At 69.8% G+C, this 82,477-nt stretch carries 68 protein-coding genes, 1 tRNA gene and 5 pseudogenes; 46 read left to right on the forward strand and 28 right to left on the reverse strand.

Annotated elements, in window-relative coordinates; all coding sequences use genetic code 11:
• From FE633_RS32420 to FE633_RS32455, 8 genes and pseudogenes are all read left to right on the forward strand, one after another.
• A pseudogene (locus tag FE633_RS32420) lies at positions 1-1,313 on the forward strand (septum formation family protein); the annotation flags it as partial.
• Between the two features lie 283 nt (positions 1,314-1,596).
• The gene (locus FE633_RS32425) at positions 1,597-1,794 is read left to right on the forward strand and encodes a hypothetical protein (RefSeq protein ID WP_138048754.1); all 198 of its coding nucleotides are present in this window, start codon (positions 1,597-1,599) and stop codon (positions 1,792-1,794) included.
• A 455-nt stretch (positions 1,795-2,249) separates the two neighbouring features.
• Positions 2,250-5,093, forward strand: a complete 2,844-nt coding sequence (gene topA / locus FE633_RS32430) for a type I DNA topoisomerase (RefSeq protein ID WP_138048755.1) — start codon at positions 2,250-2,252, stop codon at positions 5,091-5,093.
• 296 nt (positions 5,094-5,389) lie between these two features.
• The gene (gene tmk / locus FE633_RS32435; RefSeq protein ID WP_138048756.1) at positions 5,390-8,578 is read left to right on the forward strand and encodes a dTMP kinase; all 3,189 of its coding nucleotides are present in this window, start codon (positions 5,390-5,392) and stop codon (positions 8,576-8,578) included.
• A 159-nt stretch (positions 8,579-8,737) separates the two neighbouring features.
• On the forward strand, positions 8,738-9,943 hold the full coding sequence (locus tag FE633_RS32440) for a DNA polymerase III subunit delta' (protein ID WP_138048757.1): 1,206 nt from the start codon (positions 8,738-8,740) through the stop codon (positions 9,941-9,943).
• 173 nt (positions 9,944-10,116) lie between these two features.
• On the forward strand, positions 10,117-11,751 hold the full coding sequence (locus FE633_RS32445; protein WP_138048758.1) for an alpha/beta hydrolase: 1,635 nt from the start codon (positions 10,117-10,119) through the stop codon (positions 11,749-11,751).
• A 102-nt stretch (positions 11,752-11,853) separates the two neighbouring features.
• Positions 11,854-11,930, forward strand: a tRNA-Thr gene (locus FE633_RS32450).
• Between the two features lie 573 nt (positions 11,931-12,503).
• Positions 12,504-13,322 (forward strand): SDR family NAD(P)-dependent oxidoreductase, encoded by an 819-nt coding sequence (locus FE633_RS32455; RefSeq protein ID WP_138048759.1) that lies wholly within the window; start codon positions 12,504-12,506, stop codon positions 13,320-13,322.
• 260 nt (positions 13,323-13,582) lie between these two features.
• On the opposite strand, the pseudogene FE633_RS49880 reads toward FE633_RS32455, so the two are convergent.
• Positions 13,583-13,786: pseudogene (locus FE633_RS49880) on the reverse strand (hypothetical protein); the annotation flags it as partial.
• Between the two features lie 152 nt (positions 13,787-13,938).
• Here FE633_RS49880 and FE633_RS49885 point away from each other — a divergent pair.
• A pseudogene (locus tag FE633_RS49885) lies at positions 13,939-14,151 on the forward strand (glyoxalase/bleomycin resistance/dioxygenase family protein); the annotation flags it as partial.
• A gap of 303 nt (positions 14,152-14,454) precedes the next feature.
• Here FE633_RS49885 and FE633_RS32475 read toward each other — a convergent pair.
• Complete coding sequence (locus FE633_RS32475) at positions 14,455-17,283, reverse strand: glycosyl hydrolase family 95 catalytic domain-containing protein (protein WP_138048760.1); 2,829 nt, start codon at positions 17,281-17,283, stop codon at positions 14,455-14,457.
• A 238-nt stretch (positions 17,284-17,521) separates the two neighbouring features.
• Positions 17,522-18,853, reverse strand: coding sequence for an alpha/beta hydrolase (locus tag FE633_RS32480; RefSeq protein ID WP_246113938.1), 1,332 nt, complete (start codon positions 18,851-18,853; stop codon positions 17,522-17,524).
• Positions 18,854-20,008: 1,155 nt separating this feature from the next.
• Between FE633_RS32480 and FE633_RS48790 the strand changes: the two are divergent.
• A pseudogene (locus FE633_RS48790) lies at positions 20,009-20,267 on the forward strand (beta-L-arabinofuranosidase domain-containing protein); the annotation flags it as partial.
• A gap of 511 nt (positions 20,268-20,778) precedes the next feature.
• Here the strand turns inward: FE633_RS48790 and FE633_RS32490 are convergent.
• From FE633_RS32490 to FE633_RS32500, 3 genes are all read right to left on the reverse strand, one after another.
• Positions 20,779-22,887: a glycoside hydrolase gene (locus tag FE633_RS32490; RefSeq protein WP_138048761.1), complete on the reverse strand. Its 2,109-nt coding sequence runs from the start codon at positions 22,885-22,887 to the stop codon at positions 20,779-20,781.
• Between the two features lie 603 nt (positions 22,888-23,490).
• A complete protein-coding gene (locus FE633_RS32495) occupies positions 23,491-25,047 on the reverse strand; it encodes a sigma-70 family RNA polymerase sigma factor (RefSeq protein WP_138048762.1) in 1,557 nt (518 codons plus the stop codon).
• Between the two features lie 184 nt (positions 25,048-25,231).
• Positions 25,232-25,513 carry a hypothetical protein gene (locus FE633_RS32500; RefSeq protein ID WP_425473255.1) on the reverse strand — a complete coding sequence of 94 codons (282 nt, stop codon included), beginning with the start codon at positions 25,511-25,513 and terminating at the stop codon, positions 25,232-25,234.
• A 1,021-nt stretch (positions 25,514-26,534) separates the two neighbouring features.
• Between FE633_RS32500 and FE633_RS47900 the strand changes: the two genes are divergently transcribed.
• From FE633_RS47900 to FE633_RS32535, 7 genes are all read left to right on the forward strand, one after another.
• A complete protein-coding gene (locus tag FE633_RS47900; RefSeq protein WP_212747309.1) occupies positions 26,535-26,795 on the forward strand; it encodes a thiomuracin/GE37468 family thiazolyl RiPP peptide in 261 nt (86 codons plus the stop codon).
• Between the two features lie 226 nt (positions 26,796-27,021).
• Entirely contained in the window at positions 27,022-29,523 is a 2,502-nt protein-coding gene (locus FE633_RS32510; protein ID WP_171060203.1) for a lantibiotic dehydratase, read from the forward strand.
• Positions 29,520-30,425 carry a thiopeptide-type bacteriocin biosynthesis protein gene (locus FE633_RS32515; protein ID WP_171060204.1) on the forward strand — a complete coding sequence of 302 codons (906 nt, stop codon included), beginning with the start codon at positions 29,520-29,522 and terminating at the stop codon, positions 30,423-30,425. Before FE633_RS32510 ends, FE633_RS32515 begins: the two co-directional genes overlap by 4 nt.
• Entirely contained in the window at positions 30,422-31,543 is a 1,122-nt protein-coding gene (locus FE633_RS32520; RefSeq protein ID WP_138048765.1) for a thiopeptide maturation pyridine synthase, read from the forward strand. Before FE633_RS32515 ends, FE633_RS32520 begins: the two co-directional genes overlap by 4 nt.
• Positions 31,540-32,913, forward strand: coding sequence for a SagB/ThcOx family dehydrogenase (locus FE633_RS32525; RefSeq protein WP_138048766.1), 1,374 nt, complete (start codon positions 31,540-31,542; stop codon positions 32,911-32,913). The genes FE633_RS32520 and FE633_RS32525 overlap by 4 nt, the downstream gene beginning before the upstream one ends.
• Positions 32,910-34,757 carry a hypothetical protein gene (locus FE633_RS32530; protein WP_138048767.1) on the forward strand — a complete coding sequence of 616 codons (1,848 nt, stop codon included), beginning with the start codon at positions 32,910-32,912 and terminating at the stop codon, positions 34,755-34,757. Before FE633_RS32525 ends, FE633_RS32530 begins: the two co-directional genes overlap by 4 nt.
• Positions 34,750-36,708 carry a TOMM precursor leader peptide-binding protein gene (locus tag FE633_RS32535; protein WP_138048768.1) on the forward strand — a complete coding sequence of 653 codons (1,959 nt, stop codon included), beginning with the start codon at positions 34,750-34,752 and terminating at the stop codon, positions 36,706-36,708. The genes FE633_RS32530 and FE633_RS32535 overlap by 8 nt, the downstream gene beginning before the upstream one ends.
• A 315-nt stretch (positions 36,709-37,023) precedes the next feature.
• Here FE633_RS32535 and FE633_RS32540 read toward each other — a convergent pair whose 3' ends face one another.
• The 3 genes from FE633_RS32540 to FE633_RS49890 all read right to left on the reverse strand — a co-directional run bounded on the left by FE633_RS32540 (position 37,024) and on the right by FE633_RS49890 (position 38,430).
• Entirely contained in the window at positions 37,024-37,593 is a 570-nt protein-coding gene (locus FE633_RS32540) for a hypothetical protein (RefSeq protein WP_138048769.1), read from the reverse strand.
• 358 nt (positions 37,594-37,951) lie between these two features.
• A complete protein-coding gene (locus FE633_RS47470) occupies positions 37,952-38,101 on the reverse strand; it encodes a hypothetical protein (protein WP_171060205.1) in 150 nt (49 codons plus the stop codon).
• 29 nt (positions 38,102-38,130) lie between these two features.
• The gene (locus FE633_RS49890) at positions 38,131-38,430 is read right to left on the reverse strand and encodes an SRPBCC family protein (protein ID WP_281291302.1); all 300 of its coding nucleotides are present in this window, start codon (positions 38,428-38,430) and stop codon (positions 38,131-38,133) included.
• Between FE633_RS49890 and FE633_RS47905 the strand changes: the two genes are divergently transcribed.
• A complete protein-coding gene (locus tag FE633_RS47905; protein WP_212747311.1) occupies positions 38,387-38,527 on the forward strand; it encodes a hypothetical protein in 141 nt (46 codons plus the stop codon). The genes FE633_RS49890 and FE633_RS47905 overlap by 44 nt on opposite strands.
• Positions 38,528-38,745: 218 nt before the next feature.
• Here FE633_RS47905 and FE633_RS32550 read toward each other — a convergent pair whose 3' ends face one another.
• Complete coding sequence (locus tag FE633_RS32550; RefSeq protein ID WP_138048770.1) at positions 38,746-39,579, reverse strand: NAD(P)H-binding protein; 834 nt, start codon at positions 39,577-39,579, stop codon at positions 38,746-38,748.
• 145 nt (positions 39,580-39,724) lie between these two features.
• Here FE633_RS32550 and FE633_RS32555 point away from each other — a divergent pair, with 145 nt between their 5' ends.
• Positions 39,725-40,540 carry a TetR family transcriptional regulator gene (locus FE633_RS32555; RefSeq protein WP_138048771.1) on the forward strand — a complete coding sequence of 272 codons (816 nt, stop codon included), beginning with the start codon at positions 39,725-39,727 and terminating at the stop codon, positions 40,538-40,540.
• Positions 40,541-40,637: 97 nt separating this feature from the next.
• Here the strand turns inward: FE633_RS32555 and FE633_RS32560 are convergent, their stop codons facing one another.
• Entirely contained in the window at positions 40,638-41,333 is a 696-nt protein-coding gene (locus tag FE633_RS32560; protein ID WP_246113940.1) for a hypothetical protein, read from the reverse strand.
• 115 nt (positions 41,334-41,448) lie between these two features.
• Entirely contained in the window at positions 41,449-43,035 is a 1,587-nt protein-coding gene (locus tag FE633_RS32565; protein WP_138048772.1) for a TIGR03086 family metal-binding protein, read from the reverse strand.
• Between the two features lie 216 nt (positions 43,036-43,251).
• On the opposite strand from FE633_RS32565, the gene FE633_RS32570 reads away from it, so the two are divergent.
• From FE633_RS32570 to FE633_RS32580, 3 genes are all read left to right on the forward strand, one after another.
• Entirely contained in the window at positions 43,252-44,667 is a 1,416-nt protein-coding gene (locus tag FE633_RS32570; RefSeq protein WP_138048773.1) for a Tat pathway signal sequence domain protein, read from the forward strand.
• A gap of 217 nt (positions 44,668-44,884) precedes the next feature.
• Positions 44,885-45,433 carry a DUF6886 family protein gene (locus FE633_RS32575; RefSeq protein WP_138048774.1) on the forward strand — a complete coding sequence of 183 codons (549 nt, stop codon included), beginning with the start codon at positions 44,885-44,887 and terminating at the stop codon, positions 45,431-45,433.
• A 123-nt stretch (positions 45,434-45,556) separates the two neighbouring features.
• Complete coding sequence (locus FE633_RS32580; RefSeq protein ID WP_246113943.1) at positions 45,557-46,405, forward strand: glycosyltransferase family 2 protein; 849 nt, start codon at positions 45,557-45,559, stop codon at positions 46,403-46,405.
• A 21-nt stretch (positions 46,406-46,426) separates the two neighbouring features.
• On the opposite strand, the gene FE633_RS32585 is transcribed toward FE633_RS32580, so the two are convergent.
• The 3 genes from FE633_RS32585 to FE633_RS32595 form a co-directional block, all read right to left on the reverse strand.
• Positions 46,427-48,145: a bifunctional 3'-5' exonuclease/DNA polymerase gene (locus tag FE633_RS32585; protein ID WP_138048776.1), complete on the reverse strand. Its 1,719-nt coding sequence runs from the start codon at positions 48,143-48,145 to the stop codon at positions 46,427-46,429.
• Positions 48,146-48,214: 69 nt separating this feature from the next.
• Positions 48,215-48,940 carry a Clp protease N-terminal domain-containing protein gene (locus FE633_RS32590; protein ID WP_138048777.1) on the reverse strand — a complete coding sequence of 242 codons (726 nt, stop codon included), beginning with the start codon at positions 48,938-48,940 and terminating at the stop codon, positions 48,215-48,217.
• A 76-nt stretch (positions 48,941-49,016) separates the two neighbouring features.
• On the reverse strand, positions 49,017-49,646 hold the full coding sequence (locus FE633_RS32595) for a LysE family translocator (RefSeq protein ID WP_138048778.1): 630 nt from the start codon (positions 49,644-49,646) through the stop codon (positions 49,017-49,019).
• A 234-nt stretch (positions 49,647-49,880) separates the two neighbouring features.
• Between FE633_RS32595 and FE633_RS32600 the strand changes: the two genes are divergently transcribed.
• Positions 49,881-51,005 (forward strand): DUF2786 domain-containing protein, encoded by a 1,125-nt coding sequence (locus tag FE633_RS32600; RefSeq protein ID WP_138048779.1) that lies wholly within the window; start codon positions 49,881-49,883, stop codon positions 51,003-51,005.
• Between the two features lie 91 nt (positions 51,006-51,096).
• Here FE633_RS32600 and FE633_RS32605 read toward each other — a convergent pair whose 3' ends face one another.
• The 3 genes from FE633_RS32605 to rpmB all read right to left on the reverse strand — a co-directional run bounded on the left by FE633_RS32605 (position 51,097) and on the right by rpmB (position 52,209).
• Positions 51,097-51,603 (reverse strand): hypothetical protein, encoded by a 507-nt coding sequence (locus FE633_RS32605; RefSeq protein WP_246113941.1) that lies wholly within the window; start codon positions 51,601-51,603, stop codon positions 51,097-51,099.
• Between the two features lie 64 nt (positions 51,604-51,667).
• Positions 51,668-51,973: a 30S ribosomal protein S14 gene (rpsN, locus tag FE633_RS32610; protein WP_138048780.1), complete on the reverse strand. Its 306-nt coding sequence runs from the start codon at positions 51,971-51,973 to the stop codon at positions 51,668-51,670.
• Positions 51,973-52,209: a 50S ribosomal protein L28 gene (gene rpmB, locus FE633_RS32615; RefSeq protein WP_138048781.1), complete on the reverse strand. Its 237-nt coding sequence runs from the start codon at positions 52,207-52,209 to the stop codon at positions 51,973-51,975. The genes rpsN and rpmB overlap by 1 nt, the downstream gene beginning before the upstream one ends.
• Before the next feature lie 61 nt (positions 52,210-52,270).
• Between rpmB and rpmG the strand changes: the two genes are divergently transcribed.
• From rpmG to FE633_RS32660, 8 genes are all read left to right on the forward strand, one after another.
• Complete coding sequence (gene rpmG / locus FE633_RS32620) at positions 52,271-52,435, forward strand: 50S ribosomal protein L33 (protein WP_019753828.1); 165 nt, start codon at positions 52,271-52,273, stop codon at positions 52,433-52,435.
• Positions 52,436-52,440: 5 nt separating this feature from the next.
• Positions 52,441-52,695 (forward strand): type B 50S ribosomal protein L31, encoded by a 255-nt coding sequence (locus FE633_RS32625; RefSeq protein ID WP_119101458.1) that lies wholly within the window; start codon positions 52,441-52,443, stop codon positions 52,693-52,695.
• Positions 52,695-53,819, forward strand: a complete 1,125-nt coding sequence (locus FE633_RS32630; RefSeq protein ID WP_138048782.1) for a CobW family GTP-binding protein — start codon at positions 52,695-52,697, stop codon at positions 53,817-53,819. Before FE633_RS32625 ends, FE633_RS32630 begins: the two co-directional genes overlap by 1 nt.
• Positions 53,820-53,824: 5 nt before the next feature.
• On the forward strand, positions 53,825-54,058 hold the full coding sequence (rpsR, locus tag FE633_RS32635) for a 30S ribosomal protein S18 (RefSeq protein WP_138048783.1): 234 nt from the start codon (positions 53,825-53,827) through the stop codon (positions 54,056-54,058).
• 79 nt (positions 54,059-54,137) lie between these two features.
• A complete protein-coding gene (locus FE633_RS32640; RefSeq protein WP_138048784.1) occupies positions 54,138-54,512 on the forward strand; it encodes a VOC family protein in 375 nt (124 codons plus the stop codon).
• Positions 54,513-54,519: 7 nt separating this feature from the next.
• Entirely contained in the window at positions 54,520-54,864 is a 345-nt protein-coding gene (locus tag FE633_RS32645) for an ArsR/SmtB family transcription factor (RefSeq protein ID WP_119101454.1), read from the forward strand.
• Positions 54,865-54,914: 50 nt separating this feature from the next.
• Positions 54,915-55,373, forward strand: a complete 459-nt coding sequence (locus FE633_RS32650) for an SRPBCC family protein (protein ID WP_138048813.1) — start codon at positions 54,915-54,917, stop codon at positions 55,371-55,373.
• Between the two features lie 180 nt (positions 55,374-55,553).
• Entirely contained in the window at positions 55,554-55,775 is a 222-nt protein-coding gene (locus FE633_RS32660; RefSeq protein WP_119101580.1) for a DUF397 domain-containing protein, read from the forward strand.
• 66 nt (positions 55,776-55,841) lie between these two features.
• Here the strand turns inward: FE633_RS32660 and FE633_RS32665 are convergent, their stop codons facing one another.
• Positions 55,842-56,318: an ATP-binding protein gene (locus FE633_RS32665; protein ID WP_138048786.1), complete on the reverse strand. Its 477-nt coding sequence runs from the start codon at positions 56,316-56,318 to the stop codon at positions 55,842-55,844.
• Between the two features lie 367 nt (positions 56,319-56,685).
• Between FE633_RS32665 and FE633_RS32675 the strand changes: the two genes are divergently transcribed.
• The 5 genes and pseudogenes from FE633_RS32675 to FE633_RS32695 all read left to right on the forward strand — a co-directional run.
• Positions 56,686-57,522 carry a helix-turn-helix domain-containing protein gene (locus tag FE633_RS32675; RefSeq protein ID WP_138048814.1) on the forward strand — a complete coding sequence of 279 codons (837 nt, stop codon included), beginning with the start codon at positions 56,686-56,688 and terminating at the stop codon, positions 57,520-57,522.
• Between the two features lie 136 nt (positions 57,523-57,658).
• Positions 57,659-59,119, forward strand: a complete 1,461-nt coding sequence (locus tag FE633_RS32680) for an aldehyde dehydrogenase family protein (protein ID WP_138048788.1) — start codon at positions 57,659-57,661, stop codon at positions 59,117-59,119.
• Positions 59,120-59,220: 101 nt separating this feature from the next.
• Entirely contained in the window at positions 59,221-59,769 is a 549-nt protein-coding gene (locus tag FE633_RS32685; RefSeq protein ID WP_138048789.1) for a DinB family protein, read from the forward strand.
• 79 nt (positions 59,770-59,848) lie between these two features.
• Positions 59,849-60,490, forward strand: coding sequence for a PadR family transcriptional regulator (locus FE633_RS32690; protein ID WP_138048790.1), 642 nt, complete (start codon positions 59,849-59,851; stop codon positions 60,488-60,490).
• Positions 60,491-60,579: 89 nt separating this feature from the next.
• Positions 60,580-60,750, forward strand: a pseudogene (locus FE633_RS32695) (ABC transporter permease); the annotation flags it as partial.
• Between the two features lie 28 nt (positions 60,751-60,778).
• Here FE633_RS32695 and gad read toward each other — a convergent pair.
• The gene (gene gad, locus FE633_RS32700; RefSeq protein ID WP_138048791.1) at positions 60,779-62,185 is read right to left on the reverse strand and encodes a glutamate decarboxylase; all 1,407 of its coding nucleotides are present in this window, start codon (positions 62,183-62,185) and stop codon (positions 60,779-60,781) included.
• A 157-nt stretch (positions 62,186-62,342) separates the two neighbouring features.
• On the opposite strand from gad, the gene FE633_RS32705 reads away from it, so the two are divergent.
• Positions 62,343-63,101, forward strand: coding sequence for a MerR family transcriptional regulator (locus FE633_RS32705; RefSeq protein ID WP_138048792.1), 759 nt, complete (start codon positions 62,343-62,345; stop codon positions 63,099-63,101).
• 197 nt (positions 63,102-63,298) lie between these two features.
• Positions 63,299-64,309 carry a DedA family protein gene (locus FE633_RS32710; protein WP_138048793.1) on the forward strand — a complete coding sequence of 337 codons (1,011 nt, stop codon included), beginning with the start codon at positions 63,299-63,301 and terminating at the stop codon, positions 64,307-64,309.
• Positions 64,310-64,337: 28 nt separating this feature from the next.
• On the opposite strand, the gene FE633_RS32715 is transcribed toward FE633_RS32710, so the two are convergent.
• Together FE633_RS32715 and FE633_RS32720 are read right to left on the reverse strand one after the other, a co-directional pair.
• On the reverse strand, positions 64,338-65,975 hold the full coding sequence (locus FE633_RS32715; RefSeq protein ID WP_138048794.1) for a threonine/serine exporter family protein: 1,638 nt from the start codon (positions 65,973-65,975) through the stop codon (positions 64,338-64,340).
• A 170-nt stretch (positions 65,976-66,145) separates the two neighbouring features.
• Positions 66,146-66,640: an inorganic diphosphatase gene (locus tag FE633_RS32720; RefSeq protein WP_119101441.1), complete on the reverse strand. Its 495-nt coding sequence runs from the start codon at positions 66,638-66,640 to the stop codon at positions 66,146-66,148.
• Positions 66,641-66,719: 79 nt separating this feature from the next.
• Between FE633_RS32720 and dacB the strand changes: the two genes are divergently transcribed.
• The 6 genes from dacB (at position 66,720) to folE (ending at position 74,357) form a co-directional block, all read left to right on the forward strand.
• Complete coding sequence (gene dacB / locus FE633_RS32725; RefSeq protein ID WP_138048795.1) at positions 66,720-68,273, forward strand: D-alanyl-D-alanine carboxypeptidase/D-alanyl-D-alanine endopeptidase; 1,554 nt, start codon at positions 66,720-66,722, stop codon at positions 68,271-68,273.
• Between the two features lie 62 nt (positions 68,274-68,335).
• Positions 68,336-69,463 (forward strand): zinc-dependent metalloprotease, encoded by a 1,128-nt coding sequence (locus FE633_RS32730; RefSeq protein ID WP_138048796.1) that lies wholly within the window; start codon positions 68,336-68,338, stop codon positions 69,461-69,463.
• A gap of 172 nt (positions 69,464-69,635) precedes the next feature.
• On the forward strand, positions 69,636-70,721 hold the full coding sequence (tilS, locus tag FE633_RS32735; RefSeq protein ID WP_138048797.1) for a tRNA lysidine(34) synthetase TilS: 1,086 nt from the start codon (positions 69,636-69,638) through the stop codon (positions 70,719-70,721).
• 86 nt (positions 70,722-70,807) lie between these two features.
• The gene (gene hpt, locus FE633_RS32740; protein WP_119101437.1) at positions 70,808-71,368 is read left to right on the forward strand and encodes a hypoxanthine phosphoribosyltransferase; all 561 of its coding nucleotides are present in this window, start codon (positions 70,808-70,810) and stop codon (positions 71,366-71,368) included.
• A gap of 207 nt (positions 71,369-71,575) precedes the next feature.
• Positions 71,576-73,609 carry an ATP-dependent zinc metalloprotease FtsH gene (gene ftsH, locus FE633_RS32745; RefSeq protein WP_138048815.1) on the forward strand — a complete coding sequence of 678 codons (2,034 nt, stop codon included), beginning with the start codon at positions 71,576-71,578 and terminating at the stop codon, positions 73,607-73,609.
• Between the two features lie 142 nt (positions 73,610-73,751).
• Positions 73,752-74,357, forward strand: a complete 606-nt coding sequence (gene folE, locus FE633_RS32750; RefSeq protein WP_138048798.1) for a GTP cyclohydrolase I FolE — start codon at positions 73,752-73,754, stop codon at positions 74,355-74,357.
• Positions 74,358-74,420: 63 nt separating this feature from the next.
• Here the strand turns inward: folE and FE633_RS32755 are convergent, their stop codons facing one another.
• From FE633_RS32755 to FE633_RS32780, 6 genes are all read right to left on the reverse strand, one after another.
• Positions 74,421-74,906 carry a DUF3180 domain-containing protein gene (locus FE633_RS32755; protein WP_138048800.1) on the reverse strand — a complete coding sequence of 162 codons (486 nt, stop codon included), beginning with the start codon at positions 74,904-74,906 and terminating at the stop codon, positions 74,421-74,423.
• Between the two features lie 99 nt (positions 74,907-75,005).
• Positions 75,006-75,617: a 2-amino-4-hydroxy-6-hydroxymethyldihydropteridine diphosphokinase gene (gene folK, locus FE633_RS32760; RefSeq protein WP_138048801.1), complete on the reverse strand. Its 612-nt coding sequence runs from the start codon at positions 75,615-75,617 to the stop codon at positions 75,006-75,008.
• On the reverse strand, positions 75,614-75,973 hold the full coding sequence (folB, locus tag FE633_RS32765; protein ID WP_138048802.1) for a dihydroneopterin aldolase: 360 nt from the start codon (positions 75,971-75,973) through the stop codon (positions 75,614-75,616). The genes folK and folB overlap by 4 nt, the downstream gene beginning before the upstream one ends.
• A 235-nt stretch (positions 75,974-76,208) precedes the next feature.
• Positions 76,209-76,769, reverse strand: coding sequence for a nuclear transport factor 2 family protein (locus tag FE633_RS32770; RefSeq protein ID WP_138048803.1), 561 nt, complete (start codon positions 76,767-76,769; stop codon positions 76,209-76,211).
• Positions 76,766-77,644, reverse strand: a complete 879-nt coding sequence (gene folP / locus FE633_RS32775) for a dihydropteroate synthase (protein ID WP_138048805.1) — start codon at positions 77,642-77,644, stop codon at positions 76,766-76,768. The genes FE633_RS32770 and folP overlap by 4 nt, the downstream gene beginning before the upstream one ends.
• 153 nt (positions 77,645-77,797) lie before the next feature.
• Complete coding sequence (locus FE633_RS32780; RefSeq protein WP_138048806.1) at positions 77,798-79,621, reverse strand: phosphatidylglycerol lysyltransferase domain-containing protein; 1,824 nt, start codon at positions 79,619-79,621, stop codon at positions 77,798-77,800.
• Positions 79,622-79,861: 240 nt separating this feature from the next.
• Here FE633_RS32780 and FE633_RS32785 point away from each other — a divergent pair, with 240 nt between their 5' ends.
• Entirely contained in the window at positions 79,862-80,989 is a 1,128-nt protein-coding gene (locus tag FE633_RS32785; RefSeq protein WP_138048807.1) for an alpha/beta hydrolase, read from the forward strand.
• 92 nt (positions 80,990-81,081) lie between these two features.
• Positions 81,082-82,477: coiled-coil domain-containing protein (locus FE633_RS48795; protein WP_246113942.1), on the forward strand; the 1,396-nt coding region annotated here is incomplete at its 3' end.

Below are 82,477 nucleotides of genomic sequence, written 5' to 3' on the forward strand. Positions count from 1 at the left end.
CACCTGGGGCCACGCCCGGAGCGCCCGGCCCCTGGGCGGGGCCCGAGACGCCTGGGGCGCCCGCCGGAGCGGGGCAGGGCGGCGCCCCCGCGCTGGGTGGTTCACCACCGCAGCGGGCCTCGTACACGCCCACGACCGCGGCCCCGGCGCCGCACACGCCCCAGACTCCCCACACCGCGCAGACGCCGCACACTCCGGGCGCCCCATCGGGGGCGGACTCCTGGCAGGGGTCCGGCTCCCGGAGTCGGTATGAGCCAGCGAATCCGTACGCGAGTGATCCGTTCCCGCCCTATGCGGGTGCTGGTTCCGCTGCCTCCTACGCGGGTGGCCCGCCGGGGCAGTCCGGTTCCGACGGCGGGTCTCCCGGGGGCGGGGGCGGGGCCGGCGGCGACGGTCCTCTCGGCGGGCGGCGCCGTAAGTTCCCCGCTTGGGCGGTCGTCGCGATCGTCGTCGCCGTCGTGCTGGCGGTCGGCGGCGGCGCGTGGGCGGTCGTCGGGCTCGGCGGTGACGACGACAAGAAGGCGAAGTCCGGTGGGGAGAAGTCGGCTTCGCCGAGCAAGCCGGAGCCCTCTCCGACAGCGACGGGACCGGTGTATCCGTACGGCGAACGGGTCGGCCTCACCGATCCGTTGAAGGCCGGGGACTGTGTGAAGGCGGTCTGGTCGGGGGCGCCGTTCACGTCGGAGCCGAACCTGGGCGTCGTGGACTGCGGGGAGGACTGGCCGGACGGTCAGGTCGTGGCCGTCGACACGGCGACCGACTACGCCGACGCTCGCGCCGAGGGCGCGAGGCGCTGCGAGCGGCAGGCCCAGGCGACCGCCGACGCCCTGCCCGACGCGGGTGTCTACGCCGTGACGCCGACGAAGCAGGGGTTCGGTACGGCCGAGGGCGGTACGGCATGTCTGGTACTCGGACGGCATGCCGCGATCGGAGGTGAAGTGGGGCGCTTCCGGGACGGGGGGACGGAGTTGTGGGTCGGCCAGATGAGCATCGGCGACTGCTGGATCTACAACGAGCAGAAGGACGGCTACAAGGCCCCGCTGACCGACTGCGCCAAGCCGCACACCGATCAGGTGATAGGCGTCGTCCGGGCCCCGGCGAACATGGACCACAAGAAGGGCGTCGACAACGCGAACAAGCTCTGCGGCAACAAATTCGAGTCGACTTGGGCGCCCGGCCCGGATCGCACGGTCTACGGCTGGGTGGCGGACAAGGACGACTGGAACGACGGATTCAGCAAGGCGGTGTGCACCGTGAGCCGCACCGACGGTGAGAAGACGAGCGGGAAGATATCGACGCCCGGCACGGTGTGACCGGCTGTGTCCGATGGTGTGGTCACTTGTGGTCACAGCGCCGGCCGCGGGGGCCCTGGGGCCCCAGGGGGCGCTGATGTTCGTTGGAGCCGTTGGAGCCGTTGGAGGCGTTGGGTATCGCTGGGACCCAGGGGGCTTTGGAGGCCAGAGGGGCCCTGGAGGCACGCCCCGGGGGCACCCTGGCGGGGCGGGTACGCCCCGAATTCACCGTGGGTTCGCGTTCTGGCCTCCTGGAGGTGTCAGCCTCCCGTCCTTGGGCACCCCAAAGCGGAGGGAACGAACCATGGAGAGCGGACCGGCGATCTTTACGGGAGCGGTGTTCGCCCTGTTCGGAGCCGGACTGCTGGTGTGGACCGTGGCCCGGCTGCGGCACGGCGGACCCGTTGCCGACGGGGTGAGTCCGGTCGCCTCGGCGATGGTCGCGAGCTTCGCCGGGACGTCCGCGCTCCTCCTCGCGGTGTGGTGCTTCACCCGCGTCTGAGAAGACAGGGTTGCCGGCGCGACCGAAGACCGGGTTCCCGTGTGACCGAAGACCGGATCCCGATGTGACTCCGGTCTCCGGAGGATCGGCCTCCGGTCACTGGAGCGGACGCCTCCGGTCTCCGGAGCGCCGGACTCGACTGCTCCGGAGTGTCGGCTTCCGGCAGGCGGGAGTTGTCGTCTCGGGCCGGTCGGCCGGCCGGATCGTCCGCCGTCGCCATCTTGCCGTTCGGTAATTGATAGGTAACCCTCCGGATGGGGTCGAAGTGGCTGGTCGACACTCCGGGCGGCAGGAATGGCGGGAGTCGGGTTACCGTTCGAGTGGCCGTTGCGAGCTTTTCCCGTTTGACACGGGGGCGGGCTGTACCGTCACACTCCGCAGCGTCAGCATGACCCGACCCCTGGGACCAAGGCCCGGGGCGAGACCCCCTGCGTCGACCGGAGAGAAGAGCGAAGTTGTCCCCGACCAGCGAGACCGCACACGGCGGCCGCCGACTCGTCATCGTCGAGTCGCCTGCCAAGGCGAAGACGATCAAGGGCTACCTCGGCCCCGGCTACGTCGTCGAAGCGAGCGTCGGGCACATCCGCGACCTCCCGAACGGCGCCGCGGAGGTCCCCGAGAAGTACACGGGCGAGGTCCGTCGCCTCGGCGTGGACGTCGAGCACGACTTCCAGCCCATCTATGTCGTGAACGCCGACAAACGCGCGCAGGTCAAGAAGCTCAAGGACCTCCTGCGCGACTCCGACGAGCTCTTCCTCGCCACCGATGAGGACCGCGAGGGCGAGGCCATCGCGTGGCACCTCCAGGAGGTGCTCAAGCCCAAGGTCCCGGTCAAGCGGATGGTCTTCCACGAGATCACCAAGGCCGCGATCCAGGCCGCCGTCGCCAACCCGCGCGAGCTCAACCAGAAGCTCGTCGACGCCCAGGAGACCCGCCGCATCCTCGACCGCCTCTACGGCTACGAGGTGTCGCCGGTCCTGTGGAAGAAGGTCATGCCGCGTCTGTCGGCCGGCCGTGTCCAGTCCGTGGCGACCCGGCTGGTCGTCGAGCGGGAGCGCGAGCGCATCGCCTTCCGCTCGGCCGAGTACTGGGATCTGACGGGCACCTTCGGCACGGGCCGTGCCGGCGACCCGAGCGACCCGTCCTCCCTGGTCGCACGCCTGACGACGGTCGACGGCAGGCGCGTCGCCCAGGGGCGCGACTTCAACTCGCTCGGGCAGCTGAAGAGCGCGAACACACTGCACCTCGACGAGGCGAACGCCCGCGCGCTCGCCGCCGCCCTGGAGCACACGAACTTCTCCGTACGGTCCGTCGAGTCGAAGCCGTATCGCCGCTCGCCGTACGCGCCGTTCCGTACGACGACCCTGCAGCAGGAGGCCTCGCGCAAGCTCGGCTTCGGTGCGAAGGCCACGATGCAGGTGGCGCAGAAGCTGTACGAGAACGGCTTCATCACCTACATGCGTACGGACTCCACGACCCTCTCGGACACGGCGGTCGCCGCCGCCCGAGCGCAGGTCACGCAGCTGTACGGCGCCGACTACCTGCCGGACCGGCCGCGGACGTACGCCGGGAAGGTCAAGAACGCGCAGGAGGCGCACGAGGCGATCCGCCCCTCCGGCGACCGCTTCCGCACACCCGCCGAGACCGGACTGACCGGCGACCAGTTCAAGCTCTACGAGCTGATCTGGAAGCGGACAGTCGCCTCCCAGATGAAGGACGCGACCGGGAACTCCGTCACGGTGAAGATCGGTGGCACGGCCTCCGACGGCCGCGACGCCGAGTTCAGCGCGTCCGGCAAGACCATCACCTTCCACGGCTTCCTGAAGGCGTACGTCGAGGGCGCGGACGACCCGAACGCCGAGCTCGACGACCGTGAGCGCCGGCTGCCGCAGGTCAGCCAGGGCGACGCGCTGTCCGCCGACGAGATCTCGGTCGACGGCCACGCCACCAAGCCCCCGGCCCGCTACACCGAGGCCAGCCTCGTCAAGGAGCTCGAAGAGCGCGAGATCGGCCGCCCGTCGACGTACGCGTCGATCATCGGGACCATCCTCGACCGCGGTTACGTGTTCAAGAAGGGCACGGCCCTGGTGCCGTCCTTCCTGTCCTTCGCCGTGGTCAACCTTCTGGAGAAGCACTTCGGCCGGCTCGTCGACTACAGCTTCACCGCCAAGATGGAGGACGACCTCGACCGCATCGCGCGGGGCGAGGCGCAGTCCGTGCCGTGGCTGAAGCGGTTCTACTTCGGCGAGACCGCACCCGACAGCGGCTCCGCCACGGCCAACGGCGTCGGCACCGCGGCCGAGGCGGGCAACGGCGATGGGGACCATCTCGGCGGCCTCAAGGAGCTCGTCACCGACCTGGGCGCGATCGACGCGCGCGAGGTGTCGTCGTTCCCCGTGGGCAGCGGCATCGTGCTGCGCGTCGGGCGCTACGGCCCCTACGTCGAGCGCGGTGAGAAGGACTCCGAGATCCACCAGCGCGCGGACGTCCCGGACGATCTGGCTCCGGACGAGCTGTCGGTGGAGTACGCGGAGGAGCTGCTCGCCAAGCCGAGCGGCGACTTCGAGCTGGGCGCCGACCCGGTCACCGGCCACCAGATCGTCGCCAAGGACGGGCGCTACGGGCCGTATGTCACCGAGGTGCTCCCCGAGGGCACCCCGAAGACCGGCAAGAACGCGGTCAAGCCGCGTACGGCCTCGCTCTTCAAGTCGATGTCCCTGGACACGGTGACCCTGGAGGACGCGCTCAAGCTGATGTCGCTGCCGCGCGTCGTCGGCAAGGATGCCGAAGGCGTGGAGATCACCGCGCAGAACGGGCGCTACGGGCCGTACCTGAAGAAGGGCACCGACTCGCGCTCGCTCCAGTCCGAGGAGCAGCTCTTCACGATCACGCTGGAAGAGGCGCTGGAGATCTACTCCCAGCCCAAGCAGCGTGGCCGCGCCGCCGCCAAGCCGCCGCTGAAGGAGCTCGGCGAGGACCCGGTCAGCGGGAAGCCGGTCGTCGTCAAGGACGGGCGCTTCGGGCCGTACGTCACCGACGGCGAGACCAACGCGACCCTCCGGTCCGGCGACAGCGTCGAGACGATCACTCCGGAGCGGGGCTTCGAGCTGCTCGCGGAGAAGCGGGCGAAGGGGCCCGCCAAGAAGACGACGAAGAAGGCTGTGGCCAAGAAGACGGCCACCAAGAAGGCCCCTGCCAAGAAGACAGCCGCCAAGAAGACGGCGGCTTCGAAGACGGCCGCGAAGAAGGCTCCCGCCAAGAAGGCAGCCGCCAAGAAGACCGGGGCTTCGGAGGGCTGAGCTCGCGCCTTCGGGCCGCGGTGGGCCTTCGCGCCCGCGGTGGTCGCGCCTTTGCGCCGCGGAGATCGTGCATCGACGCCGCAGCGATCGTGCATCGATCGCCGCGGCGTTCGTGCGTTCGTGCGTTCGCGCCGCGGCGCTCGGGCCTTCGCGCCGACGGACAGTCGTCCGGCACGGAGGCGCGGCGACACCTCCGGAGGCTTTGCGTCCGTATGTACGGCGCCCCTCGGAGGCCTCGCGTCCGCATGTGTCGGGCTCCTTTTCGGGGTGTCAGCGCCTGCCGATAGGCTGATTGCATGACGCGAGCCGAGCAGCCTACGGCCCAGACAGCGGCCCCCGACGAAGCCCTGGTCGCAGACTCCCGGGAGCGCGCCGTTCGCGCCCTGCTGCGTCGGCCGCAGCTGAAGCGGTTGTGGAGCGCGCAGTTGGTGGGCGATGTCGGCGACGCCCTCGCGTTGCTCGTCCTGGTCGTCCTGGCCTTCCAGGCCGCGATCGCCGAAGCTTCCTTCGGCGGTGGCTACCGAGGAGTGGCGCTCGCCGTCGCGGCGGTCTTCGGGACGCGCATTCTGGCGACCCTGCTCTTCGGGGCCGTGCTCCTGGGACCGCTCACCTCTCTCACCTCCCCGGACGGGCCGCTCGACCGCCGCTGGACCATGGTGGTCGCGGACGGCCTGCGGGTCGCGCTGCTGATCATCGCGCCCCTGTGGATCGACTGGACGCCCGAGGACGCGCTGGCCGTGATCCTGGTGACCGCGTTCGTGACCGGGGTCGCCGAGCGCTTCTGGACGGTGTGCCGCGAGAGCGCGGCGCCCGCGCTGCTCCCCCCGCCGCCCCCGGAGGGCGCGTCGGTCCGCCCGCTGCCGGACCACATGGACGCGCTGCGTCGCCTGTCGCTGCGTACGGGATTCGTGGCGGTGCCCCTCGCGGCTGCCGCGCTCGTCCTGGCCGGACTCGTCAACAACTTGCTGGGTGCCGGACTGACCTGGTTCGACCAGCACCAGGCGGCGCTCGCGTCGTACGTCTGCGCGGGCCTGTTCGCCGCGTCCCTGTCGGTACTCACGTTCCTCGAACTGCCCGACGCGCGCACCCCCCGCGCGCGGTCGCCGCTCGAAGGCCTGCGCCGCCCCAAGACCGGCACCGGCGTCGACAAGGGGCGCACCGGCGCGATTCCGCTGCTGGTCTTCGCCTGCGCGGCCGTCGGCGGGGCGGTCGCGGCCGCCGTCGCCGTCGCCGTGCTGCACGCCAAGGACCTGGGCGGCGGGCCGGTGACGTACGGGCTGCTCGTGCTCGCGCTGACCGGCGGCACCGTCGCCGGGATCCGTACGGCACCCTCCCTGCTGCCGTCCCTGTCGCGGCGCCGGCTGCTCGCCCTGGCGATCGCCTTCACCGGGGTCGCACTGCTCGCCGCCGGGCTCGTCCCGGACGTCGCCACGGTGATCCTGATCGTGGCGCTCGCCGGCGTCGGCGCGGGCATCGCCGCGAACACCGGGCACACGCTGCTCGACCAGGAGACCGAGGACGACCGGCGGGCGCGGACGACGGAGCATCTGCACGCGGTCGTACGGGTCTACGTCGCCCTGGGCGCCGTGGTGGGCCCCGTGGTGGCGTCGGCCATCGGGCGGCACCGGCTGGAGAGCGGCAAGTTCGTGTTCGCGCACGGCGGCGCCGCCTTCACCCTGATGCTCGTCGGCGCTCTGCTGCTGCCGGTCGCCGCGCTGGTGCTGGCCAAGATCGACGACCGTTCCGGGGTGCCGCTGCGCCATGACCTGAGGGACGCGCTGCGAGGCGGGGACGACCCCGTGCAGGCGCCCGCCACCGCCGGCTTCTTCATCGCTCTGGAGGGTGGCGACGGGGCCGGGAAGTCGACGCAGGCCGAGGCACTCGCGGAGTGGATCCGGGCCAAGGGGCACGAGGTCGTGCTCACGCGCGAGCCGGGCGCCACCCCCGTCGGAAAGCGGCTGCGGTCGATCCTGCTGGACGTGTCCTCGGCCGGCCTGTCGCACCGGGCCGAGGCGCTGCTGTACGCCGCCGACCGCGCCGAGCACGTGGACACCGTGGTGCGGCCCGCGCTGGAGCGGGGCGCGGTCGTGATCTCGGACCGGTACATCGACTCCTCGGTGGCGTACCAGGGAGCGGGTCGTGACCTCTCCCCGACCGAGATCGCTCGCATCAACCGCTGGGCGACGAACGGGCTCGTACCGCATCTGACGGTGCTGCTCGACGTGTCGCCGGAAGCCGCCCGCGAGCGGTTCACGGAGGCACCGGACCGGCTGGAGTCGGAGCCCGCCGAGTTCCACGCGCGCGTGCGGTCCGGTTTTCTGACGCTCGCGGCCGCCGACCCCACGCGCTACCTGGTGGTCGACGCCGGGCAGGAGCCCGAGTCGGTCACCACCGTCATCCGGCATCGGCTCGACATGCTGCTGCCGCTCTCCGAGGCCGAGGTGAAGGCCCAGGAGGAGGCCCGTAAGGCGGCCGAGGAGGAGGCGCGGCGGCGCGCCGAGGAAGAGGCCGCCCGCAAGGCCGAGGAGGAGCGCCTGGAGCGCGAGCGCCAGGAGCAGCTCGCCCGGCTGCGGGCGGAGGAAGAGGAGCGCAAGAAGCGCGAGCTGGAGGAGGCACAGCGGCGCGAGGCCGAGCGGCAGGCCGAGGAAGCCCGGCAGCGGGCGGAAGAGGCACGGCGGCGCGCCGAGGAGGAGCGAGCGCGGCGGCTCGCCGAGGAGCAGGCGCGCGCGGCCGAGCAGGAGCGTCTGCGCAAGCAGGCCGCCGAGGAGGCGCGGCTCCGCGCGGAGGCGGAGGAGCGCCGCCTGGAGAAGCAGCGGAAGGCCGAGGAGGCGCTGGTGCGGGCCGAGGAGGCCCGCAGGGCGGCGGCCGCGGCTTCGGCGGCTGCGACGGCGGCGGCCGCGGGGTCCCCCTCTGTCGGTACGGAGGGTTCCGGATCCCCAGCCGCTGCGCGCGACGACGAGTCTGCGGCCACGCCGGACAACGAGACCACGGTGCCGACGCCCGTCGTGACCCCGAAGAACGCGCCGGCGAACTCGCCCGCGGACTCGCCCGCGGGAGCGAACGACGAGACCACCGTGCTGCCTCCCGTGAAGCCCCAGGGCGCCGGCCCGGACGCCGAGGAAACGGCCGTGCTGCCGCAGCCTCCGGAGCCGCAGGGGGCCGCCGATGAGACGGCCGTCCTTCCTCCCGTACGAGAGGACCAAGCCGCACGGGAGGACCGTGGGGGCGAGCGGAGGAGCGGCTCGGCGGACGACCGGGTGCCCCCGGGGTACTTCCGGGACGAGCCGCCGAGGCCCGACGGCTCCGACGCCCGCACCCGTGAGCTGCCCCAGTTCGACGCCGAGGACGGCTCCCACCGACGTTCACGTTCGGACTGGGCGGAGGAGACCCCGCTCGACGATCTTCCGTCGCTGGCGGACGAGCTGCTGGGCCCGCGCGAGGACGAGGGCTGGGACGAGGGGCGCGGGCGCCGCCGGGGACGCTGACGTACGGCGTCGGCGCGCACGCTGCTGGGATCTGATCGATCCGCCTGGCGCCGCCGTACCCACGACGCCGGCTGCCGTGCCTCCCGTGCCTGCGTTGTCAGTCCCCTCCCGCACAATGGGACGCGGCAGGGCACGTGCGCGACGGAAGGCGGCAACCGGATGCCCGTATGGGACGACCTGGTGGGGCAGGAGAAGGTGAGCGCGCAGCTCGAAGCCGCCGCCCGGGACGCCGACGCCCTGGTCACGGCGGTGGCCGCCGGCACCCCGCTCCCCGAGGCGTCGAAGATGACGCACGCCTGGCTGTTCACGGGCCCGCCGGGCTCGGGCCGCTCCACCGCGGCAAGGGCCTTCGCGGCGGCCCTGCACTGCGTGAGCCCCGACCGCGCCCTCGGCGGAGTCCCCGGCTGCGGGTTCTGCGACGGCTGCCACACGAGTCTGATCGGCACCCACGCCGACGTGGAGATCGTCCGCACCGATCTGCTCTCCATCGGCGTCAAGGAGACCCGCGACCTGGTCCGCCGCGCCCAGATGTCCCCGGCCGGCGGCCGCTGGCAGGTCATCGTCTTGGAAGACGCCGACCGCCTCACGGAGGGCGCGGGCAACGTACTGCTGAAGGCCGTCGAGGAACCCGCCCCCCGCACGGTCTGGCTCCTGTGCGCGCCCTCCATCGAGGATGTACTGCCCACCATCCGCTCCCGCTGCCGCCACCTCACGCTCCGGACGCCACCCGTGGCCGCAGTCGCCGACGTCCTCGTACGCCGCGACGGCATCGAGCCGGACGTGGCGGCCGTCGCCGCCCGCGCCACCCAGGGCCACATCGGCCGTGCTCGCCGCCTGGCCACGGACGCGCGCGCCCGCGAGCGCCGCGCGGCGGTCCTCAAGCTCCCGCTCCGCATCGACGACGTCGGCGGCTGCCTCAAGGCGGCCCAGGAGCTGATCGACGCGGCCGCCGAGGACGCCAAGCAGATGGCCGAGGAGATCGACGCCAAGGAGACCGAGGAGCTGAAGGCGGCGCTCGGCGCGGCCCAGGGTGGCCGCATGCCGCGCGGCACCGCGGGTGTGGTGAAGGAGCTGGAGGACAAGCAGAAGCGCCGCAGAACGCGTACGCAGCGCGACACCCTGGACCTCGCCCTGATCGACCTCACCGCCTTCTACCGCGATGTCCTCGCCCTCCAGCTCGGCACCAGCGTCGCCCTCGCCAACACCGAGATGCAGGACACGCTGGAGCGCCTCGCGCGAGCGGCGTCCCCCGAAGCCACGCTGCGCCGCATAGACGCGATCGCCGCCTGCCGCGAGGCCCTCGACCGCAATGTGGCGCCGCTGCTGGCGGTGGAGGCGATGACGATGGCGTTGCGGGCGGGGTGAGCGGGGGCGGTACTGGCGGGACGCCGTGCGGCAGGTTGCCGTGGGGCGAGGTCCCTGGCGCCAGGGCGCCGTGCCCTGGCGCACCCCGTCCAGCAGATTTGACGAGGTCACTCATATGAGTCGCGCCAGCAACTCTCAGTGATATCGCGATCGCGCAGAGTTACTCTCGCAGGATGCACACCAGGCGCCAGCTCAGGCCAACTCCGGGCCGGTCAATCCGGGCCCGGTCCATCCGTTCCCACCGGTCCTCCCTCCGTGCGTGCGGCGCGCTGCTCGCGACCGCCGGACTGCTCATCTCGGCCTGCTCCGCGGGGGGTTGGGCCAGCTCCGCCGGCCCGGCAGGGGCCTCGGCACTTGCCGCGCTGCCCAAGGCCATCCCGTCGGCACTCGCTCCGTACTACGGACAGAAGCTGAACTGGCGCGGCTGCGGCGTCCCCGACTTCCAGTGCGCCACGCTGAAGGCGCCGCTCGACTACGCCAAGCCGGCCTCCGGCGACATCAGTCTGGCCGTCGCCCGCAAGAAGGCGACGGGCCCGGGCAAGAGGCTGGGTTCGCTGCTGGTCAACCCGGGCGGCCCGGGCGGTTCGGCCGTCGGCTACCTCCAGTCGCACGCGGCCATTGGCTACCCGGCGGAAGTCCGCGCCCGCTACGACATGGTCGCCCTCGACCCGCGCGGCGTCGCCGGCAGCGAGCCGGTCGAATGCCTCACCGGCCGCGAGATGGACACGTACACCCAGACCGACATCACCCCCGACAACGCGCGGGAGAAGGGCGAACTGGTCGACGCGTACAAGGAGTTCGCGGAGGGCTGCGGGCAGCGCTCGGCCAAGCTGCTGCGCCATGTGTCCACGGTCGAGGCGGCCCGCGACATGGACGTCCTGCGGGCCGTGCTGGGGGACAGGAAGCTGACGTACGTCGGCGCCTCGTACGGCACGTTCCTGGGCGCCACATACGCAGGGCTGTTCCCGGACCGGGCGGGACGCCTGGTCCTGGACGGTGCGATGGACCCGTCGCTGACCGCCCGCAGGACGAACGAGGACCAGACGGCCGGATTCGAGACAGCCTTCCAGGCTTTCGCCAAGGACTGCGTACGCCAGTCCGACTGCCCTCTGGGCGGCCCGGGTACGACTCCGAAGCGGGTCGGCAAGAACCTGAAGGCCTTCTTCCGGCGACTCGACGCCTCGCCCATCGACGCGGGCGACGCCGACGGCCGCAAGCTCGGGGAGGCACTGGCGACGACCGGCGTCATCGCCGCGATGTACGACGAGGAGGCCTGGCCGCAGCTGCGCGAGGCTCTCACCATGGCCATGAAGTACGAGGACGGGGCGGGCCTGCTCGTCCTCTCCGACAGCTACTACGAGCGCGGCGCCGACGGACAGTACGAGAACCTGATGTTCGCGAACGCGGCGGTGAACTGCCTGGACCTGCCGGCGGCCTTTGCCTCTCCCGAGGCGGTCGAGGAAGCCCTGCCCTCCTTCGAGAAGGCCTCCCCGGTCTTCGGCAAGGGCCTCGCCTGGGTTTCCCTGAACTGCGCGTACTGGCCCGTGATGCCGGCCGGTGAACCCCACCGCATCGAGGCGAAGGGCGCCGCCCCCATCGTCGTGGTCGGCACCACCCGTGACCCCGCCACCCCCTACCCCTGGGCCCGGTCCCTCGCCGCCCAGCTCTCCTCCGCCACCCTCCTCACCTACAACGGCGACGGCCACACCGCCTACGGCCGCGGCAGCACCTGCATCGACTCCACGATCAACCGCTACCTCCTGCAGGGCACCCCGCCGGCCAAGGGAAAACGCTGCTCAGCAGCCTGATCGCCAGGACGACCGGGGGTGCCCCCAGGCCACGTACGGAGCACCCCCGGAAACTGTGTAGACTTACCGACGTTGCCGATCGCACCATAGTGCGGACAGCACGCCGCCTTAGCTCAGATGGCCAGAGCAACGCACTCGTAATGCGTAGGTCTCGGGTTCGAATCCCGAAGGCGGCTCCATCCGAGACCAGGTCAGATGCCCTCTGACCTGGTCTTTTGTGTTTAGCTCCTGGTGGTTGGTCAGATTGCGGGGTGGCCGTCGGGGAAGAGGCGCGCAAGGGGTGCGCATCGGGGTCTGCAGACCTGGGCCTGTGACCTGGGCTTTTGCGGGAGACGGTGATTTCGCTGCTCTGGTCTCGTGGAAGTCGGTGTGTCGGTGGCTGGGCTTTGTGGTCAAAACGGGGCGAACGGACAGCCGCGCACCGGATTCGGGCTGTGAGAAGTCATGAGTGCAGAGTTATCTCCCCGGCTGTGGACACCTGACCCGTCTCCCCGTGAAGATTCGGAGGTCAGGAGCTTCTGTCGGGTTTCCACAAGTGCTCGAGCTGAACTCGGGGCCGGGCTGTCTCATCGTCTGGCAGCCGCACTGCGCAGGGCGTCGCACAAATGAGCCGGCGCCGTTGGCCGGGCCGTAGGCGCAGCGTTCAACTTCGGCTTGATGCAGTCGCGTTAGCCACGCTGACTCTGGTCCCTGATCCGCAACCACGTAAGATCACGTCGCCCGATCCGATAGTGACAGGAGGCCGAACACCCATGTCGGATCAGCGTGTTGTGATCGTGACCGGGGGAGGAACGGGAATCGGTGCGGCAACCGCGCGGCTGCTTCGGGCGGCCGGGCACGATGTTGTCGTCTCCGGGCGACGACCGGAGCCTTTGCAACGCGTCGCAACGGAAACCGGAGCCTTGGCCTGCCCGGCTGATACCGCAGACCCGGACGCTGTTCTTCACCTCGTCGAAACTGCGGTCGCGCGATTCGGTCGACTCGATGGGTTGGTCGTCAATGCGGGAGTGGGACGCAGCGGGAGTGTCGGGGAACTGTCCGATGAGGACTGGGAGGCGGTGCTTCGTACCAATCTCACCGGCCCCTTCCTTCTGATGCGGGCGGCATTGCCGCACTTGCTCCGGGCCCGGGGATCTGTCGTCGCGGTCGCTTCGGTTGCTGCCCTGCGCAACGGGATGGGCAATGCCGCCTACGCCACCTCCAAGGCGGCACTGCTGCAGTTGTGCCGGTCGCTGTCTGTGGACTACGGGCCTCAGGGCTTGCGGGCCAACACCGTCTGCCCCAGTTGGGTGCGCACGGAGATGGCCGACCGCCGCATGGCCCGGTTCGCCGAGGACGCTGGCCTGGCCTCCGCTGGGGTCGACGGAGCATATGAGGAGGCCACCCGGCTGCTGCCGGCACGCCGCCCCGGGGAGCCTCGTGAGGTGGCCGAGGCCATCGCCTGGCTGCTGTCGCCGGCTGCGTCCTTCGTCAACGGCGCTGTACTGACCGTGGACGGGGGCGTGACTGCGCTGGATCCCGGCCATGTTCCATTTGATTTCCGCATCACCCGGCGCGACAACGAGGGTTGATCCCTTCTGCTGGGTCGCCAGTCGGTCTCGCGCCGACCACCGCGGTCCACGGGGCGGGCTTGAGGTCCACGGCGGTGGAGGAACAGCGGGCCGCTCAAGGCCGGTAGGTGCTCAGAACTCCGTGCCAGAGGCGGCCTTTCTCCGTCGGCCGCCTGCTCGATCGGCGGGACGTCCGGCAGCGCCGACTTCTCCTCGCCGCGGAAGGTGAAGGTCTTGGCGTCGCCCTCGCCGTCGGTGTCCACGACCGCGATGTGACCGGGGCGCAGCTCGCCGAAGAGGATCTTCTCCGACAGGCTGTCCTCGATCTCGCGCTGGATCGTGCGGCGCAACGGCCGGGCGCCCATGACGGGGTCGTAGCCCCCTCCGCGAGCAGTTCCTTGGCGGATCGGGCGAGCTCGATGCCCCATGTCCGGGTCCTTCAGGCGCTCGTCCACCCTGCTGATCACCAGGTCGACGATCCGCAGGGGTGAGCGCGATTGGCCTGTGCCCTGAGTGGCTGTTCCGCGAGTTCACGCCCGACGAGGTCGCGGGCGCAGCGGCCCGGGGGATCACAGGCCTTGAGGGCAGGAGCATCCATGGTCATCACCGAGTTTGACGCCGCAGATGAGGCGACTCGGACCACCTCGGCGTCGAGGTCGAGAGCACTGAGGCTGTTTGTGCCGCCACTGCCCACCTGGGCGAGGTTGGCCTGGCCACGGCGGAGGAGAACGACGCCACTCGCAAGACCGACGCCAACACCGTGGCCAAGCGGAGGGCCGCACCTGCTGCACCCGCGAGGTCGAGGCTCCTCGGAGTCGGAGGCGAGGACGGTGACTGGTCCCGGGGCTGAGGAGGAGTTCGAGGCGGCGTGCGGGCTGTTGGTCGCCCGCCTGGTCCGGTGGTCCGGGGAGCAGGGTCTGCCGGTGGACGGGTTCATGGCCGAGGCAGCGCTGGATTACCGGCACCGGGCGACTTGTCGACGGTCGGCTGGGGCTGTGGGAGCCACGGCATGTGGAGGAGCTGCTGCTGTCCTGGTTGCCGGAGCAGGTCATCGAACTTCCAGGGGAGGAACGTGCGCAGCCTCTGCTCGTTGGTCAGGGATCACTGGAGGGTGACTGAGAGCCGGCCGTGAGCGCGGTACGCCTGGTGGCGGTCATCCGGTGATCAGGTCGAACGATTCCCAGGGGCCGATCGCCGTGCGGTTGGCTGTCAGAGGGTCGGCTCCGCCGTTCTCCGCGCAGACATACTGATTGTTGGCCTGGGCTCGCAGACTGACGGTGCCATCGGCGTTGTTCACGCGCTGGAAGGTCTCCCAGGGGCCGATCGCGGTGCGGTTGGCCATCAGGGGGTCGGCTCCGGTGTTCTCCGCGCAGACGTACTGGCCGTTCGCGTGGGACCGCAGTGCGAGTGCGCCGTTCCCGAGGTCGATCAGGTCGAAGCGCTCCCCGACACCGATCGTCGTGCGGTTGGCGGTCAGCGCGGACGAACCGTTGGTTCCGGCGCTCACGTACTGGTTGTTGGCCCGGGCACGGAGACTGACAACCGGGGCGGGGCGAGGAGACAGCTGATACACGCTTCCGGCGGCGGCGTCGAAGGAGATCAGAGTGGGCTCCACTCGCTGCACGGACACCGCTTGGCCACCCGCCGACACATTTACCGGGACACTGGTGCGGATCCGGACGGTGCCGGTGTGCCGGGGGCGCAGGGTGGCCTGGGTGATCACCCCGTTGGCCCAGGTGATGCCGACGGTTTGGCCCCCTCTGGCCACCAGACCGGTGACCTGGCCGTTGGGGAGTTCAGGGGGCAGTGCGGGCAGCAGGTGGACTTCACCGGCATGGGATTGCAGCAGCCATTCGGCGATGCCCGCGGTGGCGCCGAAGTTGCCGTCGATCTGGAAGGGGGGGTGCAGACAGAACAGGTTGGGAGCAGTGCGGTCCGGTGTCAGCTGGTCGCGCAGCAGCTTGTAGGAGCGGCGGCCGTCCTCCAGCCGGGCCCAGAAGTTGATCTTCCACGCGAGGGACCAGCCGGTGCCGGCATCGCCGCGCCGTTCCAGGGTGGCGCGGGCCGCCTGAGCCAGAGACGGGGTGCCGCGGACCGTGATCTGGTTGCTGGGGTGCAGGCCGTACAGGTGCGAGACGTGCCGGTGGTTCTGTTCGGGGGCGCCGGAGTCCCAGTCCGCCTGCCACTCCTGGATCTGCCCTTGGGCACCGACCTTGATGGGTGCCAGGCGGCCGCGCAGTGCAAGCACCCGGCTGCGGAAGTCCGCGTCGGTGCCCAGCAGCGTCGAGGCGTCGGCGACCGCCTGGAAGAGATCGCGGAGGATCTGCATGTCCATGGTGGGGCCGGCGCAGACCGAGACACCCGCGTGATGGGAATTCTCCGGGGAGTTGGACGGGCAGGTGACCATATAGCCGGTGCCCGGGTCCTGGACGAGGGTGTCGAGGTAGAACTGTGCGGCTCCCTTGAGGACCGGGTAGCGCCGACGTAGTGCGTCCAGGTCGCCGGTGAAGCGGTAGTGCTCCCAGATGTGCAGCGCCATCCAGGCGCTACCGGTCTGCCACATGCCCCACAGTGCGCCGTCGACCGGTGCGGTGCCGCGCCATCCGTCGGTGTTGTGGTGGGTGACCCAGCCACCGGCGCCGTACTGAAGTCGGGCGGTTCGCGCCCCGGCGACGGACAGGTCGTCCAGCATCCGCAGGACCGGTTCCATCGTCTCGACGAGGTTGGCCGGGCCGGCGGGCCAGTAGTTCATCTCGGTGTTGATGTTGACGGTGTACTTCGAGCTCCACTGCGGGCGGAGCGCGTCATTCCAGATGCCTTGGAGGTTGGCCGGCTGGCTGCCGGGCCGGGAGGAGGAGATCAGCAGGTACCGGCCGAACTGGAAGAACAGCGTGATCAGTTGCGGGTCATTGCCCGCCGCGAAGCCGGAGACCCGCTGGTCGGTGGGCAGGTCGGCCGCCGAGGTGGTGCCCAGATCCAGACTGGTCCGGCCGAAGTACTGCTGGTAGTCGTCCACATGGCGGGACCGCAGCTGGTCGTAGGGCCGGGCGGCCGCGGCGGTCAGTGGGGTGAGTGCACGGCTGTTCTGGTCGGCGTTCAGGTCCGTGTACGTGTTGTAGTTGGTGCCGATCGAGATCAGCAGCGTCACCGCGTCGGCGTTGCTGACGTTCAGGGTGCCGTTCGAGCTGCTCGCCGAGCCGCCGGTGGTGCGCACGGTCGCCAGCGCGCGAAACCGTATCCGGCCGGTGAGCCCGCTCACGCTCTCGCCGGACCCGTCCAGCGCGATGGTCTGCGGGTCGGGCGAGTTACGGGAACTGGACTGAGGGCTGTCGAAGGTCGCCGAGAACGAGATGCGCCCAGTGGTGCTGGCGGTCAGCCGGACCACGATCACCTGGTCGGCCCCGCTGGCGAAGACCTCCCTGGTGTAGGTGACGCCGTCGCGGGTGTAGCGGGTGAGGGCGACGGCGGTGGTCAGGTCGAGCTCGCGGTGGTAGCCGGTGGCCGTCCCGCCGGAGGGGAAGTTCAGCCGCAGGTTGCCCACCGTCTGGTACGGCATCTGACCCAGCGGCGTGCCCATGAAGGTGCTGTCGATCAGCGACTGGGCGCCGGACCAGTCGTTGGCGAACACCCGGCGTCTGATCTCCGGCAGGTTGGCCAGGCCCTTGGAGTTCGCCGGGTCGTAGGGGCCACCGCCCCAGACGGTGTCCTCGTTGAGCTGAAGCTGTTCACTCTGCACACCGCCGAAGACCATGGCGCCGAGCCTGCCGTTGCCGATCGGCAGCGCCCGGAGCCATTCGCTCGCCGCGCTCGGGTACCACAGGCGCAGCGGGCCCACAGCCCGGGGCCGGTCGGCCCCGCCCGAGGCGCCGGCAGGAGAGGCCGCGTGCGCGGTCGTGGCGGAGCCGGCGCCGGTGAGGGCACCGGCGCCCACGCCCGCGGCGGACAGGGCCAGGAAATGTCTGCGATTCGTGTGAGGAGACATGGTGTGCTCCTGGGTCGGGACGCCGCTGAATGGCGCCGGGAAGTGGGGGGGGGGACCGGGTTGCCTGCGGTTCCGGTCGGCTGCCATGGGCCGGGCGTCGGGGAAGAGACGTGCCCGTCTGTTGCCTGAGAAGCTGTTGTCCAGCGCCGCTCCAGGCCCGAATCGGAGTGGGACAACAGCTTCTGAGCACTCATATGACGGATGGCCCACGGGGGTTCGCGCCCTTCGGGGCGGCCGGTCAGCCGCTGATGAGGTCGAACGACTCGGAGGGGCCGATTGTCGTGCGGCCGGCGATGAGCGGGTCGGTTCCGGCGTTCCCGGCCGTGACGTACAGGTTGTTGGCCTGTGCGCGCAGGCTGATGGTGCCGTCGGAGTTGTTCACGCGCTGGAAGGTCTCCCAGGGTCCGACGGCGGTGCGGTTGGCGATGAGCGCGTCGGCACCGGCGTTCTCGGCGCAGACGTACTGGCCGTTGACGCGGGCCTTCAGCGCGACGTTTTTGTCGCCGAGGTCGATCAGGTCGAATCGTTCCCAGTCGCCGATGGCGGTGCGGTTGGCGATGAGTGGGTTGGCTCCGGCGTTCTGCGCACAGACGTACTGGTTGTTGGCCCGGGAGCGGAGGCTGACCGTCGGCCCGGTGGGGAGGGGGGTGAGGACGGCTTCCCAGGTGGTGGTGGAGGTGTTGGAGGTGGCGTCGGTGCGGAGGCGGTCGCGGGCGGCGGTGTCGGCGTAGAGACTCCAGCGCATCCAGTCCACGTAGGTGGCGACGGTCTGGGTGTGGTTGTAGCCGCTCCATATGTACTGGTCGTGGCCCGTGCCACGGTGGGTGAGGAACGCCTTGGGCGCGGGCAGTTCCCCGTAGGCCTGGCGCGCGGAGGAGTACTGGCAGACGGGGTCCTGATCGCCGTGGACGAACAGGACGTTGGCCTTGACCGTGGTGCTGGGGTTGCCCATGTCGACACAGGCGAAGGGGACGGCGGCGGCTATCCGGCTGTCCGGCCAGGCGGTCAGTAGCCCGTGGGTGGTCATGCCGCCCAGCGAGTGTCCCGCGACGCCGACGCCGGTGGTGGTGTCGAGGCGCCCGGCGAACGGGCTGCCGGCCGTGGTGTTGAGGGCGAGGGTGTTGGTGATGACCTGGGAGACATCCATGGACTGGTTTCCGTTGTAGACGTCCTGGATGTTGCCTGAGGTGCCGCTGGAGGTGGTGGGGAAGACGGGTGCGGGGACGACGAATCCGGCCTCGGCCAAGGGGCGGACCAGCGGTGCGTAGCTCTCCGGGTTGCCGCCGAGGCCGTGGCTGAACTCGCAGATGGGAAATACGCCGTTGGCGATGGGGGCGTTGACGACGGGATTGCCGCCCGGGGTGCCGGTGGCGGGGTAGAAGATCCGGGTGGTCAGCCGGCGGCTGCCACGGCTCCAGGCGTACTCCCTCACCCCGATGGCGAATCGCTGGGTCGGCGCGGCTGCCGGGGCTAACGAGGATGCCGTTGCCGCGGTGGCGCCGTACGCATGGACGGCGGCCACGGCTCCGGCTGCGCCCAGTCCCAGGAAGGTGCGTCTGTTCACGGCCATGTTGTGCTCCTTGTCGGAGGTGCGGGTGGATGGGGGAGTTCCGGGTCGGCGGGTCTGCCAGGCGGCGAGCGGGCCCGCGGGCCCGCGGGGTTGAAGCCCTCGTCGGTGGGAATTCGCCGGCTTCCACCGACGGAGAGCGGAACCGCCCGGCCGATCGCGTCTGCTCTCACGGCCGGGCAGCCGTATCGGGTAACCGTTTCCAGCAGGGAGAGCAGTTGGTGGCGAGGCCGGGACGGCAGGGGAGTTGGAGTAGTCGCCGCCGTCCGGGGTTCAGGCCCTGGTAAAGGAGCTGGAGGTTGCAGGGGGCGATGGTCGTGGTCCGGTCGGTGAAGCTGGTGTACGCCGGACTCCAGGCGCCGGCGGCGCCGGCGCGGCGGAGAGCGCCATAACGCGCCGCGTTGGCCGCGTGCCCGGTCCGGGCGGCGATGACATCGTGTGACGGCGTGTGAGGCTACCCATGGGATTCCTCTTCTGTGTTCGCGCGGGGCGCTGAAGTGCGGAAGGCGGCGATCAGCGGAGGCGTACGGGCGAGCGGCGCGTGCTGGTGGACCACGGTCCGGAGTTCAGCGGCGTCGGGGGCGGCTCTTGACTGACGCCGGAACCGAAGTGAGTAATCGTCTCTTGGGACGTCCCATCGGCCCGCCTGACGATTGTTCGATATATCGTTCACCGTTCGCCGACCTGAACGGAGAGTAGGTTGGGGCTGACGGGGTGTCAATCGTCGTATGTGGCGCCTTACGGTCACACTTCGCGCGGTTCTGAGGCGACATTCGAATGGGTCACCCTCAAGCGGAGCGGAAGTGGCTACGAAATACCAACGAAATCCGAAGCGGGAGCCGGTGATGCGGGAGATATTTACCGGTTTACCGGCGCTCCCGCAGGGTGTCACTTCCGAAACTCAACGAAACCAACCTTCCCGCTCGTTGTCCGAAACTCTTCCGCACCAAGAAGGAAGGGCTCCGGCCCGCCCTGCGGTCGGCTGCGGCGATCAGCAGAAGCTCGCGCGATCCAAATCGAGGGATTGCGCTGATGGTGAAGCAGCGCAAAGATGAGCCGCAGGTTGCGCACATAAGTAATCGTCAACAAGGGCGCATGCGCTTTCCTTGATCACGGAAAGCGTACAGAAGGTCCTCCTCCGTCAGTCGGCGACGGCTACTGCGGGTCGCCGGGGCCGCAGGCCTCGCCTCCGACCGCTGAATCCACCATCGGGAACTCACCCGCCCGAGCCGCAATCCGCCCGGACCGGACCGAGATCGGGGTGTCCGCGTACCCCTTCGAACTCGGTCAGGTCCGGTTGACCGCGAGCCGATGGCTGGACAACCAGAACCGCACACAGAACTATCTGCGGTTCGTCGATGTCGACCGGTTGCTGTGCAACTTCCGGGCCAACCACCGATTGTCCATCAACGGTGCCGGGACAAGGCCGCCCGTACGGTGGCGGAATGCCCAGATGAATGGGGAGAGCCGTGCTGAGCGGCGGCGAGTCGGAGGTCGCGGCCGACCCGGCATCGCCCTGTGCCAGACCTTGATGACGTGGACGCCGGGACCGTACAGCATGAGGAGGTCCTCGGGGCCTGGGGCCTGGGGCCCGGGGCCCGAGGCCCGAGGCCCGGGGTCAGGACGGTGACGGGGGCGGGGGGGGGGTGGCCATGAAGCCATTTGGCCCTCCGTGAAGATCACGGAGGGCCTTTGCCATGGTCGCGGTGCAGCGCGGGCTCGGGTGCGGGGGCACGCCACCCGGCTGCCGGTCGGAAGGCCAGGGCGGACGCCGTCGTCATGAACATCGACCGCCGACGGGCAGGGTCCGCGCTACGGCCCGCGGCCACCACGCGATCTTCGGGAGTCCACACAACCCCCGTCGATCACGCGGTGGCCGTTCCGTTCCTGCCCGGGCCGACGCAAGACCGCGAAGTCGGAGCGGAGTATCAGCAGGTGGAGTTGGATTGAGTCAACAGCCCGAGTCGCCAGGGCAGGCTGTTGTAGTCGGTGCTGGAGTTGGGGTCTCTGCCTTGGTACAGGAACTGCATCTTGCAGGGGCTGATGGTCAGGGTCTGGTCGTACCCGGCCCGGATCATCTCCCCGTGGCTGATGTCCTTGGTCCAGGCGCCCGCGGGGAAGGTGACGTTGCCGGCCCGTGCGAACGGGTTGCTCTCACTGGCCGCCAGCGCGGTCCACGAGCCGTCGATGCTGCCCGATGTCCAGGATCGGAAGTAGCGTCGGCCGTCCGACCCGATCGCCTCCACGAGCAGCAGGTACTGGTTCTTGCCCTGGACCTTGTAGACGTTGCTGGCCTCGAAGAGGTTGTTGCGGTCGGCGTCCTGCGCGGCGATGACGGTGTTGGTCATCCCGTTGGGGAACTGCGACAGCGTGGTCTGCGACCGGTACAGGTGTCCGTTGTCGTCGGAGGAGAACAGGTAGCAGTTCGCCGAGTCGCAGATCACCCACATGTCCACCCAGTACCCGTTGCCGATGTTCTGCGAAATGATCGTCGGCATTGAGGAGTAGAAGCCCTTCGGGGCGCTCCACCCGTTCGGGTTGCTGATATCCGCATTGGTCGAGTACGACGCGTTATCACCGGTCTGGTACACCAGATACCAGAGGTTCTGTGGAGCGAAGTAGAACACCTGCGGCGCGGCCCGATACCCCTTGCCGATCGGCGATTGGTCCAGGTAGTGATGGGTGGCTGAACCCGCCTGCGACCAGTCGGTGAAGCTCAGGTACACCATGCTGTACCCGGACGAGTCGGCCACGCTGGCGAACACGTGGTATTTGCCGTTGTAGTACACCACCGACGGGTCCTTGATCCCGGCGATGTTGTGGCTCGCATCCGACTTCGGCGCGATCAGCTCCCCGCTGGAACTCCATTGGAACGTCGACGGCAGGGAGCCGGTGGCGGACGGGGAGGGGGACGTGGTGGTCCCGCTGGCCGTTGGGCGGACTCGTCGGGTCTTTGTGCGCGGTTGATCAGTCGACGACGAGCTGGCGGACGGGCTGGCGGACGGGCCGGCGGACGAGCTGGTGCCGGCGCCCAGGGTGCTGATCACGGCGTCGTAGGCCGGCTTGGGGTTGCCGCCGCTGTCGAACAGCAGCGGGGTGTCCGCGCTCCGCCACGAGTCGCTGTCGCGGATGCCCCACACGGTGATGCCGGTGCACCGCGACACGTTCAGGCACGCCTTGACGGTGTTGGCGTACGCGGTCGGCGGGGCGGTGGCGATGTCCAGCTCGGTGATCTGCACGTCCACGCCCAGCGCGGCGAAGTTCGACAGCGTGGTGCCGAAGCTGGCCGGCGGCCCGCTGGTGCCGAAGTGGCTCTGGAACCCGACACAGTCGATGGGTACGCCACGGGACTTGAAGTCGCGCACCATCGCGTACACGCCCTGAGTCTTGGCGTCGGTCCAGTTCTCGATGTTGTAGTCGTTGTAGCACAGCTTGGCCGCCGGGTCGGCCGCCCGGGCGGTGCGGAACGCTTCCTCGATGAACCCGCCGCCCAGCACGTTCTGGAACACCGAGCTGCGGTGCTGGGTGGATCCGTCGGCGAACGCCTCGTTGACCACGTCCCAGGAGTGGATCTTGCCCTTGAAATGGGTCATCTGGGTGGTGATGTGGTTGTTCATCACGCTGCGCAGCGTGGCAGCGTCGGTGATGCCGCTGACCCAGTTGGGCAACTGGGAGTGCCACACCAGAGTGTGCCCGCGCATCTGCTGCCCGTGGGAGGTCGCGTGGCTGACGATCTGGTCGGCCGGACCGAAGTTGAACGATCCCCGGGAGGGTTCCGTGGTGTCCCACTTCATCTCGTTCTCCGGGGTGATCATGTTGAATTCCCGGTCCAAGATCGTGGCGTACGTCGAGTCACCGAGCTTTCCGGCGGACACAGCGGTGCCGAAGTACCTGCCCGAGGGGGCCGCCTGCGTACCCAGGGTGGCGGCTCCGGCGGAGCTGGGAAGGAGCGTCACGGCACCGGCCACCGCCGCTGCGGCCGACAGCCCTATCACCACTGCTCGGCGACGCCGGCCGAGCCGGTGCAGGCCCTTCATGATTCTCTTCTGGGTTCGAGGGTCACCCTGGGTGCCGTGATCGTGCGCCCATTGAACGGGACGGCCTGATCCGTCGCGGATTGGGTGCGGTGGCTGCAGTGCAGGACGTGGGGCCGTTCCTGCGTACCGGTCGCCCGGGGTTCGTGGGTGTGTCGCGTCATTGGAGCGGCTTTCTTCGGGGGATACGTAAACGGGGGAAGTCGGGGAACCTGCCACGCCGGCACGCCATGGTGAGCGGCGGGAAGGGCGCCCCACGAAGTGGAGGCCTCCGGACTCGCATTCTCGTAACAGAAAAGGCGCGCTGTCCGGACGATTGCGCAGTGATGTATCTCGCCGGCAAAAAGCGTTATGCCTAGCCCCGCAGGCCGGTCGTCCACGAGGGAAGGGCACGCCGCCCTGCTCGTCGGTGAGGGTTTTGAGGAGTGATACGGCGGTTGCGGTGATCAGCCTTCAGGCCGGTCTCGGCGAGGCAGCCGTCGATGCATGCGGATCGAAGCTGGATTCGGCGCAGCACTCGGCTCGCTGCCGGGTTGGGAACGGCGTGGTGCAGGGTCGCCGGCTGTCACTGCGCGACTCGGTACAACATGCTCAAGGGGGCAGTTCTCAGGTCAAGGCCCTGCGTGTGATGAAGGAAGCCTGGCCGGCGAAGGCCCGAGTGCCGTCGGAGCCATCCAGCCAGATGCCACCGTCGCGGTGGCGGATGACCGATCCCGGATAGTTGTGCGCGTGCAGGGTCACCGACCCGGCGACCGCCCCGGGGCGCGGGCAGAAGGTGGCGTCTTCACGGAACAGTTCGCTGCCGTCGTTGGTGCTCAGCCGTAGCCGCAGGTAGCTGTGGCGCAGATAGCGGCCGTCGGCGGCGCGGAAGGTGACGCACCGTGTGTCGGCCAGCCCCCGGATGACCATGAAGGTGACTTGCCGCCGTGTCTGCGCGCTGCTGGACGCGGAGACCCGGCGGAGCGTCGCGAAGTCGCCGGCATAGGTGAGGTACAGGCCTGGCTCGTCCACAGACTCGAGCGACTGTGCGCCCAGCGGAACAGTGACCGCGGCGGTGGACGGACTCACCGGGGACGGTCCGGCCGACGTGGCGGTGCGCGACGAGGTCGGCGTGGGATGGCCGGCCGTGGGAGCGGCGGTGACGCCGGGCGCCCGATGCGCCGGTTCGGGCCAGGTCGTGTAGGTGGCGGTCCCGGCGATGAGCACCGCGCCGGTGGTGAGGCCCACCAGCGGATGAGCGGTCACCGCGTAGAGTTTGCCGATCAGCGAGCTGTGCAGACCGCCTCCCCCCGACGCCGCCGCCGTGCCGACGGCGACGTGTGCCGTGGCCAGCCCGGCGGCACTCGCGGCCGTACCCGAGAGCAGGCCCTTGGCGGCCAGCGCGGCGAGGAGCCCGGCCGGGACGGCCAGCGGCGCGAGGCTGAGGAGCAGTAGTTCGGCCGGAACCCGTTCTGTCCTCGTCGCCGTGCAGACCGGGCATCCGCGGGTGTGCCGCGCGATCCGCTTGCGCCACACCGATGTACGCAGACCGTCCCAGCCGACGACGGTCTCGTCCAACTGCGGACAGCGCGGGTCGGCCTCCAGCGCGGCGACGATCGTCCGGCTCAGTTCCAGCTGCTCGCGCATGCGCTGCAGGCGCACTCCGACGTGGGGGACCGTGAGCCCCGTCGCGGCGGCGATGTCGTCACGGCTCAGCGAGCCGGCACATTCCTGCCACCACAGCGACAGCAGCACCCGATGGTCCGGGTCGAGCCACCGGCCGGCTTCGACAACCTGACGTCGCTCGTCCGACACATGCAGACGCAGGATCGTCATGTCCTCAGGTACGGCGTCGGCGTCCGGTATCTGGCGTGCGTCGTCGATGACCGTGGTCCGGTCGGCGAAGGCGCGGTGTCGGCGCCAGTGGGTACTGACCTGGCGGAGCGTGATCGACACCAGCCAGGACCGGAAGCTCTCCGGGGCGCGCAGGGCAGGCAGGTCGCGCACCACGCGCAGCAGGGTTTCCTGGACGACGTCGTCGACGTCGGCATGTCCGCTCAGCGCTCGCCCGACGATGTTGTAGAGCAACGGCAGGTACGCGGCGATCAGCTCCTCGCGCGCCCGATCGTCACCGGCCTGCGCCGCGACAACCAGCTCCGCGTGGTCCGCGTCAGTGAGCCTCATTCCCACCCCATCAGGGGAGCGATCCGCCGGGTATGGCGCCAAACCTTAGCGTCGGAAAACGAATTTGAGCCAGAGCCGGCGTTCGGTCACTGGACCGGCCTGTTTTCCGTTGACCGATTGCCGTGCTTGGTCGGGGGCTTGCGGAGCGTCATGTGTGAGCGGGTGTGTCCGCGAACCAGGTGCGTCAGACTTTGATGACCTCGATGGCGGGTCCGCAGAGCAAACTGATGTCCTCGGGGTCGGAGGTGACGATGGTGACTGGTCCTTGCGCGGAGCGCGCGATGACTGCCAGGACGGCGTCCATGGCGTACTTGTGACCTCTGAGGCGGTGGCCGCGCAGCAGTGCTGCGGCCTCGTCGGTGACTCTGCGCTGTGAAGCGAGGGCCTGGCCCGGCGAGGTCGGACAGGGGAGCCCTGACTCGCTCATGGGCGGGAGGAACTGGCCCTCGTGCTGCTGCGGGGCCACGCCTTCCCTCCCGCACCTACCGCGTCACGGACGGGCGTTGTGTACCGAGTTCCACCACCGGCTGCCTGGTGACACCATCTGGAGAGACAGTTCCACGCGCAGCTCACGGCATCGGCGCGCATCGCCGTCACGCGTGAGCGCTGCGTGAGCGGACGGAGCGGCCCAAGACGGACCAGGCGGCATGCGATGCACAGGCCCCACGTCACTGACCAGGAGAAACAGGATCCGGAGGCATCGCCCGGCACCAGCCGTCACAACCCCGCGAGCCCTCGTAATGCGTAGGTCTCGGGTTCGAATCCCGAAGGCGGCTCTCATCCAAGCCCAGCCCAGACAGTGTCTGAGCGCCGCCATCGTCGCAGACCGGCGCGCCGCAGCGAGTGAAGCGCGGAAGGAACGGGCCGCGCGGCCACTGTCACCCTGAAAAGTTATAGGTACGTCGTGAGTCGGAAGCATCAGAGACTGCCCACGTCCATAAATGCGAGCAAAGGCAGTACCCGAGGGACGCCGGGCAGAGCTTCTGTCAGGTCGGCGGTGCCGCGCTCCCTCCTGGGTCAGGCCGGGGAGGACGGTTCCGACCCCGAGGCGCAGATCTTGGTAGTAGAGCCGCGTCGGCATGCCGGTGTCGTTCGCATGCGGATGCCGGCCTTCCCGGGGGTGACAGACGATGACATGACTGACTTGAAGGCCATAGTTGGTCAAGTTGCGCGGTGGCGGGATGTTGCGATGATCGCCCGGTAATTGGCGCGTCATCCCCCCCTCGCCGGAGAGATTTCTCGCCGGCCGGTGGCGGAGCGTGGCGGCAGGCGCGCTCCTTGCGACCTGGCTTGGGTGCCGCAGCAGTAACAGCTCGGAGGAGAGTCAGTGCTGCCCAGAAAATTCCCTTCGAAGGAATTCTGGCGGAGTAAACAATTCCGAATGGAAAATTATGATGGAAGGGCTCCTGTTGCTGGCGGGATGTAATCGGCCAACTTTTTTTCATAGGTAGCGTCAGCCAACTGGCCACTGTAGGGTCGGGAATTGCATGAAGGATCCACTGGAGAATGTGAAAGCGTTTCCTTTCGTGCGTCGTCATTCGTTTGGCGGCAATCCATTTTCCGCAACCATAGGAGGTACGATGGAAAACGAAATGGAACTCGAATTCGACCTCGACGACATTCCTGCGGATGTCTTCGATCTGGCCGACAGTGGGCTCACTGTGGAGTCCCTGACGGCCGGCCACGGTCTCGTGGAGAACGGTGCTTCGTTCCCGAGCTGCGGTAGCTCCTGTTCGTCCCTGCCGTAGCCGACAACCGCGGTGCCAGGGGCCTTTCCCTGGCGCCGCGGCCAAGCGCCATGCCTCACCTGGCACACCAACTCATTTCAGGCAAGGGCTGCGTGTGACTTCCTACTCTCTCGCGACGTCTTTTTTCGCTCGTTTTTGTGGACTTCCCGCGACGATGCTGGATGAATTGACGGGTGGTCGGTGCTGGCAGTCGGCCCAGGATGTGCTGGCGCTCGATGATGAACTGTTGAAGGAATCGGAAGAGCTGAGTGACCTGCTCTACACGGCGATTGGCGGACTCGGTAATCCCTCCTTCAAGCCGCGTCTGGTGGCGTTACGCCGCAGTATTCACGGCATGCGTCTTCCCGCGCGTAGGGAATGGGGCGAGGAGTTGGCTCGGGCGCTTCCCCGGGACACATCGGAGCGCATTGAGCGCTGGCAGGACAATCTGCACCGACAACGTGACGCCCGTCGTGAACTCGCTGCCGCCGTGGAGCAGGACCGCGCGGACGAAACGGCCCGGCTGTTCAAGATCGCTGCCGATCCGGTGTTCAGGCACGCCCTGTCGCAGGCCAGTCCCACCCTGCTGGACGAACTGGAGCGCTGCCGACCGGGCGGCCGGGCCCGACTCAAGCGCCGTACCGTCGTCGGGCTGACGAAGTTCGCCTCCCGTGCCGCTACGAAGACCAGTCCGTACAGCACCTTCACGGCGACGGCCGCTGGCACCTGGTCGGCTGACGGGCCGGTGCTGTCCTCATCGGGTGAGGACAGGATCGCTTGCGTTCTCGAACTGGACCGGATGGTCCTGGGACAGATCCTCGGCGCCCTTCTGGCACGCGAGGACGTCACCCGAGGCCTCCTGGTGCGCCCCAATCCCAGCCTGCGCGAGGTGAACGGCCGGTACACCTTCCTCGGCCGTCGTCCGGCCGAGTCGCTGGTGTCCCTTCCCGCGGCACCGCAGATCGCCGCATCCCTGCGCATCGTGGGGGACCAGTGCTCATTGGTCCACCTGCGCGACACGCTCGCCTCCCGAGCACGCAAGGGCACGGACGCGGCGGCACGGTTCTGCGCGCAGCTGATCACGATCGGAGCTCTGGAGTACGCCGGCCCGGTCTGCGACCAGTCCGAGAATCCGCTGGACGACCTGATCGGACACCTTGTCACCACGGCCCCCGACCTGAACGCCGTGACGGCCGATCTCACCGCTCTGCGCGACGAACTCACCCGAGAACTGCCCCCCACGCAGATCGAGGGCTACCGCACGAGGCAGACCGCCATCGCGCGGCTGCTCACCACGATTGGCCACCGGCTGGAGCTGAACTGGCCGCCGCCGGACGTGCTCGGCAAGGTCGCCTTTCACGAGAACGCGGTCCTGCCCGACAGTTCACTGACCGCCTCGATGACCGAGTGGCGCCCTGTCCTCGACGATCTGGATGTGCTGCGTCGCTGGCTGTCATTGCACGATCGCATGTTGCCGGTCCGGATCGCGCTCGGCGTTTACGTCAGGCACCGCTTCGGTGCGGGAGCCACGCCGGCCTTCCTCGACATGCACGCCGCGATCCAGTCCGATCTCGCTCGCGACGACGTCGACTGCCCCGACTGGCTCCTCCCACTGCGTCCCTTCCTGCAGCTCAGCCAACCTGCTCCGCCGGATGCGCTGGAGCACAACGCCGTTCCCGAACTGGCGCTGCTCCATCGGCTGCGCCGGGAGTCGCTGGAAACCGTGCTGTCCGGTGAACGGGACGGTGCCGTGCTCAGGACCGACCCCGCGGTTTTGGCCGAGCTGGCCGCGGGCTGGCCCGACTGGGTCCGTCCCCCGGGTTCGATCGCCTGTTACCTCCAGACGGAGATCGTCGCCGACCGGCTGACCGCGGTGGTCAACACCATCAGCGGCGGATACGGCAAAGGCGCGGGACGCTGGTCCCGGTTGCTGCGCCAAGGGGGCGGGCAGCAGCTTTCCGCCGGCCGGTCCACACCCACCGCGGAACACGCCCCGGCCCTCGCCGAGTTGTCCGGAACCTTCGGAGTGTCCGTCAACCTGCGTGCTCCCACGGCGCCGTACGAGATCGACTATCCGTACACCACGACCGCCCGGCCCGCGACGGAGCGTATCCCGCTGCGCGATCTCGTCGTCCGGCACGACCCCGGCACCGGCACGCTGGAGCTGGCGGCGCGACCGGGAAACCGACGCATTCAGCCCGCTCACCTGGGGATGATGGCCGATCCGCTGCTGCCCCCCGCGGCGCGGCTGCTGCTCGCGGCCTTCGGACAGTCGTACCTGCTGCACCCGAGCCTGTCCCTGCTCAAACCCGCCCTGTCCGGCGGTACGCGGGGCGTGGAGTTCCTGCCGAGGGTGGAGGTGGGGCGACTCGTCGTGCAACGGGCGGAATGGCGGGCCCCGATCGACCAGGTCCCGGTGGTGCGCGCCGGAGAGACGGACGCGGAGCACCTCCTGCGGCTGGCGGGCTGGCTGCGTGTGCACGGCATCCCGCGGCGGTCCTTCGTACGGCTGCACACGGCCGACGGCGACTGGGTGAACAACGTGTTCGCCAAGTCCCGCAAGCCCATGTTTCTGGACTTGGCCAGTATGTCGATGCTCGCCGTGTTCCAGCACATGACCAAGTCCTTCACCGGGCACGTAGCCTTCGAAGAGGCTCTGCCCGACCCCGCCCACGCCCGCCCGCTTACGGGCTCCGAGCCCCGGGTCGCCGAAATCGTCGTCGAACTGACCGCGGACGGCTCCTCGTGAGCGACGGCGGATGGATCAGCGCGCATCTGTTCCACCATGGAGACCTGGACCAGGTGCTGACCGGATTGGTGGATCCGCTCGCCGAAGAGATGCGGGAGCGTGCCTTGGCGGACCGCTGCTTCTTCCTGCGGTACTGGGACGGTGGCCCGCACATCAGGCTGCGCGTCCTGCCCAAGAACGACGCGGTGCGGGACGACGTGCGCAGGCTGATCGAACACCGGGCCGCAGCTTACTTCGCGCGCTGCCCGGCTCCGGACGTACTGACCCAGGAGGAGTACCTGGCCTCCGCTCAGGAGATCGGAGCCTGGGAGGGCGTGGTCCCTACCGAGCGCATGTACACCAACAACTCGGTGCACTTTCTGCCGTATCAACGTGAACATCATCGCTACGGTCGCGGCCGAACGGTGGAAACCGTGGAGGAGCACTTCGCCGAGTCCAGCACACTGGCACTCGCCCAGCTGCGTTCCGGCGCCGGACGGCAGCGGCGTGAAACAGCCGTGCTCTGCTGCCTTCTGATCGCCTGGCTGCTCGGCAGCGCGGACGTGCCGGACCTCGCCCGGCGCCAACTCGCAAAGGCCGGCCCGCGGGGTAGCGGCCAGGCTGCGCTGTACGAGCGACAGCGGGACCAAGTGCTGGCCCTGGCGGCCACCATGCGCAGGTCCGCGTGGGAACGGCGCCGGCTGTCCAGCGACGGCGGCACCCTGTGGCGATGGACGTCCTCGCTGACGAGGGTGGTGGACGCGCTGAACGCGGACGCCACCGCCCCGTCCGCCGAGTCGGCGGCAGACCTGTGCGCGCACCTCTTCGCCAATAGGGTCGGCGTGCGCGTCGACACCGAGGGAGTGCTGCGCTATCTGGCCGCACGCGCGGTCACCGACCCGGACGGACCCCAGGGGGAATGATGTGGCGGACGTTCTGTGTCACCTACTACGACGAGGACCGCACCGGACTGCTGCTGGAGGCCGTGAAGCCCTTGGTGGAACGGATCTCTCCGCACGTGTCCTCGGTCCACCATCTGCTGCACTGGCTGCGCGGCCCGCATGTGCGCATCAATGTCGACGCCTCGCCGCAGGTCTTCGAAGCCGTCGTCCGTCCCGCGATCGACGAGTTGGTCAAGGGCTACCTGGCCAAGCACCCGTCAACGGCGTCGGTCGACACGGCGGCGATGGTCTGCCGGCACGAGCGGCTCGCCGAACTCGAGCACGAGCAGGGCGCATTGACTCCGCTGTGGCCCGACAACTCCGTGCGGGAGACCCCGTACGATCGGCGATTGCATGTCCACGGCAGCCCCCGTGCCGCTGACCTGCTCGCCGACTTCTACGCGTCGACGACACCGCTCGCCTTCGACACAGTCAGCCGTCTGCGCACCAACGGCGGCCCGCTCGCCGGGCTCGCCTTCGACACCATGATCGCCTCGGCGCACGGACTGTCCGGCACCGGGCTGCGCCAGGGCTTCGTCTCGTTCCGTTCACATGCCGACGCATTCCTGTCCTGGTGGCCGGAGGCCGAAGGGCTCCGCCAGGCATGGGACCGGCACTACGCGACCCATCGCGACAAGCTCGTGCGGCGGGTCGAAGCGCTGCAGACCGCCATCGACTCCGACGCGACGGAACCCGTTCTCGTACGCCGTTGGCTGGACACCGCGGGTGCCGTGGTCCGACGCGGCGCGGAACTGATCGCGGGGGGCGAGATGACCATGGATCCGCCGTGGGCGCATCGATCGGCGCAGGACGACGAGTCGGTGAGGGCCATGCTGCGGAAGAGTCCGTTCCACAGCCATCCGCGCCCTCCCGGTGTCGAAGTCGACAGGATCTGGTTCGACGGGTACCGGCTCGCCCTCAACTACACGTATTTGCACCTCACCCGGCTCGGGCTGGCTCCCGTCGAGCGGTTTCTGCTGTGCCATCTGGCGGCGAACGCCGCCGAGGACCTGTACCAGGTGGCTGCCACCGATGTGCTGCTCCCCGCACCCGGGCAGGCGCCGTCGGCTGGTTCCCCGCAAGTCCGGGAGCCGTCGTGACCGCATTGCGTCGGCTGTACCGGCTCACGGAGGGGGTGCGGTGCCTCACCTCCGGCTCGGGAGCCACGGCACTCCTGCGCTGGCCCCATGCCGAGGAGGTCGGCAGGCTCTCCGCTCAAGAGCACGCCGTGCTGCGCGAGCTTGTCGAGGACCGGTCGCCGGAGGAATTGGCTGCGCTCTGCCCGGCCGACAGCACCGCGTCCCTGCTCAAGACCCTGGTCGGGGGCGGGTGGGTGGCGACCACCGTCCTCTGCGGTGAGCGGATGCTGTACGGCACGCAGGCCCGGTGGCCGCCGCGCCCGTCCCCGGTGCCCGGCCGCCCCCGCCGGCTCTCGCGATTCGTGTCGCTCAGGCAGGACGGGGATGGAGTGCTGGTGTCGTCGCCGATCGCCTCGCGCACCCTGCGGATCGTTGACACCCGGCTCCTGGAAACCGTCGTGACGGCGGGCGCGGCCGAGGATCCGCAAGGCTTTCCGGCCGAGGCGGCACGGTGGTTGCTGACCGATCTGGACGATGCGGGGCTTCTGGCCACCGCCGAGGAGACCGGTGAGCTGCGCGGAGCTCAGTGGAGCCCGCACGAGCTCGCCTTCCACCACGACAGCCGATTGCGGCGCGACCACCGGATGGGCGAGGACTTCGGCGGCACCTACTGGGCGACGGACCGCTTCGACCCGCCGCCGTCCCGGCACCCGGTGTGGGGAACCTCGGACCTTTCGCTTGCGCACCCCGATCTCGAACGACTGCACGCTCAGGATCCGCCCCTGTCCGTGGTGATGGAGGGGCGCAGGTCGGTCCGCTCGTACGACGAGGACGATCCGCTGACCGTCGAGGAACTGGGCGAGTTCCTGTTCCGGACCGCGCGGGTGCGCGCGACCGGTCAGGACACCGGCCTGGAGGTGTCGGACCGGCCGTGGCCGGCGGGCGGCGCAGCCCACGAATTGGAGGTGTACCCGTTGGTGCACAACGTGCGCGGCCTGTCTCCCGGCCTGTATCACTACGATCCCCACGAGCACGGGCTGTGCCCGGTCCCGGCTACAGCGACCGCCCTGCGCTGGCTGATGACGTCATCAGCGGCCGGGATGACTGGTAGCGCCACGCCACAGGTGCTGTTCGTGATCGCGACCAGGTACGGCCGACTGGCCTGGAAGTACCAGGCGATGTCCTACGCCCTGACCTTGAAGCACGTGGGCGTGCTCCAGCAGACCATGTATCTTGCCGCGACGGCGATGGGACTGGCGCCGTGCGCCCTCGGCGTCGGGGACGCAGACGCTTTCACCGCCGCCACCGGACTCGACGCACTGGAGGAGACCAGTGTCGGGGAGTTCGCTCTCGGACGGCCTGCCTCGCCGGAAGACGGGAGGAGGGTGTGAGGCCCCAGCTCCGTTCCGACGCCTTCTTCGCGCCAGTGGCACACGGTGTGATCTGGCTGAGCAGCGCGGGTGAGGTAACCCTCAAGGGAACGTCGATCGCGGCTGTCACGCAGCGGCTGGCCCCACACCTGAACGGCCGCAGGACAGTGGAAGAGCTCACCGCGACGCTGTCGGACCAACACCGCTCCCTGGTCGTCGAACTGATCGACGTACTGCTCGCGAAGGGCCTGGTCCGGGACGCTGCTGCCGAGCAGCCGTCTGCCCTGTACGTCACCGGCGACGCGGTGTACGAGCGCTTCGCGGGCGGCAGGGCGTTGGTCGCCGCCCCAGGACCGATGGTCGCCGCGTGCGTACGGGCTCTGTCCCGTGGCGGAGTGCGGAAAGTGACTGCTCGGATCGACGCACGCGACCAGGACACGGAGGGCACGCCGGACGGCAGGGTACAGAGCGACGTGCTGGACGACGCCGTGGACAACGACGGTCTGGAGAGTGTCGACTTCGTACTGCACCTGTTCGACTGCGAGCGTATCGGTCATGCTCGCCGTCTCGCGGCACTCTGCGCGCGGCGCGACATCCCCCTGGTTCAGGCGCTCGTGTCGGCGGCTGAGGTCCTCATTGGTCCGCACCCCGCCCTGGACTGGGAGACGGTGTGGCGGCGGCTCGCTCCAGAGGACAGACACGCCTTCCGCACTGCCCGCATGCCCCCGATGTCAGGCGCATGTCTGCCCGTTCTGGCCAATCATCTCGCGTTTCTGCTGTACCGCCAGGTCACGGGGACATCAGGCGCCGCCGATTCCCGTCTTCACGTCTTCGACACCGGCACATTGGAGCGGACCTCGCACCGCGTGCTGCCTCTCCCGCCTCCGACCGGGTCGGTGAGGCGGTCACGCGAACGGTTCGAGGCATCCGTACGACGGCTGCGGGCAGGAAGGAGGTTGACCGAGGAGGAGCTCTCGACTCGTGTCATGGCTGCGATCGACGAGCGGTTCGGGCCGATCCGACGCTTGGACGAGGCCGACTTGCCGCAATTGCCACTCCGGCAGACGCGTGCCGTCGTCGCCGACCCGTTCTCCGCCGACCGTGTGGAGGTGACGGCGTACGGACCGAACTTCCGCTCAGCCAGGCACCGGGCCGCCCTGAAGTCCGTCGGGACGTACGGTGTGCTCGCCTCCGGTCCACACTTACCGCAGGCCGGTTCGCGCCGTGCGCGGTGGGGCCTGCGTCTTGGCCCCGACGAACCGCGTCTGGTCGATGTCGATGGCGCTCCCGGCGCCATAGGGGACCAGGAAGTCGGGGTCGGCGTCGGCGTCGGCCTCGACTGGGGGCAGATGGTGACCGCCGCCGTCCTCGCCCGCTATCAGGCCGACCTGTTCACCGGCTCCGACGGTATGTCCTCGCTGATTGACCGGCCCTGTCCGTCGATCGACGAGAAGGCGGTCGCCTCGGATCCCGCCGTCCGGAGGTATCACCGACTGCTCGGCGCACTGGGCCATGATGTCTGCCTGTACGACCTGACAGGTGCCGCAGGAGTGCCGACGGTGGGTTGCGCGCTGGACGGAGCTGTCCTCCACGTGGAGAGCGCGCTGAGCTGGACCGCCGCCGCGCGCGGCGTCATCGAGTACGTACTGGCGGCAGCACAGTCGGGCGTGCTCCCCGGCGCCGTGCTGGCCGAGCCGGCCGCCTGCGGCGGCACGTGGAAACCTCCCAGGGACATCACGCCTGCGGACGTGATCGCCGCGATCCGGGGCACCGGCCGAGAGCCAGTCCTGATACTCCTGGACGACGACCCGGCGATGGCCCAGGTTCTGCCCTACGCCGGAAGGGTGGTGCTGCTCGATGAATGACGTGACACCGGTCGTGGGCCTGCTGGGGGACGGCCTCCTCCGGGATGCGGTGGAAGTCTGGCTGGACAAGAAGGTCCGACTGCGTGACGCGGCCGATCTGCCGCAGGACGAGCACGACGGGCTTGTCGCCCTTGTGCTCCTCTCGGACAGCTGGACGGACGCTCCCCTCAACTCGCATCCCGGCATCCAAGTACCCGTTCTTCCAGTGACCGCCGAACTGGGCCACGTGGTCGTCGGACCGCTGACGTCGCCCGGCACCGCCGGCTGCTGGACCTGCGCCGACATGCGGCGCCGCCGTAACCATCCCGGTCGCTACGCCGTGGTGGACCGGAACCGTGACGCCCTTGCCCGCAGCCCGGCGCCCTGGCTGACCCCTTTCTCCACCGATGCCGTCGCGGCGCTGGTCGCCGATGAGATCACCGCGCTGGCCTCCGGCGCTGCGCCTCGTTCGGCGGCGGCCTTCCTGCGTGTCTCACTGGAGGACCTGGCGGTACGCACTCACCTGGTGCTACCCGAACCGCTCTGCTCGGTCTGCGGAGAGCTGCCCGAGGACACCGCCGCGCGTGGCCTGCTCACCCTGTATCCCCGGCCGAAGCCCCGCCCCGAAGCGTTTCGGATCCGCAACGCCACCGATGAACACCAGGCGCTTCTGCGCCTGTTCGTCGACAGCGAGGCGGGCCTGATCAGAGAGGTCAGCACGGGAGACGAAGGCGGCCTCCCCGTTGCCAGGGCACCGCTGCCGATACGAGGACACACAGCGGAGGAATCCGGGTGGGGCCGCAGTGACAGCTATCGAGCCGGCGCGGCGACCGCCGTGCTGGAGGCGGTCGAGCGGTGGGGAGGATTGCAGGCGGGGGGCAAACGGACGGCCGTCCGCGCGACATACCGCGAGGTGCGCGAGACGGCTGTGGATCCGCGCACGCTGGGGCTCTACACGCCAGAGCGGTACCAGATACCCGACTTCCCTTTCACTCCCTTTCACGAAGATCTGCCGATGCACTGGGTATGGGCCCACTCCTTCGCCCGGAACGAACCGGTTCTGCTACCGGAGAGCTATGCGTACTACGGCGCCCACGTGCTACGGCCGGACGAACCGCGTTTGGCCTACGAGATCTCGAACGGTTGTGCCCTGGGTAGCTGTCTGGAAGAGGCCATCCTCTACGGCCTCCTCGAAGTCGCAGAGCGTGACGCCTTTCTGATTGCCTGGTATGCGCGTCGTCAGGTGGCCAGGATCGACCTGGCCTCGGCCCGTGACCCGCGGGTTCGCATGCTCGCCGCGCATCTGGAGGAAGAGACGTCGAGAACCATCACCGTGCTGGACACCACGGTCGAACAGGGTCTGCCATGCGTGTGGGCCATCGCCGTCGACCGTACGAACGACGGCGACCGAGCCAGGGCCGTGTGCGCGGGCGGATCCCATCTCGTCCCCGAGCGTGCTGTGCTCAACGCGTTGTGCGAACTGGGCCCGATCCTGGCCAGCGTGGACCGATCGTATGCGCAGCATCGCCGGCGGGTCACTGCCATGGCCGCGGACTCCTCACTCGTGCAGACCATGGGCGATCACTCTCTCGTGTATGCCGACCCCTCGGTCTTCTGCCGGCTGGAGTTTCTGTTCTCCTCCCCCGAACGGCGGTCACTGGAGGCGATGGCAGCCAGGAGCATCCCCATCAGTGCCGATGACCTGACCAAGGACGTCCGGCATGCCATCGACCGGTATCTGCGGACGGGACTTGACGTGCTGGTCGTCGACCAAACCACTCTGGAGCAGCGAGCCGGCGGGCTGGCCTGCGTCAAGGTCGTGGTTCCGGGAACCGCACCGATGACCTTCGGGCACGAGATGCGCAGAGTGGACGGGCTGTCCCGGCTGTTCGACGTGCCACGTCTGCTCGGCGACCCAGCTCCGCCCTCGACCGTGGCCGGGCTCAACCCGTTTCCCCACCCGTTTCCGTGAGTTGCCGAGCGGCCTCTCTCCGGACGGCGGGCAGACGCGGATGTCCTCGGCCGCGGCCAGCCATTCGGTGAGCTGGGTGAGCGATGTACGAGGCTGGAGAGCGTGGGAGCCGAAGAGCCTGCCAGGGTGACGCCGGCGGCCGAGACGGGCCACCTTTCCGTGGGCTGTTGTTGTACGGCGAAAACGAGATCTGGTACGACCACACGTCACAGCCCAGCACGATCTCTGTCGGCCTCGTAATGCGTAGGTCTCGGGTTCGAATCCCGAAGGCGGCCTTGAACGCGCCGGTGCGAAGAATCCCTCGTCAGACCCGCGTCACCGCGAACGCCGCAGCAGGCCCCGGTGCCGGGAGCCCTGGTTGGTGGGCGGGACAAGGATCTTTTCCGCCGCGGCGATGAATTGTCTGCGCGCATCGGCGAAGGCGCTGTCCGCCTGGGCGTTCTGCACGAGGCGGTCGTCCAGATCCAGCCGCATGCGCCAGACGCCCGCCTGCCGGGCGGCCGCCGCATGGACGGCGTCGGTCAGTTCGCCCATGGGTGCGGGGCCGGTGATGGCGACGTTCGTCGCCGCTCGGCGCAGCGCGTCCAGCGCGGCGTCGGTCGACTGCCACAGTTCCCAGTAGGCGTCCTCGCTGCGCCATTCGAGATCCAGGTGGGCCTCGATGACGGCGTTGATGCTCTGCCGGAACGCCTCACACTGGTCGAGCACGGTCGCGAAGGCGACGCGTCGCTCGTCGCGCAGGCGGTGCCGGACCTGGAAGGCCTCCTGGTCCCGGGCCTGCCGACGTGAGGCCCTGGCCTGGAGAACCGGTCCGGTCAGCCCGGCGGCCAAGGTCCCTCCGATACCCAGGGCGGTCGCCCAGATGATCGCGTCGGCTTGGTCCATGCCGCACATCATGCCGCTGCCGCACCCGTCGATGGCTGAACTTGACTGATTGCTACGGGACTTGGGCCGCCAGCGCGTCGGCGACGCATACCATGCCGCGGGAACCGGCGAGCCGACCGCCCCGGGAAGCACCTGGTGACCGCCCCTGTGGGCGACAGCACAACGGAGCGCCACGGCACCGGGTGTGGCGCCCGACACAAGCAAGACCGGGTGTGGCTCCCCGTGCCAGGGAGGCGGCCGAGTGTGACCGTCGCGAACATCCCGCTGTCCGGCCCCGCACGGCTCCAGAGCTCGGAATGCCACCGTTTCGTCGCAGCATGACCGGCCCAGCGACTCACGTCTCCGGCCACCGGTCCAGCTATCCGGCTTGGTCTTGGTCCTTCAGGGCGCCGGGCCCAGGATGGTGATGCGGCCCCCGGGCCAGTCGCAGCAGGCCGCGGTCCGCGTACTCGCGCAGGACTTTGGTGCAGGTCTCGTCGAGCACGGCGTTGATCTGCCCGGCACTCACAGGAGTCGGTGACTCCATGGCCGCACAGGTCACATCCAGTTGTCGGGACCCGGGTCGCCGCCCGCCGCCACGGTCGCGAGCCGGTCCACGTAGTGCGCCCAGCCCTCCTCGTGTGCCGCGCACGCCTCCGGGGAGGGCAGGCCGCTGTGGACCAGGCGCAGCGGCGTGCCCTCGGCGACCGGTTCGAGGGTGCTCTCGACTGTCGTCGAGCCGGGCGGCACGGGCAGCCGACCCGGACACCGTCTACGCGGCGATCTCCACGACCGAGGGAATCCGCAGCTGGTCGTGTTCGGCGCGGTCGAGCAGATCGCCGAGCAGGGCCGAGCCACCGGGGGCTACGGCCCGCCCATGCCCGTCTCCGCCGACGCGCCCGCCTTCGGCCGTGCGCTCGGTGCCGGCGGGAGGAATCCAGCATGGGACGCCTGACCTCCGGGCGGAGGGCGTCCCGCGGCAAGGACGTGGCACCGACATGATCATCGACGAGACGGCGGAGCGCCTGATCCCGTTCCTCGTCGACAAGGGGGCGGGCTATGCCCTGCCGTACCCCGGCATGCGCCGGTGTACGGCCGACTGGCGGTTGTCGGGCGAGAGGGGACGCCGGGCTCCGAGTCCGGGCCGCCTCCGCCTCCGGCTCCGGCTCCGGCTCAGCGGAACGCGGCGACGTGCTCCTCGGCCCACTCGGCGAAATCCCGTGCCGGGCGGCCCGTGATGCGCTCCACCTCGGGGGAGACGGGTGTGGCCGCGCCGTTCGTCCCCTCGCGGAACATCTTCAGCACGGTGTCCGCCGCGGCGCGCGGTACGCCGCCCGCGATCATTCCCTCCAGCGCGCTGTCGTGGCTGATCCGCTCCACACGCAGTTCGTTGCCTGCCTCGCGTCCCAGGGCCTCGCTGAGGAGGCGTACCTGTTCGGCGAAACTCACCGCCCGAGGGCCGGTCAACAACGGGGATGTGCCGAGGAGTTCGTCGGTCAGCAGTGCCTGGGCGGCGACGGCGGCGATGTCCGCCTCGTGGATGGGCGTGGTCCGCGACTCCGGGTACGGGAGGGGGACGGTGCCGTGGCGGCGGATGCCCTCGGCCCACTGAAGGCAGTTGGTGGCGAAGGCCTCGGGCCGCAGGTGGGTGAACTCCACGCCGGAGCCCGTCACTTGGGTTTCCATGTCGCGGTGGTGGGCGGCGAGGAAGTTCTCCGGATCGTCGCTGAGTGCGGACGCGGAGGAGAGGGTGACGATGCGGCGCACCCCCTCCTTGGCCGCGCGGTCGAGGAGTTCGTCGATGCCGTTCCAGAAGGCGGCGGGGTTGAGGAAGACGGCTTCCACGCCGTCCAGCGGCAGTTCGTCAGTGCGGGCCGTCTCCACCCCGTCGGGCAGGTCGGCCCTCGCCGGGTCGCGGGTGAGGGCGCGGACCGGGGCGTCCGCGGCGAGCAGGGCGTCGACCAGGGGGCGGCCGACGTTTCCGGTGGCTCCGGTGACCAGGATCATCTGGGGCTCCAACTATGCGGTGCGGAGGGCGACTTGGTGGGGTCGCCCGGCTTGGCGCTCCATAGTTCAACTGCACGGATGAACTTGTCAAACAAATAGATGAGAGCCCCTGCGGCCTGCCCCCGCTCCCGGGTAACCTGCTTCGGTGACCGACCAGCAGCACCCCGAAAAGGCCCCTAAGAGGAACCCACGGCGCGCCCCCGCCCCCGACGAGCGCCGCCTGGATCCCGAGCGCACCCGGCGGCTGCTGGTGGAGGCCGCCATCGACGAGTTCGCCGCCAAGGGGTACGCGGGCGCGCGTGTGCAGGACATCGCGGACCGCGCCGGGGTCAACAAGCAGCTCATCGCCTACCACTTCGGCGGCAAGGAGGGCCTCTACCAGGAGCTGGACCGCCAATGGCTGGCCCGCGAGGCGACGTTCGCCACCCCGGACGTTCCGCTCGACGAGCTTGTCGCCCGGTATCTCCACATGGCCTTGGACGACCCCCGTTTCGTTCGGCTCGCCCTCTGGCAGAGCCTCACCGGCAGCGCCGCGGGCGCGCAGCCCGAGGACCTTTCCGACCTCCAACGACGTCAGAACGAGGGCGAGTTGGGTGCGGAGCTCGACCCGGCGGCGGTGATGCTCATGCTGTACGCCCTCGTCATGGCCCCGCTTGCCCTCCCGCAGACCGCCCGCCAGCTCTTCGGCCTCGAACCCGACTCCCCCGAGTTCCGCAGGCGCTACACCGAGCAGCTGCGCCGTCTCGTCCGCCGCCTCGCGGACCGGACGCGGGGCGCCGAGGCGCCGACTGGTTCGGAGAGCGGGGAACGGGCTGGTGCGGCTGGTTCGGAGAGCGGGGAACGGACTGGTGCGGCTGGTTCGGAGAGCGGGGAACGGACTGGTGCGGAGGGCTCGGAGAACGCGGAACGGACTGGTTCGGGCGGCGCGGAACCGGAGGCACCACGCCCGCCCTCCCGGTGACTGCGGGTATCCGCCCCCGGCGGCCGACCGCAACGTGCGACCGCGTGGTCCTGGTCTCGGGCTTTCGCCCTCTGGGACCGTCTGAATGCCGCGGTGATCAAGCTTCGACCGCTTCTCGCGGGAGGTACGGGCTGAAGTGGTCGGCGACGACTTCTGCCATCGCGGTGGCGTCGCGGGAGCCGTCGACTTCGATCACGCGGATGCCGAGTTGGTGGGCGGTGCGGACGGCGTCCTCGGCGACGAGGCGGTCGCGGGTGAGGCGGTTGGCCTGTGCTCGGGCCGGGTCGCTGACGCGGTGCCCGAGCGAGGCGGCTCGGGGTAGCTCGCGGGCCTGGTGTCGGCGGAACTCTGGTGTGGGCACCATCACGACCATCCGGCGCGGGGAGTCGATGATGCGTGCGACGAGTTCGGGGCGGAGTCCCCAGCCTTCGGCGATGATCGGGTGGCCCGAGACGAGCGAGCGCAGGTCGTCCAGGGCCCATTCGAACCGGACCGGGAACCCGGCCAGGGTCTCGGTGGCCATCTCTTCCGGGGTCGGGTGGACCCACACCTTGTCGGGATCGGGCTCGGTGGCGGGCTCGCCGAGGCCGACGCGACGGGCGATCCGGCGATCGTTGTGACCGCGGGCGTCCTGGTAGTCGTAGTGATAGACGGTGATGCCGTACTGGACGGCCAGGAGCCGGGACACGGTCGACTTGCCCGCCCATTGGCCGCCGCCGATCCACAGCGCGCGGTGCAATGTGCCGAAGGGATCCCAGACTTCGCTGTCCGCGAGGGAGTTCTGACTGGTCACCTAGCGTCCTCCTGAGTTGAGGTGCGCGGCTGACTGCGACGGTGTAGGTCGCCCAGCAGCCTCCGGTCAGATGCTGCCAGGCGACGGCTGACCCTTCGCGGAAAACCGCCCCCTCTCAGCCGATCGTGCGGCCCAGGTACGCGGCAAGGCGGTCGGTGGCGCTCGCTCCGGCGGGTGCCGGCTGTGGCGGGGCGAAGGAACCGCCGGGAGTTCTGGGCAGGGCACCGTAGATCGCCTGGGCCGCGGGCAGGGTGGTCTCGGCGATGTCCGGGAGGAAGTCGGTCGGCCGGCCGGTCGCCTTGGCCAGGTCCCAGCCGTGGACCAGCATTTCGATGACGACCTGCTCGACCAGCCGCCAGCCAGGGGCCGGGCCGTAGTGCTGCTCGGTCATGCCCGGCCGGCGAAACGCCGTGAGTGTCGCCCGCGCCGCGGAGCGGAACGCGGCTGCCGGGTCGCCGCCGAGGTGGTCGGCGGTGAAGTCGGAGCGGGGGGTGCCGTCGGCCAGGCTCGTCCACAACAGGTTCTCCCAGACCAGGTGGTTGAGCAGGGTGCGTACGTCCCAGTCGGCGCACGGTGTGGGATCGCTCAGCTGCTGCGGTTTCACGGCGGCCACCATCCTCTCCACCTCGGCCAGAACCCGGGTGCAGGCGTTCAGCAGGCGAGCCGGATCGGTCGTGTTCCCCTGATCGTCGACCATCGCCGCGATGCCCGCGGTCCGCGCCCCCGGCTCGGAGTGGGTTCGCAGCGCGGTCATGAGCCACTGGCCCGGCACGGCCATGCTCGGCAGTGGTGGCCGGCCGTTGATGATGCACATCAGCTGCCCATAGCGTTCGGTTCTGGTGTCGGCGGCGACTTCGAGTTGTTCCAGCAGCCGACGCCGGGCGTCGGGGCCGTCGCCGTCCGGGGGGCGGCGAGTGCCGGACTGGGTGGGGATCCATGCCTGGACGATGTCGGCCACGATCGGCTCGGAGGCCGGTGAGTCCGCGGCGATCCCGTCCTCGATCGCCGCGGTGACCCGCCGCACCCACATGTCGGTGACGTCCTGCACCGCTCGGAGAGTCTGCTCGTCGTGCTCACCCGGTGCGTGCTCGGCCGAGTACTCGGCCATGCGGCGCATCGCCGTGCGCAACGCGGGGTCGCGGACGAGTTCCGCCAGCTCGATCCAGGCGTCGACCTGCTCGGCGGTGGGCTCCGCGGGCAGGTTCGGGGTGGCGGCGAGCAGTCCCTGCCGGTAGGTGGGTACGTCCAGGTCCTCGATCGTGCTCAACACGAACTCGTGGATGATCGCCGTGCGCTCGGCCGCGGACAACCGCGCCACCTTGGTCATGATGGTGAACTCCTCAGTCGTGGTGCTGCGGTGGACGACCGACCGCAGCACCGCCTGCTGTAGTCGAAGTGTGCGGATCTGCGCTTCCAGCGCGTCGGCGTGGACCGCTGCCGCCTCGGCCAGGCCACGCGTGCGGTCGACAACGCCGCGAATGGCATCCAGGCCCAGTCCGAGATCACGCAACGTCCGCGCCAACTCCAGCCGAGCCACTGCCTGGGCGTCGTACAACCGGTAGCCGGCCGACGTACGGCGCGTCGGCGGCGCCACTCCGACGTCGGACCAGTGGCGGATCAACTTCACCGACAATCCGGTACGTTCCGCCGCCTCACCGATGCTCAACAAGGCCGTGTCCTCGATACACACGCGACTCACCATCGGGTCTCCCACGGTAGGAGAGTCAACCCGGTTGTGCGGACTCGGTCATGTGGGCTCGGTTGTATGGGCTCGGTCTTGTGGTGACTCGGGCATGTCCACTCCCGGGACGGCAAGGCGAGGCAACTGGATTGCCTGTCAAAGCCGTTGACCGGCTCCACATGCACCAGCACAATGAGCGCGCATCGCTGAGAGCGCTCTCAAACACAAGGGAGACCCATGACCGGCAGCCAAGGCCCAGGCCCGGGCCCCGCGTTCAGCCGCCGTACGCTCATCGGGACCGGCCTCGGTATCGGTGCCGCGGCGCTCACCGTGGCCGGCTCCGGCGCGGCCCACGCGGCCGGGGCCCGGGATGCCATCGGGACTTCCGCCGGCCGTCGAGCCCAGCGTCGCGGGCATGCCTTTCTCGCCGCCGCCATGGACTCCTATCCGGACCACGGCAGCATCCGCCTGACCCAGAGCTACACCGACCAGGCGGGTCTGTTCAGCACCGCGTTCACCTACGACAACGCCCTCGCGATCCTGGCCCACCTCGCGGCACGTACCGCGGACGGCCGGGCCAGAGCCGTGGCCCTCGGCGACGCGCTGCTGTACGCCCAGGCCCATGACCCGGCGTACGACGACGGCAGGCTCCGCCAGGCGTACAACGTCGGGCCGTACACCTTCTTCGACGGTTCACGGCAGCCGGACGGCTTCGTACGGGCGGACGGCACCGCCAACGTCGGCACGCAGTTCGGCTTCACCGGAACGGCCGTGGGCGACATGGCCTGGGCGGGCATCGCGCTCAGCGCACTGGCCCGCCGGACCGGGGCCCGCCGCTTCCTCGACGGTGCTGTGCGGATCGGCACATGGATCGAGCGGACCGGCCGCACCGACGAACCCCTCGGCGGCTACAAGTTCGGCGTCAACGGAGCCAACGAGAAACTGCCCTTCACCTCGACCGAGCACAACACGGACCTGATCTGCCTCTTCGGACGGCTCGCCCGGCTCACCGGGGACCGGGTGTGGCGGGAGCGGCGCGCGCGTGCCGAGGCCTTCGTCAAAAAGATGTGGGAGCCGTCCGGCGGCTTCTTCTACACCGGCACCAACGACGGTGTGACGGTCAACAAGTCGCCGATCCCGGAAGACACCCAGACCTGGACCCATCTCGCCCTCGGCTCTTCCTCGTACTCACGGTCGCTGGACTGGGCTGCCGCCGAACTCGCCGTCCTGGATCACGCCGACCGGCGGAACAGCACGGTGCCCCCGGGCCAGTCGTACGTCGGGGTCACCTTCAGCTCCGCCAGTCTCCTCGCGAACGAGGACGCCCCGATCGCCGAGTTCCAGCCCAAGCCCGACCGGAACGGAGTGTGGTTCGAGGGAACGGCCCACCTCGCGCTCGCCCTTCGGGGCCGCGACGGACGCGGCGACGAGGCGCCCGCCCGCCGGCTGATCGCCTCCATCGAGCGGGCCCAGGACCTGCTCGGCGGCGGCCAGACCGTCGGCGACAAGGCACTTCCCGAGCGTTCCGGAGTCGTCTCGGCGAGCAGCCCCCTCGACACCGGTTTCGGCTTCGGCTACTACCCGTACCGGCACACGGGCGCGACCGCCTGGTACCTGCTGGCGGCGGCGCGCTCCAACCCGTTGCGGGCCTGAACAGGGCAGAGCGACGGCTGGGATCCCTCAGCCCCGGATGCGTTCCCTCAGCCCCTGATGCTTCCGGCGGTGAGCCCGCCGAAGGTCGGCCGCGGTGCGCCCCACGACATCAGCGTGCGCGCTGAGCAGGAAACGGACAAGTCGGACTCGCATGAATGTGTCCGCGAATCTGTGGCGCTGTTGGCGCCGGGTGGCGGCCCTGCAGTAGACCGGGCGCATGCGCCCGGAGCCTGGTGAAGTACTGCACTTCTCGGAAGACCCCACGATCACGGTGTTCCATCCGCACGTCGCCGCCACCGCCCAGCAGCCGGAGGCGTACGTCTGGGCCGTCGACGAGGTCCAGGCCCCGGCCTACTGGTTTCCCCGCCAGTGTCCGCGGGCCATGGCCTGGGTCACCCCGGGAACGTCGGCGTCCGACCGTGAACGCGTCCTTGGTCCGGGCGGCGGTGAGCGAGTTCACGCCATCGAGTACGACTGGGTGGAGCGGTTCCTGGGCGTCGAGCTGTTCGCCTACCGGTTCTCCGCCGCTGCCTTCCGGCCCTTCGGCGGGCCGGAGCCGCACGCCTTCGTGGCGACCGAGCCCGTCGAACCGCTCGGTCCCGCACAGCCCGTCGGTGATCTTCTGCGGCTCCACCGGGACGCGGGGATCCAACTCCGCGTGCTCGACAGCCTCTGGGAGTTCTGGGACTCGGTGATCACCAGCACGCTGCAGTTCAGTGGTATCCGGCTGCGGAACGCCACGCCGAGGCCGCAGGCCCATCAGTGACCTGCGGAGAAGAAGTACTTAACGTGTCCTTATTGTGAACGACTAGCATCGCTCCCTGTTGTCGAACTAGGTGGGGTGGGCGTCGTGTCGGTGGGCCCGCGGATCGCGGTGGCCGTGGTGACCATGGGGAATCGGCCCGTTGAAGTCGACGCGCTGCTGGCCTCGGTGGCCAAGCAGGACCTCGCGCCCGAGCGGATCGTGATCGTGGGGAACGGCTGCCCCCTGCCCGAGTTCACCGGACTGCCCGGCGAGGTCACCACCATCGAGGTCGACGAGAACCTCGGATGCCCGGGCGGGCGGAACGTGGCGTTGCGGCGGCTCAGGGAGTTCGGGGACGTGGATGTCGTCGTGGAGCTCGACGACGACGGGTTGCTCGTCGACTGCGATGTCCTGCGGAAGGTACGGGACTTGTACGCCGCCGATCCGCGCCTCGGCATCGTCGGGTTCCGGATCGCCGACGAGAACGGCGAGACCCAGCGGCGCCATGTGCCCCGGCTCGGCGCCAAGGACCCGATGCGCGGCGGGCCGGTGACCGGCTTCCTCGGCGGAGCGCACGCTCTCTCCATGAAGATGCTCGCGGAGACCGGCGACTGGCCCGCCGAGTTCTTCTTCGCGCACGAGGAGACCGATCTGGCCTGGCGGGCCGCCGATGCCGGGTGGACCATCCGATACGAGCCGGAGCTGCTGCTCCAGCACCCCAAGACCTCGCCCGCCCGGCACGCCATCTACTACCGCGTCACCGCCCGCAACCGCGTCTGGCTGACCCGGCGTCGGCTGCCCCTTCCGCTCGTCCCGGTCCACCTCGGCGTCTGGATCGCGCTGACGCTTCTGCGTACGCGGTCGGTCGGCGGGTTGCGCGCCTGGTTCGGCGGGTTCGTGGAGGGGATCAGGGAGTCGGGCGGGGAACGGCGGCCGATGCGATGGCGGACCGTATGGCGGCTTGCGCGGCTGGGGCGGCCGCCGGTCATCTGAGGGGCCGGGCGGCAGGGGCGTTCATTTGGCGTCCGCATAACACTCCACCACGGCCGTCGTGAACGGAAACCGCACCGGCGTCTGACCGAACGTCAGCCGCCCCGCCAGGTCCGCCGCTTCCCGGATCGCCGCCACGACCGCGTCCGCCTCCTCGGCCGGACAGTGCACCATCACCTCGTCGTGCTGGAAGAAGACCAGTTCGGCGGCCATCCCCGCACAGGTGCGCCGGAGTGCGGCGAGCAGCAGCAAGGCCCAGTCGGCCGCGCTGCCCTGGACGACGAAGTTGCGGGCGAAGCGGCCACGGGCGCGGGAGTTGGTGGAGGCGTACCCAGGGGCCCATTCCTGGCCGTCGGCGGCGTCGACGGTCTCGGCGGTCCGGTCGGCCTCACCGGGCTCGTCCTGCGGGATCCCCGCCTCCTCCGAGGACGAGTCGTCGGCACCCGCCGCCGGAGGACACGTCCGCCCGAGCCACGTACGCACGAGCCGTCCCTCCTCGCCCGCCCGCGCCGCGTCGTCGACGTAGGCGACCGCCCTGGGGAAGCGGCGGCGCAGCGCGGCGAGGTTCTTGAGACCGTCCCCGGAGGTCTGCCCGTACACCGCGCCGAGCACCGCGAGTTTCGCCTGGTCGCGGTTGCCGGCGAAGGCGCGGTCGGAGACGGACTGGTAGAGGTCGGTCTCCCGGCCGGCGACCTCCATCAGGCCCGGGTCGCGTGAGATCGCGGCCAGTACGCGGGGCTCCATCTGGTCGGCGTCCGCCACGACGAGCCGCCAGCCCGGGTCGGCGATCACCGCGCGGCGGATCACCTTGGGGATCTGCAGCGCACCGCCGCCATTGGTCACCCAGCGTCCGGTGACCGTCCCGCCCGGCACGTACTCGGGCCGGAACCGCCCGTCCCGCACCCAGTCCTGCAGCCACGACCAGCCGTGGGCGACCCAGATCCGGTACAGCGTCTTGTACTCGAGCAGCGGCTTCACCGCCGGGTGGTCGACGGACTCGATCTCCCAGCGGCGCGTGGACCGGATCCTGATCCCGGCCTGCGCGAAGGCCTTGATGACGTCCGCGGGCAGATCGGGCCGCACCCGGCGCCCGAACGCGGCCGACACCTCGTCCGTCAGCTCGGCCAGCCGCCGGGGCTCGCCCCCGCCCGCGTACCGCTCACCGAGCAGCTCGTGCAGCACCTCGCGGTGCACCGCCGCGCTCCACGGCAGCCCGGACGCGTTCATCTCGCCGGCCACCAGCGTGCCGGCCGACTCGGCTGCGGTCAGCAGCAGCATCCGCTCGGGGTGAGCCGTCGCCTCGTGTCTTCGCAGCTGGTGCGCGTACACCTCGATGAGCTGTTCCAGCGGTACGTGCACGGGGCGCGGCTCGAAGAGGGAGGACTGCGAGCCGGGTTCGGCCGAGCGCTGCGGGGGGTCCGGCGGTACGGGGCCGCCGCGCAGCCTCGCCAGGGCGGCGGCCGCCGACCGGGGCTCGCCGAGCCGTCCCTCGTGGCCGAGGAGGAGGGTCTCGGCGACTTCGATGTCGTAGCACCGCTCCACGCGGACGCCCGCGGCGAGCAGGTGGGGATAGACCTCGTCCGTCGCCCGCCACACCCAGCGGGCGACGTCCGGCCGGGAGCGTACGGACTCGGCGAGGTCCGGCTCCCGCGCCACCGGTCCCGCGGGCAGCCCGTCGGCGCCGAGGCGGGCGACCTCGGCGCCACCGTCCTCGGCCGGCGCGAGAGCCCACCGGTCGGTCATGGTGGCGAGTGTGGCAGGGGGGTCTGACAACGGGACCGGAACAGGGCCACGGGGTCTGCCCCCTGCTGGTCACTCCTGGCCGGTCTTCAGTGCCGTCAGCGCCTGCTCGACGCCGGCCTCCGCGGCCGTCTTGTCCACACCCAGCCCGCTGAGTACGCCCGTCCCGCCCTCGTGCTCCAGCAGCGCGAGCAGGATGTGTTCCGTGCCGATGTAGTTGTGGCCGAGGCGGAGGGCCTCGCGGAAGGTGAGTTCCAGGACCTTCTTGGCGCCCGCGCCGTAGGGGACGAGTTCGGGAACGCTCTCGGCCCTCGGCGGGAGCGCGGCGCTCGCGGCCTCGCGTACCGACTCCAGGGGGATGCCCTGTGCGGTGATCATCGCCGCGCCGATTCCCTCGGGCTCGGTGATGAGGCCGAGGACCAGGTGTTCGGGGTGGGTCAGGTCGTTGCCGGCGGCCTTGGCCGCGCTGTGGGCGGCCATCACCACGTTCCTGGCCCGCGGGGTGTAGCGGCCGAAGCCCTGGCTCGGGTCGAGGTCCGATTCGGCCTTCGGCACGAACCGTTTCTGGGCGGCCTGGCGGGTGACCCCCATGCTCTTGCCGATGTCCGTCCAGGACGCGCCCGAACGCCGGGCCTGGTCCACGAAGTGGCCGATCAGGTGGTCGGCCACGTCGCCCAGGTGATCCGCGGCGATCACCGCGTCCTGGAGTTGGTCCAGCGCGTCCGTGTGGACCTTCTTGATGGCCTCGATGAGGTCGTCGAGCCGGATGGAGGTGGTGGCGCGTGGGTTCGTGGTCATGCGTCAACCGTAGGTTGACACCCGAGGGGTGTCAACCCTGGGTTGACGACGCTGTGGAGGTGTTGCTCCGGGGACGCTACTTCGGGGACGCCACGAGCAGTCGCACCGCGAGCCCGGTGAACACCGTCCCGCTGAAGATGTTCAGGCCCCGGGCGACCCGGCGGCTGCGGCGGAGTACGTCGGAGAGGCGGCCGGAGAGCAGGCCCACCGAGGCGTCGAAGGCGAAGCCCATGACCACCAGGGTGACGCCGAGGATCAGGAACTGGGTCATGACGTGGCCGAGTCCGGGGTTCACGAACTGCGGCAGGAACGCGACGTTGAAGAGGATCACCTTGGGATTGAGGAGGTTGGTGACCGCGCCCTGCCAGAAGGCGCGCCGCCGCCCCGGGCCGAGGGTGCCGCCTTCCTCGACCGGTGCCGAGCGGTCCCGGAACGCTTTGATCGCGAGGTAGAGGAGGTAGGCGGCGCCCACCCAGCGCAGTACGTGATAGAGGGTCGGCAGGGTGGTGAACAGGGCCGAGAGGCCCAGCATCGCGGCGACGGCGTGGACCAGCATCGCGAAGGCCACGCCGGCGGCGGCCATCACGCCCGCGACAGGGCCCCCGCGTCCGCCCATCGCCACGATGAACATCATGTCGGGTCCGGGGCTCACGACGAGCGCGAGGGCGGCGACCAGAAACGCTGCGTAGAGGGAGGTGTCGACCATGGGGCCATGCTTTGCGGCCCGCGTGCGGCGGGGCGACCCAATTTCACGGGCTGAGACGGCGGCGGGCGGCTGCAGGGCGCCCTTCAGGGGCGCGGGGAACTGCGCGACCAGCCACAACGCACCCGCACCGAACCACGACCCCGGGGGGCCTGGGGGCGCAGCCCTCAGTTCCGGGAAGGGGCGGGCTCGGGGAAGGGAAAAACCACCGCCCCCACCCCGTGGCACGATCGACGCGTGAGTACGCCCAGCACCGTGGACCGCGCCTTCGAGACCGCCCTCTACGCCGACACCGACGCGACCCTGGACACGGGCGCCTCACTCCTCGCGGCCGACCCCTCGGCGGACGCCGAACTCGTCCTGCGCGGCGAGGACTTCATCGTCGCGGCCTGGCGGCGCGGCTGGCAGCCCGCCGATGTCGTACGGATCGTGCGACGCGAGCTGGACGAGACGCACGTACAACTGGCCTCGGGCCTGATCCTCGGCAGCGAGGCCCGGCGGAAGCAGACGCGCGGCCGCCGCTGGGAGGCGCAGCTCGACGAGCTGGACCCCGCCCCCGTACGCACCGACCGCTTCTCGTACGCGACAGCCGTGCTGGAGCTGTACCGCCTGCTGCTCCGCCTCCCGCCCCTCGAACCGCTCGACGATCCGCACCACCATCAGCTCCACGGGACACCGGAGGAGCGGCGGCCCGAGTCCCGCATGCTCACCCGTATACGCGCGCTGCTCGCCAAGGCGGAGGCGACCGGCTTCCCGGAGGAGGCGGAGGCGCTCACCGGCAAGGCGCAGGAGCTGATGGCGCGCCACAGCATCGACGAGGCACTGCTCGCGGCGGGGGCGCCCGCGGGTGACGCGCCCGGTGCGTGCCGGATCGGGGTCGACCCGCCGTACGAGACGGCCAAGGCCACGCTCCTCGACGCGGTCGCCACCGCGAACCGATGCCGGGCCGTGTGGAACGAACCCCTCGGCTTCTCCACCGTCGTCGGTTTCGAACCCGATCTGGAGGCGGTCGAACTCCTCCACACCTCACTGCTCGTGCAGGCCACCGCCGCGATGACGAAGGCGGAGGCGGCAGCGCGCGCCGCCGGCCGCCGCCGCACGAAGACCTTCCGCCAGTCGTTCCTGGCGGCGTACGCCCAGCGCATCGGTACGCGTCTGGCCTCCGCCACCGAGACCCAGGTGACCCCCGACCTTCTCCCGGTCCTCGCCACCCGCGAGGTGGCGGTCACCGCCCGCACGGACCGCATGTTCCCGGAGACGACCACGACCCGCGTGCGTGGGGTCAACGACGCGGCGGGCTGGAACCAGGGCGCCGAAGCGGCGGACCGGGCTCAGGTGGAACCGCGTCAGCGGCTCCCCTGACGGTTCCCGGCAAGCCGCCCGTCGAGCCGGAGTCGTACTCGGACTCGTCTCAGAGTCGGACTCGTACTCAGAGCCGGACTCGAAGTCGGGCTCAGGTGCCCAGGTCGGCCGTAGGCAGACCCGTCGGCAGCTTCCCGCCCTCCGACTTCGTGTACGTCTCCTCGCCGAAGCCCTCCCAGTTGACCTTCATGGTCGTGGAGTTGACGGACTCGACCATGCCCTTGGTCCGGTCCTTGCTTCCGTCGGTGCACTTCAGCGCGATCATCTGCATGCCCGACGTCTCCCCGGCGGTTCCGCTGCACACGGAACCGCCGGTCGAGAACAGACCGGCTTCCTTGCCGGTGATCACCAGCGCCACGGCCTTGCCGCCCTTGGTGGTGAGCCAGCTTCCCTGCAGGCCGCCGCCCTTGGACGTGCTCCCGCCGGAGCCGCCGCCGGTGTCCGCCGACTTGGTCGGCGCCGCACTCGTCTCCGGGGACGAGGCGTTGTCACCGTCTCCGTCGTCGCTGCTGCAGCCCGTCAGGACGAGCGCGGCCGCCAGTCCCGCCGTCGCGGCCGCGATCCGCACCTGCCTGCGCGGGAAGGTCGCCGAAGTCACTGAAAGTCCCCCAAGGGTGTGGAACGAAGGTCGTCGCCCGGGTCGCCGGAACGACCGCAGCAAGCTACCAGGACGACTTGCGCACCCCGGGAAGGAAGCCCGCGTGCGCCTGCTCGCGCAGATTCACACGCGAGAGCCCGAAGGTCCGCAGGTATCCGCGCGGACGGCCGTCCACGCTGTCCCGGTTGCGTACGCGGGTGGCGCTGGCGTCACGCGGCTGCCTGCGCAATTCCCGCTGGGCAGCGAGCTTTTCGGCCTCCGAGGAGGAGGGCCTGCGGATGATCTCCTTCAGCTCGGCCCGTCGGGCGGCGTACCGCGCGACGATCTCCTGGCGCTTCTCGTTCTTCGCGATCTTGCTCTTCTTCGCCATCAGACCTTCACTCCACGGGCACGAATCCTGGCCACGGCCGCCTCGACGCCGATCGTGTCGACCGTCTTGATCCCCTTGGCGCTGAGCTTCAGCCGTACGTACCTGCCCTCACTCGGCAGCCAGTAGCGCTTGCTCTGGATGTTGGGGTCGAAGCGCCGGGACGATCGCCGGTGGGAGTGGGAGATGGTGTTGCCGAAGCCGGGTTGGGCCCCGGTCAGCATGCAGTGTGCGGACATGGTGACGAACCTCTCTGTTCCTTCTTATTGGAAATGGGATCCGTTTTCATATACTAGCCCCATGGCACGCAACGAACTCCGTCCGGTCATCAAGCTCCGGTCCACGGCCGGGACCGGCTTCACGTACGTCACCCGCAAGAACCGCCGTAACGACCCCGACCGGATGACCCTGCGCAAGTACGACCCCGTCGTGGGCCGTCACGTCGACTTCCGAGAGGAGCGCTGATCGCGATGCGTGAGGGGATTCACCCGGCGTACGGGCCCGTCGTCTTCCGGGACCGGGCCGCGAACCACGCCTTCCTGACCCGCTCGACCCTGACGAGCGAGAAGACGGTCGAATGGGAGGACGGCAACACCTATCCGGTCGTCGACGTCGAGATCTCGAACGTCAGTCATCCCTTCTATACCGGGACGGCCCGGGTGCTCGACACGGCTGGCCGCGTGGAGCGCTTCGAGCAGCGGTACGGCAAGCGGGAGGCCGGCTGATGCTGTCCGTCGCCATCGTCGGCGGGCTGCACTCCGACGCCCGTAGGGCGGCCGTCGACCGGCTGCTCGCCGACGTTCCGGGGGCCGTCGCGCTGCACCACGACCTCGCGACGGCCGTGCGGGGCACGGTCGCCCGCACGATCCGCGACAGTGGCGGCGTCCTCTCCGCCGGGGAGGCGCCGCTCGTCAACGACTGCGCGTGCTGCGCCCTGCGCGAGGACCTGGTGCCGGAGCTGGAGCGGCTGGAGGGGGACGGGGTCACTCGTCTCGCGGTCGTCGAGCTGTGGGACTCGGTCGAGCCCAAGGCGATGGCCGAGGTGGTCGCGAGCAGTGGGCTGCGGCTCACCGGGGTGATCACCGCGGTCGATCCCGCGCTGGTGCTGCCGTATCTCGGCAACGGTGACGATCTCGCGGAGGCGGGACTGGCCGCGGCCGCCACCGACCAGCGCACGATCGCCGACACGTTCGCGCGTCAGCTGGAGTACGCGCCCGTGCTCGCCGTCGTCGAGTCCGAGGGGGCCGACGACGAGGACCGGGCGCTGCTGGCCCAGCTGCATCCGACCGCCCGCCAAGTTCCGCTCGGCCACGGCGACTTGGCGGGTGCCGCGCTCGGCGGATTCGACGTGGAGGCGGCGGCCGCGGCCCAGCACCCGGCCTGTGCGCTGCTGCCGGCCGAGGCCGACGAGTGCGGTGTCTCCACCCTCGTGTGGCATCGCCGCCGCCCGTTCCATCCGGAGCGGCTGTACGCGGCCCTGGAGGATCTGACCTGCGCCGCGGCTCGCAGCAGGGGCCGCTTCTGGCTCGCCGACCGGCCCGACACGCTGCTGCACTGGGACGCGGCCGGGGGCGCCCTGTGCGTCGAGAACGCGGGGCCCTGGCTGGCCTCGTTGCCGGACGCCGCGTGGGAGATGGTGCCGCCCGTACGACGCGCCGCGGCGGCGCTCGACTGGCACCCGGAGCACGGCGACTGCTGTCAGCACCTGGTCTTCACGTCCCCGGCGCTGGACCGGGACGGACTCGAACTCCTCCTGGAGTCCTGCCTCTTGACCGACGCCGAGTACGCCGCCGGCCGCACCGCCTGGAAACAGCTCCCGCCCGCCTTCGACACGCTCCTGGAGGTCTGACCGCCATGCCCCGCAAGCCCGACCGCAAGCCTCAGAAGTCCCGCCCCAACCCCCTGGACGCCGCCGGCATCACCTACATCGACTACAAGGACACCGACCTCCTGAGGAAGTTCATCTCGGACCGGGGCAAGATCCGCAGCCGCCGGGTGACCCGGGTGTCCGCCCAGCAGCAGCGCCAACTGGCTAGTGCGATCAAGAACGCACGCGAGATGGCTCTGCTGCCGTACTCGGCCCGGTAGCGCGGGTTCGCCCCATCGCTATGCATAGGGAAATTCCTACGCTTGACGCGTAGGGGATTCCCTACCTAACGTGAGAGGCATGAACATCACACATGCCTCTTTCGTCACCCTTCCCGTCGCCGACCAGGACCGGGCCCTGCGCTTCTACACGGACGTGCTCGGCTTCGAGGTCGCCGCGGACCTGGACATGCCGCAGGGCCGGTGGGTGCAGGTGGCGCCCGAAGGGGCGCAGACCGTGTTCACGTTGTCCGGGCCCGGGATGGGCGGTTTCACACCGGGGGAGACCCGGGGGATCATGTTGGTCACGACCGATGTCGACGCCGACTGTTCGCGGCTCGCGGCCGCGGGGGTGGACGTGGAGGGCCCGGACGACCTCCCCTGGGGACGTATGGCCGCGTTCCGGGACCCGGACGGCAACGGTCTGATGCTGCTCACGGAGAAGGAAGGCTTCTGACCGGACCATGACGACCACTGGGGCGCGCGAGGACCGCGTCTTCGCCGCGCTCGCCAACGCCACCCGGCGCGAAGTGCTGCGGCTGCTGCGGGACGAGGGCCCGCAGGCCGTGCAGGCGTTGGCCGAACATTTCGACATGCGCCGGCCGAGCCTCTCGGAACACCTGAAGGTGCTCCGGGAGGCCGGACTCGTCTCCGAGCAGCGCGCCGGACGGCAGCGCATCTATCGGCTGGAGGCGGAGCCCCTCGCCGAGGTGCAGGACTGGCTCCATCCGTACGAGAGGTTCTGGCGCCGGCGTCTCAAGGGGCTCGGTGACCTGCTGGACCGGATGCCCGACGATGAAGTGACATGAGCCACGCGCAGGTGGCCAACTGACATGCCCCCCACCGGATGGCCGCCGACATGAGTGCTGCACCAGATGACCTCACCACCATCCGCGTCGATCAGTTCCTGCCGCATCCGCCGGCCAAGGTCTGGCGCGCGCTGACCGAACCAGAACTGCTGGTGCAGTGGCTGATGCCGGGGGCGGACGGCTTCCGGCTCGAGGTGGGGCACCGGTACACGATGACCTCGGTGCCGCGGCCGAACTCAAACTTCTCCGGCACCGTCGAGGTCGAGGTGCTCGCGTACGAGACGGGGCGGATGCTCAGCCTCCGCTGGACCGACCCCGATCCCGGGAACTGCGCGGACTGGACCATCACCTGGACGATGGAACACGAAGGCCGCGGCACACGTCTCTTCCTACAGCACGAGGGATTCGATCCGGACGACCCTGCGCAGATGATGGCGCGTCAGATCATGGACGGGGGCTGGAGGTCGCATGTGATGCGATCTCTGGGGCATGCGCTGGGGCAGCTGTAGACGTGTGAGACAGGCGTGAAAGCTGTAACCGCAGAACCACCCCGCGTGCACGTGCATCTGCTCATGCATCTGCAGGTGAAGAGGGCTATGATCCGGGTCAGTTGACCGCTGCATCACTGGCACCAGAAACGCCACTGCGCCACCAGGGAGCGACCTGTGGACCACGACGTGTACAACGGCATGGCTGCCACGGAGCTTTTCGGGGTGGCCTGGCAGAAGAGCAGGCACAGCAACTCGCAGGGCTCCTGCGTGGAGTTCGCCAGGCTGCCCGGAGGTGAGGTGGCGGTGCGCAACTCGCGCTTCCCTGACGGGCCGGCGCTCGTCTACACGCGCGCCGAGATCGAAGCCATGCTTCTGGGCATCAAGGACGGCGAGTTCGACCATCTGGTGGGGGGCAACTGAGGGCGATCGGCCCCTCGCGCACCGTAACGCGCGTAGAACCGCGGCGTGAAGAAACGCCGCGGTTCGTCAGCCGGTCGGTGGGAGCCGGAACAGGGCCCACACGACCTTGCCGCTGAGCGTGCCCGCGAGCGGGTGCCACCCCCAGCTGTCGGCGAAGGAGTCGACCAGGAACAGGCCGCGCCCCGACTCCGCCGAGAAGTCGTCCGAGTCGCGCGCGACCGGACTGTCGTGACTCGGATCGCGCACGGCGCACACGAGTCTCTCGGTCCAGCGCATCAAGTGCAGCCGCACGGGCGGATCCTGCTCGGGGCCGCGCGGGGTGTCCGAGGGCAGCGCGTGCCGCAGCGCGTTGGTGACGAGTTCGGAGACGACCAGGCAGACATCGTCGAAGCGGTCGTCGACGTCCCACTGGTCCAGTGTTCCGCGTGTGAAGTGCCGTGCTTCGCGCACCGCTTCGTAGCGGGCGGCCAGGGCGCACGACGCGGCGCTGGACACGGCCGAGGGGTCCAGCGGCGGAAGGCCCTGCCTTAACGGCTCGAGCATGGTCGATCCATTCGTCCCCATGCGAGGCACTCCCGGGAATTCGCGGTCGTTGCGATGCAGCGGTGGCGCGGGGACCATGGTTCCGAATGCGCAGAGCAGATGCAAGGGCAGATGCACGTGCACGTGCCCCAATTGGACCTTCCCGTACCGCTTCTTGCTCATATTTTCCGTCGTCTTCTTGCCGTTTTTCTGCCTCTGGCTGGTCTTCTCCTTGCCTCTTCGGGTGCCGGTACTTTGCGGGTCTTGCCGTTTCCGTAACCGAACGAGTACAGCTTGGAGTGTTTTAGTGGCAGACTGCGGCCCCTGAAGACCGTTGGGGAGGCGGACGAACGTGAGCGCGCAAGAGTCGGGATCGGTGGTTCGACGCATGCTGCTCGGCTCGCAACTCAGGAGACTGCGTGAATCGCGCGGGATCACCCGGGAAGCGGCCGGGTACTCGATCCGTGCCTCCGAATCCAAGATCAGCCGTATGGAGTTGGGGAGGGTGAGCTTCAAAACGCGGGACGTCGAGGATCTGTTGACGCTGTACGGCATCACCGACGAGGCGGAGCGCAACTCGCTCCTCTCTCTCGCCAGGGAGGCCAACGTCGCGGGGTGGTGGCACAGTTACTCGGACGTTCTGCCCAGCTGGTTCCCCACCTATGTCGGCCTGGAGGGCGCCGCGTCCGTGATCCGGTCGTACGAAGTGCAGTTCGTGCACGGCCTGTTGCAGACGGAGGCGTACGCGCACGCGGTCGTCGAGCGGGGCATGAAGGGCGCGGGCAAGAGCGTGAGCGCGGCCGACATCGAGCGGCGCGTGGCGCTGCGCCTGGAGCGCCAGAAGTACCTGGTGTCCGAGAACGCGCCGGACTTCCATTGCGTACTCGACGAGGCGGCGCTCCGCCGGCCCTACGGTGACCGCGAAGTGATGCGGGGTCAGCTCCAGCATCTGATCGAGGTGTCCGAGCGGCCGAACGTACGACTCCAGATCATGCCGTTCAGCTTCGGCGGGCACTCCGGTGAGAGCGGTGCCTTCACGGTGCTCAGCTTCCCCGAGTCGGATCTGTCCGACGTCGTGTACCTGGAGCAGCTCACCAGCGCGCTCTATCTGGACAAGCGCGAGGACGTCACCCAGTACGAGAAGGCGATGAAGCAGCTGCAGGACGACAGCCCGGGTCCGGACGAGAGCCGGGATCTGCTGCGGGGGCTGCTCCAGCTCTCCTGAGAGTCTTCACCGAGTCTCCCAGGTTGTTCTCCAACTCCCTTTGAACAGAAGTACGATGACGCGTGATCAGCCTTGACACGGATCGGGTGGCTGCCCTTGGCAGGATCTGCCCCGGCAGTAAGGGATTGAGGGTCACATGTCGTCCTACTTCACGGACCTGGCTCAGCAGTACATCGACGGAGAGTGGCGTCCGGGGACCGGCTCCTGGGACATCATCGACTTCAACCCGTACGACGGCGAGAAGCTGGCGTCGATCACCATAGCCACGGTCGACGAAGTGGATCAGGCCTACCGGAGCGCTGCCCGTGCGCAGAAGAAGTGGGCCGCGACCAACGCCTACGCACGCCGCGCGGTGTTCGAGAAGGCCCTGAGGATCATCGAGGACCGCGAGCAGGAGCTCGCCGAGGTCATCATCGCCGAACTCGGCGGCACGCATCTGAAGGCGGGCTTCGAACTCCACCTCGCCAAGGAGTTCCTGCGCGAGGCGATCCATGTGGCGCTGCGCCCCGAGGGCCGGATCATCCCCTCGCCGGTCGACGGCAAGGAGAACCGCCTCTACCGCGTCCCCGTCGGTGTCGTCGGCGTGATCAGCCCCTTCAACTTCCCCTTCCTGCTGTCGCTGAAGTCCGTCGCGCCGGCCCTGGCGCTGGGCAACGCCGTGGTCCTCAAGCCGCACCAGAACACCCCGATCTGCGGTGGCACCCTGGTCGCCAAGATCCTTGAGGAAGCGGGGCTGCCGGGCGGCCTGCTGAACGTCGTGATCACCGACATCGCGGAGATCGGCGACGCCTTCATCGAGCACCCCGTCCCCAAGGTCATCTCCTTCACCGGTTCGGACCAGGTGGGCCGCCACGTCGCCACGGTCTGCGCCTCGCAGTTCAAGCGCGCCATCCTCGAACTCGGCGGCAACAGCGCTCTGGTGGTCCTCGACGACGCGGACATCGACTACGCCGTGGACGCCGCCGTCTTCAGCCGGTTCGTGCACCAGGGCCAGGTCTGCATGGCCGCCAACCGTGTGCTGGTGGACCGATCGATCGAGGCGGAGTTCACCGAGAAGTTCGTCGCCAAGGTGAAGACCCTGAAGGTGGGCGACCCGCGCGACCCGCAGACGATCATCGGCCCGGTCATCAACTCCTCGCAGGCGGACGCCATTACGGGCGCCGTGGACCAGGCGATCGCCGACGGTGCCACCGCGCTGGTGCACGGCTCCACCTCCGACAACCTCGTCGAGCCGAGCGTTCTGACGAGCCTGCCCGCCGACGCGTCGATCCTCCAGCAGGAGATCTTCGGCCCGGTCGCCCTCCTCATCCCGTTCGACGGCGAGGAGGAGGCCGTACGCCTCGTCAACGACACCCCGTACGGGCTGAGCGGCGCCGTGCACACCGGCGACGTCGAGCGCGGTGTGTCCTTCGCGAAGCAGATCGACTCGGGCATGTTCCACGTGAACGACGGCACCGTGCACGACGAGCCGCTGGTCGCCTTCGGCGGCGAGAAGGCCTCGGGCATCGGCCGCCTCAACGGCGAGGCGACGGTCGAGGCGTTCACCACGCAGAAGTGGATCTCGGTGCAGCACGAGCGGAGCTTCTTCCCGTTCTGAGTCTTGTCCACGCCCCCGGACCCTTGCGGACAGAAGCTGACCGCAAGGGTCCGTAGCTTCGTCGGTGTCAGGCAAGAGGACCCGATGAGAGGCGGCACCTCATGGTCATGCACGTACACGCGGAGGCTCACGGCGACGAGCGCGGGGCGCTGCTCGCCTTTCTGGACGAGCAGCGCGGCGGCATCCGGCGGACGCTGCTCGGTCTGACCGATGAGCAGGCCGGGACCAAGCCGAGCGCCAGCGAGCTCTCGCTCTCCGGGCTCCTCAAGCATGTCGCGGAGACCGAGCAGGGCTGGCTGTCCCGGGCTCAGCAGGTGGCGCCCGACGTGCAGCGCTCCGAGGAGAACTGGGGAGAAAGCTTTCAACTGGTCGGCGACGAGAGCGTCGAGTCGATGCTCGCCTACTGGGACAAGGTCGCCCGGCGGACCGAGGACTTCATCCGGGCCGTGCCCAGCATGAACGACACCTTCCCGCTGCCCGACCAGCCGTGGTTCCCCGACGACGAGGCGGTGTCGATGCGCTGGCTGATGCTCCGCCTGATCGCGGAGATGGCCCGGCACGCCGGCCACGCCGACATCATCCGGGAGTCTCTGGACAAGAAGACGGCCTTCGAACTGATCGCACAGGAGCAGGGCAGCGCCTGGGGCTGAGCCGACGCCCCGGGCCCGAGGTGGCGCCCGAGCCGAGGTGGCGCTCGGTAGCCGGGCGGCGGAGTTCTACGCTGAGCGCATGTCAGCGATCCGCCTCCTCGTCCTGGGTGCCGTCCGCCAGCACGGCCGGGCCCACGGTTATCAGGTGCGCAACGACCTGGAGTACTGGGGCGCGCACGAGTGGTCCAACGCCAAGCCGGGCTCGATCTACCACGCGCTCAAGCAGATGGCCAAGCAGGGCCTGCTGCACGCGCACGAGATCGCGCCCTCCACGGCCGGTGGGCCGCCGCGCACCGAGTACGAGGTCACGGAGAAGGGCACCGAGGAGTTCCTCGCAGTCCTGCGGGGGTCGCTGGCCTCGTACGACCAGCGGCCGGACATGCTCACGGCCTCGCTGGGCTTCATGGTCGACCTGCCTCGCGAGGAGGTCCTCGAACTTCTCGAGGAGCGGGTGCGCACCATCGAGCAGTGGCGCAAGTCCGTCACCGAGTACTACACGCCCGAGGACGGCCCGGAACAGCTCGGCCACATCGGCGAGATCATGAACTACTGGGTCCACTCGGCCGACACCGGCGCCGAGTGGACCCGCGGGCTGATCGAGCGGATCAGGGGCGGGGCGTACACGTTCGCGGGCGAGGGAGAGCCGTTCGTGGGCGTGCTCAAGGGGGACGAGGAGAACCCGTACGCGACGGGGGAGCCGCATCCGGGAGACGCGCGCTGAGGCGGAGCCGGATGGGCTGTGCCGGCTGGGCCGTGTCGATGGGCGGCGCGACTCGACTCGACTCCTCGTTAATCAAGTTTGACTAATCCTTGTCGGCGACGGCCACCGCGATGCGTGAGCTGTTCGGCAACAAGGGCGGCGCGGTGAGCACGTCCTGGGCGGCCGAGCACGCCGAGCTGCTGGCGGTGGCGTGGCCGCTCGCCCTGGTCGCGGTGTTCTTCCCGCTGGCGGTACGGAGGTTCGCGGCGCTGAGCAAGTAGCCGCGAGGGGCGGTGGGGCGCGACCGGCTCAGTGATGGAAGCCGGTCGCCGCCCCTTTGTCGTGCGTCGATGGCCCCGGCTGACGGCGCAGTTCGGGCAGCAGCCGCTCCAGGTCCTCGACGAACAGCTCGGCGAGGTCCGACGAGAAGCCGTTGCGGCACACCACACGCAGCACGGAGAGGTCCTCGCGGTGCGGCGGGAAGGTGTAGGCCGGCACGAGCCAGCCGCGCTCGCGCATCCTCCGGGACACGTCGAAGACGTCGTACGCGCTCACATCGGTCGCCGTCGTGAAGGCGAAGACCGGCAGCTCGTCGCCCCGGGTGAGGAGCCGGAAGTCCCCGAGCGCCGCCACGCGCTTGGCGAGCCCCATGGCCACGTCCCGTGTCGTCCGCTGGACCGCCTCGAAGCCCGCACGGCCCAGGCGGAGGAAGGTGTAGTACTGCGCGACGACCTGGGCGCCCGGCCGCGAGAAGTTGAGCGCGAACGTCGGCATGTCGCCGCCCAGGTAGTTCACCCGGAAGACCAGCTCCTCGGGCAGCTCGGCGGCCGACCGCCACAGCGCCCACCCGACACCCGGGTACACGAGCCCGTACTTGTGCCCCGAGGTGTTGATGGAGGCCACGCGCGGCAGTCGGAAGTCCCATCGCAGGTGTTCGTCGAGGAAGGGCGCGACCATCGCGCCGGACGCGCCGTCGACATGGACGGGGATGTCGAGCCCCGTTCGTTCCTGCAACTCGTCCAGTGCCGCGCACAGTTCGTCGATCGGCTCGTAAGACCCGTCGAAGGTGGACCCCAGGATGCCGACGACCCCGATGGTGTTCTCGTCGCACAGGTCGGCGGCGGCCTGCGGGTCGAGGTGGAACCGGTCGCCCTCCATGGGCACTTGGCGCATCTCGACCTCCCAGAAGGCGCAGAACTTCTCCCAGCAGACCTGGACGTTGACGCCCATGACGAGGTTCGGACGGGCCCCGGGATACCGGTCGGCGTTCCGCTGGGCCCAGCGGCGCTTGAGCGCCATGCCGGCGAGCATGCACGCCTCGCTCGAACCCGTCGTCGAGCAGCCCACGGCGGCGGCCGGATCCGGCGCGTTCCACAGGTCGGCGAGCATCGCCACGCAGCGCCGCTCCAGCTCGGCGGTCCGTGGATACTCGTCCTTGTCGATCATGTTCTTGTCCCGGCACTCCGCCATCAGCACGCCGGCCTGCGGTTCCATCCAGGTGGTGACGAAGGTGGCGAGGTTCAGACGGGAGTTCCCGTCCAGCATCAGCTCGTCATGGACGAGTTGGTACGCCGTGGCCGGCGGCAGCGGTCCCTCCGGCAGCCGATGCTGGGGCGGGGCCTCGGTCATGCCGCTGACCGGATTGGCCTCCCCGTAGAAGGGGTTGACGGTCGAGGGGCGCCCGGCGGGCTTGGCGGGGCCGGTGTGGAGCGGCATGGTGCCTCCGGTCGGTCGGGTCGGGCCTCCATGGTGGTCCACGAACTCGTCAAAGCCGAGTAAAAGCGGCATAGCGCCCGGTGGATTCGGGCTTGCACCTCACGTGACGTGAGGGCTCAGCCTGAGACGCGTACCGAAAAAGGAGGGAGCGGAGGCGATGAGCCACTCCGTGGGACAGACCGCCGGTTTCGCCGGGATCACGGTGCGCACACTGCACCACTACGACGAGATCGGGCTGCTCGTGCCCAGCGAGCGCAGCTACGCGGGCCACCGGCGTTACAGCGACGCCGACCTCGACCGGCTGCAGCAGATCCTGTTCTACCGAGAGCTCGGCTTCCCGCTCGACGAGGTCGCCGCCCTGCTCGACGACCCGGAAGCGGACCCGCGCGCGCACCTGCGCCGCCAGCACGAGTTGCTGACCGCCCGGATCGAGAGGCTGCAGAAGATGGCGGCGGCCGTGGAGCACGCCATGGAGGCACGCAAGATGGGCATCAATCTCACACCCGAGGAGAAGTTCGAGGTCTTCGGGGACAAGGATCCGGAGCAGTACGCCGAGGAGGCTGAGCAGCGCTGGGGCGGCACGGAGGCGTACGCCGAGTCACAGCGCCGCACCGCCCGCTACACCAAGGACGACTGGAAGCGCATGCAGGCCGAGGTCAACGCCTGGGGCGAGCGCTACGGCGCCCTGATGGACGCCGAAGAGCCGCCGAACGGCGAGGCGGCCATGGACCTGGCCGAGGAGCACCGGCAGCACATCAACCAGTGGTTCTACGAGTGCCCGTACGAGATGCACACCTGCCTCGGCGAGATGTACGTCTCCGACGAGCGTTTCAAGGCGTTCTACGACTCGATGCGGTCGGGGCTCGCGGAGCACCTCAGGGACGCGATCGTGGCGAACGCCGCGCGGCACGCGTAGTAGCGGCCGGCCCGGGGCACGGGGGCACTCCCGGGCCGGCCGGCACCCCGCCGGGACTTCACAGGTTGCTCGCAGTTGGCGCACAGTGGGGCTTGGAAGGGTCGGCGGAACCTGGCGAAGACGCCCTGCGTTGATAGCTTTGGTCGCCCGAAGCAGAACCGCCTGCTCTTCCTTCACCCCCTCAGGAGCCCGGAACCGTGACGACGCTTGCCCTCGGACCAAGCTGGTTGGATCCGGACTACCTGCTCGACACGTTCGGGATCTGGGGACTGCTCCTCATCGTCTTCGCCGAGTCGGGCCTGCTCATCGGCTTCTTCCTGCCGGGTGACTCGCTGCTGTTCACGGCGGGTCTGCTGATCACGTCGGACCAGCTGGACTTCCCGCTGTGGGCGGCCATCGTCCTGATCTGTATCGCCGCGATCCTCGGCGACCAGGCGGGCTACATGTTCGGCAAGAAGGTCGGGCCGGCACTCTTCAAGCGCCCGGACTCCCGCCTGTTCAAACAGGAGAACGTGGTCAAGGCGCACGAGTTCTTCGAGAAGTACGGGCCCAAGTCCCTTGTCCTGGCCCGCTTCGTGCCCATCGTGCGGACGTTCACGCCGATCATCGCCGGCGTCAGCGGCATGCGGTACCGCTCGTTCCTCACGTTCAACATCATCGGCGGCATCCTCTGGGGCGCGGGCGTCACCCTGCTCGGTTCCTGGCTGGGTCAGATCGACTTCGTGAAGAAGAACATCGAGCCGATCCTCATCCTGATCGTCCTCCTGTCCGTCCTGCCGATCGTCATCGAGTTCCTGCGGGCACGCGGCAGGTCGAAGGCGGACCCGCCGGAGGCTCCCGCGGCGCCGGCCATGGACGACGCGACGACCCAGCTGCGGCGTGTACCGCCGATGCAGCAGGGCGGCCAGGACCATGGGTACGGCCATCAGGGCCAGGACCAGGCGTACGGCCATCAGGGTCAGGCCCGCCCCCAGCAGCAGCAACAGCCGCGGCAGCAGCCTTACGGCTCGGATCAGAACCATGGCCACCAGCAGGGCCAGTCTTACGGCGCCCAGTACCCCGAGGGCCAGCAGTACCCGCAGGGGCAGCAGTACCCGCAGGGGCAGCAGTACCCGCAGGACGGGCAGTACCCCCAGGGGCAGCGGCAGCCGCAGCAGTACCCGCAGGGCCAGGGCTATCCCTACGGCCAGGACTACCCGCAGAGCTGAGCTCCCGCTCGCCTCGCCCCTTCGCTCCCTAGAAGCCGCGCGTCCGCTTGGCCGCGCGGCGGCCCGCCGTACTGGCGCCCGGCACCCGCAGGAACAAGCGGGAGATCTCCGAGCCGAGGTTCACGCCGATGGCGATGGCCATCGCGAGGGCGGCGGCCTTGGACAGGGAGACCAGCCCGGCGTTGACGTCGCTCTCGGCGATGGACAGCAGCCCGAAGTACGTGGCCGAACCGGGCAGCAGCGGCCCGATCGCGGCCGTCGTGTACGGCAGGGCGGACGCGAACCGGTAGCGGGACAGGAGCTGGCCGAACAGGCCCACCACGCCCGCCGCGACGGCCGTGGAGGCGACCGGCGAGAGCTCGCCCGAGTAGTGCATGGCGCCGTACACCGACCAGGCCACGCCGCCGTTGAGGGTCACCAGCAGCACGGTGGACCGTTCCTGCTGGAGCAGCACCGCGAACGCCAGCGACAGCAGCATCGACGCGACGATTCCCCACACGGGCTCGGAGCTGCTCAACGCGGCGTCCGGGGTGAGCTCCGCGCCCAGCTTCACGCCGAAGTACAGGGCCAGCAGAACCCCGGTGACGATGCCCACGTAGAAGTACATGACCTCCAGCAGGCGCGCCGCCGCGGTGATGTAGAAGCCGGTCAGGCCGTCCTGGACGCTCGCGACCAGCGCCCGCCCCGGCAGCAGCGCGAAGAGCCCACCGGTGATCACCGCGGATGAGTTCACGTCGACGTGGGCCAGCGTGAGCGTGATGCCGATCGCGGCCGGAGGCATCGCGGCCACCGTGAACTGGTAGAACTCGGGCAGCCCGCGCCCTGCGAACAGCCACGCGAGCCGGTCGCCGAGCATCGCGCCGAGCGCGGCGGCCACGAACACGATGGCGTCACCGCCGACGAGCACCGAGGCCGCGCCCGCGAGCAGCCCCGCGGCGCCGGTCAGCACCCAGCCGGGGTACGGGTGCCGGTTGCGGCGTATCTCCGCGAGCCGCCGGTAGGCCTCCTCCAGGGACACCTCGGTCTCGTCGTCACTGATGTCGTCGACGAGCTGGAACACGGCCGCGAGCCGTGTGTAGTCGGTGCCCCGGCGGCGTACCGTCCGCGACGCCGTGACCGGATCGTCCACCAGGGACGGCTGGTACGAGATGGCCAGCAGCGTGAAGGTGACGTTCGGCTCGCAGCGGTCGAGGCCGTACGCACGGCAGACGGCGAACATCGCCGCCTCCACGTCCTCGGCGCCCTCCCCGCCCGCGAGCAGCAGCTCGCCGATACGCAGCGTCAGGTCGAGCACGCGCGGGACGGCCGGGCCGCCGTCCTCCTCGGTCCGCTGGATGGGCTCGGCCACCGGCCGTTCGGCCACCGGCATGCGCAGCATCGTGCGCATCCGGTCCTGCCAGGGCACCTCCTTGGTCAGTCTGACCACGGGGATGCCGGTCGGCGGGGTGAAGGCGGGGGCGCCCCGGTACGTCCGGGGAGTGCTGAACGCCGACCCCTCCTGCTCCGCGGACGGCGACTCCGGCGGCGCCAGCCCTTGCGGAATGGCGAACTCCGACGTCGTCTGCGACTCGTCCTCCAACGCCGAGGCCACGCCGGGCGGTGCTGCGAAAGCACTCCTCGCCTCGTCGGACTGCGGCTTGCGGTCTTCCGCCTCCGGCTCCGTCACTGCACCCCTCTGCACCCAAACCGGTGCCGCTCTCGCGGACCTGGTTGCTCACCGTCCTCGTTGCTCAACTGATGGTTGCCGTGCCCATCGGCTTCTCAGTATGCGCACTGACATACGAACGGGCTGCCCGCCCCCCGTCGGGGTCGTGCAGCCCGTTCGGGAACCGGCTGTCAGTGGTGACCGCCCTGCTCCTTGAAGCGCTTGTAGGAACGCTCGATCTCGGCCTCGGCGTCCGTGCGGCCCACCCAGTTGGCGCCCTCGACGGACTTGCCCGGCTCGAGGTCCTTGTAGACCTCGAAGAAGTGCTGGATCTCCAGGCGGTCGAACTCGGACACGTGGTGGATGTCCCGCAGGTGCTCCACGCGCGGGTCGTGCGCCGGGACGCACAGCAGCTTGTCGTCGCCGCCGGCCTCGTCGGTCATGCGGAACATGCCGATCGCGCGGCACTGGATGAGGCAGCCGGGGAAGGTCGGCTCGTCCAGGATGACCAGGGCGTCCAGCGGGTCGCCGTCCTCGCCGAGCGTGTTCTCGACGAAGCCGTAGTCGGCCGGGTAGCTGGTCGAGGTGAAGAGTCGACGGTCCAGGCGGATCCGACCGGTCTCGTGGTCCACCTCGTACTTGTTGCGCGAACCCTTCGGAATCTCGATCGTGACGTCGAACTCCACCGGTGGCTCCTCCATGATCAACACATAGGTCTGGTGGTTAAGTGTCCCTCACGCAGGTGTGTGATCGCGAAAGGGGCTGATGGCCGTGCCAGAGCTGAAGGCTTGGCGGACCGTGAGACCGCATGTGGTGCGGGTCACGCGCGCCGTGCGGCCAGGGCTGGTGCGGGCCGTGGAAACCGTGAAGCCGTGGATCGCACGGCCGACAACCGTGCAGTTCACGACGGGTGCCGCCGCCCTCGGTCTCGCCCTGGCGGCCACCGTGGCGACCGCGGTCGGCCCCTGGGACTCCACCGGTCAGCGTACGGCGGAGCGCGACTGGGCGGCCTCGCGCGAGCGCGCGGGTGGCGCAGATCACGGCAACGCGTCCGGTTCGCTCCCGAAGGCGCCGCGTCCCGCGCCCAGCGCCGCGGCGGTGCTCGCGAGCCTCGGCGGCCGGGCCGGCTCCGCGCCCTCGCCCGCCGGGAAGGCCCTCTCCGACGTCCTGGACCCGTTGCTCGACGACGCGTCACTGGGCTCCGCGCGTACGGCCGCGGTCGTCGACGTGGCCACCGGCAAGCGGCTGTACGGCAGGGGCGCGGACCAGGCGCTGACGCCGGCCTCCACCACGAAGATCGCCACGGCCGTCGCGGTGCTCGACGCCGCGGGCCCCGACCATCGCATCTCCACCCGCGCGGTCCTCGAGCCCGACACCAAGGAGGTCGTCCTCGTCGGCGGCGGCGACCCCACGCTGACCGCCCGCGAGGACGCGCACGGCAACGCGAGCCTGCGCACGCTCGCCGACGACACCGCCCGCGCGCTGAAGGACCGCGAACTGGACGAGGTGACGCTCTCGTACGACACCACGCTGTACGCGGGCCCGACGACGCACCCCATCGGCCCCAACTCCAACCTCGCGCCGGTCAGCGCCCTGATGGTCGACGAGGGGCGTCTCGACGACTCCTCCAGCGGGCCCGCGGAGCGCAGCCAGGACCCGTCGGCCGACGCGGCGCGCGCGTTCGCGGACCTCCTCCACGACCGCGGCATCAAGACCGGGGCACCCGGCCCCTCCAAGGCGACCGGACGCGCCAAGGCCCTCGCGACCGTCGAGTCCCCGTCCCTGGCCGGCCTCGTCGAGCGGATGCTCACCAACAGCGACAACGACATCGCCGAGGCCCTGGCCCGCCAGACCGCGCTCGCCACCGGCGAACAGGCGAGCTTCGAAGGCGGCGCCACGGCGATCGGTACGCAGCTGAAGAAGCTCGACCTGCCCGTGCAGGGCGCGGAGTTCGCGGACGGCAGCGGCCTGGACCGTGCCGACAAGCTCAGCGCCGACCTGCTCACCGCGCTGCTGGCCAAGGCGGGCGACCACCGCCACCCCGAACTCCGCCCGGCCCTCACCGGCCTCCCGGTGGCGGGCTTCACCGGCACCCTCCGCAACCGCTACGCCGACGAGCCCGGCACCGGCCTCGTACGCGCCAAGACGGGCACCCTGACGGGCGTACACACCCTGGCGGGCACGGTGGTCGACAGCGACGGCCGCCTGCTGGCCTTCGCCTTCCTGACGTCGTCGGACCAGCCCACGGACCCGACGGCCGTCCAGAAGGCACTGGACAACGCGGCTTCGGCCTTGGCGAGCTGCGGTTGCGCCGCTTGAGAGCGCCCTCCCAGGAACCTCACTCCCTGCCCCCAGCGGCGGCGCTCACGTACGGTTGACCTATGACGAGCATCGGTGGTGCGGAGATGGTCGACTGGAATCTCGCGGTGGCGACCGCGACCCGGCTCGTGCGGCCGGGTCCAGACGTGAGCCGGGACGACGCCCGGGCCGTCGTCGCGGAGCTGCGCCGGCACGCCAAGGCATCGGAGGAGCACGTCCGCGGCTTCACGCGGATGGGCGGTGAGGACCTCCACGACACCCCCGTACTCGTCGTCGACCGGCCCGGCTGGGTCCGGGCGAACGTCGCCGGGTTCCGGGAAATCCTCAAGCCGCTGCTGGACAAGATGCAGGAGCGGCGCGGCAACACCCCCGGCGGAGCCGTCCTCGGCGCCGTCGGCGGCAAGGTCACCGGCGTCGAGCTGGGCATGCTCCTGTCGTTCCTGGCCTCCCGGGTCCTCGGGCAGTACGAGACCTTCGCCCCGGCGACCCGTGAGCTCCCGGCGGGCGAGAACGGCGGCGGCCGGCTGCTCCTGGTCGCCCCGAACATCGTGCACGTCGAGCGTGAACTCGACGTCGAGCCGCACGACTTCAGGCTCTGGGTCTGCCTGCACGAGGAGACGCACCGGACGCAGTTCACGGCGGTGCCCTGGCTGCGCGACCACCTCGAGGGCGAAATCCAGTCTTTCCTGGAGGAGACCGAGGTCGACCCCATGACGGTCCTGGAGCGCATCCGGGAGGCCGCCCAGACGCTCGCCGGCGGACGCCCCGAGGGCGAGGAGGGGGAGGACGGCGGGCGGTCCATCGTCGAGATCGTCCAGACGCCCGCCCAGCGGGAGATCCTCGGCCGGCTGACCGCCGTGATGTCCCTCCTGGAGGGTCACGCGGACTTCGTGATGGACGGCGTGGGCCCGCAGGTGGTCCCGTCTGTCGCCGAGATCCGGGAGAAGTTCCAGCAACGCCGTGCGCGTGGGGCCTCCCGTCTGGACCTGGCACTGCGCAAGCTGCTCGGCCTGGACGCGAAGCTGCGCCAGTACCGGGACGGGGAGCGTTTCGTACGGGCGGTGGTGGAACAGGTGGGCATGGACGGGTTCAACCGCGTGTGGACCTCGCCGAACACGCTCCCGACCAAGGCAGAGATCGCCAAACCGGCGGACTGGGTCGCGCGGGTGCACCGTAAGGCAGAGTCGTGAAATGAATCCGGCCGACGGCAGGTGTACGCCCCCGGTATCACCCGTCCGAGGGACCGTGAGCGATGGGTAGGCGTGCGATGCTCGGGGAACGGCCCGGTTCTGTCACCATCTACACACTCTGAGTGACCGATCTCGGGCTCACCCCCCGACAACTTCATGAAGGGAACCGGACATGGGTCCCCATCCTGCGGTCGCGGCGATACGCCTGGCGGTGCGCCGCGTCCTCCACGACATCCTCAGCGACCTCACGACGCCCGTTGTCGTCGGCACAGCCGCCGCTGTCGACGCGCCGCACGAGCTTCCCCCCAGCTCTCGACCGCGCTCGAGCGGGCACGTACCCCCACCCGCGCCGCTCGTGCTCGTGGCGTGCTCCGGCGGCGCCGACTCCATGGCGCTCGCCTCCGCCCTCGCCTTCGAAGCCCCCAAACTCGGCCTCCGCGCCGGTGGCATCACCGTGGACCACGGTCTGCAGTCCGGCTCCGACCTGCGCGCCGAAGAGGTCGTCGGACGGCTCACCGAACTCGGCCTGGCACCGGTCGAGTCCATCGCCGTGTCCGTCGGCCGCGAAGGCGGACCCGAGGCCGCCGCCCGCGACGCGCGGTACGCCGCCCTCGACTCCGCCGCCGAGCGCCACGATGCCGCCGCGATCCTCCTCGGCCACACCCGCGACGACCAAGCCGAAACCGTCCTGCTGGGCCTCGCCCGCGGCTCCGGCATCCGCTCCCTGTCCGGAATGGCCGCGGTCTCAGGGACCGGCGGCCGTTACCGCCGCCCCTTCCTGCACCTCGACCGGCAGACCGCCCGCAAGGCCTGCATGGTCCAGTCGCTCCCCGTCTGGGACGACCCGCACAACGCCGACCCCGCCTATACGAGGTCGCGGCTGCGCCACGAAGGCCTGCCCGCACTGGAGAAGGCCCTCGGCAAGGGCGTGGTCGAAGCCCTCGCCCGTACGGCGCAGTTGTCCCGCGACGACGCCGACGCCCTCGACGCGTGGGCCGGCCAGGTCGAGGCCTCCGTGCGCGACGCCACGGGCCTCCTGGAGTGCGCCAAGCTGTACGTCCTGCCGCCCGCTGTGCGCCGCCGCATTCTGCGCCGAGCCGCCATCGAGGCCGGGGCGCCCGCCGGTTCGCTGTTCGCCCGGCACATCGAAGAGGTCGACCGGCTGATCACCGGCTGGCGAGGGCAGGGAGCCATCAATCTCCCGGGCAAGGTCGTCGCCCAGCGGCAGGGTGGCAGACTGGTGATTCGGCAAGGCTGAATCCGGGCACTGGAGTCGGCGGCCCTCTGAACGAGGGGCGTGGGCGGGCCTGAGCGGCCGTCATCAAAGCGGGACGACCGAAAGTGATGCGGGTGGACGCGAAAGACATGGGCACCGACCTCAAGTCGGTGCTCATCACCAAGGAAGAGATCGACGCGAAGCTGGCCGAGCTGGCCGCGAAGATCGACGCGGAGTACGCGGGCAAGGACCTGTTGATCGTCGGAGTGCTCAAGGGCGCCGTGATGGTCATGGCGGACCTCGCGCGTGCGCTCGCCACCCCCGTCACCATGGACTGGATGGCCGTGTCCTCGTACGGCGCGGGCACGCAGTCCTCCGGTGTGGTGCGGATCCTCAAGGACCTCGACACCGACATCAAGGGCAAGCACGTCCTGATCGTCGAGGACATCATCGACTCCGGTCTGACGCTGTCCTGGCTGATCTCCAACCTCGGCTCCCGCGAGCCCGCGTCCCTCAAGGTGTGCACGCTGCTGCGCAAGCCGGAGGCCGCCAAGGTCGCGATCGACGTGGAGTGGGTCGGCTTCGACATCCCCAACGAGTTCGTCGTCGGTTACGGTCTCGATTACGCCGAGAAGTACCGGAATCTGCCGTTCGTCGGTACGCTCGCGCCTCACGTCTACGGTGGCTGAGGCACTCTCGTAGGCAGTGGCGAACCCCACTCAACCCCATGAGGACGGTCCGGGAACCCTTGCGGGTTCCACGCCGTTGGAGCATGCGTGGACGGGATTGTCAGCCGGGCCGTGCGGCTTCGGGTGGCAATGCTGGGGTACCGTCCAAAGAACAGTCTTATCAAACTCACTATGGCAGGAGGGACGGGGCGGCACCGCTCCGTATGGATGGACGTGAAGCGATACTTCCGTGGGCCGGTCATGTGGATCGTGCTGGCCGTCCTTGCCGTGGTCGTGTTGATGCAGGTCGTCGGCTCGTCCGGCGGCTACAAGACGGTGGACACCGGCCAGGTCGTCCAGGCGATCAATGACAACAAGGTCGAGTCGGCCAAGCTGACCACCGGCGACGAGCAGATCATCAAGGCCGAGCTCAAGGACGGCGAGAAAGTCGAAGGCAGCTCGAAGATCCAGGCGAGCTACATCGACAACCAGGGCGAGAACCTCGCCGACACTCTCCAGAACAAGTACGAGGACAAGCAGATCCCGGACGGCTACACGGTCTCGCCGTCCAAGCAGAACCCGTTCGTCGGCATCCTGCTCTCCCTGCTTCCCTTCGTCCTGATCGTCGTCGTCTTCCTGTTCCTGATGAACCAGATGCAGGGCGGCGGCTCCCGGGTCATGAACTTCGGGAAGTCCAAGGCGAAGCTCATCACCAAGGACACCCCGAAGACGACGTTCTCGGACGTCGCGGGCTCGGACGAGGCTGTCGAGGAGCTCCACGAGATCAAGGAGTTCCTCCAGGAGCCGGCGAAGTTCCAGGCCGTCGGGGCGAAGATCCCCAAGGGCGTACTGCTGTACGGCCCGCCCGGTACGGGTAAGACGCTGCTCGCGCGTGCTGTCGCGGGCGAGGCCGGCGTCCCCTTCTACTCGATCTCCGGTTCCGACTTCGTCGAGATGTTCGTCGGTGTCGGTGCCTCCCGGGTCCGTGACCTGTTCGAGCAGGCCAAGGCGAACGCTCCGGCGATCGTCTTCGTCGACGAGATCGACGCGGTGGGCCGTCACCGCGGTGCCGGACTCGGCGGCGGTCACGACGAGCGCGAGCAGACGCTGAACCAGCTGCTCGTCGAGATGGACGGCTTCGATGTGAAGGGCGGTGTGATCCTCATCGCCGCCACCAACCGGCCCGACATCCTCGACCCGGCCCTCCTGCGCCCCGGCCGCTTCGACCGCCAGATCGCGGTCGACCGCCCGGACATGCAGGGCCGTCTGGAGATCCTCAAGGTCCACCAGAAGGGCAAGCCGGTCGCTCCGGACGTCGATCTGTCGGCCGTCGCGCGGCGCACGCCGGGCTTCACGGGTGCCGATCTCTCCAACGTCCTGAACGAGGCGGCGCTGCTGACCGCCCGCAGCGACAAGAAGCTGATCGACAACCACATGCTGGACGAGGCGATCGACCGTGTGGTCGCGGGCCCGCAGAAGCGGACCCGGATCATGTCGGACAAGGAGAAGAAGATCACCGCGTACCACGAGGGCGGTCACGCCCTGGTCGCGGCGGCCTCCCCGAACTCCGATCCGGTCCACAAGATCACGATCCTCTCCAGAGGCCGTGCTCTCGGCTACACGATGGTGCTCCCGGACGAGGACAAGTACTCGACCACGCGCAACGAGATGCTCGACCAGCTCGCGTACATGCTGGGCGGCCGCGCGGCCGAGGAGCTCGTCTTCCACGACCCGACCACGGGCGCGGCGAACGACATCGAGAAGGCCACGGCCACCGCACGCGCGATGGTCACGCAGTACGGCATGACCGAGCGTCTCGGCGCGATCAAGTTCGGCGGCGACAACACCGAGCCCTTCCTGGGCCGGGAGATGTCGCACCCGCGCGACTACTCGGAAGAGGTCGCGGCGCTCGTCGACGAAGAGGTCAAGAAGCTCATCGAGAACGCGCACAACGAGGCCTGGGAAATCCTGGTCGAGAACCGCGACGTCCTCGACCAGCTGGTGCTCCAGCTGCTGGAGAAGGAGACGCTGAGCAAGGAGCAGATCGCCGAGGTCTTCGCTCCCATCGTCAAGCGCCCGGCCCGCCCCGCGTGGACCGGCTCCTCCAGGCGCACGCCGTCCACCCGCCCGCCGGTGCTCTCCCCCAAGGAGCTGTCGCTGACGAACGGGGCGAACGGTGCCACGCCGGCGATCTCAGCGAACGCCGCCGCGGAGGCCGTGCCGGTGACCGACAAGGCTCCGGAGGAGCGGCCCGAGAGCTGACTCCGTCGGCCCCTCGGCGCCTCACCAGGCCCGGAATGAATGCCGCGCCCCCCAGGTTCTAGCCTGGGGGGCGCGGCATTGTATTGCCCGGACGTGAGACGCGCGGTGCGTACGCGTGAGAAGCACAGGAACGAGGCACCAGATGACCGACCCCGTGACGCTGGCCGGCGAGGGCACGATCGGTGAGTTCGACGAGAAGCGTGCCGAGAATGCCGTTCGAGAGCTTCTGATCGCGGTCGGCGAGGACCCGGACCGGGAGGGGCTGCGCGACACACCGGGTCGGGTGGCGCGGGCGTACCGGGAGCTTCTGGCCGGGATGCGGCAGGAGCCCGAGGACGTTCTGACGACGACGTTCGACCTGGGACACGATGAGATGGTCCTGGTCAAGGACATCGAGATCGTGTCCCTGTGTGAGCATCACCTGCTGCCGTTCCACGGTGTCGCCCATGTCGGCTACATCCCGGCGGACACGGGCAAGATCACCGGCCTGTCCAAGCTGGCCCGGCTTGTCGAGGTGTTCGCCCGCCGGCCGCAGGTGCAGGAACGACTCACCACACAGATCGCCGACTCCTTGATGCGGATCCTGGAGGCGCGTGGCGCGATCGTTGTCATCGAGGCCGAGCACATGTGCATGTCCGTGCGGGGCATCCGCAAGCCGGGCGCCAAGACCACGACCTCGGCCGTGCGGGGGCAGCTTCGGGACTCCACGACCCGTGCCGAGGCGATGAGCCTGATACTGGCTCGCTGACCCGACGCGAGGGGCGCGGAGAACGCGAGGAACGCGAGGAACGCCGCCGCGGAACGGTGGTCGTCACGACACGGGTGCTGTGCCGCCGTTGTGGTCGTCGTCCTCCGGGAGTTTGCAGACGCGCTCCAGGAAGAAGGCCGCCGCTATGACGGCGACGCCGGCCAGGACCGAGAAGCCGGCGTAGATGGCCTGATCGCGGCGGGCGGGGACGTCCAGGGACTCCAGCAGGAAGACGCCCGTGCCGCCGTACATGCCGGTGACGAGGGCGGCGACCAGGGCGCTGGCCTGACCGAAGACCACCGCTCGGGCCGCGACCAGCGGGTCGACGCCGCTGGCGCCGGGGTGCCGCTCGCGCTGGGCCTTGAGGCGGGCGCGCAGGGAGAGCGCCGTGGCCATGAGGACGACGGCGATCAGGGCCAGGACGATGGGGGCGGCGAGGGGGACCCGGGGCAGGGTGCCCACCGCGTTCCACAAACGGGCGCCCGCCCAGGACAGCACGCCCGCGATGACGAAGACGCCGGCGAGCGTCCTGATGCGCAGCTGTTTCACGATGCCCCTTCGTCGCGGCCGGAGATCACCGGTGGATCACTGAGGAGATCGCCGGCTTCTCCGGTCCGTCCGAAACCATGGTCCGGTAGACCTTAACGACTACTCGGGCAGCCGTAGTTCCAGGTCGGCGCGGGGCGCGACACCTTCTCGGGGGACGGCGGCCAGGAGTTGGGCCACGGGGCCACGGCCCGGGAGCTGGGCATCAGGCTCCACGTCGTGCCAGGGGGCGAGAACGAAGGCCCGCTCATGGGCGTGGGGGTGAGGGAGCGTCAGTTCGGGGTCGTCGGAGACCATATCGGCGTACGCCACGATGTCCACGTCGATCGTGCGGGGTGCCCAGCGCTCACTCCGTACGCGGTGGAAGGCCTCCTCGACCGCGTGCGCCCGCTCCAGGAGGGAGGACGGGGGGAGGGTGGTCTTCAGGACGACGACCGCGTTGAAGTACGTCGGCTGGCTGTCCGGTTCCACGCCCCAGGGCTCCGTCTCGTACACCGGAGAGACACCCTTGATCCGTACGCCGGGGGTGTCCTCCAGGGCGTCGATGGCGCCCTGGAGGGTCTCCAGCCGGTTGCCGAGATTCGAACCGAGGGAGAGCACGGCCGGCTTCGGGTTGTGCAGGGTCGTGTCGGCAGCGTCCACTTGCTCCACGACGGAGGCGGGCACCGGCTGTACGGTCGGGTCGCTCTGACCCTCGGTGAACGATGCAGTCATACTCGGCTCCGGGTGATGGTGACGGTCACGTCGTCGAAGGGGACGCTGATCGGCGCGTCGGGCTTGTGGACGCACACCTCGACCTGCTGGACCCCGTCGTGCTTCAGACACGCCTGGGCGATGCGCTCGGCGAGTGTCTCGATGAGATCGACGGGTTCGCCCTCGACGACGGCCACGACCTCCTCCGCCACGATGCCATAGTGCACGGTCTTCGCCAGGTCGTCGTCTGCCGCGGCCGGCCGGGTGTCCAGGCCCAGGGTGAGATCCACGATGAAGGTCTGTCCCTCTTCGCGTTCCTTGGGGAAGACACCGTGGTGCCCGCGGGCCTTCAGGCCGCGCAGCGCGACACGATCCACGCGAATCACTCCTGCAATCGTCGGTAACGGGGGGTCACTGCCACGTGTGATCGGCACACCAGCCTCATTCGAATCTACCTGCGGACACTGACAATGCTCGCTCTCGGGTGCTCGGCCCAGGCGGGGCCAGGAAGCTTCATCCGGTGTTTTCCTGGGGGAACACGACAGCACACGGGCTGGTAGCCGCCCCTACCCAGGGGCCCGTGATCCCAACCACTACGTGGCCCCTACCCACTCAGGAGGGCGTCTCGTCAGACTCTTCCTCGCCGGATTCGGCCAGCACCGGGGAGGCGTGGTGCGACCACAGTTTCCAGCCGTCGGAGGTACGGCGGAACACATTCGTGGCGACGACGAGCTGGCCCACGAGAGGCCCGAGTTCGTCGCTGTCCTCCGGGGCGGGGCCCCCGCTGAGGATGTTCTCGGTGCAGGTCACCAGGGCGGTGTCGGAGATGACGGACACATGGACGTCGGTCAGGAAGAACTGGATGTACTCGGTGTTCGCCATGATCAGCGCGTACGAGCGGAGGACCTCGCCGCGGCCGGTGAGGACGGGCCAGCCGGGGTGCACGCAGGAGACCTCGGCGCCCTTGTCGGTGTCTTCCTCGGGGTCCGCGGTGTCCGAAGGGACCGCTGTGTCCGCTGTCTCCGCGGGGGCCGCGGTGTGCTCGGCTCCCTCGACGTCCATGGGGGCCAGCCACAGCGACGACAGCTCCTCGAAGTCGCCGCGTTCCATCGCCTCGTAGAAGGCGGTGTTGGCCCGGACGACCTCTTCCACGTCGGTGCGGGGTGTGCTCACTGGGCTCCCTCTGCGGCCCGCGCGCCCTCCACGGCCCGGGCGACCCTGACCGCGTCGGCGGTGGCGCGCACCTCGTGTACGCGGACGGCCCAAGCGCCCTGGTGGGCGGCGAGTGCGGAGACGGCGGCGGTGGCGGCGTCACGTTCCCGGGCGGGCGGCGGAGCGCCTTCGGGGCCCGCCAGTACGCGGCCGAGGAACCGCTTGCGGGACGCGGCGACGAGCACGGGGTGGCCGAGGACCCGGAGGCGGTCGAGGTGAGCGAGGAGGGTCAGATCGTGCTCGGCCTGCTTGGAGAAGCCGAGGCCCGGGTCGACGACGACGCGGTCCGCGGCGATGCCGCCCGCCAGAACGGCCTCCACGCGCGCGTGGAGTTCGTCGACGACTTCGGAGACGACGTCCTCGTACGTCCCCTGGATGTTTCCCCCCTCCAGGAAGCCGCGCCAGTGCATGACCACGAAGGGGGCGCCGGCGGAGGCGACGACCGGGATCATCTCGGGGTCGGCCAGGCCGCCGCTGACGTCGTTGACGAGGACGGCGCCCGCGGCGAGGGACCGTTCGGCCACGGACGCGCGCATCGTGTCGACGGAGATGGCGACGCCCTCGGAGGCGAGGCCGCGGACGACCGGGATGACGCGCCTGAGTTCCTCGGCCTCGTCGACACGGGTGGCGCCGGGGCGGGTCGACTCGCCGCCGACGTCGACCAGGTCCGCGCCCTCCGCGACCAGCTCGAGGCCGTGCTTGACGGCGGCCGTCGTGTCGAACCAGCGGCCGCCGTCCGAGAAGGAGTCGGGAGTCACGTTCACCACCCCCATGACCGCGCACCGGTCCCACACCGGAAGACCTGCCACCTGGCCTCGCCCGCTCTTCTTGCTCATGCGTCCAGCCTAGGCCTCCGGCGGTTCGGCGGTTTCGCCCACGCGGGGTGCGCGTTCAGGTTGTACAGCGGGTGCGGGTTCCCTCCGGCGGGACTGCGGACTGTGTGGCCTGAGCGAGGGCCCGGGGGGTGAGCGGCCCTCGCTCAGGCCGGTCTATGCCGCCCGTACGCCGCTTTCCGTCATCCGGTGTGCGCACGGTGCCGGTGGTGCCGTCCTGCGGCGCAGGAGGCGCGGTATGGCGAGGTTCACAAAGCCTTCCGCCTGCATGGCCGCCAGGCCGATGCGCGGCAGGTCACGGGAGGAGCGGTACACGACGAAGCGGGGCTCCCAGCGGGGGCGGAACTTCGCGTTGAACTTGTAGAGCGACTCGATCTGGAACCAGCGGGAGAGGAAGACCAGAAGGCCGCGCCAGGCGCGCAGCACCGGGCCGGCGCCGATCTTCTCGCAGCGTGCCAGGGCCGAGCGGAACATCGCGAAGTTGAGCGAGATCCGCCGCACCCCCAGACGGGGTGCCGCCTGCAGCGCTGCCACGATCAGCAGCTCGTTCATGCCCGGGTCGGCCGCGCGGTCGCGGCGCATCAGATCCAGGGAGGCGCCGTCCGAGCCCCACGGGACGAAGTGGAGCACGGCCTTCAAGTCGCCGTACGGGCCCGGTTCGGCGTCGGACTTGTGGGCCGTGGCGATCAGGCAGTCCCCGTCGGCCTGGTCGCCGATGCGGCCGAGCGCCATGGAGAAGCCGCGCTCGTTGTCCGTGCCGCGCCAGGCCTCCGTGGCGCGCCGTATCCGGTCAAGCTCGGCGTCGCCGAGGTCACGAACGCGCCGTACCCGGGTTTCGTAGCCGGCCCGCTCGATGCGCTTCACCATCTGGCGTACGTTGCGCATCGCGCGCCCGGACAGGGAGAAATCCGCGACGTCCACCACCGCCTCGTCGCCCAGTTCGAGGGCGCCGAGGCCGGTTTCCCGCGTCCAGACCTCGCCGCCCGTCTCGGAGCAGCCCATGACGGCGGGCGTCCAGGAGTGGGCCTTCGCCTCGTCCATGAAGCGTTCGATCGCGCCGGGCCAGGCCTCGACGTCGCCGATCGGGTCGCCGCTGGCGAGCATCACCCCGGACACGACGCGGTAGGTCACCGCCGCCTTGCCGCTGGGCGAGAAGACCACCGCCTTGTCGCGGCGCAGCGCGAAGTGGCCGAGCGAGTCGCGGCCGCCGTGCTTCTCCAGCAGCGCCCGCAGCCGCAGCTCGTCGTCCTCGGTGAGGCGCGCGGCCGGGTGTTCCGGGCGGAAGGCCAGGTAGATCGTGGTGACGGCGGTCAGCAGGCCGAGCGCGCCGAGCGAGAAGGCCACCGTCCAGGACGTGTTGCCCTGGTAGTCGACCGGGCCCTCGAAGCCGAACAGGCCGTACACGACATGGGTGATGCGGTCCGCGAGGCTCGGGTCGCCCACCAGCCGGTTCGTGTGGACGCTGACGATGACCAGCCCGAGGAGGAGGGAACCGGCCCCCATGAGGACGAAGTTGGTGAGCGCGCGCCAGCGGCTGCGCGGGTCGGGCAACGCCGCGAACTCGCTCCGGTGACGTAGTAGCGGCACGAGGAGCGCCAGCGAGATGAGGACGCCGACGAGCGAGTGCCGGTAGGTGAACTGCGCGACGGCCCCGGCCGGAAGCAGGATCACGGCCGCCCGCCACGCCCGCCGCTTGTGCCGGCGCAGTCCGTGGGCCAGGAGCAGCAGCAGGACGCCCGCGCTGAGTGACAGGGCGGCGGCGAACGGGCCCAGTGCGCCGGGCAGTACCTCGGCGAGCGTGTGCATCCGGCTGTGCCGGAAGCGCGGGAAGACGCCCGCGGCGACGTCCAGGAGTCCCACCAGTGTGCAGGCCCTGGCGACCAGGGCGGGGACGGCCTCGGGGCGTGGGCCCCGAAGTAGGCGCCGCGGTCGGCCCGTTGTCTGTCGGCCCGTAGTCCGTTCCGGAACCTCAGTCGACATTTCGCCATCTATCCTGACAGACATCGCATCCCGTGGTTCTGCGAGAGACCTTGAATCCGGTGCCTTTCCGGCATCCGGCGACATTGCGCCCTCTAGGACGGTGTCTTGAGGCGCCCGGTTCACTCCGCTCCGGAAAGCCGTTTCAAAAAGCAGGGAAAGCGCTGGGCAAGAGCCGTGACGCAGATGACGGGAACGGCGGTGGCCCGGCCCTCGGACGGAAAGCGCAGGCAGAAACAGTCCATGGGTCTCACGAGCGACAAGGTGTTGGCACTCGCACTCCTCTTCGCGGTGCTGCTGTTCGTCGGCACGGTGTGGTTCTGGCCGCGGCTCGCCCGCCGCAACTGGCGTGCCGTGTCAGGGCGGATCGGCCTGCTGCTGGCCACCCAGGTCCTGATCTTCGCGTCGGTCGGCCTAGGCGCCAACCAGGCCTTCGGGTTCTACGCAAGCTGGGCCGACCTCTTCGGCCAGGAGTCGGGCCAGGGCGTGGTGGTCGACCACGACACGGGCGGCGGCTCGGGCGGCCCGCTCCAGGTCGTCGACACGCGGCAGGTGAACGTGACGGGCGGTGCGCGGCCGCGAGTCGGCGGCCAGATACAGAAGGTCGACATCGTGGGCCGGCGGACGCGCATCGCGACTCCGGCGCTGGTCTACCTGCCGCCCGAGTACTTCCAGCCGCGGTACCGCACCCGCACCTTCCCGGCCGTCACCGTCCTGACCGGCTATCCGGGCACGGCCGAGGCGCTCATCAAGGGCCTGCACTATCCACAGACCGCCCACCGGCTGGCCAAGAACGCCGCGGCCCAGCCGATGATCCTGGTCATGATGCGGCCGACGGTGGCGCCGCCGCGCGACACCGAGTGCGTGGACGTCCCGCGTGGTCCGCAGACCGAGACGTTCTTCGCCAAGGATCTGCCCGACGCCGTATCGGCCCACTACAGGGTCGGCAAGGAGCCGGGGAGCTGGGGCATCGTCGGCGACTCCACGGGGGGTTACTGCGCGCTCAAGCTCGCGATCCACCACCCGGAGACGTACGCCGCCGGGGCCGGCCTCTCGCCGTACTACAGGGCGCCGATCGACCCGACGACGGGCGATCTCTTCCAGGGGGACAAGGAGCTGCAGAACAGCGCCGACCTGATGTGGTACCTGAGGCACAGGCCCGCGCCGGACACGTCGCTGCTGGTCAGCACCAGCAAGCAGGGGGAGAGCAACTACAAGGAGACGCTGCGGTTCATCGACCTGGTGAAGGCGAAGAAGCCGACGCGGATCTCGTCGATCATCCTCGACAGCGGCGGTCACAACTTCAACACCTGGCGGCGCGAGATCCCGGCCACGCTTCAGTGGATGAGCGGGCGGCTCAGCGACCGGTGACGACGGCGTGAGACGGGGTGAAGCCTCCGAGGTGGCTGTGTTTTTACCGTGCGGGGCGCCAAGATTCGCCTACGCGCGGTAAGTTTCTGGCCATGCCACGTGGACGTCACCGCCATTCCCCACCTCTGCACCGGCTGCTGCCTCCCTCGGCGATCGCAGGCGTCTCCTTGATCTGTGCCGTCGGGCCCTGGCTGTTCTCGGAACCGATGGTGCTCCGAGGGCTGGCCGCGGGCGCCGCGGCCACGGCCGTCGTGGGCGCGGTCGTCATGCGTCGCTGGGACACGGCGGCGGGCAAGCGCGTCGCGGACCTCACGCGTGCGCGCGCGAGTGACGAGTGGCGCCACGAGGAGCGGGTCGCCGAGCTCGAGACCGACCTCGACGAGTCGCGCGAGCTGCGCACCAAGCTGGAACACAAGCTGCGCGCGAAGCGGTCGGAGCTGCAGGGCCTGCGCAACGAACACGCGGCGCTGCTGCGGCGGTACGCCACGGCGGAGACGGAGCGGGCCAGCGCGCTGGAGGGCCGCCGGCTGCTGGCCATAGAGTCCTCGGCTCCGGCTCGCGCGGCGCTGCCCGCGGGGGCTTCAGGGGATCTGGTGCCCGCGCAGTCCGGCGGGACGGAGCCGGGTCTTCGTCATGTCGCGGCGGAGGCGTCGGACCCGGCCGCGCCCGAGGCGACGGTTCCGACCGCCCGTGCCGCGGCTTCGGTTCTCTACGCGAAGGCCAATGCGGCGCTGGACCGGCTCGCCCAGGCGGGCGCCGCTCGCCTGGCGGAGGGTGCGCCTTGGTCGGACGCTACGGCGAAGGACGCTTCGGAGGGCGAGGCTTCTGAGGGCGACAGCCCTGAGAACGACGCTTCCGGGAGCGACAGCCCTGAGAGCGACGCTTCCGGGGACGACGGCCTTGAGAGCGAAGCTTTCGAAGGCGACGGCCCGGAGAGCGACGGCCTTGACCGCGACGCTTCTGAATCCGAAGGCGCCCGTCCCGGGAGCGACGCTTCGGAGAGCAACGCTTCCGAGAAGTCCGAGAAAGCGGATGACTCGTCCGCGGCGGAGGACGCCGCGGCGGAGGGCTCAGCGCAGAGCGGCCCGGCGGCGGGCGCATCCGTGCGGAGCAACCCCACCAACGGCGATTTCCCGAACGGCGGCCCCTCGAAGGGCGGTCGTCCCAAGGGTGCCCCCGTGAAGGACGGTGCCCGGAAGGGCGCGCCCACAGGAGGCGGTTCGCCGAAGGGCGGCTCCCGTAAGAGCGCCCCCGCGACGGGCGAGGCCGGGCAGGAGGGTGATTCGCGGGGGAAGCCCGAGGCGGTCGGCGGGCATGAGCGCGCGGCCGCCACGACCGCACCCACCCCCACGTACGCCGACGAGACCGCACGGCCGTCCGCGCTGACCACCGCGCCCGAAACGGCGCCCGCGTCGTCCACCGCTGCCGCACCGGCCGCCGCGGCCACGCCCGCCGCCGCGGCCGAGCTGAAGCCCGCCCCCAAGCCGA

The organism is Streptomyces montanus (assembly GCF_005786655.1).
GTDB classification, from domain to species: Bacteria; Actinomycetota; Actinomycetes; order Streptomycetales; family Streptomycetaceae; genus Streptomyces; species Streptomyces sporangiiformans.

Excerpts from the sequence above, each read along its gene's own strand:
- FE633_RS32425 (WP_138048754.1), top strand. The coding sequence starts at position 1,597 with ATGGAGAGCGGACCGGCGATCTTTACGGGAGCGGTGTTCGCCCTGTTC.
- tmk (WP_138048756.1), top strand. The coding sequence starts at position 5,390 with ATGACGCGAGCCGAGCAGCCTACGGCCCAGACAGCGGCCCCCGACGAA.
- FE633_RS32440 (WP_138048757.1), top strand. The coding sequence starts at position 8,738 with ATGCCCGTATGGGACGACCTGGTGGGGCAGGAGAAGGTGAGCGCGCAG.
- FE633_RS32445 (WP_138048758.1), top strand. The coding sequence starts at position 10,117 with ATGCACACCAGGCGCCAGCTCAGGCCAACTCCGGGCCGGTCAATCCGG.
- FE633_RS32455 (WP_138048759.1), top strand. The coding sequence starts at position 12,504 with ATGTCGGATCAGCGTGTTGTGATCGTGACCGGGGGAGGAACGGGAATC.
- FE633_RS32475 (WP_138048760.1), bottom strand. The coding sequence starts at position 17,283 with ATGTCTCCTCACACGAATCGCAGACATTTCCTGGCCCTGTCCGCCGCG.
- FE633_RS32480 (WP_246113938.1), bottom strand. The coding sequence starts at position 18,853 with ATGGCCGTGAACAGACGCACCTTCCTGGGACTGGGCGCAGCCGGAGCC.
- FE633_RS32490 (WP_138048761.1), bottom strand. The coding sequence starts at position 22,887 with ATGAAGGGCCTGCACCGGCTCGGCCGGCGTCGCCGAGCAGTGGTGATA.
- FE633_RS32495 (WP_138048762.1), bottom strand. The coding sequence starts at position 25,047 with ATGAGGCTCACTGACGCGGACCACGCGGAGCTGGTTGTCGCGGCGCAG.
- FE633_RS47900 (WP_212747309.1), top strand. The coding sequence starts at position 26,535 with ATGAAGGATCCACTGGAGAATGTGAAAGCGTTTCCTTTCGTGCGTCGT.
- FE633_RS32520 (WP_138048765.1), top strand. The coding sequence starts at position 30,422 with ATGATGTGGCGGACGTTCTGTGTCACCTACTACGACGAGGACCGCACC.
- FE633_RS32535 (WP_138048768.1), top strand. The coding sequence starts at position 34,750 with ATGAATGACGTGACACCGGTCGTGGGCCTGCTGGGGGACGGCCTCCTC.
- FE633_RS32540 (WP_138048769.1), bottom strand. The coding sequence starts at position 37,593 with ATGGACCAAGCCGACGCGATCATCTGGGCGACCGCCCTGGGTATCGGA.
- FE633_RS32550 (WP_138048770.1), bottom strand. The coding sequence starts at position 39,579 with ATGATCCTGGTCACCGGAGCCACCGGAAACGTCGGCCGCCCCCTGGTC.
- FE633_RS32565 (WP_138048772.1), bottom strand. The coding sequence starts at position 43,035 with ATGGTGAGTCGCGTGTGTATCGAGGACACGGCCTTGTTGAGCATCGGT.
- FE633_RS32570 (WP_138048773.1), top strand. The coding sequence starts at position 43,252 with ATGACCGGCAGCCAAGGCCCAGGCCCGGGCCCCGCGTTCAGCCGCCGT.
- FE633_RS32575 (WP_138048774.1), top strand. The coding sequence starts at position 44,885 with ATGCGCCCGGAGCCTGGTGAAGTACTGCACTTCTCGGAAGACCCCACG.
- FE633_RS32580 (WP_246113943.1), top strand. The coding sequence starts at position 45,557 with ATGGGGAATCGGCCCGTTGAAGTCGACGCGCTGCTGGCCTCGGTGGCC.
- FE633_RS32585 (WP_138048776.1), bottom strand. The coding sequence starts at position 48,145 with ATGACCGACCGGTGGGCTCTCGCGCCGGCCGAGGACGGTGGCGCCGAG.
- FE633_RS32590 (WP_138048777.1), bottom strand. The coding sequence starts at position 48,940 with ATGACCACGAACCCACGCGCCACCACCTCCATCCGGCTCGACGACCTC.
- FE633_RS32595 (WP_138048778.1), bottom strand. The coding sequence starts at position 49,646 with ATGGTCGACACCTCCCTCTACGCAGCGTTTCTGGTCGCCGCCCTCGCG.
- rpsN (WP_138048780.1), bottom strand. The coding sequence starts at position 51,973 with ATGGCGAAGAAGAGCAAGATCGCGAAGAACGAGAAGCGCCAGGAGATC.
- rpmB (WP_138048781.1), bottom strand. The coding sequence starts at position 52,209 with ATGTCCGCACACTGCATGCTGACCGGGGCCCAACCCGGCTTCGGCAAC.
- rpmG (WP_019753828.1), top strand. The coding sequence starts at position 52,271 with ATGGCACGCAACGAACTCCGTCCGGTCATCAAGCTCCGGTCCACGGCC.
- FE633_RS32625 (WP_119101458.1), top strand. The coding sequence starts at position 52,441 with ATGCGTGAGGGGATTCACCCGGCGTACGGGCCCGTCGTCTTCCGGGAC.
- FE633_RS32630 (WP_138048782.1), top strand. The coding sequence starts at position 52,695 with ATGCTGTCCGTCGCCATCGTCGGCGGGCTGCACTCCGACGCCCGTAGG.
- rpsR (WP_138048783.1), top strand. The coding sequence starts at position 53,825 with ATGCCCCGCAAGCCCGACCGCAAGCCTCAGAAGTCCCGCCCCAACCCC.
- FE633_RS32640 (WP_138048784.1), top strand. The coding sequence starts at position 54,138 with ATGAACATCACACATGCCTCTTTCGTCACCCTTCCCGTCGCCGACCAG.
- FE633_RS32645 (WP_119101454.1), top strand. The coding sequence starts at position 54,520 with ATGACGACCACTGGGGCGCGCGAGGACCGCGTCTTCGCCGCGCTCGCC.
- FE633_RS32650 (WP_138048813.1), top strand. The coding sequence starts at position 54,915 with ATGAGTGCTGCACCAGATGACCTCACCACCATCCGCGTCGATCAGTTC.
- FE633_RS32660 (WP_119101580.1), top strand. The coding sequence starts at position 55,554 with ATGGCTGCCACGGAGCTTTTCGGGGTGGCCTGGCAGAAGAGCAGGCAC.
- FE633_RS32665 (WP_138048786.1), bottom strand. The coding sequence starts at position 56,318 with ATGCTCGAGCCGTTAAGGCAGGGCCTTCCGCCGCTGGACCCCTCGGCC.
- FE633_RS32675 (WP_138048814.1), top strand. The coding sequence starts at position 56,686 with ATGCTGCTCGGCTCGCAACTCAGGAGACTGCGTGAATCGCGCGGGATC.
- FE633_RS32680 (WP_138048788.1), top strand. The coding sequence starts at position 57,659 with ATGTCGTCCTACTTCACGGACCTGGCTCAGCAGTACATCGACGGAGAG.
- FE633_RS32685 (WP_138048789.1), top strand. The coding sequence starts at position 59,221 with ATGGTCATGCACGTACACGCGGAGGCTCACGGCGACGAGCGCGGGGCG.
- FE633_RS32690 (WP_138048790.1), top strand. The coding sequence starts at position 59,849 with ATGTCAGCGATCCGCCTCCTCGTCCTGGGTGCCGTCCGCCAGCACGGC.
- gad (WP_138048791.1), bottom strand. The coding sequence starts at position 62,185 with ATGCCGCTCCACACCGGCCCCGCCAAGCCCGCCGGGCGCCCCTCGACC.
- FE633_RS32705 (WP_138048792.1), top strand. The coding sequence starts at position 62,343 with ATGAGCCACTCCGTGGGACAGACCGCCGGTTTCGCCGGGATCACGGTG.
- dacB (WP_138048795.1), top strand. The coding sequence starts at position 66,720 with ATGGCCGTGCCAGAGCTGAAGGCTTGGCGGACCGTGAGACCGCATGTG.
- FE633_RS32730 (WP_138048796.1), top strand. The coding sequence starts at position 68,336 with ATGACGAGCATCGGTGGTGCGGAGATGGTCGACTGGAATCTCGCGGTG.
- tilS (WP_138048797.1), top strand. The coding sequence starts at position 69,636 with ATGGGTCCCCATCCTGCGGTCGCGGCGATACGCCTGGCGGTGCGCCGC.
- hpt (WP_119101437.1), top strand. The coding sequence starts at position 70,808 with ATGCGGGTGGACGCGAAAGACATGGGCACCGACCTCAAGTCGGTGCTC.
- ftsH (WP_138048815.1), top strand. The coding sequence starts at position 71,576 with ATGGACGTGAAGCGATACTTCCGTGGGCCGGTCATGTGGATCGTGCTG.
- folE (WP_138048798.1), top strand. The coding sequence starts at position 73,752 with ATGACCGACCCCGTGACGCTGGCCGGCGAGGGCACGATCGGTGAGTTC.
- folK (WP_138048801.1), bottom strand. The coding sequence starts at position 75,617 with ATGACTGCATCGTTCACCGAGGGTCAGAGCGACCCGACCGTACAGCCG.
- folP (WP_138048805.1), bottom strand. The coding sequence starts at position 77,644 with ATGAGCAAGAAGAGCGGGCGAGGCCAGGTGGCAGGTCTTCCGGTGTGG.
- FE633_RS32780 (WP_138048806.1), bottom strand. The coding sequence starts at position 79,621 with ATGTCGACTGAGGTTCCGGAACGGACTACGGGCCGACAGACAACGGGC.
- FE633_RS32785 (WP_138048807.1), top strand. The coding sequence starts at position 79,862 with ATGGGTCTCACGAGCGACAAGGTGTTGGCACTCGCACTCCTCTTCGCG.